92 protein-coding genes (1 of these 92 cut by a window edge) are annotated in these 115,343 nt (G+C 40.0%); 38 read left to right on the forward strand and 54 right to left on the reverse strand.

The window, feature by feature from the left end; all coding sequences use genetic code 11:
- Positions 1–303 precede the first annotated feature (303 nt).
- Entirely contained in the window at positions 304–1,614 is a 1,311-nt protein-coding gene (locus DDZ16_RS03320) for a M18 family aminopeptidase (protein WP_109263015.1), read from the forward strand.
- Between the two features lie 342 nt (positions 1,615–1,956).
- Here the strand turns inward: DDZ16_RS03320 and DDZ16_RS03325 are convergent, their stop codons facing one another.
- Positions 1,957–3,417: an MltF family protein gene (locus DDZ16_RS03325; RefSeq protein ID WP_109263263.1), complete on the reverse strand. Its 1,461-nt coding sequence runs from the start codon at positions 3,415–3,417 to the stop codon at positions 1,957–1,959.
- A gap of 68 nt (positions 3,418–3,485) precedes the next feature.
- Positions 3,486–6,170 (reverse strand): serine hydrolase domain-containing protein, encoded by a 2,685-nt coding sequence (locus DDZ16_RS03330; protein ID WP_232526538.1) that lies wholly within the window; start codon positions 6,168–6,170, stop codon positions 3,486–3,488.
- 172 nt (positions 6,171–6,342) lie between these two features.
- Between DDZ16_RS03330 and DDZ16_RS03335 the strand changes: the two genes are divergently transcribed.
- From DDZ16_RS03335 to DDZ16_RS03350, 4 genes are all read left to right on the forward strand, one after another.
- On the forward strand, positions 6,343–6,753 hold the full coding sequence (locus DDZ16_RS03335) for a response regulator (protein ID WP_109263016.1): 411 nt from the start codon (positions 6,343–6,345) through the stop codon (positions 6,751–6,753).
- Between the two features lie 616 nt (positions 6,754–7,369).
- A complete protein-coding gene (locus DDZ16_RS03340; RefSeq protein WP_109263017.1) occupies positions 7,370–9,772 on the forward strand; it encodes a TonB-dependent receptor in 2,403 nt (800 codons plus the stop codon).
- Positions 9,773–9,789: 17 nt separating this feature from the next.
- The gene (locus DDZ16_RS03345; RefSeq protein WP_109263018.1) at positions 9,790–10,425 is read left to right on the forward strand and encodes an NAD(P)H-binding protein; all 636 of its coding nucleotides are present in this window, start codon (positions 9,790–9,792) and stop codon (positions 10,423–10,425) included.
- Positions 10,426–10,493: 68 nt separating this feature from the next.
- Positions 10,494–11,012: a nitroreductase family protein gene (locus DDZ16_RS03350; RefSeq protein WP_109263019.1), complete on the forward strand. Its 519-nt coding sequence runs from the start codon at positions 10,494–10,496 to the stop codon at positions 11,010–11,012.
- Between the two features lie 51 nt (positions 11,013–11,063).
- Here the strand turns inward: DDZ16_RS03350 and DDZ16_RS03355 are convergent, their stop codons facing one another.
- Entirely contained in the window at positions 11,064–11,327 is a 264-nt protein-coding gene (locus DDZ16_RS03355) for a DUF3781 domain-containing protein (RefSeq protein ID WP_198416669.1), read from the reverse strand.
- A gap of 630 nt (positions 11,328–11,957) precedes the next feature.
- Here DDZ16_RS03355 and DDZ16_RS03360 point away from each other — a divergent pair.
- From DDZ16_RS03360 to DDZ16_RS03375, 4 genes are all read left to right on the forward strand, one after another.
- Positions 11,958–13,142: an alpha/beta hydrolase gene (locus DDZ16_RS03360; protein WP_109263021.1), complete on the forward strand. Its 1,185-nt coding sequence runs from the start codon at positions 11,958–11,960 to the stop codon at positions 13,140–13,142.
- Between the two features lie 167 nt (positions 13,143–13,309).
- Positions 13,310–15,493, forward strand: coding sequence for a hybrid sensor histidine kinase/response regulator transcription factor (locus tag DDZ16_RS03365; protein WP_109263022.1), 2,184 nt, complete (start codon positions 13,310–13,312; stop codon positions 15,491–15,493).
- Between the two features lie 101 nt (positions 15,494–15,594).
- Complete coding sequence (locus DDZ16_RS03370; protein ID WP_109263023.1) at positions 15,595–16,008, forward strand: hypothetical protein; 414 nt, start codon at positions 15,595–15,597, stop codon at positions 16,006–16,008.
- 300 nt (positions 16,009–16,308) lie between these two features.
- Positions 16,309–19,554 carry a S41 family peptidase gene (locus tag DDZ16_RS03375; RefSeq protein ID WP_109263024.1) on the forward strand — a complete coding sequence of 1,082 codons (3,246 nt, stop codon included), beginning with the start codon at positions 16,309–16,311 and terminating at the stop codon, positions 19,552–19,554.
- 327 nt (positions 19,555–19,881) lie between these two features.
- On the opposite strand, the gene DDZ16_RS03380 is transcribed toward DDZ16_RS03375, so the two are convergent.
- The 6 genes from DDZ16_RS03380 to DDZ16_RS03405 all read right to left on the reverse strand — a co-directional run bounded on the left by DDZ16_RS03380 (position 19,882) and on the right by DDZ16_RS03405 (position 27,189).
- Positions 19,882–21,372, reverse strand: coding sequence for a hypothetical protein (locus tag DDZ16_RS03380; protein WP_109263025.1), 1,491 nt, complete (start codon positions 21,370–21,372; stop codon positions 19,882–19,884).
- A gap of 15 nt (positions 21,373–21,387) precedes the next feature.
- Positions 21,388–22,587 (reverse strand): hypothetical protein, encoded by a 1,200-nt coding sequence (locus DDZ16_RS03385; protein ID WP_109263026.1) that lies wholly within the window; start codon positions 22,585–22,587, stop codon positions 21,388–21,390.
- 438 nt (positions 22,588–23,025) lie between these two features.
- Positions 23,026–23,868 carry a helix-turn-helix transcriptional regulator gene (locus DDZ16_RS03390; protein ID WP_158275602.1) on the reverse strand — a complete coding sequence of 281 codons (843 nt, stop codon included), beginning with the start codon at positions 23,866–23,868 and terminating at the stop codon, positions 23,026–23,028.
- A 231-nt stretch (positions 23,869–24,099) separates the two neighbouring features.
- Positions 24,100–24,456, reverse strand: a complete 357-nt coding sequence (locus DDZ16_RS03395; protein ID WP_109263028.1) for a VOC family protein — start codon at positions 24,454–24,456, stop codon at positions 24,100–24,102.
- Between the two features lie 123 nt (positions 24,457–24,579).
- Positions 24,580–25,935 (reverse strand): SGNH/GDSL hydrolase family protein, encoded by a 1,356-nt coding sequence (locus DDZ16_RS03400; protein ID WP_109263029.1) that lies wholly within the window; start codon positions 25,933–25,935, stop codon positions 24,580–24,582.
- 24 nt (positions 25,936–25,959) lie between these two features.
- On the reverse strand, positions 25,960–27,189 hold the full coding sequence (locus tag DDZ16_RS03405; RefSeq protein WP_109263030.1) for an OmpP1/FadL family transporter: 1,230 nt from the start codon (positions 27,187–27,189) through the stop codon (positions 25,960–25,962).
- Between the two features lie 473 nt (positions 27,190–27,662).
- Here DDZ16_RS03405 and DDZ16_RS03410 point away from each other — a divergent pair, with 473 nt between their 5' ends.
- The 7 genes from DDZ16_RS03410 (at position 27,663) to DDZ16_RS03435 (ending at position 36,078) form a co-directional block, all read left to right on the forward strand.
- A complete protein-coding gene (locus tag DDZ16_RS03410; protein ID WP_109263031.1) occupies positions 27,663–29,651 on the forward strand; it encodes a CocE/NonD family hydrolase in 1,989 nt (662 codons plus the stop codon).
- Between the two features lie 98 nt (positions 29,652–29,749).
- On the forward strand, positions 29,750–29,878 hold the full coding sequence (locus DDZ16_RS21030) for a hypothetical protein (protein WP_262511932.1): 129 nt from the start codon (positions 29,750–29,752) through the stop codon (positions 29,876–29,878).
- A 7-nt stretch (positions 29,879–29,885) separates the two neighbouring features.
- Positions 29,886–31,043 carry an ATP-grasp domain-containing protein gene (locus tag DDZ16_RS03415; protein WP_198416670.1) on the forward strand — a complete coding sequence of 386 codons (1,158 nt, stop codon included), beginning with the start codon at positions 29,886–29,888 and terminating at the stop codon, positions 31,041–31,043.
- Positions 31,044–31,100: 57 nt separating this feature from the next.
- Entirely contained in the window at positions 31,101–32,627 is a 1,527-nt protein-coding gene (locus tag DDZ16_RS03420) for a DUF4301 family protein (RefSeq protein ID WP_109263032.1), read from the forward strand.
- A 153-nt stretch (positions 32,628–32,780) separates the two neighbouring features.
- Positions 32,781–34,226 (forward strand): tetratricopeptide repeat protein, encoded by a 1,446-nt coding sequence (locus DDZ16_RS03425; RefSeq protein ID WP_109263033.1) that lies wholly within the window; start codon positions 32,781–32,783, stop codon positions 34,224–34,226.
- A 117-nt stretch (positions 34,227–34,343) separates the two neighbouring features.
- The gene (locus DDZ16_RS03430) at positions 34,344–35,249 is read left to right on the forward strand and encodes a DUF368 domain-containing protein (RefSeq protein ID WP_109263034.1); all 906 of its coding nucleotides are present in this window, start codon (positions 34,344–34,346) and stop codon (positions 35,247–35,249) included.
- Between the two features lie 82 nt (positions 35,250–35,331).
- Positions 35,332–36,078 carry a shikimate dehydrogenase family protein gene (locus DDZ16_RS03435; protein ID WP_109263035.1) on the forward strand — a complete coding sequence of 249 codons (747 nt, stop codon included), beginning with the start codon at positions 35,332–35,334 and terminating at the stop codon, positions 36,076–36,078.
- Between the two features lie 17 nt (positions 36,079–36,095).
- On the opposite strand, the gene truA is transcribed toward DDZ16_RS03435, so the two are convergent.
- On the reverse strand, positions 36,096–36,854 hold the full coding sequence (truA, locus tag DDZ16_RS03440) for a tRNA pseudouridine(38-40) synthase TruA (protein WP_109263036.1): 759 nt from the start codon (positions 36,852–36,854) through the stop codon (positions 36,096–36,098).
- 197 nt (positions 36,855–37,051) lie between these two features.
- Here truA and DDZ16_RS03445 point away from each other — a divergent pair, with 197 nt between their 5' ends.
- From DDZ16_RS03445 to DDZ16_RS03460, 4 genes are all read left to right on the forward strand, one after another.
- Positions 37,052–37,489, forward strand: coding sequence for a nuclear transport factor 2 family protein (locus DDZ16_RS03445; protein WP_109263037.1), 438 nt, complete (start codon positions 37,052–37,054; stop codon positions 37,487–37,489).
- Between the two features lie 123 nt (positions 37,490–37,612).
- The gene (locus DDZ16_RS03450) at positions 37,613–38,044 is read left to right on the forward strand and encodes a hypothetical protein (protein WP_109263038.1); all 432 of its coding nucleotides are present in this window, start codon (positions 37,613–37,615) and stop codon (positions 38,042–38,044) included.
- Between the two features lie 32 nt (positions 38,045–38,076).
- Complete coding sequence (locus DDZ16_RS03455; RefSeq protein ID WP_109263265.1) at positions 38,077–38,796, forward strand: protein-L-isoaspartate(D-aspartate) O-methyltransferase; 720 nt, start codon at positions 38,077–38,079, stop codon at positions 38,794–38,796.
- 34 nt (positions 38,797–38,830) lie between these two features.
- A complete protein-coding gene (locus tag DDZ16_RS03460) occupies positions 38,831–39,334 on the forward strand; it encodes a hypothetical protein (protein WP_109263039.1) in 504 nt (167 codons plus the stop codon).
- A gap of 393 nt (positions 39,335–39,727) precedes the next feature.
- On the opposite strand, the gene msrA is transcribed toward DDZ16_RS03460, so the two are convergent.
- On the reverse strand, positions 39,728–40,324 hold the full coding sequence (gene msrA, locus DDZ16_RS03465) for a peptide-methionine (S)-S-oxide reductase MsrA (RefSeq protein WP_109263040.1): 597 nt from the start codon (positions 40,322–40,324) through the stop codon (positions 39,728–39,730).
- A 210-nt stretch (positions 40,325–40,534) separates the two neighbouring features.
- Here msrA and DDZ16_RS03470 point away from each other — a divergent pair, with 210 nt between their 5' ends.
- Together DDZ16_RS03470 and DDZ16_RS03475 are read left to right on the forward strand one after the other, a co-directional pair.
- Entirely contained in the window at positions 40,535–42,397 is a 1,863-nt protein-coding gene (locus DDZ16_RS03470) for a YgiQ family radical SAM protein (protein WP_232526539.1), read from the forward strand.
- A gap of 19 nt (positions 42,398–42,416) precedes the next feature.
- Positions 42,417–43,151 (forward strand): DUF4197 domain-containing protein, encoded by a 735-nt coding sequence (locus tag DDZ16_RS03475; RefSeq protein WP_109263041.1) that lies wholly within the window; start codon positions 42,417–42,419, stop codon positions 43,149–43,151.
- Here the strand turns inward: DDZ16_RS03475 and DDZ16_RS03480 are convergent, their stop codons facing one another.
- The 8 genes from DDZ16_RS03480 to DDZ16_RS03515 all read right to left on the reverse strand — a co-directional run bounded on the left by DDZ16_RS03480 (position 43,152) and on the right by DDZ16_RS03515 (position 54,686).
- Positions 43,152–43,955 (reverse strand): TIGR01212 family radical SAM protein, encoded by an 804-nt coding sequence (locus tag DDZ16_RS03480; RefSeq protein ID WP_232526540.1) that lies wholly within the window; start codon positions 43,953–43,955, stop codon positions 43,152–43,154.
- A gap of 465 nt (positions 43,956–44,420) precedes the next feature.
- A complete protein-coding gene (locus tag DDZ16_RS03485; RefSeq protein ID WP_109263042.1) occupies positions 44,421–45,494 on the reverse strand; it encodes a protein-glutamate methylesterase/protein-glutamine glutaminase in 1,074 nt (357 codons plus the stop codon).
- A gap of 84 nt (positions 45,495–45,578) precedes the next feature.
- Positions 45,579–46,430, reverse strand: coding sequence for a CheR family methyltransferase (locus DDZ16_RS03490; protein ID WP_109263043.1), 852 nt, complete (start codon positions 46,428–46,430; stop codon positions 45,579–45,581).
- A 278-nt stretch (positions 46,431–46,708) separates the two neighbouring features.
- Complete coding sequence (locus DDZ16_RS03495; protein WP_109263044.1) at positions 46,709–48,790, reverse strand: methyl-accepting chemotaxis protein; 2,082 nt, start codon at positions 48,788–48,790, stop codon at positions 46,709–46,711.
- Between the two features lie 31 nt (positions 48,791–48,821).
- Positions 48,822–49,334 (reverse strand): chemotaxis protein CheW, encoded by a 513-nt coding sequence (locus tag DDZ16_RS03500; RefSeq protein ID WP_109263045.1) that lies wholly within the window; start codon positions 49,332–49,334, stop codon positions 48,822–48,824.
- Positions 49,335–49,525: 191 nt separating this feature from the next.
- Complete coding sequence (locus tag DDZ16_RS03505) at positions 49,526–51,655, reverse strand: chemotaxis protein CheA (protein WP_109263046.1); 2,130 nt, start codon at positions 51,653–51,655, stop codon at positions 49,526–49,528.
- Positions 51,656–51,763: 108 nt separating this feature from the next.
- Positions 51,764–52,150: a response regulator gene (locus DDZ16_RS03510; protein ID WP_158275603.1), complete on the reverse strand. Its 387-nt coding sequence runs from the start codon at positions 52,148–52,150 to the stop codon at positions 51,764–51,766.
- A gap of 277 nt (positions 52,151–52,427) precedes the next feature.
- On the reverse strand, positions 52,428–54,686 hold the full coding sequence (locus DDZ16_RS03515; RefSeq protein ID WP_109263048.1) for a hybrid sensor histidine kinase/response regulator: 2,259 nt from the start codon (positions 54,684–54,686) through the stop codon (positions 52,428–52,430).
- A 200-nt stretch (positions 54,687–54,886) separates the two neighbouring features.
- Between DDZ16_RS03515 and DDZ16_RS03520 the strand changes: the two genes are divergently transcribed.
- Positions 54,887–55,558, forward strand: a complete 672-nt coding sequence (locus DDZ16_RS03520) for a Crp/Fnr family transcriptional regulator (protein WP_109263049.1) — start codon at positions 54,887–54,889, stop codon at positions 55,556–55,558.
- Here DDZ16_RS03520 and DDZ16_RS03525 read toward each other — a convergent pair whose 3' ends face one another.
- The 7 genes from DDZ16_RS03525 to DDZ16_RS03555 all read right to left on the reverse strand — a co-directional run bounded on the left by DDZ16_RS03525 (position 55,559) and on the right by DDZ16_RS03555 (position 63,915).
- Positions 55,559–56,338, reverse strand: a complete 780-nt coding sequence (locus DDZ16_RS03525) for an amidohydrolase (RefSeq protein WP_109263050.1) — start codon at positions 56,336–56,338, stop codon at positions 55,559–55,561.
- A gap of 646 nt (positions 56,339–56,984) precedes the next feature.
- Positions 56,985–58,415, reverse strand: coding sequence for a D-alanyl-D-alanine carboxypeptidase/D-alanyl-D-alanine endopeptidase (dacB, locus tag DDZ16_RS03530; RefSeq protein WP_109263051.1), 1,431 nt, complete (start codon positions 58,413–58,415; stop codon positions 56,985–56,987).
- The gene (locus DDZ16_RS03535) at positions 58,399–59,454 is read right to left on the reverse strand and encodes a DUF6340 family protein (RefSeq protein ID WP_109263052.1); all 1,056 of its coding nucleotides are present in this window, start codon (positions 59,452–59,454) and stop codon (positions 58,399–58,401) included. Before DDZ16_RS03535 ends, dacB begins: the two co-directional genes overlap by 17 nt.
- Before the next feature lie 88 nt (positions 59,455–59,542).
- Entirely contained in the window at positions 59,543–60,706 is a 1,164-nt protein-coding gene (locus DDZ16_RS03540) for an iron-containing alcohol dehydrogenase (RefSeq protein ID WP_109263053.1), read from the reverse strand.
- A 109-nt stretch (positions 60,707–60,815) separates the two neighbouring features.
- Positions 60,816–61,562 carry a 3-oxoacyl-[acyl-carrier-protein] reductase gene (gene fabG / locus DDZ16_RS03545; RefSeq protein WP_109263054.1) on the reverse strand — a complete coding sequence of 249 codons (747 nt, stop codon included), beginning with the start codon at positions 61,560–61,562 and terminating at the stop codon, positions 60,816–60,818.
- A gap of 448 nt (positions 61,563–62,010) precedes the next feature.
- Positions 62,011–63,120 carry a mechanosensitive ion channel family protein gene (locus tag DDZ16_RS03550; protein ID WP_109263055.1) on the reverse strand — a complete coding sequence of 370 codons (1,110 nt, stop codon included), beginning with the start codon at positions 63,118–63,120 and terminating at the stop codon, positions 62,011–62,013.
- Between the two features lie 57 nt (positions 63,121–63,177).
- Positions 63,178–63,915, reverse strand: coding sequence for an SIR2 family NAD-dependent protein deacylase (locus tag DDZ16_RS03555; RefSeq protein WP_109263056.1), 738 nt, complete (start codon positions 63,913–63,915; stop codon positions 63,178–63,180).
- A gap of 323 nt (positions 63,916–64,238) precedes the next feature.
- Here DDZ16_RS03555 and DDZ16_RS03560 point away from each other — a divergent pair, with 323 nt between their 5' ends.
- Positions 64,239–66,125: a methyl-accepting chemotaxis protein gene (locus tag DDZ16_RS03560; RefSeq protein WP_109263057.1), complete on the forward strand. Its 1,887-nt coding sequence runs from the start codon at positions 64,239–64,241 to the stop codon at positions 66,123–66,125.
- 36 nt (positions 66,126–66,161) lie between these two features.
- Here DDZ16_RS03560 and sucD read toward each other — a convergent pair whose 3' ends face one another.
- The gene (gene sucD, locus DDZ16_RS03565; protein WP_109263058.1) at positions 66,162–67,037 is read right to left on the reverse strand and encodes a succinate--CoA ligase subunit alpha; all 876 of its coding nucleotides are present in this window, start codon (positions 67,035–67,037) and stop codon (positions 66,162–66,164) included.
- Between the two features lie 147 nt (positions 67,038–67,184).
- Between sucD and DDZ16_RS03570 the strand changes: the two genes are divergently transcribed.
- Positions 67,185–69,158 (forward strand): HAMP domain-containing methyl-accepting chemotaxis protein, encoded by a 1,974-nt coding sequence (locus DDZ16_RS03570; protein WP_232526541.1) that lies wholly within the window; start codon positions 67,185–67,187, stop codon positions 69,156–69,158.
- A 19-nt stretch (positions 69,159–69,177) separates the two neighbouring features.
- Here the strand turns inward: DDZ16_RS03570 and hemH are convergent, their stop codons facing one another.
- The gene (gene hemH / locus DDZ16_RS03575; protein ID WP_109263059.1) at positions 69,178–70,185 is read right to left on the reverse strand and encodes a ferrochelatase; all 1,008 of its coding nucleotides are present in this window, start codon (positions 70,183–70,185) and stop codon (positions 69,178–69,180) included.
- 625 nt (positions 70,186–70,810) lie between these two features.
- On the opposite strand from hemH, the gene DDZ16_RS03580 reads away from it, so the two are divergent.
- Positions 70,811–72,229: an SDR family oxidoreductase gene (locus DDZ16_RS03580; RefSeq protein WP_109263060.1), complete on the forward strand. Its 1,419-nt coding sequence runs from the start codon at positions 70,811–70,813 to the stop codon at positions 72,227–72,229.
- Positions 72,230–72,722: 493 nt separating this feature from the next.
- Here the strand turns inward: DDZ16_RS03580 and DDZ16_RS03585 are convergent, their stop codons facing one another.
- The 4 genes from DDZ16_RS03585 to DDZ16_RS03600 form a co-directional block, all read right to left on the reverse strand.
- Positions 72,723–73,568: a DUF4349 domain-containing protein gene (locus DDZ16_RS03585; protein ID WP_109263061.1), complete on the reverse strand. Its 846-nt coding sequence runs from the start codon at positions 73,566–73,568 to the stop codon at positions 72,723–72,725.
- Positions 73,569–73,710: 142 nt separating this feature from the next.
- Positions 73,711–73,929 carry a PLDc N-terminal domain-containing protein gene (locus DDZ16_RS03590; protein ID WP_109263062.1) on the reverse strand — a complete coding sequence of 73 codons (219 nt, stop codon included), beginning with the start codon at positions 73,927–73,929 and terminating at the stop codon, positions 73,711–73,713.
- A gap of 301 nt (positions 73,930–74,230) precedes the next feature.
- Positions 74,231–76,885, reverse strand: a complete 2,655-nt coding sequence (locus DDZ16_RS03595) for a choice-of-anchor D domain-containing protein (RefSeq protein WP_109263063.1) — start codon at positions 76,883–76,885, stop codon at positions 74,231–74,233.
- A 43-nt stretch (positions 76,886–76,928) separates the two neighbouring features.
- A complete protein-coding gene (locus tag DDZ16_RS03600) occupies positions 76,929–77,618 on the reverse strand; it encodes a phage tail protein (RefSeq protein WP_109263064.1) in 690 nt (229 codons plus the stop codon).
- 1,201 nt (positions 77,619–78,819) lie between these two features.
- Between DDZ16_RS03600 and DDZ16_RS03605 the strand changes: the two genes are divergently transcribed.
- A complete protein-coding gene (locus tag DDZ16_RS03605) occupies positions 78,820–79,464 on the forward strand; it encodes a hypothetical protein (RefSeq protein ID WP_109263065.1) in 645 nt (214 codons plus the stop codon).
- 220 nt (positions 79,465–79,684) lie between these two features.
- On the opposite strand, the gene DDZ16_RS03610 is transcribed toward DDZ16_RS03605, so the two are convergent.
- Positions 79,685–80,926, reverse strand: a complete 1,242-nt coding sequence (locus DDZ16_RS03610) for a M48 family metallopeptidase (protein ID WP_109263066.1) — start codon at positions 80,924–80,926, stop codon at positions 79,685–79,687.
- A 398-nt stretch (positions 80,927–81,324) separates the two neighbouring features.
- Positions 81,325–82,599 carry an LVIVD repeat-containing protein gene (locus DDZ16_RS03615; protein WP_109263067.1) on the reverse strand — a complete coding sequence of 425 codons (1,275 nt, stop codon included), beginning with the start codon at positions 82,597–82,599 and terminating at the stop codon, positions 81,325–81,327.
- A 493-nt stretch (positions 82,600–83,092) separates the two neighbouring features.
- On the opposite strand from DDZ16_RS03615, the gene DDZ16_RS03620 reads away from it, so the two are divergent.
- Positions 83,093–83,674, forward strand: coding sequence for a porin family protein (locus DDZ16_RS03620; RefSeq protein WP_146192191.1), 582 nt, complete (start codon positions 83,093–83,095; stop codon positions 83,672–83,674).
- Between the two features lie 179 nt (positions 83,675–83,853).
- On the opposite strand, the gene DDZ16_RS03625 is transcribed toward DDZ16_RS03620, so the two are convergent.
- The 8 genes from DDZ16_RS03625 to DDZ16_RS03670 all read right to left on the reverse strand — a co-directional run bounded on the left by DDZ16_RS03625 (position 83,854) and on the right by DDZ16_RS03670 (position 95,808).
- On the reverse strand, positions 83,854–84,525 hold the full coding sequence (locus DDZ16_RS03625) for a transposase (protein WP_109263069.1): 672 nt from the start codon (positions 84,523–84,525) through the stop codon (positions 83,854–83,856).
- A 401-nt stretch (positions 84,526–84,926) separates the two neighbouring features.
- The gene (lgt, locus tag DDZ16_RS03630) at positions 84,927–85,742 is read right to left on the reverse strand and encodes a prolipoprotein diacylglyceryl transferase (protein ID WP_109263070.1); all 816 of its coding nucleotides are present in this window, start codon (positions 85,740–85,742) and stop codon (positions 84,927–84,929) included.
- Positions 85,743–85,748: 6 nt separating this feature from the next.
- A complete protein-coding gene (secA, locus tag DDZ16_RS03635) occupies positions 85,749–89,069 on the reverse strand; it encodes a preprotein translocase subunit SecA (protein ID WP_109263071.1) in 3,321 nt (1,106 codons plus the stop codon).
- Between the two features lie 173 nt (positions 89,070–89,242).
- Entirely contained in the window at positions 89,243–89,686 is a 444-nt protein-coding gene (locus DDZ16_RS03640; RefSeq protein ID WP_146192192.1) for a hypothetical protein, read from the reverse strand.
- An 814-nt stretch (positions 89,687–90,500) separates the two neighbouring features.
- Positions 90,501–91,499 carry a tRNA dihydrouridine synthase gene (locus tag DDZ16_RS03645; protein WP_109263073.1) on the reverse strand — a complete coding sequence of 333 codons (999 nt, stop codon included), beginning with the start codon at positions 91,497–91,499 and terminating at the stop codon, positions 90,501–90,503.
- A 534-nt stretch (positions 91,500–92,033) separates the two neighbouring features.
- A complete protein-coding gene (trhO, locus tag DDZ16_RS03655) occupies positions 92,034–93,023 on the reverse strand; it encodes an oxygen-dependent tRNA uridine(34) hydroxylase TrhO (RefSeq protein ID WP_109263075.1) in 990 nt (329 codons plus the stop codon).
- 528 nt (positions 93,024–93,551) lie between these two features.
- Positions 93,552–94,784: an MFS transporter gene (locus tag DDZ16_RS03665; protein ID WP_109263077.1), complete on the reverse strand. Its 1,233-nt coding sequence runs from the start codon at positions 94,782–94,784 to the stop codon at positions 93,552–93,554.
- Positions 94,785–95,133: 349 nt separating this feature from the next.
- The gene (locus DDZ16_RS03670) at positions 95,134–95,808 is read right to left on the reverse strand and encodes a Crp/Fnr family transcriptional regulator (protein ID WP_109263078.1); all 675 of its coding nucleotides are present in this window, start codon (positions 95,806–95,808) and stop codon (positions 95,134–95,136) included.
- A gap of 164 nt (positions 95,809–95,972) precedes the next feature.
- On the opposite strand from DDZ16_RS03670, the gene DDZ16_RS03675 reads away from it, so the two are divergent.
- The 4 genes from DDZ16_RS03675 (at position 95,973) to nrfA (ending at position 101,164) form a co-directional block, all read left to right on the forward strand.
- Positions 95,973–96,851, forward strand: coding sequence for an ATP-binding protein (locus DDZ16_RS03675; protein ID WP_109263268.1), 879 nt, complete (start codon positions 95,973–95,975; stop codon positions 96,849–96,851).
- 244 nt (positions 96,852–97,095) lie between these two features.
- Positions 97,096–98,730, forward strand: a complete 1,635-nt coding sequence (gene hcp, locus DDZ16_RS03680) for a hydroxylamine reductase (protein WP_109263079.1) — start codon at positions 97,096–97,098, stop codon at positions 98,728–98,730.
- Positions 98,731–99,030: 300 nt separating this feature from the next.
- A complete protein-coding gene (nrfH, locus tag DDZ16_RS03685) occupies positions 99,031–99,621 on the forward strand; it encodes a cytochrome c nitrite reductase small subunit (protein ID WP_109263080.1) in 591 nt (196 codons plus the stop codon).
- A 28-nt stretch (positions 99,622–99,649) separates the two neighbouring features.
- Positions 99,650–101,164, forward strand: a complete 1,515-nt coding sequence (gene nrfA / locus DDZ16_RS03690) for an ammonia-forming cytochrome c nitrite reductase (RefSeq protein WP_109263081.1) — start codon at positions 99,650–99,652, stop codon at positions 101,162–101,164.
- A 60-nt stretch (positions 101,165–101,224) separates the two neighbouring features.
- Here nrfA and DDZ16_RS03695 read toward each other — a convergent pair whose 3' ends face one another.
- The 7 genes from DDZ16_RS03695 to DDZ16_RS03725 form a co-directional block, all read right to left on the reverse strand.
- Positions 101,225–101,602, reverse strand: coding sequence for a methylglyoxal synthase (locus DDZ16_RS03695; protein ID WP_109263082.1), 378 nt, complete (start codon positions 101,600–101,602; stop codon positions 101,225–101,227).
- A 332-nt stretch (positions 101,603–101,934) separates the two neighbouring features.
- Complete coding sequence (rplI, locus tag DDZ16_RS03700) at positions 101,935–102,381, reverse strand: 50S ribosomal protein L9 (protein ID WP_109263083.1); 447 nt, start codon at positions 102,379–102,381, stop codon at positions 101,935–101,937.
- 18 nt (positions 102,382–102,399) lie between these two features.
- On the reverse strand, positions 102,400–102,669 hold the full coding sequence (rpsR, locus tag DDZ16_RS03705) for a 30S ribosomal protein S18 (protein ID WP_010663642.1): 270 nt from the start codon (positions 102,667–102,669) through the stop codon (positions 102,400–102,402).
- Positions 102,670–102,672: 3 nt separating this feature from the next.
- Positions 102,673–103,023 carry a 30S ribosomal protein S6 gene (gene rpsF / locus DDZ16_RS03710; RefSeq protein ID WP_109263084.1) on the reverse strand — a complete coding sequence of 117 codons (351 nt, stop codon included), beginning with the start codon at positions 103,021–103,023 and terminating at the stop codon, positions 102,673–102,675.
- Positions 103,024–103,215: 192 nt separating this feature from the next.
- Entirely contained in the window at positions 103,216–104,208 is a 993-nt protein-coding gene (locus DDZ16_RS03715) for a dihydroorotate dehydrogenase-like protein (RefSeq protein WP_109263085.1), read from the reverse strand.
- Between the two features lie 36 nt (positions 104,209–104,244).
- A complete protein-coding gene (gene gltA / locus DDZ16_RS03720; protein ID WP_109263086.1) occupies positions 104,245–105,744 on the reverse strand; it encodes an NADPH-dependent glutamate synthase in 1,500 nt (499 codons plus the stop codon).
- Between the two features lie 14 nt (positions 105,745–105,758).
- Complete coding sequence (locus DDZ16_RS03725) at positions 105,759–106,583, reverse strand: sulfide/dihydroorotate dehydrogenase-like FAD/NAD-binding protein (protein ID WP_109263087.1); 825 nt, start codon at positions 106,581–106,583, stop codon at positions 105,759–105,761.
- Between the two features lie 372 nt (positions 106,584–106,955).
- Between DDZ16_RS03725 and DDZ16_RS03730 the strand changes: the two genes are divergently transcribed.
- Complete coding sequence (locus DDZ16_RS03730; protein WP_232526542.1) at positions 106,956–107,309, forward strand: translation initiation factor; 354 nt, start codon at positions 106,956–106,958, stop codon at positions 107,307–107,309.
- 95 nt (positions 107,310–107,404) lie between these two features.
- Here DDZ16_RS03730 and DDZ16_RS03735 read toward each other — a convergent pair whose 3' ends face one another.
- Positions 107,405–107,824 carry a hypothetical protein gene (locus DDZ16_RS03735; RefSeq protein ID WP_109263088.1) on the reverse strand — a complete coding sequence of 140 codons (420 nt, stop codon included), beginning with the start codon at positions 107,822–107,824 and terminating at the stop codon, positions 107,405–107,407.
- Positions 107,825–108,333: 509 nt separating this feature from the next.
- The gene (locus DDZ16_RS03740; RefSeq protein WP_109263089.1) at positions 108,334–108,840 is read right to left on the reverse strand and encodes a ferritin; all 507 of its coding nucleotides are present in this window, start codon (positions 108,838–108,840) and stop codon (positions 108,334–108,336) included.
- Positions 108,841–109,093: 253 nt separating this feature from the next.
- Between DDZ16_RS03740 and accC the strand changes: the two genes are divergently transcribed.
- Both accC and DDZ16_RS03750 read left to right on the forward strand, forming a co-directional pair.
- Positions 109,094–110,602 (forward strand): acetyl-CoA carboxylase biotin carboxylase subunit, encoded by a 1,509-nt coding sequence (gene accC, locus DDZ16_RS03745; RefSeq protein WP_109263090.1) that lies wholly within the window; start codon positions 109,094–109,096, stop codon positions 110,600–110,602.
- A gap of 88 nt (positions 110,603–110,690) precedes the next feature.
- Entirely contained in the window at positions 110,691–111,203 is a 513-nt protein-coding gene (locus tag DDZ16_RS03750) for a biotin/lipoyl-containing protein (protein WP_109263091.1), read from the forward strand.
- 42 nt (positions 111,204–111,245) lie between these two features.
- Here DDZ16_RS03750 and DDZ16_RS03755 read toward each other — a convergent pair whose 3' ends face one another.
- Positions 111,246–111,557 (reverse strand): DUF721 domain-containing protein, encoded by a 312-nt coding sequence (locus tag DDZ16_RS03755; RefSeq protein WP_109263092.1) that lies wholly within the window; start codon positions 111,555–111,557, stop codon positions 111,246–111,248.
- The gene (gene recF / locus DDZ16_RS03760; protein ID WP_232526543.1) at positions 111,557–112,726 is read right to left on the reverse strand and encodes a DNA replication/repair protein RecF; all 1,170 of its coding nucleotides are present in this window, start codon (positions 112,724–112,726) and stop codon (positions 111,557–111,559) included. Before recF ends, DDZ16_RS03755 begins: the two co-directional genes overlap by 1 nt.
- Before the next feature lie 134 nt (positions 112,727–112,860).
- Here recF and DDZ16_RS03765 point away from each other — a divergent pair, with 134 nt between their 5' ends.
- From DDZ16_RS03765 to corA, 3 genes are all read left to right on the forward strand, one after another.
- A complete protein-coding gene (locus tag DDZ16_RS03765; protein ID WP_109263093.1) occupies positions 112,861–113,538 on the forward strand; it encodes a tetratricopeptide repeat protein in 678 nt (225 codons plus the stop codon).
- A gap of 98 nt (positions 113,539–113,636) precedes the next feature.
- A complete protein-coding gene (ribH, locus tag DDZ16_RS03770) occupies positions 113,637–114,140 on the forward strand; it encodes a 6,7-dimethyl-8-ribityllumazine synthase (RefSeq protein WP_109263094.1) in 504 nt (167 codons plus the stop codon).
- On the forward strand, positions 114,137–115,201 hold the full coding sequence (gene corA, locus DDZ16_RS03775; protein WP_109263095.1) for a magnesium/cobalt transporter CorA: 1,065 nt from the start codon (positions 114,137–114,139) through the stop codon (positions 115,199–115,201). Before ribH ends, corA begins: the two co-directional genes overlap by 4 nt.
- Positions 115,202–115,233: 32 nt before the next feature.
- On the opposite strand, the gene DDZ16_RS03780 is transcribed toward corA, so the two are convergent.
- A protein-coding gene (locus tag DDZ16_RS03780; protein WP_109263096.1) for a sensor histidine kinase crosses the window boundary here: on the reverse strand, positions 115,234–115,343 show its 3' end. It continues 1,351 nt past the right edge of the window; the window shows 110 of its 1,461 coding nt (coding positions 1,352–1,461); its start codon lies off the right edge, out of view; its stop codon occupies positions 115,234–115,236.

Consider the following 115,343-nt stretch of genomic DNA (forward strand, 5'->3'; position numbering starts at 1 on the left):
CTTTTTAGTAAATTTATAACAAAAAAAAAATGAGATCAAGACCTATCATAATATTTATGGATATTATTTTAATAACCTGAATCATACCCCAAAAGTTCATTTACTGCAAACAAAAATCAGTTTTTGAATTGATTATAAGAAACTGAGTTTCTTGCGCTAACATCTTCATAATATTTCCTGCATGATTAGTATAGCGCTAAGTATAACATATTTATCCGAATTGGCAATAATAACAACAAATGTTCTTTTTTTACCAACCGTTGTTACCTATTTTTGTTATAGATCTATAAAACATTAATCGTCATGGAAAAAGAGTTAAAACTTGCCACAGAGCTTATAGACTTCATTCACACCGGTGCAAGTCCCTTTCATGTTGTTCAGAACACTGCTAAAATTTTGAAGCAGGCGGGATTCAAAGAATTAGACCTAACCGAGAAATGGGAACTGCAAAAGGGACAAAAGTATTATACCACGCGCAATGAATCATCCATTTTTGCTTTCATTACAGGAACTGAATCACCTAAAAATAATGGCGTAAAGATGATTTGTGCCCACAGTGATTCGCCTTCTTTTAAAATAAAACCCGATCCCGAGATTTCACCGGAAGACTACTTCGTCAAATTCAACACCGAGGTATATGGCGGTCCTATTCTCATGAGCTGGCTGGATCGGCCACTTTCAATGGCAGGCAGGATCTCGCTGGATACCGGAGACCCGCTAAGGCCCGAAAGCCGTCTTGTAAACTTCAACCGCCCGATGTTGGTCATTCCTAATCTGGCGATTCACCTCAACCGTGAAGTAAATGAAGGAGTTGCTCTCAATAAACAGACAGACATGCTTCCCCTGTCCGGAATATTAGGCGAAGGCAGCCAAAGCAAAGGTTATTTCAAGGAATTACTTGCCATGGAAGCTGGCGTGGAATCTGAAAAAATTGTTGACTTCGACATCACATTAAATGAACAAACCAGAGGATGTATTCTGGGAGCTCATCAGGAATTCATCTCCAGTCCAAAGCTGGATGACCTGGCAATGGTTCATGCCGGACTTGAAGCGCTTATTAACTCAGAGCCCTCAGAATCAACAAAGATGCTTTGCATATTCGACAACGAAGAAGTTGGCAGTCAAACAAAACAAGGTGCCGGATCTCCGGTTTTCAAGAATCTGTTCTACCGGATTTTAAGACAATTGGGAACAGACGATGAGGGCATTCAGCAAACCATATACAAATCCTTTATGATTTCTGCTGACATGGCTCATTCAGTTCATCCCAACCAGCCCGACAAGCATGACCCGGTTTTGCATCCACTCATCAACAAAGGACCGGTTATTAAAATTCACGCCAACCAGAAGTATACAACCGATGGTGAGAGTGGAGCTATTTTCGAACTTTTGTGCAAATCTGCCGGTGTTCCATGCCAGAAATTTGTAAACAGAAGTGATATGGCGGGTGGCTCCACACTGGGTAATGTAAGTACTACTCAACTGGATGTGCGTTCTGTGGACATTGGTAATCCCATGCTGGCTATGCATTCGGTAAGAGAGTTGGGAGGAGTAAAAGACCATGAATATGTAATTCGGGTATTCAATAAATTCTTTGAACTTGAGAAGCAGTAATTTCTGCCGGAATGACACAAGAAAGCTCAAAAAAATGAAAGCCTCCCTGATTTGCCTTTTTAGCTGCGGGGAGGCTTTTGTCTTAGATTACCCAGGGAGCGCTGAAAAAGCACATATAATTATCTATTTAAAACTTAGATCACATCGGCTAACACTTAGGTGCAAGGTTATTTTACATCACACACCGATTCCTTTGCGCTTGATTATATGCAATAGATCGTTAGATTTTTAGATGAAAGATGTAGGATAATTCGTACAATCTTAATATGCTGCATTTTAACAGACAAAAACCTTTAAATACAAGCAACTGGTTTGTAGTGTATTTCAAAGATCAAACTTTCATTAAGTTTCTTCCTCTGATTCTTCAGATAAAATTTGTGCATAATGGTCATATCGCTCCAATATCTGTTCTACATAATTAACAGGTTCCTCTCCCATGACATATCCATATCTTACCAAATCATCATTGTAATATTCCGGATACATTAAATTCAGAACATAAGTTTCAACGTTTTCATCCCACACTTTGGGGTTTGCATCATATTTATCAGCCAGTCGCGTAGCATCAACGACATGTGAATATCCGCAATTATAAGAAGCAAGTGCAAATTTAATACGCTGTGTTGAGTCCGGAATTTCCTCCCATCTATTCCATAACTGATGCAAATAAGACGTTCCCCCCCGAATATTTTGAGCAGGGTCAGTAACATCCGAAACACCTAGTTCTCTTGCGGTTGCCGGCATCAACTGCATCAAACCTCTGGCTCCGGCCCATGATTCCTCACTCGATTCGAATCTGGATTCCTGATAAATAACAGAACTAAGCAATTTCCAGTCCCATCCGATTCGGTCTGCATGGTGCTTCACAATACTATCATACTGACTGATTTTATGACCATTACCACTGTAAAAGTCAGAAGAGACTCTTTGACGGAAATAACGGGTATTCTTGAAGTATTTGTTATAAATGACATAGTAATCAACATCATCCCTCATTTCTTCAACCCACTTGTTAAGAGCTTCCAAAAACAAAGGTGAATTTTTCCTGACAGCCCAGGAAACACGCTGAGAAAAACTGACAGGGGTTTCGACATCAAGAATGGGATAATATGAACTGTTAAGCTCAGCAATATTGTTATCGGAAACAGTAAAGTCAATTTCCCCGTCAACAACCATCTTAATAACCTTCTGGGTAGAAAAATTACCGGGAATAGTATCGATGTTGATTTTCCCTCCAATTTCCTGCTGCAGATTCACCAATCTACTGTAATAGGCAGAATTTCGTCGCACAGAAACTGTTTGCCCAATCAATTCTATGGGATCGGAAATGAGCTCTTTTTCAATTTCATGCAATTTCATTTGTCTCCAGTTATCAGGTTTTCGCTGAACCAAAACCTGACGTGTGAGATAAAGGTAATCCATGAAGTTTACAAACTGTTGTCTTCGTTGAGTAACAGTAAGCCCATGAGCAATAATGTCTCCCTCGCCTTTGTTGAGCAAATTAATTACATCATTGATGTTGTGGGCGATAACCACCTCAAGCTTTAGGCCCAGATGGCTTGCCAATCGCTGAAGCAATTCATATTCATATCCCATGGGTTGTCCACGATAAAGAAAGTAGGAAGTCCCACTGTAGACCATGATGGCTTTCATCACCCCGGATTCTTTCAATTCCGGTAAATCACGTTCTAATTGCGGAGCTGAAATAGTAACCTTGTCGGTTACTTCGACTTCAATGGGGTCATTATCTGATGAGCAAGAAAAAATAAAGAAAAGAAAGGATAAAAAGTAGATTTTTTCCATAGAAAATCTAAATTGGTTACAATCAAATATATAAATATATAACCATTTATCAAAATCACCGTTGTACATTACTCCTCCCGGCTGCTACTAATAATGGCGCGATAAGCGATATCCTGAAGGCGTGTACGGTAATTTTCTTCAATCAGTTTTTTGTTGTATTGATTGGGATGTATCCGGTTAGACAAGAAAATGTAAATAAGTCTTGTTTCAGGATCGGCCCAAACCAAAGTTCCGGTGAATCCACTGTGTCCGAAAGAGGCAGGTGAAGCGTAATAAGAGGCGGGACTAACCTTGGTTGTGTCAGGTTGTGGTTTATCAAAACCCAGACCGCGTCTGTTCTCATCATTATAGGTTCCGGTAAACATCTCCAGCACAGAATCCTCAAGATATCTTTTCCCTCCATAGGTACCTCCATTCAGATACAGTTGCATCAACTTTGCCAAATCTAATGAATTGGAGAAAAGTCCGGCATGACCGGCAACACCGCCCATCATGGCAGCGCCGGGATCATGCACCCAACCATCCAATAGTTGTTTTCGAAAGGCTCTGTCATCTTCTGTAGGAACAATTTTATTGCGTGAAAAAACCATAGATGGCAAAAAGGAAGTGTTATACATACCTATTGGGTTGTAAAAGTGCATTCTTGAAAAATAATTCAAAGAATGACCAGAAAGTTTTGGGATCAACTGTCCCAGAAAATAAAAACCCAAATCACTGTAAAGATAATTATGCCTGGTTCTCATTGGAGCCTCAAGAACCTGATGCATAATGGAATCAAGATATCCGGTATTCATAAACATATTTTCGGCAACCGGAATTGAAAAAACACTATCTGCCTTGGAGTGAAACACATCCCGCCGATAGGAAACTGTTCTGTTGAGATAAATATAGTTGTCAAGCTTGATATTATATTTCCATGAATACCTGCGTCCAAAAACATTTCCGTTCAACCTATCCTTATCAATGGTATTAAGGTAAAATGGAATAAAGGAGGGCAGCCCGCTCTCATGCAACAACAAATCTTTAATAGTAATTCCGCTTTTTTCGGTGGTATCAGATTCCACAAAGAAACGCCCCAATGAATCCTTTAAAGCCCAGGCTTGCTCTTCATAAAGCTTCATCAATGACGGCACGGTAGCTGTAACCTTAGTCACAGATGCTAAATCATAAATATCATTAGTCTTTACCGGGTACTTTTTTTGATAGGTATGGTATCCATATGATTTATTCCATACCACAATGCCATCTCTGGCAATCAAAACCTGAGCTCCGGGAGTTGCCTTGGTTTGGATAGCTTCAGCAATAAGTTCATCAATTTTATTAAGGCTATCCCGATGCAGGGCGACTTCTTCAGGAATTCCTATTTTTAATCTTGTCTTTGGCAGTTCTCTTGAAAGATGCCTGACGCCAGAAAAACATTCTTCCCGCCTAACCGATTTTTTTAGCGGAACACCTGAAAAAGCGGCCTGCCCCAGATACTCCCAAACCAGAGGCCAATCAGAACTACCAGTAAAAAGAGCATCAATCCCATATGGTAATGGATGGTTCTGAAAGTAACTCCCGGCATCAGCAAGAAACAAAGCAATTCCGGAATTGGGGTGCCCCTGTCTTATTTCAGACATCCTATCTGCCAATATCGAATCCGTGAGATTTTCACCATCAAAAAGCCAGAGGAGATAGTCTCCGGGTTGACTACTGGTTTCAAAATTTGGCAAATGAAAATCAACCATTTGGGCAAAGGCCTCTGCCTTTTGATCTTCAACATCAGCAATCAACTCAATGTTAATTGTTGACAAGTTGGCTGGGAAAAAAGGCTCCCTGTGTTCACTAAAATAATGCAACCCCTCTTCGAAAGTGCGCCTTCTAGCAAACATCCTCACGCCTTCAGGAATTCTGTTCACATCAGGAAGCCTTATTCCAGCCTCATTTATTTTTGTCAATAATCTTTCACAAGCGCGGTTCAGATCATCTTCCTGAAGCATATTGGATTGAAAAGCCCGTAAAATTCTTGCATGTTCTCTTTCCGGATTATCTGCAAGAAAAACACCTCCGTAGCTTAAAAGATCTTCGAAATTTTCCGGTTTTTTCTTGTCCTGATGCAGAACCCATGGTTGCACAGATTGGGATGAACCGGAATTAAAACTAATCTTACGAAGAGGAATATTTTTAGAAAAAAGATCTGCCGGCATTTCAAAAACCGGTAAATTGTCTTCACGCTGATTGCCCAAAAACCAGAGTGTAAAGTCCCTGTCATCCTTTGGCTCATCAATATAATTAATGCCTGTACCGGAAAACAAATAGTGATTGGAAGCAACAACTGCTTTATACCCTTCCTGAGCTGCAAAATGCAATAAATCATTTCGAAGGATTTCTAAGGTGGCTTCATCCTCAAGGTGAGAGATAGCTCTAATATCTGGAAAAGGAACATCCACTTCCCCAGTTGCAAAGCCTTCAATGCCGTTTATAAGCCATTGATTGGATAACAATAAATTTTGAGAATATGGCAGTTTCTCCGGCGAAAAGGTGTAATAGTCATTTTGCGAAGGCAACAATAAAAGGGCAACCTTGTCTGACAAAGTCATGTTTTGCAATACCTCTGACGCATAATTATCATATCCGTCACCCCCCTCTTTATCTGACAGTTGAGCATGAACAGAAATTTGAAACACCAGACATACTATGCAAAGATATAAAACCTTTTCCCTGACCATTTTTAACACATCACCAATCTTCCAAATATTTAGATTTTCCAACTTTTCAAGTCTTTCAAAAGAACAAAAAAACAAGGAATCAGCCGCATCTTTTTACAAAAACATTTTTAAGCGCATTTTTCCTTTTATTTCTCAGGAAATTTAAAAAATAAAGTGTTAATTTGGTCTATTAATAAAAGAGGAGGTTCAAAATAATTTTTAACCTAATGAAGATATGTCGGATTCAAGTTTAAGTAATGCATTAAATCAAGACTGGGGTGATAAGGTAATATTGGTCGTAGAAGATGTTGATACCAATAAAATCTTTTTCGATGCCGCTCTCAGAAGAACCAATGCAAAAATTCTCTGGGCCAAAGACGGCCAACAAGCCATCGATTTGTTTAACGGCAATAAAGTAGATCTTGTTTTGATGGATCTTCAATTACCCGTTATGGATGGTTATGCTGCCACACGGGAAATCAAAAAAGCAAATCCGGAAGTACCCGTTATTGCTCAAACAGCCCACGTTATGTCCGGAGAAAGAGAAAAATGCATGGAGGCCGGATGCGATGATTATCTTGCAAAGCCCATTCGTTTGCAAATTTTGATAGAAACGTTATCAAAATTCCTCAATAACAACAACTAAGGCTTTTTCAGTCTATATTTCAAAGGTGCTTTTTTAAAGGCACCTTTTTTTTTTGTTACATCTCAAAAATTGAACAAAAAGGAACATTTCAATCTTAACAATAGATAGTTAGAGTTTTAGATATTAGATAAAAGCAGCCCAGCCGCGCGGAAGCCGGAAGCTGGAGGCTGGAAGTTAGAAGCTGGAAACTTTCGAATATAAGAAACTTTGATTCTTTTTGCGACATATTTAAAAAACTAAGAAAATTATAAAAAACACATTTTAAATGGTTTATGACTTTACTTAGATAAAAGTAGCCCAGCCGCGCGGAAGCCGGAAGCTGGAGGCTGGAGGCTGGAAGTTAGAAGCTGGAGGCTGGTAGTTAGAAGCTGGAAACTTTCGAATATAAGAAATTTTGATTCTTTTTGCGGCATATTTAAAAAATTAAGAAAATTATAAAAACACATTTTAAATGGTTTATGACTTTACTCAGATAAAAGATAAATCATAAACGGCTGATAATCCGAGTGTTAGATTGAAATGCCATTAATCCATAAACAATTGATTCAAAGCTCATTGCAATCCCGAACCATCGGGATAACAGACTATTATCTTAAGGAATAAGAATTTATTCTCTATGGAACGTCACATCCTGATTTACATATCTTTATTGCTATTCCTTTCGCCACAGGCAACAGGCAATCCAACCAATCAGGCTCCCACACAAAACATCAGAGGACGCATTTTAGATAAAGACACCATGCAACCCCTTCCGGGGGCAAATGTGATTTTAATTAGCAGTTCCCCGACAAAAGGAACTATTTCCAATGAAGATGGTTACTATGAACTCCGAAATATCCAGGTGGGAAGAGTGTCTCTAAAATTTTCATTTCTGGGCTATCATCCTCAACTCATTAACAATGTATCTCTGAGCTCAGGCAAAGAACTAATCCTGAACATACAACTCGAAGAAAAAGTAATAATGGGTGAAGAAATCACCATTGTTGGAAAAAGAAGGAAGGACAGACCATCAAATGAAATGGCAAAAGTGAGTGCCCGCAGTTTTACGGTGGAAGAATCTGAAAGGTATGCAGGCAGCCGTAACGATGTGGCGCGCATGGCACAAAACTACGCAGGGGTAGCAGGAAACGATGATTCCCGAAACGACATTGTTATCAGAGGAAACAGTCCCACAGGATTGCTTTGGAGACTTGAAGGCATGGACATCCCCAATCCTAATCACTTTGGGGCAACCGGAACCACGGGTGGGCCGGTAAGTATGCTAAACAATTCTCTACTTACCAATAGCGACTTTATGACCAGTGCCTTTCCGGCGGAATACGGCAATGCCACAGCCGGGGTCTTTGACCTTAAGATGAGACAAGGCAATAATCGCAACTATGAATTTATTGGCCAGGTAGGATTTAACGGATTTGAGGCTGGAGCTGAAGGGCCCTTTTCAACCAATGGCAATTCCTCATTTCTCATCAATTACCGCTATTCTTCCCTCAGTTTATTTGACAAACTGGGTTTCAACTTTGGTACGTCAGGTATTCCCTATTATCAGGATTTAAGCTTTAAAGCAGATTTTTCATCAACTACACTTGGTAAAACCTCCATTTTCGGACTGGGGGGAATCAGCGATATTGAAATCCGGGACAGTCGCGAGAAAGAAAACAGTGAATCTGACTTATACACTTCTACAGGTTTTGACCTAACCAACGGAGTTTATATGGGGCTGGCAGGCATCTCTTCTTCCAAAATCCTGAATGAAACAACTTATTTAAAAACCACCCTCGGTATCAGTGGACACAGAAACCGAGTCATTCGTGACTCTTTGTCGGAAGACAGAACAAGTAAATTTGCCAATTACCGGAGTTTTTTTGTAGAAAGGAACTTAAATATATCATCCTACATCAATAAAAAATTCAACAAACACCATATTTTCAAAGGAGGGTTTTATTACAAAAAACTTGGGTATAATTACAATGACAGTGCCTACAATCGGGACCTGGAAGTTCTTGAAGTCATCACCAACGAATCAGGACGTACTTCCCTTTGGCAGCCATGGACACAATGGCTGTATAAAATCAGTGACCAGCTGGAAATCACCACAGGACTTCGTCTCTCCTATTTTGGATTAACTGAAGAAACGGTAATTGAACCCCGGGCTGCAATAACATGGCATTTAAAACCAGGACAGGCCTTATCGCTTGGTTACGGCCTGCACAGTCAAACAGCTCCTCTTTATCTTTATTTTAGTGAAGTCCGCAATCAGCAAGGCGAATATATCAGACCAAACCTGAATCTTCCAATGACCAAGAGCCGGCACCTGGTTCTGAGCTATGATAAAAGGCTGGGTGAAAAAACAAGGCTGAAACTCGAAACTTATTATCAACACTTATTCGATGTTGCTGTGGACCAATCGCAAAACACGTCCTACTCCATGCTTAATGAGGGTGCCAATTTTTACATCAGTTTTCCCGATTATCTGCAAGCCACCGGTACAGGCTGGAATTATGGTCTGGAGATGACTCTTGAACGATTTCTGCACGATGGCTTTTACTACTTATTCACAGGGTCAGTGTTTGAATCAAAGTACAAAGACTCATCCGGAAACGTTCACAGCACAGCATTTAACAACAATTTCGTTTTTAATCTATTGGTCGGCAAAGAGTTTATTGTGAGTTCAGAAGATGCGGTCAAGCGAAAATCTATTAATGCAGATGTCAAAACCACTTGGTCTGGCGGAAAACGCAAAACGCCATTTGATGTAGTTCTGTCAGGAGGAGAATACGAACAAAATTTTAATTACAATCAGACTTTTGGTATCCGATTAAAAGACTATTTTCGTACCGATCTGAGTTTTGGCTATCGAATTGACGGTAAAAAAGTCACCCAGGAATGGGGCATCGAAATATCAAACCTGTTTGATACCCGAAACATATTTGATGAAGATTTTGAACGCAAAACCGGAAATGTTGATTACACCTATCAATTGGGTCTTCTCATTGTACCCCATTTCCGAATTATTTTTTAATCCTGAAAGCGGAAGACATGAAGATAAAAGCAGCCGTTTTTGGTTCTACCGGACTGGTAGGACAACAAATTGTGGAGATATTGCAAAGCATGGACGAGGTAGAAACCATTTATTCCTATGCCCGAAAACCACCTATGTTTTTAGGAAAAAAAATGGTATTTAAGCCCTTTAAAACCGATGAATTTTCAATTTCTGAAGACACCGATGTTGTATTTTGTGCACTTGGCACCACCATTAAAAAAGCAGGCAGTAAAGAGGATTTCAAAGAGGTGGATTTATTGGCGGTAAAACGAATTGCAGAAAAGTGTGCAGAGACCAATACAAGTCGATTAGGAATAGTAAGTTCCATTGGGGCTGATGCAACAAGCAATAATTTCTATTTACGCACCAAAGGAAAAATGGAAGAAACGGTGAGAAAGGCAGAGCTTAAACATACAGTCTTTATTCGTCCCTCTTTATTGCTTGGCAAAAGAAATGAAAAACGATTAGGTGAAGATATTGGCAAAATTCTATTGAAACCTTTATCATTTATTATGATTGGTCCCCTGAAGCAATACCGCCCGGTGAAAGCCATAAAAGTTGCCCAAACACTGGTAAAAGAAACCCTTCGCTCGTCGCAAAAGGTAAAAATCATTGAAAACACAGCCCTCTAAAAGGTCATAAATACCTTTATTGTTCCCTCACATAATATTGCTTACCTTTGAATCAAAATTTAACAACTATGCTTGACCTTATACAGAAAAGAAGAAGTACAAGAAAATTCACCGCCGATAAAGTAGAGCAAGAAAAAATTGATCAGTTACTCAAAGCTGCTTTGTGGTCACCAACCTCAAAAAACAATCGTCCATGGGAATTTGTGGTAGTTGAAGATTCGCAAACCCTTGAGCAGCTTTCCCAATGCAAGCCCCATGGGGCCTCATTCCTGGCCAATGCCCCTCTTGGCATTGTTGTGCTGGGTGATGCCGGAAAAAGCGATGTTTGGGTTGAAGATTGCTCTATCGCCTCCATTTTGATGCAGATGACCGCTGAATCCATCGGACTGGGTTCCACCTGGATTCAAATAAGATTGCGTTTAGATGAGGAAGGCTCCACCGCCGGAGACAATGTAAAAGAAGTCATTAACGCACCCGAAAACCTTGAAGTTTTAGGCATTATGGCTTTTGGTTATAAAGCAAAGGAACGACAGCCTTATTCTGAGGATGTACTTTTATGGGATCGCGTACATTATGAAAAGTTTTAGTTCTGATAATTTTAGATAAAAGATCCCGCTTCTTATGGTAAGTGGGATTTTTTAACTCCCTGATTCCTTAATTCTATCAACAGTTATAATTCTGAATGTATTCGAATTGATTGTAATTCTAATGTTATTCTCTGTATTGAAGACATAAAAATTTTTGCCTTTCCGGATAAAGCAACTCTCATCAGTTTCCTTCAAAACCCTTCCTAAAAAACCTTCTATCTGCTCCTTTGAAAAACTAATATTCAGCTTCTTATTTATCCTTCCGTAAACCAAATCAGTGTAACAAATATTTTCAATTATTTCCCTTTTACTCATTGTCATATTTTAAACTTCCTGAAGCAACCCCCCAGATTATCAAACAATTTATCACCCCCCTTGATGTGACGATTACTAAATCCATTCTCTAATTTAATAAATATCACACTAGTGTCAAGTTAAGTGTAGAATGTCGGGTAAGCCGCCGCTATTTTTCAACTTGTGCAAAACAACAAAAAAGTAAGCATAGCCGTAGCTACGTGAGTCTTTTTTTTGAGAAGCACAAGGTAGAAAGAGCAAGGCTTGGGCCGTCAGACTATGCTTGACTTGACACTAGCCCAAACATTTTATCCAATCTTTGTTAAAGAAAAATATCTTCACCATCCACATATACAGGTAATTGACATCCAAAGGCCGGTCCCTTCGCCCGGCGGTTTTGAGGGATAGAAGCGATCAGTAATTTGAGGTATTTTATTCAATTGAACGATAACTTAAGACCAAATCTGCCATAATTGAAAGTCTATACCTGCCGTACCGAATCCAACCTTATGGTGAACTTCCGAAATCCAATGGTACCAATTGTTTCAAATTGGGGAGGAATGAGTAAATAAATGGGATTTTTGAGAAACTGGTTTTCATGCGCCCTGCCTAATTTTGATGGTATAAAATAAACTTAATTTATTATGCATCATGAAAACTAAATCATTTTTCACCAGCTTATTGGTTGTCTTGCTGGCTTTTTCCTGCCAGGAAGACACTTTGCTTGATCCTGCTATTTCATCTGATGTGTCGCAGCTAAAGAATGAAACGAATTCTGAAGGAGATCTTAAAACAATTCAGTTTGAGAGTCCTTCATTAGAAGGCAATTTAATGGGCCTGCCTGCCTTCAGAAACGTCAATATTTACTTACCAAAGTCCTACGATTCCTGCCCTGAAAAACGATTCCCGGTAATATATTTCCTTCATGGAGTGCCGTCATGGGAAAATATGCTAATTTCCCCCGAACCTTTTGAGGCATTTTTTGAACTGGCCATGTTACAAGCCAGAGTTGATTTCCCCCAACAAGGATTTAAAAACTGGGTCGATGATTTGATGGAAAGTGGCAATATGAAAGAGTGCATTATTGTAATGCCTGATGCCCGGACCTTATTCGGTCCTTGTCTCTATCAGAATTCTGAAATCCTTGGGAATTTCGAAGATTACATTGTAAAAGATCTGGTAGACTATATGGATAGCCACTTCCGGACGATCCCCCATTTTAACTGGCGTGCCATTTCAGGTCATTGTGCCGGTGGTTATGGAGCTTTAAATATTGCCATGCGCCACCCTCACACATTCCGGTATGTTGGAGCACTTTCCCCTGCTCATTTCACCGAACAACACTTTCAACAAATAGCATCCTATTCAGCATACGAAGATTTGATGTGGCAACAACAGGGAGTACCAGCTGGCCCTGTTCCTTACAACCCGGAAAGCCTCTTTAAGTTTGCTACAAACACAAGCTATGCAATCTGTCAGTTCTGGCTTCCGGATCTTAATAATCCCCCCTATTATTGTGAGCTCCCTTACACTTTTATCAATGGTATCCCTGTTATTGATTCTGACTTAATGAATAAAATTGACAATCAAAACCTTCTTGCGCAAACCCGCCAAAATGAAAAAGGACTGAGACAGCTAAAAACAGTTTATTTTGATTGCGGGGAAAACGATGATCTTGGCATGTACCAAGTCAACCTCATGCTTCATCAACAACTCGAAGCAATGCATATTAAACATGAATTTGACACTTACAATGGTACACACATAAGCAACTTGTACGAGCGCCTGGCAAAAGTCTGGGGCAATTTATCGAACGATTTTCCTGAAAAGGATTAAATGAACTCAGGAGGTCATTAATAAAAAAATGGCCTCCTTTTTATTCATATAATCTCACATCTTTTGCTGCATGATCCTTGATTTCTGTCGTAAATTGTATAACAAAGCCCAAAATGGCAGTGAAATAACAAACACATCTAACACAATTTAAGCCAACACTCTAAATCATGAAAAATGGGAAATACATAAAAGCCGTCGACAGGCAACTCGAAAGCCTTATTCCCAAAGGCAATACGAACATCTATGAAACTACTCTCTATAAATATTTTATAGCTGAATCGATAATGGCCTTTATTTTGGTATTCAACTTGTTGGTTATTTCATTTGTTCTGGAAGCTGATATTCTGGTGCATTATAGTCTAAGCTTAATAATTATTGGCAGTCTGACAACCATTGCCGGAAGTTTTCTATTTAAAAAAGTCGAATCCAAAATCATTGTTCAGCAAGCAATAACACTTTTAATTGTCACCTACTTTGTAGCTCGAATGGGTGGTTTGTTAAATAGTGGAGGAATTATCTTTCTGGGGGCTGCTCCGGTACTTAAAACAATGGTTTTCAAAAACAAATGGCGAATGATTTCCATTTTTTTATTATTTCTCTTTTGCGTGGTTGGCCTTTTTTTTCTGGATGATAACATGATGGCTAACAACACATTGAATGCCACGCAGAATAAATTGTTTTTCACGCTTAATTTAACAGTCATAACCAGCTATGTATTCATATTTGCCCTTTACTCACAAAGACTCTTTACCGGCCTTGAACAACGGGAAGCAAAACGTCAAAAAGAAATCAATGAAGCAAAAACCCGTCTTTTCACCAATATAACCCATGAATTTCGAACACCATTAACCGTTATCCTTGGACTGGCTGATTCACTAAAATCTGAAGCTGATGAAACCATCCGGAACAACGCAGAGACTATTTCAAAAAACGGGAAAAGTCTCCTCCAGTTAGTCACTCAAATGCTGGATATAAGTAAGCTTGAATCAGGCAATTTAAAAGTGAACATGATCCATGGTAACATTATTCCCTTTTTACGGTACATTTTTCAACTTCAAGAGTATTATGCTCAGGAAAAAAACCTGATTTTCATCTTTGACGCAGAAAGTCAATCCTACGAACTGGATTTCGATCCGGATAAAATCACGACCATCGTCTCAAATCTGTTGCACAATGCTATTAAATTTTCTCAACCAGGCGTAAAGATCAGGTTGAAAGTAAAGATCGTAGGCAATTATCTTTGTATCGAAATAATTGATAATGGCACAGGTATTTCTCAAGAGAATATAAATAAGGTATTTGACAGGTTTTATCAGGTCGATGATCAATCAACTCGCAATGTTGGAGGCACAGGTATAGGGTTGGCACTGACCAAAGAACTGGTAACCTTATTAAAAGGAACCATTGCAGTGACAAGTAATCCTGGTAATGAAACTGTTTTTACAGTAAAACTTCCTGTAACGGATCAGGCGAAAAGAAAATTTATTTTGAAAGATTATACGGAAGAAGAACCCATTGACAGAAATCATTTGAATAAAACGGGTTCTGAAAACCCCACTCCCGCCATTGACAATAACAAACCAAGAGTGCTAATTATAGAAGACAATTCGGACTTGGTTAATTACCTGAAGTCTTGCTATCAATATCTTTTTTCAATAGATGTGGCTCCAAATGGCAAGGAAGGATACAACATGGCAATTAACCTGATCCCGGACCTTATAATCAGCGATGTTATGATGCCGGAAATGGATGGTTTTCAGATATGTGAAAAACTAAAAAACGATTACCGAACCAGCCACATCCCTATTATACTGCTGACTGCAAAAGCAGATCTTCCATCACGGATTGAGGGATTAGACCAAGGTGCAGATGCTTACATTGAAAAGCCCTTTAACCAGCAGGAACTCCTTGTTCGCATAAAAAAATTACTGGAGCTTAGATGGACATTAATTCAACGCTATAAAAATGGAGAGTCCCTGATTGAGCCAGGCAACCAATCAACCCGACGCGAAGATAAGTTTATGAAAAAAGTAAACGCCAGTGTAAAAAAACATTTACGGGATGAAAATTATGATGTTCATTCTCTTTGTGAAGAAATGGCCATGAGTAAATCTCAACTCTACCGGAAATTTAAAGCCCTGACCAATATGTCGGCCTCAAAATATATTCGGAAATTACGCATGCAACATGCCAGGCATCTGCTGCTAACCACTTCGATGAATATCACTGAGGTTAGCTATGAGGTCGGCATGAAAACGCTGTCCACTTTCAGTGACATATTTAAAGATGAGTTTGGCCAAAGTCCTTCACAATACCAAAATCAGTACAACGGCAAACACAAGAGAAACTAATCGATATACACCAACGGCACAATCCTGAAATTTATCGAGAATCGCCTTTAGTCTGCAGGGCGATTTCAATTACGGTTGAAAAAGTCATGCACCCCTGCGGCATGATTCCAAATCTTGTGGAAATCTTCCCTTACCCCTACGGCATATTTTCAAATACTCTCGAAAACATCCGGCACCCCTGCATCAAGGTTCCAAATCTTGTGGAATTCATCCCGTACCCCTGCGGCAAACTTTCAAATGCTATCGTAAACGTCATGCACCCCTGCAAGAAGGTTCCAAATTTTATCGAAACTCTCATGCACCCCTGCAGCATGATTCCAAATCTTGTGGAAATCTTCCCGTACCCCTACGGCATATTTTCAAATACTATCGAAAATATCCTGCACCCCTGCAGCAAGGTTCCAAATTTTATTGAGACTCTCATGTACCCCTGCGGCAACTTTCCAAATACTCTCGAATTAATCATGCACCCTATATCTCGAAATAAAACCTACGAACAAACATTCAGTCTTTAATCCATACCGCAATGAAGGAAGAGTGTGTCAGAATAAAAAATTTGCCCCGGGCCTTTATTGATCTTTGCAGAAAACAAACAAAACATTTTCGACACTTCAACGTTTTTGTTCAGGAATCAATTACAAACATTAAACCAACAACCAAATCTAAACACTTTGCAAACCCATTTTCACCCCCATACATCACGCGTTTGCCCCGTATTGAATAAAACTTGTAAATTGCATATTCGAAAAAAATGAACCTTGTACCCTAAGACTCATACCCGATTTAAAAATACTTAAATTAAAAACCAATAGATTATGAGCCTAAAAAAACTGTTCCTTAGCCTGTCATGGCTACTAATGCTGCCGGCTTTAATGACAGCCGAAGAAGCCAGACTGATGCGTTTCCCGGGCATCAGCAGCGATCAAATTGTTTTTACCTATGCAGGGGACCTCTATACTGTGCCCATTGAAGGAGGTACTGCCAGAAAAATCACCTCCCACAAAGGGATGGAAATGTTTGCCCGTTTTTCCCCCGACGGATCTCAAATTGCCTTTACAGGCCAATATGATGGCAATACCGAAGTATTTATCATACCGGCCGAAGGTGGTAGCCCCGAAAGAATAACTTACACTGCTACCCTGGGGCGTGACGATGTATCGGACCGTATGGGGCCCAATAACATTGTGATGACATGGACGCCCGACGGTCAGGATGTCGTATTTCGCACACGCAGGAAATCCTTTAATTCTTTCAAAGGAAGCTTGTATAAGGCCTCTGTCAATGGAGGCCTTCCAGAAGAACTCCCATTCCCGGAAGGCGGTTTTTCATCTTTCAACGCTGATGGGTCAAAAATGGCGTACAACAGAGTTTTCCGAGAATTCAGAACCTGGAAATATTACCGGGGTGGAATGGCCGATGAAGTTTGGATTCACGACTTTAATACCCATGAGACCAAAGCCATAACCAACAACAATGCTCAGGATATTTTTCCTATGTGGATTAAAAATGAAGTGTTTTTTCTTTCGGATCGTTCCCGCACAATGAACCTGTTTTCTTACAATACAGAAACCGAAGAAATTGAGAAGGTGACTGATTTTTCTGATTATGACATCAAATTCCCTTCACACCATGGTAAAACCATAGTTTTTGAAAAAGGCGGCTATATTTTCACCTTTAATGCAGATACTCGTGTAATTAAGCAGGTTCCGATAAAGATCAACAACGATATGATATTTGCCCGTGAGGAAATAAAAGAGGTATCGGATGATATACAGGAAGCCTCTTTATCCCCGCAAGGGAAGCGCGTTCTTTTCTCTGCTCATGGGGAACTGTTTTCTGTTCCCTCTGAAGAGGGGCTCACATACAACCATACTCAAACCTCGGGTGTGCATGACCGTAACGGAGAATATTCCCCAAACGGCAAATGGATGGCCTGGCTGTCTGATCAAAGCGGAGAATATGAAATATGGGTTAAACCCGCCGACGGAGAAGGCGAAGCCCGTAAACTTACAGAAGGGGCTGACACCTATAAATTTAATATGAGATGGAGTCCCGATAGCCGTTACATTGCCTGGAACGACCAGCACTACCGTTTAATGCTGACTATGGTTGCATCAGGCAATACACGAATGATTGCCAAAAGTGACCACAACAGGCTGGGCGACTTCAGCTGGAGCCCCGACAGTCGCTGGCTGGCCTTCACCGATGGAATGCCCAATCAAATGGATGTTATTAAAGTAGCCAACATAGAGGATGGCACCATCAGGATGATAACAGAAAAATGGTACGATTCTGGATATCCGGCCTTTTCAGCAGATGGGAAATACCTTCTTTTTACTTCACAACGCGATTTTTCACCCACCTACAGCAACACAGAGTGGAACCATGCCTACATCAACAGCTACCGGGTTTACATGGCAACGCTCGAAAAGGAAACCCTGTCTCCCTTTGCAACGGAAAACAAAGATGTAGAAGCCGTTGAGAAAATAGAGGGAGATGAAGAAAAGAAAGAAAATGGCAACGATAAAGAAGAGGTCTCTGTCAGCATCGATTTTGATGGCATTGCCCGCCGAATTATTGCTTTGCCAATTGATCCTGCACTGTATTACAGCATCAGTTGTGTTAATGACAAGGTTTATTACCTGAGAAGATACCAGGAACGCAAGAACGGCGAAGGCATGTATGTTTTTGACCTGAAAAAAGAGAAGGAAGAAAAAATTGGTGATTATCTGTACACCATCTCCCCCAATAGCAAACAGATGTTGATAGGTAAAGGGAAGACTTGGAAGGTAATTGATCTGCCCTCGTCACCCGTTACAATAGAGGAGCCCATTGATCTTTCCAATATGAAAACCACCATCGATTACCGTGCCGAGTGGAGACAGATCTTTGACGAGTCTTGGCGACAGATGCGTGACTTCTTCTATGTGGAAAACATGCATGGACTCGATTGGCAAGCTGTTTACGACAAATACAGCAGTATGGTTAAGCATGTCAATCACCGCGATGATCTCAATTATATTATTGGAGAAATGATTGGTGAATTGAATGCCGGACATGCGTATGTCAATACGGGTGATAAACCATCTCCTGAACGCATAAAAACAGGACTTCTTGGCGCTTCTGTTAAGGCAGACAAATCGGGTTATTTTCAAATTACTGAGATCCTCGATGGCGCCCCCTGGAGTGATCAAATGGCCTCTCCTCTTCAGGCCCCGGGTGTTAATATTAATGAAGGCGATTTCATTATTGAAGTAGACCGAAAGTCAGTAAAAGAAGTGGATAACATCTATAAATTGTTAGTTGGAAAAGCCGGTCAGACAGTGGAATTGCTTGTTAACAGCAAGCCAAATACCAAAGGAGCCGAAAAAGTACTGATTGAACCCATCGCAGACGAAAGCGAACTTTACTATTTCAAATGGGTCAATGAGAACATTAAGAAAGTAAACGAAGCTACCGACGGACAAGTGGGTTACCTGCACATCCCTGACATGGGGCCAAACGGACTCAACAAGTTTGTTCGATTCTTCTATCCACAGCTCGACAAAAAAGCCCTGATAATTGATGACCGGGGCAATGGTGGAGGAAATGTCTCCCCCATGATTCTGGAGCGCCTGGCCAGGGAAACTTATCGTGTAAATATGAGAAGGAATTCCCCTGAAGTGACTCCGGTGCCAAACCAAACACTCAACGGCCCTAAAGTTGCATTGATTGATAAATACTCTGCTTCCGACGGAGATCTTTTTGCACATGGCTTCCGCGCTTTGGGAATTGGAAAAACCATTGGTACGCGCACATGGGGAGGCATTGTTGGTATTACAGGCTCACTACCATTTGTTGACGGAACAAGTCTGAGAATTCCACAGTTTACCTCATTATCGATGGATGGTGAATGGATTATCGAAGGAAAAGGTGTAAAGCCCGATATTGAGGTTGAAAATGATCCCTGGAAAGAATTTAATGGGGAAGATCAACAACTCAACAAGGCCATTGACGTAATTATGAAAGAATTGCAGAATCGCGAATCGCTTCCGGAAATCCCGGAGCCCCCGGTTAAGTAGGGACTGCTGAAAAAGTCAAAAGGGCAAAATTTATAAGCCGCCCAATCGAAGGAGTATTGAAATACTTCGAGATTCGGGCGGTGCAGTAAATTTTGTTCTTTTGATTAGCTGTTTTTTTATGATTAAGTGCAAAGAAATCAGAGTTTGATGTGGAATAACCTTGCAATTAGGAGTTTGTTGATATGATTTAAAGTTTTAAACGCTAATAAAGTAGGCGTTTTTCAGCGCTCCCTAAGTAACTAAAGAATATCAATTCAATAAAAAAGTGAGAGCTTCCATATGAGACTCTCACTTTTTTGTTTCTATTCATTTACCCAAAACCAGGTATTAATCAAAATTCAAATGAATGTAAGGGCGTGGAATTTCAACCTCATCAGGAGACAATACGGTCTCCCAGGGTTTCACCTGGTCTGCAAACACAACGCGCACTTCAGAATTTTCTTCAAACTCTTTAAAAAACTTTTTGGTCATTACAGGCTCTTCTTCCGGATCGAAAAAAACCATATCGGCATATTCTGTAATTTTATATTCAGCTTCCATCATCATGTTACCAGAAACCAAATATGTAAGAAGATTCTTCGAATCCTTAAGTTCCCTTATATTCCTGACCTTTATAGTGTAGATTTTATATTTGGTCCCGTCAAGAGGAATCTCTTCACTCATGTACCCTACGGTTTTATCAATCACAAACTGATCGGTTTCAACGTCTTTGACCGTCACATGAACTTTATCTTTAATTTTTGGAGTAATAGCCCCAGCAGCTTTTCCGGCCAAATCACCAACAGAAGGAATATCGTATCCTGTAATACCTTCAACCGAAAGTTCTCCGCCACCGACCTGTTTTAATCCTTCTTTCACTAAAACCTGCTTCAAGCCTCCTTCTTCAATCACATAACCTGCCAGACCAAGTCCGTCACCGGCAATATTGGCTTCTTGCTCTTTACTTGTTCCTTCGCCTGCAACAGATGCTGCTTCAGAAGATAATTCGAGAATCTCCTGAGCATTTTCCATCTTATCCTGCTCTTCTTCTATATCGTCTACAAACTCATAATTGGCGCCAGGATCTTTCTTTTTGGAGATTTTCTTCGAGGCTTTACTTTTTGCAGCAGAAGCAACTTTTCCGGCAGCAGCAGTCAATCCGTCGGTCACAACACCCTTTAAAGCCTGATAAGCTTCATCTCCAACTGTTAAAGTAACCTTAAAGCCAGTCAGCTCCTTCTTAAAATAATCGTCTTCAAATGAGTTGGGGACTTCAACATGGTAAAAGCTGCTTGCTGTGGGAACCAATGCAAAAGAATGGTTAGACACTATCTCCGAAGTAGAAAATTCATTCACTTTCACTTTCTTCGTTTTGGCTTTGTACCTTACATTAGCTCCAATTTTCACTTCCCGGAATTCGCTTTTGTGGGCAGTATCAGGGGTTGAAACCAATTGCCATTCTAAGGGTTTATCTTTTGCGTTTTTACCGGCAATCCTTTCGACATTTAGAATTACATCAATATTGGGGCCTTTGTACCAAACACTGTAAAGGGCATTGTCAGGAACAATAAATTCATGGGAATCTGATGAAACATCACTATTAGAATAAACAATTACATTACCGGGATATTGAACTACCTGGAAAAAAGCGGTTCGTCTCTTATGATCAGCTTTTATATCAAATTTTATTTTATCCCCTTTGTAAGCTGAGAACAAGGGCAAATGCTTCCATTCATTTCTTTCGGCTTTAACTTTGCCACTATGAACATTTACAGTTTGTGCATTAAGACCGCCAATGAAAGCAAGTAATAAAAAAGTAATAATTATATATCGTCTCATGGTTTAATTTCAGGTTTAGTTATTAGAATCCAGTAATTCGAAATAACGTGCTTGTTCTACAGAATAATCCTCCTTTTGCAGTTCCTGCTTTTCAGGAATAATGATCTTTTCTTTGGCTTTTACCTTTCGGTATAATGGGGCATAGTAAATTCCTGAGATATTAAGTCTGACATTTTTAGCTTTATGAGGATCGGCGTTGGTAAGGATAATAGTTCCATCTTCCATAAGGCCATAATGCTGTCCTGAGTGAGTAGTGGCATTACTAAGTTGATAAACCCCTTTTAACTCCCCGGATGTATCTTCTGCTTTTTCCCCCACAGCTCCACCGGAAACAGTATTCAATAATCCGGAAACGGCACTCTTAGCTCTGTTTTTCCCGTCGGCCATTTTTTTAATAACGGCAGCATCAGACTCATTTTTTGAAAAAGCAACCATTGTTGGCTCACCTCCGGCTTGGGGGCCCATCATCCCCATCATATGATTTAAAGCATAGCCGGCAGCAGGATTAACAAACATTGTGCCCACACTTGTACCAATCGAAGCCAGTTTCCAATGCTTGGCACCTCCCACTTTTGAGGTTATGGTATAGGTAAAACTTTTCATTTTAACCCCATCAATCTCCTTAGCTACTTTATAGTTGAAATGCCTGGAGTAATCATTGGCCAGATTTCCTTTTAACTGAAAAGATTCATCTACAAAATCTCTGGTTTCATAAAGATATTTATCAAATACGCTAAGTTCTACTTCTTCAAATTTTGCAGGCAGATTTCCAACAACCGTATCACAGGCATAAGTCACTTCCGTGGTATCATAAACAGTTTCTTTCACAAAAGCCGGATTAAATAATTCCTTCCCGCTTTTGCCGGGTTTTCTGGAAATATTTACCCTTGTATCTCTGGAAGAAAGGCCACGCCCCTTGATCTGAAAATCATAAACACCGGTTTCGGGAATTTGAACTTCGAAACCTTCTAATTCTTCGAAACTTTCTTTCTTTCCCAGAACGTTGCCATCCTGATCCAGGAACTTAATAAAATCCAGTTTCCTTTTTTCAGTTTTAACGTCCAGCACAACAACATCTCCTTTGTGAAATGCATATTGCAAAAAGTGCGTGGTATTGGAAACCTGAATTCTACCTTTGAACACAGGTTGAGTTGTTTGGGCTTTCAATGTTGAAGACAAAAGAAAAACTGCCACAACAAAACAAAGATTCCTCATATTACTTAATTTATGGTTTAAAATTCACAATCAAACTCAGTCTTCTCACTTAATTTTAGAAAACCTTATAGCTTTTCCTGATCATCTATTGGTTGCTTCGTTGTCAGGAAACTGAAAAAAAACTGCCACAATTTAAAGGATTGCATCAACTACAATAGATCGTTAGATTTTTAGATATTAGATTTAAGATGAATCATATAGTGCTAATAACCAGGGCCTTAAAGCAATCATGCACATAATTCCAAAAAGTTGATTTATAGCCCTTTACAAAAGTTTAACGGAGTATTGAACTAAAGAACCACAAAAAACCATATCTGAACATCAACCAGTCAATATAAAAACCAGGTTTACAGATATCAACAAAAGAAACACGAAGTTTTAAGAAGGAGACTCTCCCGAAAAAGGAAGAAAGCAATCAAACGGCTGTTAAAAAAAAAATCAATACACCCGGTATAAATCCGATACCGGTTCACAAACTGAAAAATATTCCTTTGGGGTCAGACCTGATAACTTTTTAAATTCATTCACCATATGGGACTGATCATAAAACCCACAACCGTAAGCAAGTTCTGTCATATTAAGATGAGGATTTACAGCTTTCTGATGAATGGCGTTCTGAAAGCGAACAATTCTCAAGTATAGTTTGGGCGAAGTGCCCACAAAATCAGAAAACTTTCGTTCAAACTGCTTTCGGCTTAAAAATGCCTGTGAAGCCAATTCCTCCACAGAAATTAAGCCTTTTTTGCGAATCAATCCCCCCAGGCAATAATCAAGTCGCTTAAATTCATACCATTCACTTCGTTTTCTCAGCTGCTTAAGCAAGTAGGTCTCAATCCAATTAACTTTACCACAAAAATCGGTTTCTGATGCTATTCTTTCCTCTATTTCAGACGCTTCTTCTTTTAGTAATAACCGAAGAGGGACCTTATTATTTTGGAATTCAGACCCCGGAACATCAAAAAACACCCGCAAACCATGGGGCTGAAAAGTAACGGCAAAAAGCGAAAATGAATCAGTAATCTGAAAATCAAAAAAGGATTTGTGGTGACCGCTAATAACAGCATCTGACTCTAAATTCCTTCCGGATTCAACCACAGAGGGTCGGCTACCCTGAAAAAACATCAACTCAGGCAGACCACTCGGAACAATTCGTTGCATGTACCGGGCATCATCTGAAACAACACTGTCAATAAACCAGTATTGTTTCACAAAATCGGAAAGAACCGCTGAGGGCTTAGATAGCAGAATAGACATACTCTTAGTGCCAGCAAAAAAAATCATGTTTTTCATCTGTGTTTGCAAAAAGGCGTCAAGTGCAAGGCTTACGATGTCTGAAAAGCAGGAGTCCCGATGCTTCGGGATGACTGTTTTGATGACAAGCATTGAGTTTACCCCGACCCTTCGGGGCAGCAACTGTCGTTTTCTTACAAACACTACTTAGGTTTAACTAACAGGTTATGGTTGTGTCCCGGGTTAAAATCCCGAAACACGACCATACAAAGATAGAGATTTTTAGTTTCCGTAAAGGCCCAGGCGATTCCCTTCCGTGTCAAGAAAAAGGGCAAAACAATCCCGTCCTGAGGCTTCAATCTTTGTCTTTGGTTTAATAATTTCACCTCCATTAAGCTCAAGTCTACTCAATACCTCATCAAGGTTATCTCCCACATTAAGGCTAACCACCACACCCTGATTTGATGGTTCAAAACCAGGGGCATTGATGATAGCACCCTCTCCCGAAGGTAAACAGGCCATCTTCTCAGTTCCGTAAACTTCAGAAGTGAGATCTGTTCCCAAAAGCTTTTCATAAAAACTGACAGCTCTTTCAAAATCAATGGTTGGAATTTCAACCCATGCAATCATTTTTTCCATTTCGTATCGCTTTTAATTATTTACAAAGCAAAAGTACAATGCCATAAACTCCTAAAATTGGAAAAATGAGACATAAAAAAAGCCGGTATTCACCGGCATTTTTTTGATTAAATCCTAATATTTTTAAGGAAAAACAATCCCTGTCTGATCATTGACCAAAACATAAGGTACCGAGCTTCCGTATTTTTCATTTACTGCTTCTATAAACGCATTAGCAATAATAGCAGAACCGCGCCCTGTGGTATGGATACCATCTAAAGAAAACACACCACCTGTAATATAGGCATTGGAGTAGATATTACCGTCAATCATCAGCCCCTCTTGAGTACTCTCCATCAATACATCAAGATCAACCATTGCCAGATCGAACTGGTTAGCTGAATTTTCAATAATTGAATTGAAGGTGTTTGTTGCCTCTTCAATGGACTGAAGCTCATTTTCGTCCAAAACATATTCGTCCGGAATAGGCACCTCTGATCCCCAACCGGCCACAGTAATATTGGTCCTGGCCGTAAGCAATATCTTCTCACCTGCTTTTATTTGACGCATTCCAACAGGATTGGCTTCATCTTCAATTACAAAAAAGTTGGCACCAGCTGAAAAATCCATTTCTTCAAAACCATATTGCTGAGCAGCAGCATCATAGTCCGCATAAGCGGCATCCATAGCAGCTGCCTGCTCTGCTGAAAGCGCCAGCATATTGGGCATCACAACACTAAAGAAAGGAAGTTTATCAATCGCAGGAATAGTTCCTACAACACCTTTTGCTCCGCTGGCAGTCAATTGGCTTAACATGTAGGCATAGCTTTGTGTGAATGCTGCAACCGGCGTAATATCCGCACTTCCCATACCAGAAGTTTCAGCTTCTCCGCCGGCTAAGGCATATCCCAAAACATCATTACCACCAATCCATAAACTAAAAAATGTGCGCTCCACAGCAAGAGCATCAGACAAAGCAGTTGAAACACCGGGAACAGATGCGAAACGTGCATAGTAAGGATTAAAGTTTCCGACACCTTGATTGGGATCTCCATATTCAGGCGCTACCAAATGATAACTTCTGGCGCCCGGAATTCCAAGATTGTGATAAGGTCCGTTGGCATTGATCCAGGTTGAAGGATCTGTCAGAAGTTCCGGGTTACCTGTAGTTGTAACCGGCTGTATACCACCTGTAGTCACCTTCAGTTGCATTTCACCTTCAAGAGAAGAACCTACGCTTTTTCCTTCAGGCAACAATGGAATTGAATAGGTCTCTAATGAAAGATTCATAAGCTGCGCCCCCATCATTGAGGCAAAAGAGCTCTCCTGTCCATCACGACTTAAGGCCCCATTGGTATATCCTGCGGTATATGAATCGCCCAGCGATACAAAAGAACTAAAGTCTGCTCCTCCGTTTTTCGGAGTGGGAACATCTGCTTCCTTAGTGCAGGAGCTCAGCAGAAATAGAACTGCAAAAATGTATGTTATTCTGAAAATCATGTTTGTTAATTTTTTTATTAGTCATTACAAAGTCCAGCTCACACCAAATCCGGGAATCCAGGCAGATGAATTATATGTTCCGTAATAATTCAAAGGGGCATAGCCATCCTTACGTTCCTCTCCTGAAATGTGTAATAAAGAAGCATCCAGCGACAGCTTGTCATTCAGCTGCCAGGACACTCCGGCAGAAATACCAATTTTGTTGGTTCCCGGAGTTTCGGGCGTTAGATAATCTGAGGGGATTGGAGTTTCATCGTAGTAAATACCAGCCCGAAGTTTCAACTGTTCCAGAGCCGAGTATTCAGCACCCACTCTGTAAACCATTGTATTTTCAAAATTCCGGGGGTTTTCGGAATCCTCCAAAGCTGCAGTATTTTCTTCAAAGTCAAAATTAAGCTCTTGATATTCCGACCACCCTACTTGTTGCAGGTCAAGGGCCAGCAATAGTTTATCAGTCGCCTTCCATCCCAAGCCTATTGTCAGGTTCGAAGGCATCGGTAGTTCAGCAGAAAAAGTATTTCCATCAGGAAAATTTGTCTGAAAACTTTCCGGAACATCAAATGTGGCATCGCCTCCATCCAGCTCCATCACCACCTTAGAACGGTAATTTACACCCAATGATACATCCTTAGATACCTTTACAAAAACACCAACATTGTAACCGTAAGCAGTTGTACTTCCATTTAAGTTAACACTTCCATCTCCCTCGTCTGATTGCAGGGGCAACGCTTTATTCAAGTCTACACTGCCAAATGCCAAAACAGGACCGCCACCAATACTGATCCTGGGCGTAATGGCATATGAGATAGTGGGCTGAACGAAGATGGCCTGAAGCGATATATCCTGAATAAGATAGCGACCGTCCCAATCCTCCCCCCACGACAGGGAGTTTCCATAAGGCGAATTGGCCCCTAATCCCAACATGAGTTTTTCGCTCAATCGAAAAGCACCATAAACTGAAAAAGGAGTTCCAACAGGGTTGTCAGTTTCCCCGGTATACAGGGATGGTTGCTCTTTTAAAAAGGAGTTTTGAGAAATAACACCACTTACGCCGCCTGAAAACATCACATCTCCTTCTAAGAAGGAAAGGGCGCCTGGGTTAAAATGAATAGAGGAGGGCCCCAGTAAAAGACCTGTACCGGTATGTCCCATACCCGTTTGTTTCTGACCCTGCAAATTAACCTGATATCCTTCTGCAAAGCCCTGGTGAAGCGTAAAAAACGCGCACAAAACAGTTAATAATAAATACTTCATCTGTATGTAAGTTTGTTTTTTGGTGGATAATGGAGTTGTAGATTCATCTATCAACAATAGCCAATTATGAAATTAAACATCAGTTTTTTCACAAAAAACACCCACCCGATAAGAAATTAACTAATAGTACTTTAATACGTCTCTAAATATAAAAACGGCGCCAATCTACTTAATTAATTTTTTCCCTCAAGCGCCCCCCTGTTAGACATAAAAACGTTTCTTGTTTTCGATTCAAATACTTTAATATTCTATTGGTCTTATAGTTGATTTACAACAGATAAAAGCAAACACGCGGGAAGAATCGCTGGAAAGAAGTAAAAGTTTACCGATATATTATTTATCCACAATTAATGATTTTTTTCTTTATTCCTTCTTTAAAGGCCTTTATGAACGCTTGAATTTTTTAGTGCAAAAAAAACTATAATGTTGTAACTTATATCACTGGAAACTCAAAACCACCAAAAATAAAGGCCATGAGTATTAAGATCATTGAGCATACAACGATCCCCATGAAGGATGGAGTAAATCTTGCAGCCAAAATCTGGTTGCCTTCTGATGCTGAGCAAAATCCGGCACCAGCCATACTTGAGTATATTCCTTACAGAAAACGAGACTTCAAAGCAGTACGAGATGACCAAATGTATGGGTATTTTGCAGAAAACGGATTTGCAGGCGCACGTGTAGACCTTCGTGGCAGCGGGGACTCTGAGGGCGTTTTAGAAGATGAGTACCTCACACAAGAACTGGAAGACGGCATTACCATAATAAAATGGCTGGCCAACCAAAAATGGTGCTCAGGTAATATTGGCATGATAGGTATCTCATGGGGTGGCTTTAATGGTCTGCAGATTGCCGCATTACAACCTCCCGAACTCAAAGCCATAATAACAGTGGCTTCTTCAGATGACCGATATGCCGATGATGTACATTACATGGGAGGAACGCTTCTTACAGATAATTTGTCGTGGGCCTCCACAATGTTTGCCTACAACTCGTGTCCTCCCGATCCTGAACTGGTGGGAGAAAAATGGCGGGATATATGGATGGATCGCTTAAAAGGGAGCGGCTTATGGCTGGTCAAATGGCTCAAACATCAACACAGAGATCAATATTGGAAGCATGCTTCAGTGTGCGAAGATTACTCTGCTATTAAATGCCCTGTTTTTGCCATTAGCGGATGGGCAGACGGCTATACCAATACGGTCTTTCGTCTCATGGAAAATTTAAAAGTTCCCCGTAAGGGATTGATTGGGCCCTGGGGCCATCAATACCCTCATCAAGGGGGGCCCGGACCTGCCATTGACTTCTTTAATGAATGTTTACGCTGGTGGAATAAATGGCTGAAAAACTTAGACACCGGTGTAGATAAAGACCCTATGATAAGGGCCTGGATGCAGGACACAGTTTCTCCCATACTGCCGAAAAGACCTGGTGGCTGGGTAGGGGAAGCCTCCTGGCCTTCTGACAAAATAAAACCTGCAAAACTTTATTTGTCACCGGGCAGATTATCATTGGAAAAACAGGAACAATCTGATTTTCCGGTGACCATTCAAAGCCCCCTGAGTGTAGGCCTGTTTGCCGGCAAATGGTGCTCTTACGCAGAATCAACAGATTTTCCCAGTGACCAGCGAGAGGAAGACGGTGGAGCCTTGGTATTTGAAACCTTGCCGCTAGAAAAAGACGTGGAAATATTGGGAATGCCCGAGGTTAAATTTGAACTGTCCTCCAACAAACCTATCGCTTCAGTTGCAGTGCGTTTATCTGATGTTGCACCCGATGGTAAAGCAACACGTACCACCTATGGTATTCTCAACCTGTCGCACCGTAATAGTCATGAAAAACCGGAGATTTTGGAGCCCGACAGAATCTATACCGTCAATATTCCTATGAATTTTGTAGCTCAACGGTTTCCGGCCAATCATCAAATCCGGTTATCTGTCTCAACATCATACTGGCCATTGGCCTGGCCCCCACCCGAATCTGCAAGATTACAAATTTTCCTAAAGGAGAGCTTACTAAATATTCCGGTCAGAAAACCAACCCTAAACGATAACAACTTAAGGGATCTGGGGAAACCACATATAAAACGAAAGATTCCCACTACCCTTCTTGTCCCGGCTCATCGCGAGTGGGAGGTAAAACACAACCTGGCTACCAACGAAGTGGTACTCCATATCACTAATAACGATCCTCAATATCGATTGGATGATATCAACTGGACAATCCAAAAGGATGTAACGGAAAAATATTCATACAAAAACAACAATTACGACACACTTCGTGGAGAAGTAACAAGTAAACGGCGGTTTAAACGTGGAGAATGGGAAGTTACTACTCTCACAAAAACCATTATTACATCCACCAGGACTGAGTTTTGGGTAAGAGCCATGCTTGACGCTTATGAAGGGGATACACGGGTTTTCAGTAAAACCTGGGATGAAAGAGTGACCAGGTATTTGTAAAACACTCTTCCCACACACATTAAAAAGAACAAGTTATGAGTCATGTTTTTATCCGGCCAAAACCCCGCAAAAACTAAACCTGCTAAAAATCAAATTCAATGAAAAAACAGGTATTCGTAATAGGCTTAGACGATTTCAATTTAAAAAAACTTCACCGCTTGCATGAAGCCAGTGAATGTGACTTTTTACCGGCCCTTAGAATAGACGAAATAAGGGGGGGTGAGTAAACTAAACATGAAAGATCTGATTAATAAGGCACTTAACAGAATTGATCAGAACGGACACATTGATGCCATTGTTTCTTATTATGATTTCCCGGGAACTACCCTTGTGCCTGTAATAGCAGAAAAGTATAATCTTCCCGGCCCTTCTCTGGAAAGCATTATGAAATGTGAACATAAATATTGGAGCAGACTGGAACAAAACAAAGTCATTTCTCACAACCTTCCACAATTCAAAGCTTTTGACCCATTTGATAAGAGAGCATACCAACACCTGGAAATGATTCCACCTTTCTGGGTAAAACCGATTAAATCGTATCGGTCATTTTTGGCATACAAAATTAACAGCGAATATCAGTTTAACGAAGTAATGGAAGAAGTCCGAAAACACATCAACTTTATGTCGGAACCTTTTAATTACGTTTTGCAAAACTACCCTCTTCCACAGGAATATGCCAACATGCAGGAGACCATGATAGCTGAAACCCCAATTAACGGCCATCAATGTACCGTAGAAGGATACGTTTACAACGGTGAAGTTGTTATCTACGGAATTGTAGATTCGGTTCGTGAAGGCGAACGTTCTTCATTCAGTAGATATGAATACCCCTCTTCCCTACCACAGGAAATTCAGTTTAGAATGGCCGATATTTCCCGTAGGGCAATTACTCAAATAGGATTAAACAATTCTCCATTTAATATTGAGTTCTTTTACAACAACACGATCAACCAAAACTTCTTGTTGGAAATAAATCCCAGGATTTCACAAGCCCATACCGATATATTTGAAAAAGTTCACGGAACATCCCATCATACAATCATGCTCAACCTGGCTCTTGGCAGACGTCCCAAAGCACTTGAAAACAAAGGCATGTTTAAAACAGCCAGTAATTTTATGCATCGCACATTCTATACCGGTAAAGTTCTTAAAACTCCATCGGAAGAAGAAGTACAAAATTTACAAAACAAATTCCCCGGTTTTATCATCAAGATCCATGTAAAAGAAGGCATGCATCTTAACGAGCTGCATGGCCAGGACAGCTATAGCTTTGAGCTGGCAAATATATTTATGGGCGCAAAAAATCAGGAAGAGCTGTTGGATAATTATCAGTACTGCATAGATCATCTCTCCTTTGAAATTGGCTATGATGATTTACCTGTTTTACAATAAATTCCTTTGTGATGATCGGAAAATTCATTATTTTCCCAAAAACAAAACTCCAAATATATGATCCAAAAAACTGATTTTAAACAACTAGAGGATAAAGGAATTTCTCAGGCAACTGTAGAAGAACAAATTGAGCGATTCAGGGAAGGATTTCCGGCCTTAAAAATCGAAAGAGCCGCCACTTTAACCGATGGCATTATTCCCGTTTCTCCGGAATTGCTTGAAAAGTACCAAAATATTTACAAACAGGAATTGGAGAACGGGCTGAAACCCCTGAAGTTTATCCCGGCCTCGGGTGCTGCTACAAGAATGTTTAAGGCGCTTTATCAATACCTTGAATCTCCCGAAGATCCTGACAAGTTGCCGGAAGACGACCTGGCTAAACAATTCATCACTCATTTACCCAAATTCGCGTTTTTCAATCATCTCAAAGGGCTTTTAAAAGGAATAGACCTAAACGATCAGGCCACCAGAAAAGCTAAAGCAAAAGAGATCATTGCCAGAGTATTAAATACGGATGGGCTCAACTATGGTTTCCTGCCCAAAGGTCTTATCCATTTTCACCAATATCCCGATACATCCAGAACACCAATGCTGGAACATCTGATTGAAGCTTCCTGTTATGCACGTGACAAAAAGGGCAATGCTAAAGTGCATTTTACGGTGAGCCCGGAACATCTGGACCTTTTTAAAAAAGAGTTGAATGAAAATATTGCTCGCATAAAAGAGCAAACCGGAACTGATTTTGATGTGTCATTCAGCTTTCAAAAACCACACACCGACACAATTGCTGTTTTACCAGACAATGAACCTTTCCGTGGAGAAGAGGGCAAACTCCTTTTCCGCCCGGGCGGTCATGGGGCCCTTATCGAAAACCTGAACGACTGTGTGGCAGACATTATTTTCATTAAGAACATTGACAATGTTGTTCCGGAAAACCAATTACCACTAATCACTAATTATAAAAAAGCATTGGGAGGTCTGGCCCTTGAAATAAGGAATAAAGTTTTCTCTTTCATTGACAAACTTAACGGCCAACTCTCAACAGAACTTATTAATGAAATCCGGGCATTCCTCAAAGAGACATTACATACAGACATTCCAGGACATTTGGCAGATGCTTCGATTGAGGAACAAAAGGCTTACCTGATAAAATATCTTGACCGCCCAGTCAGAGTCTGCGGAATGGTAAAAAATGAAGGAGAGCCGGGAGGTGGTCCTTTCCGCGTACGAAACAGTGATGGTCAGGATACACTTCAAATTGTGGAAAGCTCTCAGGTAAATATGGATAATCCTGAGCAAAAGAAAATTTTTGATGCCAGCACACACTTTAACCCGGTTGATCTGGTTTGCATCACAAAAAACCATCAAGGGCAGAAGTTTAATCTTTTGAATTACATTGACCATGAGACCGGTTTCATTTCCAAAAAATCGGTTAGTGGAAAAACCATAAAAGCCCTTGAAAGACCAGGCTTATGGAATGGGGCAATGGCTAATTGGCTGACCATATTTGTTGAAGTTCCCATTGAGACTTTCAATCCGGTTAAAACGGTTAATGATCTCTTAAGACCAGCTCATCAAGGTTGAAATGGAGATTAAAATAAGGTTAAGGTTGAGGTGAAACGTCCTATTCTCCTTAGCCTTAACCTAAATCTTTTTTTTAACCTTCAAGCCTTTAAATTGTTTATTGGCTTTCCGCAAAGATTGCGTACTTTTGCGTGATTAAATAAATGAGTGCTTATGTTTGAATCATGGTCTGCACATTTTAATGAAGTCAAAGAAGCCGTGGAGCGATTTGAGAAGATGGAATACACAGGAAAGGAATTCTTCTTTGACGTACATTCCATTGAAAATATTTTTGATTTTTACATCGATAAACTCCAATATAACAAGGCTGAGCGCATCATTACAATTGGGATAAAGCAACATCCCGATGCATCTACACTTAAGGTAAAACAAGCCATTATTTTCATAGAAAAGGGAAGGCTTGCCAAAGCATGTGCGCTTTTAGAAAATCTTCTTCTTATTGAGAAATCGAACCCTGAAGTGTATCTTAATCTTGGATATGTTTATTTACGAGATGGGCAAAACGATCGTGCCAAGGCAACATTCGAAGAGGGCTTAAAGTTTGCCTTCAACGAAGAGCAGGAAATCCTCCTTGATGTAGCTCTATACTTAAACCAGTTTAAAGAGTATTCGGCGACCATTGATATATTGGGCATCAGGTATGAGGAGATAAAAGAAAACGAAAACCTGCTTTTCGAAATGGCCTTTGCCCTTGATAAAATTGGAGAAGACCAAATGTCCTACAATGTTTATCAGGATGTTTTAAACATCAATCCCTTCTCTGACAATGCCTGGTACAATACCGGAATTTGTTACGTAAAACTGGGAAACCTTGATAAGGCCAACGAAGCGTTTGATTTTTGTCTGGCATTAAATCCGGATCATACTCAGGCTCTATTCAATAAAGGCAACAGTCTTGCTCAGCAAAACAAATACCGGCAAGCCCTGGACAGTTATCTGGAATGTGTTTCATACGATTTACAGCAATCCAAGTGCCTTCATTATATAGCAGATTGTTGGAACCAGCTTGGCAATTCGTCAGACGCCATCAAATTCTACGAACTAGCTGTAGATATTGATTTCATGGATTTTAACATGTGGGAAAGCTATAGCCTACTTTTTCTTGAAAACATGGACCCCGAAGCATGCCGTAAAGTTGTGGACAGAGCCATGGCAGAAAAAGAACTTATGAGCGATGATGAACTGTCATCTTTCTTCCACATCAGAGCTCAATCTTATATTTTGGAGGAAAAATGGGATTTATCAAGAAAGTTTTTCAAGAAGGCCGCTCTATCCAACCGCCGCGACCTAAAACATCTCATCGCCCTCTTCAAATTAAACCTGGCACTTAACCCTGAATACAATCTGGAACTTTTTATAGATGAGTATTCAGATGATTTTATGGAGACCGCTTCTTTTCAGTATTTTCTTGCTGCTTACCATCTCCTTATTACGGAAAATATGGACAATGGTATTCATCACATGAGTGAAGCTGTAATTTATGCATCCGGCTATGCTCAGGATCTGACAGATTCCTTTCCGGAGATAAATGAAATTGCAAAAAACAACCAAAAACTGGCGGATTTACTCCAAATGGAAAAAGAAGACAGTGATGAGTAATTTTATTAAAACGTCATGATCTTTCTGAACTTCTACTAAAGCATTTTCTCTTTAGCAGGTCATAATTTAAAGCACATTTAATCAATTCAGATAAGACATCTCATTAGATTTCACCCGATGCTTAGAAACTTAATTTTACCCTTTCTTAAAGGTGCTGCCATGGGAGCAGCCAATGTCATCCCCGGTGTTTCGGGAGGAACCATAGCCCTCATAACCGGGATTTTCGAAAGACTCATTAATGCCATCAAGTCATTTGATGGAGAAGCTTTAAAACTCATACTAAAAGGAGAATTTAAGGCTTTTTTCAGTCATACGGATTTCTTCTTTTTAGTATACCTTTTTGCCGGTATATTTGCAGCCATTGTGTCTCTGGCCAGGCTACTTGAATTTCTTTTCCAGAATCACCCAATGCACGTTTGGTCTTTCTTTTTCGGACTTGTGATGGCCTCGGTATATTTCGTTGGTAAAACAGTCAAAAACTGGCATCTCGCTACCATCATTTCTTTCATTACAGGTACCGGCATTGCTGTTTCCATATCATTGTTGACACCTGCTTCAGAAGACCAATCTTTCATCTATCTTTTTTTATGTGGTGTAGTTGCCATTTGCAGCATGATTTTACCGGGACTGAGCGGTTCATTTGTTCTGGTGCTGATGGGCAATTACCAATTGGTAATGATCGATGCCGTCAACAATTTCGATCTTGGAATTTTAATCCCCGTAGCCATTGGTGCCGTGGCAGGTCTGATTGTTTTCAGCCGGTTTTTATCCTGGCTAATGAACCGTTTTCCTGATTCAACAATAGCCTTACTCTCTGGATTTATTTTGGGATCACTGAGTATTCTTTGGCCCTGGAAGGATGAAATTACCCGGCAGTTTGGCGATAAAGTAAAGGTTGTAGCCTACGACTGGCAATTGCCAAATCTAGACTCAGATTTTGCACTGGCCGTTGTGTTTATTATCTTAGGAATTTTAAGTATTGCTATTACTGAAATATGGGCCGGCAAAAAAAAGAAAGCGTAAGAATTGCATTGCAAAGGGGGTAAATAAATCGCCTTTAAGTGTTTCAAATCAACATACAAAACCACCCTAAAAACTTTTTGTAATGAAAACATTCGGACTAATTGGTTTCCCGCTTGAACACTCCTTTTCACAAAAGTATTTTACCGAAAAGTTTAAAGTGGAGAACATAGAAGCCAGATATCTCAACTTTCCAATTTCTGATATCAATCTTTTTCCGGAATTACTGGACAAGCATCCTTACCTTGCAGGGCTGAATGTAACCATACCATACAAGCAATCCGTAATGGAATATTTGGATGAACTAGACCCGGTTGCCAAAGAAGTAGGAGCGGTAAATGTTATTCAGATAAAGTGGAATAACAAAAAACCTTATCTTAAAGGATTTAACAGCGATATTATTGGTTTCTCAAGATCGATTTCTCCGCACATCAGGAAAACTCATAAAAAAGCACTTATTCTGGGAACGGGCGGCGCATCCAAAGCTGTCGCATATGCCCTTTCGCAAATGGGCTTATTATACCGGTTTGTCTCCAGAAATCCCTCGCATTCATCGCAAGTTTCGTACGATGCACTTGACAACGAGAACATCAAAGACTTTAAAGTCATAATAAACACCACTCCGGCAGGCATGTCTCCCAATGTGGATAGCTGTCCGCCATTACCTTACAAAGGGGTCACTTCTGAACATCTTGCTTTTGATTTGATATACAACCCTGAGAGCACCCTTTTCATGAAAAAATGTGCCGAAAATGGAGCTATCGTAAAAAACGGACTTGAAATGTTGCACCTTCAGGCTGAAGGAGCCTGGGAAATCTGGAATCAGGAATAAGCGCTGAACCATCTAAGTTAAAAAGTTCTCACAAACACTTTTTCAGGATATTTTATATCGGTGAGAAAAAGCCCCTGGCCCGGAGCTGATGTTCCGGCATGACTGCGGTCTTTTGCTTCAATTATTCCAGAAAAATCATCCACCGCTACCTTACCACGACCTACTTCCAGAAGAGTGCCGACAATAGCACGTACCATATTCCTTAAAAAACGATCGGCACTCACAACAAACACATATCGATCTCCACGATTCTCCCAAAAAGCCTTTTCAATATTGCATAGATTGGTTTTATTCCCCCCGTGAAGCCGCGCAAAACTGGTAAAATCAGAATAATCCTTTAACCTCTCTGCCGCCAGATTCATTAAATCAATATCGGGATGGAACCACGGCCGATAGGTCAGTCCGGAATAAAAGGGGTTTTTTTGTAAAACAATGTGATATTCGTATGTCCTGTTTACTGCATCGAATCGGGCATGTGCATCATCTGAAACCCCGGATACAGAATAAACGGCAATTCCCTGAGGCAAAAGACTGTTCACTTTATGAAGTATCAGTTTTTCCTCAAAAGGCAAAGCCTCCAGATCAAAATGAGCTACAAAGTAAGAAGCGTGTACACCAGTATCAGTACGCCCGGCGCCGGTGACTGAAACAGACTCTCGAAAAACTTTGGATAATACCTCTTCAAGAGTTTCCTGTACAGTAGTGGCATTGGGTTGTTTTTGCCAGCCATGAAAATCGGCACCGTTATAGGCCATTTCAATAAAAAAGCGAGCCATATTTCTTTAGTGTATTTCAGAATTTTTCAGGAATAACTGATTCAACAATACAAAGAAACAGTTTATTCCAGATTTTTCCTGAAAAAATATAGAGATTAAGGAATTTTTCATTGACACGGAGTAGTGCATTTTGTAACTTAAAATTCCGGATTAGCATTAATCAGGGCCTTTAGAAAAACCATAAAAGAACGATCGTTATGGAAAAAACTAAGCCCGTTTTCTCTCATAAAGAGACGGTTGAAGCCGTTAATAAAGTCTTAAACAAACTTCTCAGATCTCAAGAACAGGGTGATGTAGAATCATTTGCCAATTGTTTTGTGCACGACGCCTCTGTTGTTCACATCGGGACCGATATTGATGAGTTTTTTATTTCCTGGCGAGAATATTTTCACTGGGTAGACGATGTGCTTCTTTCCCGAAAGGGACAAGAAATAAATGCAAAGGACACACGCATCAGGGTGAGCATTAATGGACAAACAGCCTGGTATTCACAACTTATTGACACTTGCTACGAAACCAGGGATGAAATCACGAGAATTGAAGGTTTTAGACATACCGGCGTATTAATCAACACAGACAAAGGATGGAAGATAGTCCAGAGTCATGTGTCTGCCCCTATAAATACATCCATTTAATAAAGGAACAAAAACAGATTCCCCGTTAAAAAGGAATTATTGGGCAATTATGAAGCTGCTGTCAAAAAACTCTGCATTAACCTCTATAAAAGTGCATATTTTCATAATCAAATATAATATCGTATGAAAAAACAAGTTGGAATTTGGATGAACACCGACAAAGCGGTGCTGGTAAGTTTATTGAACGGAAAAGAAGAAAAAATCCAAACCATTGAATCGGAGATTGAATCACGTCCCCACAATCCCAGGCACGTTAAACCGGGATCAAGAACCGGAACCGTATTAATGGATATGGACAAAAAAATGACACAAAGAAAAAATCATCAAATGCATGATTATTTTGAAAAAATAATGCATTCCATCACTTCAGATACCGGCGAAATTTTTGTTTTTGGGCCGGCAACTACTAAAAAACATTTCGAAAAAGAATTAAAGAAGCACCCCGAGTACGGTGAAAAAAAACTGGAGGTTGAAACAGCCGACAAGATGACACAGCCTCAAATGATTGCGAGAATCAAACAGCATTTTTTTCAGAACACGAATTCAAGGTCGTGAAGATTATTAGATTTTTCAGTATTCTTTATAAAATGCCTGCATTCAGTGCAGGCATTTTATTTCAAACATTTATTTTTTTATTACTGTTTGCGTTGATGATGATGGAGGCAGATGCCCAACAATATGAAGAGGAAAGGGCGGATATGGTGGATAACCAAATTGCACAGAGAGGCATTAAATCAAGACATGTCCTGAGTGCGATGAAAAAAGTACCTCGTCATATGTTTGTTCCTTCCAATTTGGCCTCAATGGCGTATTCCGATCGACCACTTCCAATCGGTTATGACCAGACTATTTCCCAACCATTCATTGTTGCATTCATGAGCGAAGCATTGGACGTAAAAGAAGGCGATAAAATATTGGAAATCGGCACCGGTTCGGGCTATCAGGCCGCCATTCTGGCTGAAATGGGATTGGAAGTCTGGACCATCGAGATAGTTCCGGAGTTGGCTGAAATGGCTAAAAAAAATCTCAAAGAAACAGGTTATATTGAAGTAAATGTTAAATGTGGAAATGGTTTTAAAGGATGGCCCCGCCAGGCTCCCTTTGATGCCATTATTCTCACGGCAGCTCCAAAAGACATCCCCCAAACCCTCGTTGATCAATTAAAAACAGGAGGAACAATGATTCTGCCTGTTGGCCCGGTTTACAGCGTACAAAAGTTGATAAAAGTGACAAAAAAAGAAAAAGGCATCAAACAGAAAACACTTCTTCCCGTGCGATTTGTACCAATGATAAAGTCGTATCTTTGAGCGCTAGTTTTGAACATTGAAAGCCCCCATAGATATGAAATGGAAATACCGGTTAAACAACATGTTTGATGAAAACTCTAAAGATTTTTTAATCCAGTATTTAATCCAAAAACCGGAAGAAATTGAAAGTTTGATAAAAATAATGAAAGTAGAAGAAAAAACTGCCTGGCGAGCTGCCTGGGTTCTTGATCATCTCAATCAAAATAAACCTCTTCTTTTAAAACCACATCTAAAAGAGATAAATACCATCCTCAAAGCAACAGAATACAACGGGGTACGTCGCTCATTGCTCAAGATACTTATTACAAACCCATGTGCCAAAAATGACGATGGCGACCTGTTGGATTTATGTTTTCAGTGGATTGCTTCGCCCTCTGTTCCAATAGCAATCAGGGCTCATTCCATGCAGTTTATTGTGAATTTATTACCGGCCTACCCTGAATTGAAAAATGAATTTCAGTTATCTCTGGAAACGGCTATCCATGATGAAAGTAAAGGTGTGAGTGGAAAGGCCAGGAGGATATTATCCTCACTCTGAGTCTCCAGGCAATGCAATTAATCAATTGATGTATAAACCAGATTGTAAGTATTGTCTGTACCAAATTTTTATTCGTCTCATTTCTTAATAGATCGTTAGATTTTTAGATCCTTGCCTGACGGCAGTCAGGTAAGAAGTAGACAAATCTTACAACACTGAAAACCTGTGCATTAACCCAAAAAAACAAAGTATGCCTGCTAACAATTGATTACGAGTATATTGCAATAGCCTGCCAGAGTATCGTTCTTTGAGATATTGATTTCTGCAGTTCAAGGTATCTGACCCTCCTATCTAAAGGTGTCGGACCTTACTGCCTCAAGGTGTTTGAAACTATAATCCCAAGGTATTGGAAATAGTGTATCGCAAGACAAAGCCGGGTAAAAAACTCACAATCTAATCCTTAAGCTTGTCACTAAACTTTTCTTTAAACTTCTTCATTTTTGGATTGATCACCACCTGGCAATATGGCTGAGAAGGGTTGTTCTCGTAATAATCCTGATGGTAATCCTCAGCAACAAAAAAAGCTTCGGCAGGACTAACCTCGGTCACAACCGGGTTGCTAAAAACACCTTCTTCTTCTAATTCTTCTATAAATTCCTCTGACTCTTTTTTTTGCGCTTCGTCATGATAAAAAATAACAGACCTGTATTGGGGGCCCACATCAGCTCCCTGACGGTTTAAAGTGGTAGGATCGTGAATAGAAAAAAATACTGCCAACAATTCTTTATATGAAATTACTTCGCTATCGAAATAAACTTTCACAACTTCGGCATGCCCCGTTAAACCAGAACAAACCTCTCTGTATGTAGGATTTGAGATCTTACCGCCACTATACCCCGACTCAACTTTTGTAACTCCCTGAAGTTCATCAAAAACGGCTTCAATACACCAAAAACACCCACCACCAAACGTGGCCACTGATTCCTGATTCCCGGAATGTACCATAACAAAACTCAAATTTAACAATATGAATACCAGAAATATCTTCATCTTACAAATAGCTTAAGTGTCTTCAATCACAATTCAAGACCTTAGAATCCTTTATCAATTAAACCACAAACACCAACCTGTGGTTCAATTCATAAAAATCTTTTTCGCTTTTTAATGTCAATACAGTTTTATGACTGTAAAATAAAAAGTTATCATCCCTAATAATGGATTTCAGTTTAACTCCAAAAAACTATCTTTGCAAAAAAAAGATTGCATCAAAACTATACTATAACAGATTGGCTGCCTACCACCGCTAAAGAAGTGAAAGCGCATGGATGGGACGAACTGGATGTAATCCTGTTCTCCGGCGACGCATATATTGATCACCCCTCCTTTGGAGCAGCTGTAATAGGCAGAATCCTCCAGAACATGGGATTGAGAGTCGCTATTGTTCCTCAACCCAACTGGCGCGATGATTTGAGGGATTTTAAAAAACTGGGCAAACCCAGACTCTTTTTTGGTGTCACTGCAGGTAATATGGATTCCATGGTGAATCATTATACCGCCGGAAAGCGACTGAGATCTACTGATGCCTATACCCCGGGAGGAAAAGCAGGCTTCAGACCCGATTATGCATCGGTTGTCTACACCCAAATCCTGAAAAAATTACATCCTGAAATACCGGTGATATTAGGAGGAATTGAAGGCTCTTTAAGGCGTTTCACCCATTACGATTATTGGAAAGATGAACTGAAACAAAATATTCTTTCCTGGTCGGGGGCGGATATGTTGCTGTATGGCATGGCAGAGTATCCCTTAAAAAATCTTGTAAATTTGATGCAGAAGGGAGTTCCCCTGGAAAATCTTCAAACTTTACCACAAACAGCAGTTCTTACAAATAGGGAAATACCCCTGCCAAAAAACAAAAACTGGTCTGATATTGAACTGTTCCCTCATGAAGAATGCCTTGAGTCCAAAGAGAAATTTGCCAAAAACTTTGCCCGCATTGAAGAAGAGTCAAATAAAATGAGTCCGGCAAGGTTGCATCAGGCAATTGGCGAAAAAAGAATTATTGTCAACCCACCCCTACCCCCGTTAAGTGAAGCAGAAGTAGATTTTTCTTTTGATTTGCCTTACACACGTCAACCACATCCCAAATACATTAATAAAGGCCCCATTCCGGCCTTTGATATGATAAAATACTCCGTAAACCTGCACCGTGGTTGCTTTGGCGGATGCAGCTTTTGTACCATTTCAGCTCATCAGGGTAAGTTCATTGCCTCCAGGTCACAAAAATCCATCCTCAGAGAAGTTCGACAAATAACTAAAGATGAATCTTTTAAAGGTTATTTATCAGATTTAGGCGGCCCCAGTGCAAACATGTACAAAATGCAGGGACGTGACCTTTCTGTTTGCGCAAAATGCAAGAGACCATCATGCATTTTTCCCTCTGTATGTAAAAACTTAAATACCTCACATCAGCCACTTCTGGATATTTACAACCAGGTAGACAACATTGAAGGTATCAAAAAGTCATTTATCGGAAGCGGAGTGAGATACGACATGCTTTTGGACCCCAAGGCATCGGTGGAGGAGCATAACACCCATAATAAGTATATTTCAGAGCTCATCTCAAAACATGTATCAGGCCGACTAAAAGTGGCTCCGGAGCACACTTCTGATCAGGTTCTGAAGATAATGAGAAAACCCTCATTTAACCTTTTCAAAAAGTTCCATAAAATTTTCAGCAAAATAAACCAGGAAAAGGGCTTAAACCAACAAATAATTCCTTACTTTATTTCAAGCCATCCGGCATGTAAAGAAGAGGACATGGCATATCTGGCAGCCGAAACCAAATCTCTCAATTTTAATCTTGAACAGGTGCAGGATTTTACCCCAACACCCATGACCTTGGCAACGGTAATGTATTACACAGGACTGGATCCATATTCGCTAAAAAAAGTGTACGTTCCCCGTACAAAAGAAGAAAAGCACAACCAAAGGCAATTTTTCTTTTGGTACAAACCGGAAATGAAAAAAAGAATATCCGAGCGCTTAAAAAAAGCAGGGCTGATGGAAGTTAACAAACGGCTTTTTGGAAAAACCCAACATAAAAACAAAAATCGCAAATAATTACCAAATCTTTTGACCTATGAAACGAATCATTATCCCCCTCCTAATTCTCTTGCTTGCGAGCTGTGCTGAACTAACCCAGGTAGTTAACAAAATGGATACCAACCGCCCTCTAACACAAAATGAAGTCGTTAGCGGCCTGAAACAAGCACTTAAAATTGGTGCTGATTCTGCCTCTTCTATTCTTTCGGTAAAAAATGGTTATTACCGCGATCAATTGGTTAAGATTACTCTGCCCCCCGAAGCCGAAACAGTAACAAAAAACATTTCCAGACTTCCGGGAGGTGAAAAGTTAGTGGAAGATGTAATTTTACGAATTAACCGTTCAGCTGAAGCAGCTGCTAAAGAAGCAGCGCCTGTTTTTGCAAGGGCCATTACTGAGATGACCATTCAGGACGGGTTTGAAATACTTGGAGGGAAGAAAGATGCTGCGACACAATACCTAAAACAAAAAACCTACAAGCAACTCTATCAACTTTACCAGCCAAAAATCAAAAAAAGTCTGGACAGGGAAATTGTTGGTAACATTTCCACCAATGAATCCTGGGAATCCCTGGCCGGTCAGTGGAATAAAATTGCAGGGTCATTCATTGGAGAAATGGCCGATTTGAAAGAGGTTGAAACACAACTTGACCAATACTTAACCGACAAAGCTCTGGAAGGATTATTCATCAAACTTGCCCTGGAAGAAGCAAAAATAAGGAATGATCCTGCCGCAAGAGTTACAGATCTTTTGAAAAGGGTATTTGGGTAATCACTTCTGAAACAAACGTCCTTGCCAGGTATTTCGTTCCTTCATGCGTTTGCGGACAATCTCGACAAGTTGAAAATTTTTAAGTCCCCATCGGGGAGCCAAAAGCAAACGCTGAGGGGCTTGGCTGGCCAGTCGCTCTACAATTATTTCGGGATTTAACCTCTCCAAAAATTCAATAACCAGATCAACATATTCATCAGCATCCAAAACTCTGAAGGTTGATGAATCTTTTTCGAAAGCCTTTCCCATGGCTGATCCTTTCACATATTGCAGCTGGTGAAGCTTTAAATAGTTAAGGGGCAAATCAGACAGAACGTCTGCGTGTGAAAGCATATCTTTATCAGTTTCCGCGGGTAACCCCATTATCAGGTGTCCCCCAACAGGCAATCCGGTGTTTTTTAGCTTGAACATCGCCCTTTTCGTTTCTGCAAAGGTGTGTCCCCGGTTGATGCTTGCCAATGTTTTTTCATTGGTTGATTCAATCCCCAATTCCACCACCACATAGCTCTTTTTTTGCAGTTCCGAAAAATAAGCAATCAAATCATCCGGGAGACAATCGGGACGAGTTCCTACAACAATTCCGGTAATTTTAGGATGAGCAAGCGCTTCCTCATATAGCTTTTTCAATTCGTCCAGAGGAGCGTAAGTATTAGTGTATGCCTGGAAATAGGCTAGATACAACTGATCTGGATAACGCTTTTTAAAAAAAGAAACACCAGTATTTATTTGATCTGTAATACTGACTTCCGGTTCGCAATAGTCTGGATTAAAAGTTTCATTATTGCAAAAAGTACAGCCCCCCACTCCCTTTTTTTTTTTCCATCGCGATTCGGACACGTAAACCCCACATTAAGAGACAATTTCTGAACTCTTTGCTGAAATTTCCGCCTTAAAAAATTGCTGTAGTCATTAAATGGATTCTCGTGCCCCCAGGAAAATAATTCTGACATGAAATTTTTTGTGCAAATATAACCTGTTTAATCAACAATCAAATCCATACAATAAATCCTAAAGTTTTTAGCCTGCTTTATTCATGAATTATTGTAATGAGAGGTTCAAATATCAGGAAATACAATCAACCGCAAATAAAATGAATGCAGGAAATAATAAATTATTTTTAAATCCATTTTGGTGAGGACGGTTGTATTTCACAGATAGTTGTGCATCGGAATAAATTATTTGTGAATAAAGCAGGCTAGAAGAAAGGAATCGACAAGCAAACGCTAGAACGGCAGAAGAGACGGTAAAATAAGGGTAAACAAACAGAAATTACCGGGCCTTTTTAACAAGTGTAAAAGCAATATTATCCAAAGGGACTACCTGGCTAACAGCTCCCAACTTAATCGCTTCGTGGGGCATTCCAAACACAACACAGGATTTTTCATCCTGTGCAATAGTATAAGCACCGGCATTCTTCATTTCCAAAAGACCATGGGCCCCATCATTGCCCATACCGGTCATTATAACGCCTACAGAATTAGCACCGGCACAATAAGCTGCAGACCGAAATAGCACATCCACACTGGGCCGATGACGATTGACCAATTGACCATTCGTGACTTCCACAAAATATCTTGCCCCACTTCGCTTTAGTAGGGTGTGTTTATTACCGGGGGCAATCAATGCTCGGCCACGGATAACAGTGTCATTGTTTTGAGCCTCCTTTACCGAAATGTCACAAATCTCATTTAACCGGTTGGCAAATGACCTGGTAAAATGCTCAGGCATATGTTGAACAATCACTAAACCGGGACTGTCATGAGGCAGACTTTGAAGAATATGAACTAAAGCCTCTGTTCCTCCGGTTGAAGCCCCAATTACAACCACTTTCTCGGTGGTTTTAATCATACTGCCCCGCTGCTTATTTGCGGGAATAACGGCATCGGCAGTAAATTTTGGTTCAACTTTGATTACAGGGAGAGCCGGTCTTTTCTTCCGCGGTCTGGAGAGAGAGGCAGCATAAATGATATCACAAATTTTTATCCGGGATTCTTCAAAAAAAGCTTTGGTATCCATTTGAGGCTTGGTAATTATTTCCACTGCTCCTAATTCTAAAGCCTTAAGACCAGTTTCTGTGCCCTTTTGAGTCAAACTGGAAATTATTACAACGGGAAGAGGATGCTGAGACATTATTCGTTTCAGGAATGTCAATCCGTCCATTCTGGGCATCTCAACATCAAGAGTGATCACATCAGGAGCCTGTTTCAGCATTTTGCGGGCAGCGGCATAAGGATCAGAAGCGGTAGCCATTACCTCCAACCGTCTGTCAGATTCAATAATAGCTGTCAATGTTTGTCTTACCACTGCTGAATCATCAACAACCAGGACTTTAATCTTTCCCATCTAAAAGCCTTTTCTAAACTGTTACCTGTTTAAATAAAAATAGAAATAATTGCCTGCATCGGCAAACAAAACCAAGGATCTTTATTATTCTAATTTTCTAAAAACCGTAGGCCTGATACTTGCTAAAGGAAGGTTCATATCAATCAACGATTCCGAGTGTCCAATAAACAAAAAACCGCCTGGTTTAAGATGACGAAGAAGTTTCAAAATAACTGCTTTCTGGGTTGGCCGGTCAAAATAGATAAGCACATTTCTGCAAAAAATGACATCAAATCGCTCAGGCACCTTAAAGGTAGCGTCCATGAAATTGATGCGACTAAACTGAACTTTCTTTCTAATCTCAGGGACCACTTTATATAAGTTTTTACTTTTATCCCTGCTTCGCATAAAGTATTTGTGCAAATAATATTTGGGGACAGGTGCAATTCTTTTGTCGGAGTAAATAGCATTAATGCCCATTTGAAGAACAGCAGTCGAAATATCACTGGCCCGGACCAAAAAATCATTGGGATAACCTTTTTTTAGAAAATTGTCCACAACCATAGCAATATTATAGGGTTCTTCTCCGCTGGAGCAGCCTGCACTCCATATTCGCACCGGTTGATCAGAATTTCCCTTAACAAACTGAGGCAAAACAACATCAGTAAGCACATCAAAATGAATAGGTTCTCTGAAAAAATCTGTTTTATTGGTACTTACAGCATCAATCATGTGTATAAGCTCCACTGCGAAGCCTTCCTTACTAACAACATGACGGGTGTAATCTGAAAAAGAAGTAAGATTTAAGGCAGTAAGTCTTTTTTTAAGACGAGCCTGTAGCATTACTTTTTTGGCAACAGGCATTTTTATCCCTGTTTCCCGGGTAATGATTTCAGCCAAAGCAGAAAAATCTTTATCAGACAATTGAGCCTTATAAATGGTACTAATGGTTTCCATTTTATTTCAAAAAAATAAGTCTATTACTCAATATTCCGTTAAACTTTTGCAATACATTCGTAACCAATTGTATACACCACACTCCAACTTGGGGTAATTCACAGTTTTTCAGTGCCATACGATTCATATTACATCTTAACTGACGTCAGGCAGGCAGGTATCTAAAACTCTAACGATCTATTATTATTATTACAATCCACAGAATATCAGAGCAATAAATACATAACTCCCGAACTTTTTTTTAGAAAGTCTGCCGGTTGTTCCGGCAGACTTTAATTTTAGAATCTTTGAAAATCCTCATCGGAATGATTATCCCCCATATGCAAATCTATACCCTGATTGGCACTTGCCTCCTCAGGTTCTTCATCATATTCTTTTTCCTCTTTCCGAGCAGAGGGGGCAGATTTCTTCATTGAGGTATTTTTAGCTTGTTTTTTCTTTCTTACAGCTTTTTTCCCCTGACCAATTTGAAAGTACGAAACTACCTCACGCATTTGCTCTGCCTGACCGGAAAGTTCTTCAGAGCTTGAGGCCATCTCTTCGGAGGCAGCAGCATTTTGCTGAATTACCTGATTCAACTGTTGAATAGCATTATTAATCTGATCAGCACCTGAATTCTGCTCCATACTGGCAGCTGCAATTTCCTGTACAAGTTTGGCAGTTTTTTCAATATCCGGCACTATTTCTTCCAGTTGCTTACCTGCTTGTTCAGCTATTTCCACACCACTACCTGATAGCTCATCAATTTCTTCGGCAGCAATTTGCGATCGTTCCGCAAGTTTTCTTACTTCTTCAGCCACCACTGCAAAGCCCTGACCATGTTCCCCGGCTCTGGCTGCTTCAACAGCAGCATTAAGTGCCAGAATATTGGTCTGATAAGCAATATCTCCAATAATAGAAACTTTGGCGGCAATTTCTTTCATTGACCTGGCAGTGGTATTGGTACTTTCACTGCCTTTTCTGATACCACCGGCAGCTTGCAGGGCAATTTTTTCAGTCTGCTGGGCACTATCAGTATTCTGCTGAATATTGGCCACCATCTGCTCCATGGAAGAGGAAATTTCTTCTGCCGAAGAAGCCTGCTCACTGGCTCCCTGAGACATCTGCTGAGAAGTAGAACTCATTTCCTGACTGGCACCGGTAATATTATCAGCACTACCTATCACATCGCCGATAATATTTCTCAGCTGTTCTACCATATGTTGCAATGCCCTGGCCAGCTGGCCAATTTCATCCTTCCGCTCGGCATATTCATTTTCAATTTTTGAAGTAAGATTTCCTTCAGCAATATCTTCCGCAAAACTAACACCACGGTTAATACCACTGGTAATTGTTCTGGTAATAAAGTAAGAAAGCATTGAAGCCAATGCTAAACCAATAACGATAGCCAATATTATGAGCATATTACCTGATCGGAAAACCTGATCTCCATTTGCTATTTCTTCATGAGCTTGAACATCATTAATTCGCACAAGTTCCTTTATGTTTTCCATCACAAGATTATGATGTTCAGCTGACTCGCCTGTAATGGCCGAACTCATCTCTGAAAATAGCTTATGGGCCTGCTGAGCTTCCTGATTAATAACAGAAAAATAATTAAAAACCTGGTCAGCTGCCGGCTTCATTTCTTCCTGGAAATATGTTCGCGCTTGATTTATATTCCCCTGATTTAAATTTACTTTTATCTCATGAACAGCATCGTGAAACTTATTGTGATACTGTCTCATATCCCGAAGGTTAGCATTAATCGCGGCATTTTCTGTAGAAAAATCAGGCAGCCACTTCCCAAAGTTACAGGCTTTAGAATCGTCTCCACCTTCAAACGTCATTCGATTATCCAGTGCTTCATTCACCTCAACCATAAGCACATAATGGTCTTTCATGAATTTCTCAAGATTCCTGGTAATCAATAAAGGATTGAGCAAATCAATATCAAGTAATCTTGAATGCATACGATCCACTTTCTGAATATTGAAATTTCTCCAAATCTCAATCTCTTTGCCTAATTTATTAATAATTGGTATTTCATTTTCTGAATGCTTCATCTCATTGAACTTACCCTGTGCTTGTTTGTAGGCTTCTCTGTTTGATTGAATCTCCATAAGTATCTGCTCCCGCTCGTCACGATCAGACTCATTATCCAACAATCTTATATAGCCCTTCTGAACACGTTCCAGATTAGCTTGCATAGCCCCCAGATGTTGTATTGCAGGCATATTTTCATCTCCAACATGGTGGAATGAATTCCCAATATTATTCATACTGATGATTCCGGTAAGACCGATAATCAGCCCTATAACAGACAATAATGCAAAGCCTGTCACTATTTTTTGACCTATTTTAAAATCTTTGAATTTCATGTCTCAAGTTTTTATTCATAAATTTTTTCCATTATGACTCTTTTTCAAAAGCTTCTTTGGCGTCCTGTATTTCTTTTATATTGATAAGATCATCAGATGAAATAACCAGGTCAATGTTCAAAACCATAAAGAACTTTTCATTTACCCGTGTCATTCCTGATATAAAATCAGATCTGAATTTACTTCCAATACTGGGAGGAGGAAGGATTTCATCCTGTTTAACTTTTTGAACAGCCTGAACCGCATCAACAAGTAAGCCTACCACCACCATTTCATTTTCAACCTCGGCCTCAACAACCAAAATACAAGTGGTTTTTGTCCATCCAGCTGGCTGCATGCCAAACTTTATTCGTAAATCAATAACCGGAAGAACTTTTCCTCTCAAGTTGATTACTCCCTTCATATAATCAGGAGCTCGAGGGACTTCCGTAACATCTCTCATTTCCAAAATCTTCTGAACCTTACCGACATGTAAAGCAAAGATTTCGTCACCAAGTCTAAATGAGAGATAGGAATCAATCATCTTTTTGTTTTCCCTTTCCATTTTAATTTGGTTTTAATTAACTGGTATTAAGTTGATGCACATGTATCTTCTTCAATTATTGAAAGCAATCAATAAAAGACTTAAAGAAAAGCTGGCAGACTATCTTTCCCACAAACAGTAAGTTTCCTACACGAGATTGGGCATTCCGGAAACATCAGCCTTCAGGCAATATTTATATAAATAAAAAAGGACTAAAACCTTACAGCAGTGCACTCTTCTACAATTGCATTGGTGTCAAGCACAAGAGCAATGGAGCCATCTCCCATAATTGTGGCAGCTGAGATTAATTTCTGACTGTGATATAGCTTTCCCAGTGGTTTTAAAACAGCTTGTATCTTGCCTATTACAAAATCAACGGCCAATGCTATTTTTACTTCATTGTAGTTGATCACAATCATCTGCATTTTTTCAGGAGCTTTTCCCCCGGCCTTTAATTCTTTTCTCAAATCGAAAAAAGACATTTGGTTGCCTCCCAGGGAGATGATATTATTAAAGCTTTTCTCAATTTCTGATGCTTTCACCGGAAAAATGCGATCGGTTAAAGAAAGGGGAATAACATATTCCGTTTGATCAATTTTAACCAGCAAGCCATCAATTATAGATAAAACAAGGGGGAGAGTTATGGAAACAGTAGTTCCCTTCCCTTTATGGGAATCAATATTAACCTTTCCCCTAACAGCTTGAATATTTCGCATTACAACGTCCATTCCAACTCCCCTGCCCGACAACTCAGTTATCTTTTCATTGGTTGAAAAACCCGATCTAAAAACCATATTCAGCATATCCTGTCGTGACAATTCCATATCTTCAGGAATAATACCTTTTTCAATGGCTTTAGCCTTTACTTTTTCAGGATCAATACCTGCCCCGTCATCACTTATTTCAATAATTACATTCGCCCCGCTATAAAAGGCTTTAAGGTGAATAGTTCCTATCTCATGCTTCCCTTCTTTTCGCCTCTTATCTGGTGTTTCAATGCCATGATCGATACTGTTTCTTAGAATGTGTAACAAAGGATCGGTTAAACTCTCGATCATAGTTTTATCCAACTCCGTATCCAAACCTTCAGCTTTGAGATCTATCTTTTTTCCAACATCGTTGCTCACATCATGCACAAGACGTTGAAATCGTGTCAACAAGGTCTCAATTGGTATCAAACTAATGCTGAAGGTACTGTCGCGTAGTTGTGATGTAAGTTTCTGTACGGTTTCTGAAACAATTTTCAATTCAGGAATATGGTGTTGAGAGGCAATCATATTAAGCCGTTCCTGGGAGATAACCATCTCGCTAACAAGATTCATCAAATTATCAATCTTATCAGTAGACACCCTTATGGAACTTGAAGTACGCCTTTTGCCATTTCCATTATTCCCTGCAGTACAAGAATTGTCCTTGTCGTGTTTTTGAGAAACAGATGAGGAAGACTTTTCATCTGCATTGGCTTCGTGTAACTGTGAATTGACTTCTGTAATACTTTCTTCGTAATTTGAAGCAATGCTTACTATTTCGGAAAGGTCTACTTTTTTTTGACGTTCAGATAATTCTGACATTTTTGAAATGAATTGCTCACTACCAAACAAGTCCGAATTACTTATTTTATGAATTTCAAGAACGGCCTCATTCTCAACAAAAATAAAAACATCTTTTATCTCATTTATTCCTTTATCGGTAGCCAGAAATATATCCCAAAAAACATAAGAACTAACCGGATTAAGATTTTGCAATACAGGAACAGACTGAACTCCGGGCATTGGTACCATCTGGCCGAGTTCTTTCAAATCATCCAGCAGATACAATAAATTGGTTCCGTTTTCTAAAATATCTGCTTGAGGATAAAAATGTATAAAATAGGTAGCTACACCATTGGGAGTATCTTGTTCCTCTTTTTCATTCCCGGAATGTCTGGCAACAGTTAATAGCATCTTTTCTGTTTCCTCTCTAACGACTGCGTCAATGGCCTTCTCCATTGACTTACATCTCTGCTTTAACTGATGGCCAACCTCCCCCGGTTCTTCCAGAAGATCTCTCAGAAGATCTACGGACTGCAGAGTAACAGCCAACAACTCCGAAGAAACACACAATTGACCAGAGCGAATCATCTCATATATATTTTCCATACGATGGGTGAATTCACTCAACCTGTCAAATCCAAACATGGCGCCTCCCCCTTTTAAAGAATGAAGAGACCGGAATACTCGCTCTACAAGTTCTTTGGCGTTAGGAGATAACTCTAACGCCATTAACGCCTGCTCAAGATCGGCAATATTATCCAGAGCTTCGTCTATAAACTTGGTTTGGAAATTTTCATAGGAGTTGCTCATTAGTTTTTCTAATTTTACTTTTTTCCAATAATGAGTTTGCACATTATTTTAAATAACCATACAAACCTTTCTATTTCCATAAATTAAAAACAAACAATAAACCAAACGTCAACTAATGGAGGATTCAGGTGGGACGAGCTCCTGAACACGGGAAATAATTGTTTTAATGTTTATTGGTTTGGAGAAAAAATCATCGGCCCCTGCTTTCATAAGTGTTTCAATAGTATCGGGTTCATTGAGTGCCGAAACAATAACAACGGGTATATCAGCAAATTTTTTATTGGCCTTCAGGCGATCAAGCATTTGAAATCCACTCACCTTTGGCATTAACAAATCCAGAAGTATAAGTTTGGGCTTCTCCTGATGAATTAACAACCACCCATCAGGGGCTGAGAGTGCTGTTTTGGTCTGGTACCCGACATCTTCCAAAAGCGCTTCCAATAAAACATTATTGGTTTCGGAGTCATCGATGATAAGAATATAGCTTTCTTTCATAGTAAGTATTTTATGCGTTTTGTTAAAGGCCATCAAAAAATGAGTTATTTTTTTACATTCAAAAACTTCCACCAGGAGATACAAATTTCAACCGCATTAATATAAACTTCTCTTATTGCAGTGGAAAAACAAAAACCCGATACGGAAAGAATTCAAACCCAAACATTTTTTTGAGTTTAGCTCCACAACAAGTTTACGAAGGGATATGTAACAAGATTCATGCAGTGCGGTGATTTGCATCACCGTGTTTGGTGATTTTAATCACCGGAAGTTTTGACTAACCACTTATGGACAGGAATTTGTTCACTTTTTCAATCAGAAGACTTTGACGAAATGGTTTAGAGATGTAATCATCACATCCGGCATTTAAAAAATCATCCTTCATTTGCCCGGAAGTGCATTCATATTGACCAATAATGGGAACACCCGGAATTATTGTTTTCACTTGATGAGCCATCGAAATGCCATCAAAATAATGCATCCTGACATCGACAAAAACAAGGTCTATGGAATCTCTTTTGCGACATAACTCAATGGCTTGATTGCTGCTTGAAGCCCTCAGTAACTCAAATTTGTCTTCATCAAATTGCCTGCTCAATATTTCACGAAACAAAATAAAGCTAACATCGTCCGCCTCCGCAACAAGTATTGTGTGCTTCTTCTTATTTGGAATCACATGTTGAGCGGGGCTTTCAACATTTGTATCTTTCTTTTCAAACACAAGATCAAAGAAAAAACATGAGCCTTTTTGTGGATTACTATTAACCTGAATAGTACTCCCCATTTTATCAATAATACGCGAAGCAATTGTTAATCCCAGCCCATTACCCCCAAAAGAACGTGTTTGCCCCATATCTATCTGATAGAAAGGCTGAAAGATCAAATCAGTCATATCCGGGTTGATCCCAATACCTGTATCTTCCACAAAAAAACGAATACCTTTATCCTGCTGATAACAACCAAACTTTATTTTCCCGGTGGGCGTGAACTTAACGGCATTCGAGAGTAGTTTATCCATGACTTGTGTTAACCGCTCACTATCAACCAGTACAATATTATTCTGTAATTTGGAACCAATGACAGGTTTTTGTAATTCAACATCTCCTTCTATCTTTTTCAGATAAGAATAGTAAAACTTTTCCATCAAAGCAGAAAGCTTAACAGATCTGTTTTTTAAAGCAATATCTCCGGTTTCCAAACGACTAACATCCATAATATCTTCGACAATTCCTAACAAGCGATGGGTAGATGTTATTACAATGGAAAGATATTCATCCCTTTTCTCCGGTTTCAGGTTTTTTGAACGAGCCAATTCGGAAAACCCCAAAATACCATTCATGGGTGTCCTTATCTCGTGCGACATATTCTGCAGGAAAGCAGCTTTCAGAAGATCACTTTCCTTGGCTTTTTCGCGAGAGTCGAGCAATTCCTGCTCAAATCGTTTCTTTTCGGTAATATCCTGTTTAACACAAACAAAATGGGTTATTTCACCCTTTGAATTAACTATTGGAGAAATTGTGGCCAGTTCAAAATAAATCTCACCACTCTTTTTTCTGTTCACCAACTCTCCCCTCCAGATATTACCTTGCGAAATGGCTTCCCACAATTCGACATATTGCCCCTTAGGCAAAAGATCAGATTTTTGAAAACGGGGGTTTTTACCTAAGACTTCCTCTGACTGAAAGCCGGTAAATTCACAAAAAACCGGATTAACATATTCAATATAACCGTCATGGTCAGTAATTATAATTGAAACCGGGCTCTGCTCAACAGCATGAGAGAGCTTCCGAATCTTTTCATCAGCTTCTTTTTGAGCCGACATGTCCACATCGATACAAAATAAAAGAAACTCACCTTTTGGATATTCCAAAACGGTATGATGAGACATTACCGGCAGAAGGTCCCCGTCTTTTTTTCTCAATTGCAAAAACTCAGGTAATCTGGCTTCCGAAGCTTTCAGCATACTGTCGATATTAGTTATCACCTCTTCCCGCATATCCTCAGGGATAATTAAATCTACCAGATCCTGTCCGAATGCTTCGTGAGCCGAATAACCATACATTTCCTCACTGGCTTTGTTCCAAAACTTAACCTTTCTGTTGGCGTCGTAGCCCTGCACCGCAATGCCATCAATTTTCTCCAGCAAAAGAGAAAATAAAGAAATTTCTTCCTGATTATTTTTTTTCAGCGATTTAGGGCCGGCAATTTTAATCCAACTTACAATTAATTGATCATCAAGATAAGAGCTGTCAATTTTGAGATGCCTTTTTACGGAAGGAAAATAATCCTCAACAGTCGTTTTCTGTTTTGTTTCCCAAAGTTTCCGAAAATAGGAAAACCATGAAAAGCCATTCTCTGATTTTCCGGGAACAATTCTTTCATCATTGATTCTGAGACTTTCGAATTGATCTAAAAAAGAGAGATTTACCCCCTCGGTCATAAAGTATGAGGGTGTGCCGTCTTCATTTAACACAGCTCTATGCCAGATACAAGCATACGGAGAACTGTTCAAAAACTTTTGAGTTTGATCCAGCATAAGTTCCTTTTTCCTGAAAGAATTAAGTTGTAAAGAAAAAGCTCTCAGTAATTACGAAACATTATTCCCAATTGTTACTTTAACCCGGAAAGAATAAATAAAAACATCTAACGGGAATATAATTCCAATTGACCATATCAGCTTTTCTATATTGAATTTAATATACACTTTTTGTAATTTTATGTCAAACCCAATAGGATATGAATAAAATCACTAACGAAACACACGTAAAAGAAAGTCCAGGCAAATTGTCTTTTGAAGAGTTCATTGAAAAAACAGGAACTCAAACCCAAATCGATAAAGGTCAGGTTTTATTTTCACAAGAGAGTCCTACATTAAATTTCTACCAAATAAACAGAGGACTCATAAAACTTCACAAAAACAATTGTCAACAAAAACCCTCAATCCTGAAAATAGAAAAAGATCCCGGCTTTGTGGGATTAACAGATTGCCTTGGATCCGATAAATTCAGCTACACAGCAACAGCCGTCACTTCCTGTCAACTTACAATTTTAGATGCAAAAAAGTTCAATATATTTTTCAAAAAAAGGACAGATATTGCCTTGAAAATTGTTCCACTCCTTGCTTCAGAATCACTATATTTTCAATGCCGGTTAATAAGTGGACAGCACAAGCAATTACCAGGACGGGTAGCCGACACTTTGCTGTATTTCAGGGAATTATTCAACAATTCTGAAACATTTATTTTACCATTGAGCCGCACAGAACTTGCTCAGTTTGCCGGTACTACAAAAGAGAGTTTTATACGCACCCTCACAGAGTTTAAAAATGATAAAATAATTAACTTAAACGATCGTCAGGTGAGTATTAGAAGTATGGAAATCTTGAAAACCCTGAGCCGATTGGGGTAATCATGAGAGATTCGGACCATCAAGATTGAACGAATCACGATCCTTCCAGGCAGGAAATTTATCTCTGAAAGCCTTCAAAGCATCCAGTTTAATATCGGCGATAATAATGCCCCATTGCCCATTAACCACCTGGCTTATCTCATCCCCTTTTGGAGAAAAGACAACCGTTCCCCCATCGTACGGAACATTCGGATCTTTACCCACACGGTTTACTCCTGCTACATAACATTGATTTTCGATAGCTCTTGCTTTAAGAAGAGTTAGCCAGGCATCTTTTCTGGCAGCAGGCCAGTTAGAAACATAAATAGAGAAGTCATAATCATCCTGATTTCGGTTCCAAACCGGAAACCTAAGGTCATAACAGACTTGTGGCATAATCCTCCATTCACCCAGAGTGAATATTTTCCGCTCTTTACCCGGAGTATAGATTTCCGATTCATTTCCCATTCTAAAAAGGTGTTTCTTATCATACCAGCGCAAAGCGCGATCGGGAAAAGCAAAATAAAATCTATTGAAATATCCGTCTTCTTCCTTTGCAATGGAACTTCCACAAATACAAAAACCTGTTTGATAAGCCATTTGAATCATCCATTCCGGAACTTTTTCAAGTTCCTCAGTTGAGAACTTTTTGGGATTCATGGTAAAACCCGTCGAAAACATCTCAGGCAGAATGACCAAACTACAATCATAAGGAATTTGATTAATTGTCTGCTCAAAATCTGTAAGATTCTTTTCGATGTTTTCCCAATGAAGTTCTTTCTCTATTAAAGCTACTTTCATAATTATCTTTTAAAAACCAGTCTTAAGCCAACCACCTACAAACCCTAATCTACTCAAAACTGCATTTAAGGTATAGTTTCGTGGCACAAATGTATTTAACGTGCCTGCAAGAAAACCCTCATTTTTTCGAAGGCTTTGATAAGAAAACTTCGAAAACAAGGCTTGCGAAGCCCGAAAATACGCAGTCCCTATCCTTCGGGATGAGTAATTTTCGGGCAAGCATAACACGGTAAAGGGAACTTTATGGACACGCACTATTTAACAAACAAATCCATGGCTTGGTTTCAGGTATTTCTGTAAAGGGCGGATAAAGCGAAAAAAAGTGTTTCATTATCAATAGATCGTTAGATTTTTAGATAAAAGTAGCCCAGCCGCGCGGAAGCCGGAAGCTGGAGGCTGGAAGTTAGAAGCTGGAAACTTTCGAATATAAGAAACTTTGATTCTTTTTGCGGCATATTTAAAAAACTAAGAAAATTATAAAAAACACATTTTAAATGGTTTATGACTTTACTTAGATAAAAGATTTTAGACGAACCATATAATACTAATAACCAAATCCTTAGAGAGATCACACATGTAATTCCATGAAGTTGAATTATAGCCTTTTACAAAAGTTTAACGTAGTATTGATTAAAAACCTTAACAATTAACCAGAAATCGATTCTTCAAGAATCTTTTCAATTATTTTACGCACTTCTCTGCTCTCAATGCCAAAATGATTGACCATAATGGCAAATGCCAATGGAGATTTTCCTTGCCTGAACACATAACCTGAATAACACATCACGTCCTGCATGGATCCGCTTTTCCCCCAGACCTTGCCATTCAAAACACCATCATTCCAAACGTATTTCAGGGTACCAGACCTGCCACTTTGAGCCAGTGAGGTTTTAAAAACATCTCTGTTAGGGCTGTTATTATACATATAGTCAATCATACCAACCAAAAATACCGAGGACAACGTATTAAGCGGAGCAAGGCCGCTGCCATCTTTTATATTATTGTAGTAAGGTTGGGTCAACCTTTTTCCCCAGTATTTACGAATCAGTTCCAAACCGCCATCCCAGTCGCTCAAATTAATATTGCCGGCTTTTTTCCCAAGTGCAAGCAATAGATGATCAGCCCCTAAATTCAAACTTCGGTGATTAATTTCCCTTACAATTTCGGATAAATGAGGTGATTTTATCTCTCCAATTAGCCGAGCATCACTCTTCCATCCTGAATCAGTGACCTCTTGCATGCCTATACCGGGCTGAAGAAGGACTTTGCCTGCAACTTCCGATGCAAATGTCATCCCGGGATAAGGCAATGCCCCTTTAATAATAAAACCATTTATTCCTGCCGGAATGGATCCTCTTATCTCCCATTTTCTCATACCGGGCAAACCATAAATATATGCACTGTCATTTTGGTGAGAAGCACTTACTACATTACTGGTAATGCTGATTCTTTTTAACGGGGGATCAATCTCAACAATGTCACATTTTTGGCCTAATTGTGAGGAAGATTTCAATCCTATATTGAAAGAATTATCTTTCCAGGTCAATGCAGCGGGAGGGGCTCCATAATAATTCCCCATATCCTCCCAGAGTCGGCGTGAAGGAAAGCGTGAATTCTTAATCCATGAATTATCAACCAAAATATTGCCTTCGATTCGCTCTATTCCTTGTTCTTTTAGAAACTCCAGTACTTTCGAAAGAATAATTTCGGGAGATTGGGATTTAAAATATTGTGACCCAAGGGTGGGATCACCACCACCTTCAACTATTAAGTTTCCATTTAATTCTCCATTGAGAACAGGCCCATTAATCCAAAAGCGGGTTGAGAACTGATAATCATGACCAAGCACTTCCAATGCTGTTGCAGTTGTGACCAGTTTCATCAAACTGGCAGAAACTAATGTTCTCTGTGGAGTGACGCTAATAAGCTCTTTCTTATCATTTAAATCCCTAACTAATATTGAGTAGGAGGCATGAGGAGGTATTTCACTTAGCGTCTTAGGCAACTCCTGTGCAGAGAGACTCATCCCCAAAAACGTGAAGCAAAGTCCCCAAAAGTTTTTATTGGTCCACCCCATATTGTTCGTCCAGTTTTTTCTTTTCCTGTAATCGGTAAGATAATTTTACATAATAAGATACAGCCTTATCTTTTTCCATACCAGAAGCACTTATACCGCTGAGCGACCGGTAGTTCTCAACAGATCTCCAGCCCCAGGCTGCTGCTTCCATGAAGTTACCCGTCACTTCTTGTCCAAGGGCTAGATTGAAGGCTGCTCTGGCCTTGCTTTTCCCTTTCGAGGATTCATAAACTTTGTACCAGATCCTCTTGGCAGCATCCCAATTATTATTTGCTACTTCGGTGGCGGCTTCGAAAAAGAGTGGATGCCCTTTTTGATAAAAAATACGTTCTTCATTGGTCCAGGTAGGAGCCACAAATCCGGCATATTTTGCACCTGCATGATAAGTGGCTTCCTCCAAAGCCTCACGAATTTTTGGAAGATCGTCAACCGAACTTACAATAGAACTGCCAAAGCTTTCCCAGAAAATCGTATCCCTCTGAAAATGGTAATCCAACCTCTCACCGGTCAGACAATTATGAAATGTCCAATATGTATTACTCCTTGCATCTAAAGTGGAATAAAAATAGTCTGGCATATCAACCACATTGATAGTTGTTCCGTAATCGTAATAATCGAGAGAAATCACCCCTTGTGCGTTATATTTTTGACAAAGAGAATCCAACTCATATCCGGTAAGCGGATTCAGCGGATTTCGACCTTCAATTTCCGATTTAAAAGCTTTTTCAGCAACATAAACCGAATCAAAAAACTGACGATATTCTAACTCCTCAGCAAAGGTCTTTGTTGCCACTTTTCCAAAATCTTTTTTCCAAATGGTATCCACAGTATATTGCCTTCCGGGTAAGTTAATACGGTGCACTGCAGAATCGCTTTTTTGAAAAGGGTATGCATTGTCCACCACGACAACCTTAGCAATTCCCACCGGAATAGTAATTTTCGCTGGTTTTAAAACATCAATATTTACAGTGGAATATGAAGCACACCCGGCAAGAAAAAGAAACAAACCGGGTATAATCAGATTTTTGATTCGGTTCATGTTTTAAAGTTTTGTTTGGCATTAATCAGGCCAAATAACATCCCGGAAAACTTCGGGTTAATATTAAATCTCCTAAGCCGGACAACACTTACAAAGCATTGTCAAGAATGGCACGAACATCCTTTGGTTCAAGTCTCTTAAAAGAGCCGATTTTTCCAAAACAACATGCTTTTTCAGCCATCGCATCAAAATGATCACCTGAAATGTCAACATCCGATAGTCTGGCAGGCATTTCAAGTGAATCAAAAAAGGCCCTGACGGCATTTATGCCTTTTTGGGCAGCTTCCATGTCATCCTGTTCTTCTACATTCCACACATTTCGTGCCATTTGAGCAAATTTAGGTGCAGTTTTCTCATTTAACACATATTGCATCCAAACAGGATGAATAATAGCCAGTCCGGCGCCATGGGTAAGATCATAAATTGCACTCACCTCGTGTTCAATCCCGTGAGTTGCCCAGTCGCCCATCAATTTACCTGTAAGAGTCAAACCATTCAGAGCCAAACTGCCGGCCCAAAGCAGATTAGCCCTTGCATCATAGTTTTCCGGTTCATCAAGGGCTATTGGTCCATATTTGATGCAGGTTTTTAAAATAGATTCGGCCATAGCATCCTGAACAAACGTGCCACTCGAAGGTGCAAAATAATTTTCAAAAATATGACTCATGATATCAACCGTTCCGGCTGCTGTGTGGTATCTATTAACAGAAAAAGTATAAACAGGATCAAGGACCGAGAATTTGGGCCTAAGAGAATTACTTGCCATCCCCTTTTTTTCCTGCGTTTCTTCATTTGAAATAACAGCATTGCCATTCATTTCTGATCCGGTCGCAGCCAGCGTGAGAACCGTTCCCAGTGGCAGGGGATCCTTTACCTTTGCTTTTTGCACAGAAAAATCCCAGGGATCACCTTCATAATTAACAGCTGCTGCAATGGCTTTGGAAGCGTCGATTACACTACCACCTCCTATAGCCAAAATGAAATCAATGTCATTTTCACGACATATCTTTACACCTTCCCTTACCGAAGTAACCCGTGGATTAGGCTTTATGCCGGAGAGTTCGAAATAGGAAATCCCGTTTTCATTCAACTGTTCAACAACCTGATCATACAGACCAATTTTCTTTACCGATCCGCCTCCATAGGCTAATAAAATCCGGGTTCCATATTTTTTTATCTCATTGCCAATTTCATTTACTTTATTTTGGCCAAACAATATTTTTGTAGGTACGTGAAAATTGAAATTTTGCATGGTGTCATTTTTTTTGTATGAACTCAAATATACTCAAAGTTATCCCTCTGTAAAACAAAAAAGGTGCCCTCTGTGATAGAAAGCACCTTCAAAAAATATTTTGAGAGAATCAGGTATTCATACCACCGCAAACGTTAATTACCTGACCGGAAACATACGCTGAAAGATCAGAACCAAGATACACACAAGTATTGGCGACATCCTCAGGTGTTCCTCCCCTGCGAAGTGGAATTTTGCTTTCCCACTCTTTACGAATCTCTTCGGGCAACACACCTGTCATTTCAGTAATAATGAACCCTGGAGCAATCGCATTACTACGAATTCCTCTCAATCCAAGTTCCTGAGCAACAGATTTGGTGAATCCAATAATACCGGCTTTAGATGCTGAATAGTTAGCCTGGTTTTTATTACCGGACACACCTACAACAGAGCTCATATTAATGATACTACCGGTGCTTTGTTTCCACATAATTGGCTGGACAGCCTTGGTAAAATTGAAAACAGACTTAAGATTAACAGCAATCACTGCATCCCACTGATCCTCAGTCATCCGTTTAAGTGCTCCATCTTTGGTAATACCTGCATTGTTGACCAAAATGTCAACACGCCCAAATTCGGCAGCAATTTCTTTAACAACACGCTGGGTATCTTCATAATTTGCGGCATTTGAAGCAAATCCTTTAGCCTTTACACCAAGTTCAGCGAGTTCTTTTTCAGTAGCCTGAACAGCGTCATTGTATTCCAGGTCGGTAAACGCAACGTTGCATCCCTCAGCAGCAAAACGAAGGGCAATGGCTTTTCCTATTCCCCGGGCTGCGCCGGTTACAATTGCAGTTTTTCCTTCTAGTAATTTCATTTTCAATGATGGTTTAAGTTTCTGAACTATTCTACAAAAACAAACTTTTAATTTTGAAAGCGTAAAGATGTTAAAAGTTTTGTAATTATCGACCGTTTTTCACTGCTTTTTGCGCTTGACACCTTACAGGTATGATATAAAGAAAGCTTTCAATTACATTAGATCGTTAGATTTTCAGATACTTGCCTGACGGCAGTCAGGTAAGATATAAGACGAATCGTATGATATTGACAATCTGAACATTAACACAAAACACCTTCTAAACATAAACAACTGATTCAATGGTTATTATAAAAGGCTATAAATCTACTTTTTGGAATTACACACATAACTCCTTTAAAACCCTGGTTATTGGCGCTTTATTGGTTGTCTTATATCTTTTTTCTAAAAATCTAACGATCTATTTTTAAAAGGAATCCAACAAGTTTTCATACCCCGAAGAGAGGAACTACCCTTTATTACTATTATTGGATATCTCTTCTTGTCCTTCGCCATTGACTTTATCGTTCTCGAGTTCAACCCTGGCTTTAGGTAAATATTGTGGATAATCACGTTGTAAAAAGGCAATCAGCTCTTCACGCAATCTAACTCTTAAATCCCACGCTTTGGGAGAATTTGATGCACTAACAAGCGCTCTTAGCTCCATGGTTTTCTCGGTACATCCGGTAACCTGAAGCACATTTACCTGTCCGTCCCACTCCGGGATATCAGGAACAATACGGGCCATTTCTTCCCGCATCTTATCCACCGGAAAACCGTAATCCACATATATATATACTGTACCCATAATGTCTGCCGAATACCTTGTCCAGTTTTGAAATGGCTTTTCTATAAAATAGTTTATTGGAACCACCAGGCGGCGTTTATCCCATATTCGAATAACCACATAGGTAAGCGTAATTTCTTCGATCCACCCCCATTCACCCTCAACAATAACAGCATCCTCAAGACGAATTGGTTGAGTTATTGCAATTTGAAAACCTGCAAGCAAAAGTGACAAGCTTTTTTGAGCTGCAAAACCCAAAATAATACCTGCAATACCTGCCGATGCCAGCAAGCTCAACCCAATTTCCCGGATTTTATCAAAACTCAATAAAGCAATGGCCAGAGCAATAAATATCACCAGAAAAGTCATAATCCTCTCAAAAACTTTCATTTGAGTGTGCACTTTCCTGGCTTTAAGATTATCCGGATCGGCAATATTATATCCGGCTATAAAAAAGTGTTTTATACTTCGGACTACTGCAATACCAAGCCATCCGATCACAAAGACAAGGACCAAAAATACAGCCTGACTGGTTTCAACATTGAGATAGCTCTCAAGATAGTTATTGAGGATGCTTAAAGCGATGCTCACAAGAAGCAATTTCAAGGGCGTTTTAATAAGGTTGATAACATTATCAAACCCTCTTTTCATCTGCTTTTTTATTACTTTCCTTAATGTACGTACGAGCCACATCCCAACAATCCAGGTAGCTACCAATACTACTAAAGATATTAAAACAGGAAAAACAAGGCTCTCGGGGTCAGCGGTTGTATCAGAAAACAGCTCTTCCATTTTAAAGTAAATATGTTTTTAATAAAAAAATTGAATGGTAATCAATTTCGGATAACTCTAAAGCTTTTGCTCCAAAGCCAGCAATGCCTCGGAAGCTTTAGCCACGAGGTGAATATCAGACAGGGGGCCTGTAAAGTTGGTGGGCTTGGGGTTAATTTCAATTATGGTAGCCCCATTCCTTTTGGCTTCCCACGGAACCATTGCTGCCGGCATCACTTCACCCAGACTTCCTATAATCATGCAAACATCGGCTTTACGCGCGGCTTCAAGACTCCCCTGATAAGCTTCCGGTGGGATTGACTCCCCAAAAAAGATGAAAGCCGGTTTAACAAGACCTCCACATTTGGGACAAGTAACCGGTAATTTATTAAAATCAACCTCAACCGAGGGGAAATGATAGTTACAAGCTGTGCATTCCATTTTCTTGGAATTCCCATGAAATTCATACACTACTGTGTTCCCCCCTTCCTGATGCAAATTATCGATATTTTGAGTAATCACGCATTCCAATAAGCCTTTTTGCTCAAGTCGGCCCAATACTTTATGTGCGTCATTGGGTTTGGCCACGCCAAAGAAATCATAAAATATTTCCCGGATTACCTTCCATGATTCTAAAGGATTTTCATGAAAGAAATCCAAATCCAGGACCTCAGGGTCGTACTTTGCCCAAATCCCATTCTCTCCGCGAAAGGGTGGAATACCACTTTCAACGGAGATGCCGGCGCCTGTAAAAGCAATTGTACACTTTGAATTCCTAAGAATATTAACAGCTTTTTCTAATTGACTTTCTCTCATATTTCTTTTTTGGTTTTAGCGGCCTTATACAATCAAACCATCCATTAAAAAGTTAATTTTATCAAAATAACCCAACTTTTCAGGGTCAACCCCCTATAACAGGTAGGCAAAATCTATTTTTTTAATTAAAATTGCACTCCCTCATTAGTGTAAAATAAACACAACCCATAAAAAAACAAAAAATCCCCAACCCCTGTTTAATCAAGATTCTGAAATTACACGAATTAATTCCGATTTTCATCGGAAATGTTGCAGAACTTTTCTTTACAGTTATAGAAAAGAACACTTATACATCATATTATTTTCTTTAAAGTAATATTTTAATGAAAAAAAAGAACAACCTTAAACGAAAAGTTTTTGGAACAATACTATTACCATTGTTCCTGATCTATCTGTTTTCCATCCTTTATCTGTCATTCTCTAACTATAGAAAAAACATTGAGCAGGCCAGAAATCTTGCAAAAACAGAAGCAGGTGAGTTTTCTTCTATAATGACGAACAAACTCCAACAGGACATTACAGCAACCCGCACCATTGCTCACCTATTTGAAAATCTCCATAATGATACTGCAGAGGAAAAACTAAGTAAAGGCAGGAATATAGCCCAAAAGATAGCCGAAAAAAACCCCAATTACCTGAGTATTTGGTTTAGCTGGCAAATGCACGCTCTTAACGATAATTGGAATAAAGAGTATGGCCGGGTAAGAATTAATGTTGTTACCAAGCCATCATTGTTTGTTTTACGAGACACCCTGGATATGAATGGGGAAGACATAAACGGGTTATATCATAAAATCAGATCAGCCAACAAAGAGGCAATTACCAGTCCTTATTACGAGGATTATGAAGGCAGTTATGAAGATTCAATTTTAGCCAGCAGCATATGTATCCCCATACAAAAAGAGGATAAATTTCATGGATTGATGGGCATTGATCTGGATCTGAGTTTCTTCAAATCCCTCATCAACGATCTTGATTCCAACAAGTCCGGAGACATTGTTCTCTTTAGCGATGATGGAAGAATTATTGCTTCAACCCGTGAAGGTCTGCAAGGCGGCTTTTTAAAGAAACAATTCCCGGCTTTGAACAAAAAAATGCATGTATTTGACCAATTGTCTGATAAAAAACTCATTGAAGCCGAGATTGAAGAAAACGGTAATACCAACTATTACTCACTTGCGTCAGTTCAACCAATTGAATCAGGAAAAACCTGGGGGCTTGCGGTTATTGTCCCAAGGGAATCAATAATAAAAGAAGGCAGACAAACTTTCATAACTTCTTTAATAATTGGACTGGCAGGAATGGGATTAATCGCCTTCCTGCTTATGAACATGGTTGTTAAAATAGTTTACCCTATCGGTAAAATTGCAGATTTTGCAAGAGAAATCGAAAACGGAAATCTAAATGCAGACCTTGATCTTGAAGAAAGAAATGATGAAATAGGTGAAATGATTTCCGGGCTGAAGAACATGGCCAGAAGACTGAAAGGTATCATTTGGTCCATTCATGAAAACGCAGAAGAAGTCGATAACTCCACAGTAAAAATCAATAATAATTTATTGCAACTTTCTGACAGGACTTCAATGCAGGCTTCTTCGATGGAGGAAATCAGCACCTCTATGAATGAAATTTTAAGGAGCAGCAATGACAATACAAAGCATGCTCAGAATACAGGTTCAATAAGCAAGAACTCAAGTGAAGAGATCAACAAAAGCGCCGAGATTTTCTCAAAGGCAGAGGAAGACATTCAAAACCTGAACGAGAAAATTATGATGATCCGGGATATTGCATTTCAGACCAATATTCTGGCTTTGAACGCAGCTGTTGAATCTGCTCGTGCAGGAGAAGCCGGCAAAGGCTTTTCGGTGGTAGCTGCAGAGGTCCGGAAACTTGCCGAGCAAAGTCGCTCAACTTCGGAGATAATGGAGAAATTATCCGGCGACAGTAAGGTATCTGTTGAAGAGGTTTCTGACAAGTTGGGGCTTCTAATTCCTGAAATCAAGAAAACCTCAGAACTCGTTCGGGAAATTGTGTACAACAGTGAAGAGCAAAGTAGTGCCGTACAACAAATCTCGATGGCAATAGAGCAGCTAAATGATTCCATTCAGCTCACGGCGCGTGAATCAGATGAAATGGCGGATTACCTGAACCATTTAAAAACAAAAGCTCAGGAACTCCGCCACAGCACTGAAATTTTTTCCGGGAATTAGCAGAGGGTGAGTTCCAAATCACTCCTTCCATGCAGGTTATGCTTTATTAAGAGCTGCCTGCATGGTTGCCCCAATCTCGGCCGGGGATTCAACAACATGAATACCGCACTCTTCCATTACTTTCATTTTTGCGGCTGCAGTATCATCTTTACCTCCAATAATAGCACCGGCATGTCCCATCCTACGTCCTTTAGGGGCGGTCTGACCTGCAATAAATCCAACCACCGGTTTGGTTCCGTTTTCTTTTATCCATCTGGCAGCATCCGTCTCCATGCTACCTCCTATCTCGCCAATAATTACAATGCCTTCAGTATTTTCATCTTCCATCAACAGCTTAGCAGCTTCAAGCGTGGAAGTACCAATAACCGGATCTCCTCCAATCCCAATACATGTACTTTGGCCCAATCCCAATTTTGTTAATTGATCAACAGCTTCGTAAGTAAGAGTTCCGGAACGACTGATCACGCCAATACTGCCTTCCTTATGAATAAACCCGGGCATAATGCCTGCTTTGGCCTTTCCGGGGGAAATAATACCGGGACAGTTAGGTCCAATTAACCGGCTTTTGCGCGATGACAAAAAGTGTTTTACTTTAATCATATCTGAAGTAGGAATACCTTCACTAATGGCAACAATAAGGCCTACACCTGCATCGGCTGCTTCCATTATGGCATCAGCAGCAAATTGAGGCGGAACAAATATCACCGAGGTATCAGCTCCGGTATCTTTTACTGCATCAGAAACAGTATTAAAAACCGGCAGATTAAGATGGGTCGTGCCACCTTTACCAGGGGTAACGCCACCAACAACCGGTGTGCCGTATTCAATCATTTGTTCTGCATGGAAAGTTCCTTCTCGTCCGGTGAACCCCTGGACAATAACCTTGGAATCTTGGTCGATTAACACACTCATAGACAAATAAGTATAAAGTTTATAGCTGATTAATATAACGCTTCTCTTTTTTCGAACACTAAAATAAAATATTTCATTAATGTATAGTTAACACAAATCGGGGCCAAAGAGTTTATTTTTGAGCAAAACCCAGAAAAAACTATGACCATGATGAACTGGCAATCACTCAAAATTCGCCATAAACTTTTTTTAGGATTTGGAATTGTTGTTACTGTTACCGCTTTATTTGGAGGAATCTTGCTTTCAGGCCTCTACTCCATAAATAATTCTTCAAAAGACCTCTACAACAACCACATACCCGCATTATCCCAAACTTACGATCTGCAAAACCACTGGCAAAAAGCCATTTTCAATTTACGTACTTTTTCAACACAAAAAAAAGAGCAATATTATGTAATGGCCAACCATCATTTAAATAAAGCCAGAGAGATATTGGATTCTCTCAAGGTTGAAAGTGAACAAAAAAAAAGCAAATGGGAGTTTATTGACCGGGAATTGGCACACTTCCAAAAGCAAGCCAGAAACTCATTCTCCGCTGCTCTTCAAGTTGAAACATCCTATTCAAAGCTGGATTCTGCCCAGAAAAGACTGCATGAGTTGTCAGATAACTACCTGAGTCTTCAATACAAAAAACTAAAAAGAGATATAGACAATGGAGAGGCTAATCACATCGTGAAAAGAAGAGTGGATAAAATCAATCTGATGAATGAGATTGTGAGAACTGCCGAAAATCTTAAAATCACGATTGGAGAAACCAATTTCAGAAATGACCCCACGTTGTTGGATGAAGTAGTACCCACCCTTAGCATTATTGACCTAAACGTAGGAACCATTCTGCCAATGACGACCAAGCAGTATGATGTGAAATCCCTTAATGAAATAAAAGATCAGGGAGAGATTTGCAAAAATGCTATTACCAAACTAACTGATAACTGGAAAACCTACAGTAAGCTAAATAATCATGATTTCCTCGAGCGCGGGTTATCTCTCACCATGGATATGGCAGACAAACAGGAGAACTATCTTGCAAGAAGTGCAAAGTCCAACCTGCAGCATGCATCTAATGCCAGAAATATTTGGTGGTGGAGTGTTTCTCTTTCCATGTTGACGGCCATTTTCATTGCCTGGCGCATCAGCCGTTCACTTTCGGATCCAATTATAAATCTGACCGCCCTTGCTGAACAGCAAGCTGACGGGTTATTAATTGAAATACCCGAAACAACGAGAAATGATGAAGTAGGTAAATTAACCCGCTCCATGAAACTGCATCAGGAACAAACTCACCGAATTGTTGATGCATTGAAGAATATGGGGATTTCATTAAATGATTTGATGCAACGACTAAAAGAAAGATCTGAAAGGCTCACAGCGACTACAACATCTCAGGCTTCATCAGCACAGGAGATAACAGCCTCCATTGAAGAGATGCAGGCCCTCACAGAGAACAGCAGTCAGGAAACAGAGCAGGCCTCAATCCAAATTCAAAAAGCAAAAACCGATGTGGCACTATACATTGAGCAGAACAGAGAGGCTATCGATCATATGCAGGAATTAATGAAACGAAGTTCGGTAATTTCCGAACTCGCCTCACAAACCTATATTCTTTCATTAAATGCATCAGTTGAAGCATCCCGGGGTGGCGACGAAAGTAAGGGGTTTGGCACCATTGCCAAGGCTATGCGTGAATTGGCTGAAAAGATAAAAAATGTATCAAGTGAACTAAATGATTTGACTGAAAAAGGTCAAAAAACATCAGATGAAGCTAACCTTAATCTGGATAATATCAGTCAGATAATCACCTACAATGAAAATGTCCTCCAGCGTATGGCAACTCTGTCGTTACAGCAAAATGCCGAGACCCGACAGGTGGCAAGTGCCATCCAGGAACTGAATTTGGAAACACAACGAACTGCCCAAATGGCTGAGGCAATGTCGGGCGAAGCCACCAGAATGAATTCACATTCTGATGAACTTCAAGAAATTCTTACCTTTTACCGAAAAGAGGAAAAGGAGGAAGATTCCCTCCCTAAAGTAAACCAGTGGGAATGGGCTGAACTTTTGCCGAATGATGAAGAGAAGGACACAGCAGCTATATTGAAAGAGGAAGAAATTAGTGGATAGTTAACAGAGAATCGATACTTCACACCATTTTCCCTATAGCCTCCACCCACTCATCACTGAGATTGAGACATGGAATAGCAGTAAATTTTTCTCCACCAGCCTCTAGAAAAGTTTCACGGCCTTCCATTCCAATTTCTTCAATGGTTTCAAGACAATCACTGACAAAGGCCGGCGTGACAACCAGTATTTTTTTTACCCCTTTGCCGGGTAATTGAGCCAAAACATCCGATGTAGCAGGCCCAAGCCATTTGTCACTTCCCAGTCTGGACTGGAATGAAACACTGTATTCCTCATCATTCAAGTTAAGTTGCTCTATTACCAGCCGTGTGGTTTCAAAAACCTGATGCCGGTAACAAAACTTATGTGCCGGTGAGGGAGTACGGCAACAATCCGTTGACTTTAAACAGTGATTGCCTGTAATGTCACCCTTTAAAATATGCCGCTCGGGCACCCCGTGGTAGCTAAACAACAAATGATCAAACTCCTCCCTGAGAAATGGTTTTATACTATTCGAAAGAGCTTGGATGTAATCAGGATGATTGTAATAAGGGTCAACAATCTTTAATTGAAAAGCGTAATTTCCCTTTTCCCAAACTTCCTTCACATATTCAACAGCTGTTTCATAACTACTCATGGCATAATGCGGATAAAGAGGGAACAGCACCACCTCTTCCGCGTTTGGTTGATACTCCTGTATCTCTGACAAGGATGCCTGAGGAGTGGGATTTCCATAACGCATACTCAAATAGGCAGGTAACCCGGTCTTCTCCTCCACCCTGGCCCGCAGTTTCTCACTCAAAACAATCAACGGAGAGCCCTCCTGAGTCCAAATGCTCTTGTATTTTTTCGCGCTGCGTGGCGCCCTGAAAGGCGCAATAATGCCATTTACCAAAAGATAACGCGGTACCTTGGGGATATCAATCACGCGGCCATCCATCAGGAATTCTCTCAAATATTTGCGAACATCTTTCACGGCAAATGAATCGGGCGATCCCAAATTAGCCAAAAGAAGGACTTTTTTACTCATTGGTTTAATTTATATTAGCCTGGTTTATTTATGAGTTTTCGTTATGAAATGTATAATTACCAATAAATACTGGCAACCGCAAAGAAAATTGATGAAGGAAATAGTGAACTATTTTCAAGTCAGTTTTATTGAGGACGCCAGTATTTGGCAGGTAATTGAACATTGTAATAGATAATTTATGAATAATCCAGGTTAGATCCTTAGATTTACAGAGATAAGATTTAAGATGATTTGTATAACACACGAAACCTAAATCGGAACACACAAACCACATAAAATACCAGCTATTGATTGTTTGTCCAATACCAAGTTACAACTAATGATTGCTTTAGGTTAAATAAATTACAACACTTGTTTTTAACGCTAAAACCAATTGGCAAAGACCTGTTTTACCACAGACAAAAAAATTAACATCGAATCGTTTACCATAATAACTACATTGCGGCTCTGCGTTTAAGCCTGTTTATAATAAATCATCTCCATAAAACTAACAATAAAGCAGATAAAATCTATTATCTCAAACATAACATTGATGCAAAATGTTAGATAACTGAAACAGGTTCTCAGGAGCGATGTTCAATACCTCCGGCAATCTGCAGAAATTATCATTCATAAGGCACAGTATATGAAAATACTTTTAACCGGGGTTACCGGATATATAGGAAAAAGACTTCTGCCGGTTCTTCTTAATGAGGGCCATGAGGTATTCTGCTGCGTTCGCGACCCTGAACGTTTTAATTCTGAATACTATGAATCTACTAAACTTCACGTAATAAAAGCTGATTTTTTGGATTATGACTCCTTAAGAGACATTCCCCAAAAAATTGACGTTGCTTATTATCTGATCCACTCCATGTCAGCATCCATTCACGATTTTGATTCGATGGAAAAAAACTGTGCCGAAAATTTCAAAAACCGTATATCTGACACGGAGGCACATCAGGTCATTTATCTGAGTGGTATTGTTAATGCCAATGAGCTTTCGAATCACCTGAAATCGAGAAAAACAGTTGAAGCCATACTCTCAAAAGGCACCTATCACTTAACAACCTTAAGAGCGGGTATTATCATTGGTTCGGGTAGCGCATCCTTTGAAATCATGCGGGATTTAGTAGAGAAACTGCCGGTTATGGTGGCGCCAAGGTGGGTGGAAACCAAATCACAGCCCATTGCTATCAGAAATGTTCTGCAGTTTCTGAAAGGTGTTTTGCTTTTCGAAAAATGCTACGACCAGAGTTTTGACATAGGTGGACCGCAAGTATTAACATACAAGGAAATGCTGCTTAAGTTTGCCAAAGTACGCGAACTTAAGCGACATATTTTCACCGTTCCCGTGATGACACCTAAATTGTCATCTTACTGGCTTTACTTCGTGACTTCAACCTCCTACAAACTGGCCATCAATCTGGTGGACAGCATGAAGATTGAAGTTATCGCAGAAAAGAACCCTTTGCAGGAATGGCTCGGAATTGATTTACTCACTTACGAAGAAGCAATCCAACAGGCCTTCGGAAAAATTGAACAACAAAATGTACTTTCCAGCTGGACGGACGCACTATCCAGTCGCACCATCGAGGAAGGCATAGAAAAACATCTTAATGTTCCTGAGTTTGGTTGCTTAAAAGATGAGCGGGTTTTAGACATTTCAGATGAACAAGCTACTTTAAAAAACATCTGGTCGCTGGGTGGCGATAATGGCTGGCCTTATGCCAACTGGCTATGGCAGTTCCGGGGCTTTCTGGATAAAATAGTGGGTGGAGTTGGCCTCCGCCGTGGAAGAAAGAATCCTATTGAAATTAATGCCGGTGAATCACTTGATTTTTGGCGCGTTTTGGTAGCCTCTCCTACTCAAAAACGTCTGCTTTTATACGCTGAAATGAAACTTCCGGGTGAAGCCTGGCTCGAATTTAAAATTGAGGACAAAAAACTCATTCAAACAGCAACGTTTCGTCCCAAAGGGGTATGGGGACGCCTTTATTGGTATTCGGTATGGCCATTTCACCATCTTATTTTTGAGGGTATGGCCAGGAGGGTTGGGAGATAGCGCGGGGCAAGAAGCGTAGGGTGTGGGGCAAAGAGCTCTGGAATAAAGATTGAGTTTGACTTGACACTAGTCATTAATAAGCTCTGATCTATCCTCAAGTCCCGGGGGGGGACGAAATATCGGTAGAACCCTTGTTCTTTATGAATGGTACGAAACAATAATTTCATCCCTACAGGACTTATGCCCATATATGAACATCCTTTTCTCCCAAGATTACAGCCCTAACGAGCCTTTTTCGTTTCATTCGTTTTAAAACTTAGTAATTGTCTCTATAATTCATCGGAATAAAACACATAAGGAAACATAAGATTTTTGAACCATATCAGGCATATAAGGACATATTAGGTTTGTTGATTAAAAAGAACCAATGCCGCATCATTCCAAGGCAGAAACTCCATAGGTATGGCGGATTTCATCCTCCATTGATTCCATAAAAAACCCGGAATAAACATCCCGGGCCATAAAAACATCTAATTCACAAATAAAATTCCAACTATTTTCTTCTTTTCCTTATTCTCCTCCAAATAAAAATAACAGCACCAACCACAATCCATAGCGGCCATATTCTAAAGAGAAACAGCACAAAATCGACAAAACCGTACCAGCCTTTAGACACCGAATCAACAAATTGTTCGGTAAATTTATCTTTCTCTACCGGTTTTGACTTGATTTTAATAGCTTTAACTAACTCTAATCTGAGGGTACTATATGCCACTTTGTTCGACAAATACCTTAAACGCCCTGTCGTACTTTCAATTTCTTCTTCCAGTCCACGAATCTTCTCCTCAATTTCAAGAATCTCTTTTACTGTATTAGCTTTATGAAGTAATTGATTGTAACGAGCAAGATAGTTTCTCTTATTCTTAAGGCGGGTTTCCAGATCTATAAACTGTTCTGTAACATCACGAGCGTTTATTTCTTTATATAAAATCCTGGCCTCAGCCCTTTCAACACCAGACAAAAATCTCTCAAAGTTTTCATTTGGAATTCTTATCCTTAGGTCATAAGTAGCTTCCCTTTTTGTTTTTGTTAGGTTCTCAGTTGCATAGTAACCTCGGTAGAACTTCACCAAAGAATCTATCTGAGCCTTGGAATTTTCAAGAGAATCCACTTTTAGCCCCATTCTTCCGTCTTTAATTATCTTCTTTTTTATTTCTTCTTGCCTCTTCAAAGGGGGTGGATTTAGCTTTTCTGTTGTCTTGGCCTGACGGGTAACGGGAATTGTTTCATAATCTACCCTATCCTTCTTATACGAAGATGGCTTAATATCAGGAACTTGATCACACGATTGAATTAAAACGGCTAAAACAATGAGGGGGATGATGGTTTTGATATTCATTGATGGTGAGTTTTATTAGTAAATGGATGAATCAATCAAATTCGAAGATAACCAAAATGGTCTTACTTTTTTAAAAGGCAAAACTATTAACGACTAAATTATACAAAAAAATCAGGTACCCATTCAGTCAATTGCCCGGCCTCTATCTCTTCAACTTTTGCCGGCGGCCAATAAGGTAATATAAAATGGCTCCAAGTCCCGGTAGACAAATAATCAGCAGCAACCAGGTCAACTGCAATTTTACGGTGAAATGGCTTTTCTGGATATCTATAATTGCCATAATCGGGAGAACCACTACTATCAGAAATACGGCTACAAGTATTATTATCTCCACAAATGAAAGCATAAATAAAAGTGTCATTAAATCAGCTTCATGTTTTTCGTTTTCGGTATTTTAAATCTCTTTTTTCACAAAGAGAGATAACTGCGTAGCGACTTCGTAATTACAATTTAATGTTTTTGAGTCAAATTTAAAGATAATAGAATTATTACTTTTTTAATGTGCATGGAATAAACGAACGAGCATTTTTTGAAAGGGGCAAACTCAGGTTTGGGGTCTGGGGAAGGATAATAAAGCATTATCAAATGCAACAAAAAACAAAATCCGCAACAACAGGTTAAAGCATTGTTGCTGCGGATTTAATATACTAAAAAATTAAGGTTTACTCTTGTATCAATTTCATAATCTTACCACCAATATATACCAGATAAATGCCTTTAGGTAAATTCTCAGCAGGAACATAGGTTGAACCGGAAACGATACATTCATGAACCACCTTTCCTGAAAGATCTGTAACCAGAAGTTCCGCATCATCGGGCCCTGCATCTACATAAAACCCCGACTTAGTTGGATTGGGATAAAGAGCTATTTCACGGCTCTCCAAACTACTTGAACCAGTGGCTACCGCAGTGGTAAAACTCACCTGATCTCCATAAACAGTACCATCTTCATTAGTGGCATATGCACGTACATAGTAGGTGGTGTTTTGTGAAAGACCATTCAAAAGCGATGAAAACATTCCCGTAACATCCACAGGACCATCAATGGTTTTAAAATCATCAACTGTTGGCAGGGAAGTCTCACTCCAACAAACTCCTGAAACTGAAACAGAAGGTATTCCCAGCTCTGACAACTCAGCATTTCCCGTCGCACTAATTGCCGTAATATCGCTTACCGACAACGTAGATACAACCGGTAGAACTAACGAATTCCCGCTTATGGCAAAAGCATATGGATTCTCGTCCTGGTCATTATTGGCAATTGATACAGTTGCAACCCGGCTCCCGCCTTCCGAAGGATCAAAAGTTACCACAAAATTAACCGTTCCTGAAGTCGAAACGGTATTCATTGATGGTTGTGACGAAACAACAAAGTCAGATTGATTAGCACCTGAAATTTGAACAATTGGGCTGCCTGTCAGTTGCAAATCACTGTTTCCTGTATTTTTTATGGCAAAAGTTTTACTTACCGAACCACTGGTCATATTAACCGAACCAAAATCAGTATTATCAGAAGCTTCGGGACTTGCATCTCCATTGGCTATTTCCACAAGATTTCCCTCAACAAATATTTCAGGCTCTAACTTTGCAAAAACAGGTGTTCCGGAATTTGTTCCTTCCGCAGTCCATGAATTCACAAGGCCGGGCCATGACTCTTCAGAAGGATTTTCGGAGTAAAACAAAACATCCGCATCATCTAGGTCTGCATCAATGTTCCAGAAAGGACCGTCCGTTAAATATTGATCATTATATAGGTAATAGCCCAAAATTTGATGTTTCCAGTAAGGAAAACTATTGCTGATTCCTTGATAAATATAGGTACCATTGGCATCACCGGGAACATCCAAACCATTTGCAGTGAAATTGTATGGATAAATCCCCTCTCCTGAAACAGAAAATGTAAAAGTTCCCTCATCTGGATCGTTACTGACAATTGTTACGCTTGCAGATTTTATACCTTCTTCCGTTGGATCAAACGCTACCTCAAAAGTAACCGATGACAAAGAGCCGATGGTTGTTGTTGACGGTTGTGTCGTTACTTCAAAAGAAGAGGCACCTCCTCCATCCAACATTACATAAGGTACGCCTGATAAAGCAAGATCTGCATTTCCATGGTTGACAATGGTGAAGGTACGTGAAACATTTCCCGAGTTAACTTCTGTCACACCAAAATAAGTATGATCAGCTAATGCTGGTATATCATTACCATTAGCAATCGACACTTCGTTGCCTTTAACATCAATTTCAGGTAACGGCTCACCTTCGGTTATAAATGGCGCCCCAGAAGACTCGTTTCCGGAGTTGGTGTTATTTGTCCAGTCCGTCAGACTCAATGGCGTTGTTTTATCGGACAGCTTAAAAAATAAATAATTGCTGTTCGTCCCTGTTAAATCGACATCAAGGTTCCATATCCGGTTTTCTTCCGAATCATTATACAGATAATAATCCTCTGTTTCATGTTTCCAGTACTCGTAATTGTTCAACACTCCCTGATGAATGTAATTCCCATTGGAAGCAGAAGGGGTAGTAACTCCCGAGACATATAAATCTCTCTCTGAGAAGCCATGTCCATTAACAGAGAAAGAATAATCTCCTTCATCAGAATCGTCGCTATAGACAGTAATAATTGCGTTCCTGCTGTCTTCTGCGGATGGATTAAAATCAACAGAAAAGGAAGTGGCTCCTAAACCTGCCACACTTGATGTAGGACTAGTTACAATTGAAAAATCTGAGGCATGGTCTCCGGAAATCAGAACAGAAGAAATATTTAATGTACCTGCTCCAAAATTTTGAATTGTATAAGTTCTGGAAACACTGCCTGTGCTCACATCGGCCGAACCAAATTTGGTATGATCAGTAAAACCAGGAGTTACATCACCATCCAGTATTTCAATGCCATTACCAAAAACCGAAATTTCGGGAACAGTGGGTTCTCCCACTTCTGTAATAACAACCATACCTGTTGCACCGATGAACGAATCCCAGGAATTTATTTCTGCCGGCGAAGCTGCCGTGGAAGGATTTGTTGAGTAAAAAATCACTTCATCCCCTATGTCGTCAATTGTATTATCATCAATATTCCAATAGCGTTCACCATTAAAATCATCATTATAGATATAATACGTATTGGAGCCATTCACCATTTTCCAAGAGGCATAGCCGAATAAATTATCTTGCTGAGTATAGGTGCCATTTGCTAAAGAAGGGCTCGTTATTCCAGAAACTTCCAAATCAGCGGCATTTGCCGTATCAGGAAACATCAAGGCCAACAGAAATCCCATTAAACATGCTAAAGGTTTTAATATTCGTATCTTCATTTTCAATTTATTCTTAATTGTTTAGAAAGATCACATTAATCTTTTAGTTACGAGAGGGATAAATACCGTTAAGACAGATTATGTAATGGATGGCAATAACAGGCTGAACATTACTCACCGGCAGACTACCTCCTGTATTAGAAACATTGATTGTTCCATTAATTGTAGCTTGTCGGGATCCGGTATTTAACTCAACATCCGGGTTTTCGGTATTGTATAATTCAGGACCTCCGGTTCGGCCGGTTCCTGTAGCAGCTATTGTGGTAGCCCCTCCCTGACCGGGTACAGAGGATGTTCCTGTACTCGAGCTGGCTTTAATATTCACATTTGTAGTAGCATCTTCTAATTGCGCCAGGTGAGAATGACTGGGAAGATTCAAAGTCGTGAGAGAAATGGTTTCACGCCCCGTTCTTGCGCCTAAAGGATAATAAGATAAACCCGGGCCTTGTCCTGCCTGAATAGGCGCGCGCCCTCTTAAATCGGGCAAAGCAAAATTGGTTCTTCCATCGCCTCCATAGGTAGTTCCCAAAATAGAAAATAAAGCCGTATATTCTGTGATAAGAAGTAATTGTCCGTCACAAAATGCCCATCCGCGAGGTGCAAAATTCCCGGCAAACATTCGAATTTCTCCAACAAAACCTTCCTGAGAAGTGGCTTTAGGAGAACCGATAAACAAAAGAGAAATAATGAAACAAAAAGCGAGTAAGGTTTTTTTTAATAAAACATCTTTCATTGTAAATGAGTGTTAGAAAATTAATATAATTGAATTATTGCTACTCAACAAGTTATTAAGTTCAAAAGAACGTAAACCATGAATAATATTAAACAACTGAAATTAAACTGGAAAGATACTTTTTCTTTTAATTGGTAATAATCATAAAATAAAAACAAAAACATTTTTTTGACCAAAAGACAAACAATGGGGTCTAAAGTTCTTTCTTTCCCTGCTACGGGTTGGAAAGTGCATCCGCTTCTCATACCTGACCATTTGTGGACAATACGACCCACGAAATATTGATACCGAAGGACTGTTTTTGTGCCGGAGTTTACTCTTGAGTTTTTGTTATTAGAGATTGTTAGGGCATGTTCAATACAAAAACCCACCACCAAACTAAATACGGGGGATCGGCTTATGCTTGGTCACTTTAGCTATTAAAGAGAGTCACCACCTATACTTAATAAATTGCTAAATACCTATTGTAATTGCTTAACAGCCTAACATCTGTCACTTTACACCTATCATAAAGCTCTCTATAATATTCATAAAATTCTAACTATCTATCATAGTCTTTTAAATCATTATCATAATGGACCCAACGTTTTTCATAAGCTTTTCTATTTAAATCATACTCCATTCCACAGTAATCATATATATATCATAAACATTCATAGGTAACTCTACATTAATCATCCAATTCTTTAATAAATTCATAAGCTTCTCAACAATTATCATAACCGTAATTTTTACAATCATAGCCATCTCTATAAAAGTCATAATCATCTCTGATAAAGGCATAAGTGTTTTTATTTAATTCATCGTCTTCTCTGATTATAGCATAAAGGATTTTAACCTTTACATTGCCTGATTAATTTTATTCATAGGCATCTACATAAATATCATGTTCATATTTATATCATGTATAACTACCTTAAGGTTTATCATAACTCATTTGATTTATATCATATTCTACTCTACATTCATCAAAGGATTCTTAAGGTCTGTCACATTCTATTATAAACTCCACTCATTGTATTAAAAATTTATGTTTCTTTATTAAGCTTATTGAATACGTCGTTAGATATTTAGATTTAAGAGAAACTATGCAACACTAACAACCCGCATTTTAGCCCAAAAAAGTTTGGTTTTTTAAATAGCAGATTAAAAGTTTTAACGAACTATTACTCATAACACTACCCTTCAAATCAGAAAGATCATGAATGAGTATCAGACAAATAAAAGAAACATGCTCGAAGCAGTTAACAGTTATTTGGACGAGCATAAAAACAAGTGGCAAGGCATTGCCCGGCTGGTGGATGCCAAACAGACACTGACGCACAAGCTTACTGCCCTTGAGAGAGCAAGCGAGGCTCAGGCTGAGGCGAAAGTCTCTATTGGAAAATCGAAGCTGGCCCTCAAAAAAACCATGGCTGCCAAGGCTGATATTATTAACGATTTGGTAGCGGCTTATGCCCACATGATTGGCGATAATGAATTGGCCCGTATTATGAGCGACAGCACAAGCGCGCTTTTCCGCCTTTCATATGATAAGTTTTTTATTCGTGTAAAATCTATTATCGAAACAGCTACCGAATTAAAGGACGTGCTCATCAAGGATTTTGGAATGCAGCCAGAACAATTGACCGACTTACAAAACGACTATAACCATCTTCTGGAAATCGAAGGTCAACCGCGTGCCTTTCAAATAAAGTCGAGCATTGCCACCAACCAAATCAGTTTTCTGTTGGGCGAAGCACATAACCTGACCACCAAGCAGATTGACAAGCTGATCTCAACCTTTAAACAGAGTGACCCGAATTTCTATCACGGTTATAAAAAAGCAAGAATGATAGTTCAATAGATCGTTAGATTTTTAGATATTAGATTTAAGATGAACCATATAGTGCTAATAACCAAGACCTTAATCAAACCAAGAGTATAATTCCAAAATATTGATTTATAGCTTTTTGCATAAGTTTAACGGAGTACTGATAGTTGATTAATACAAAAAACCGGGGGCTCACTCAATGTGAAACCCCCGGTTTTTTATTTCCTGTCTTATGACTTTCTTTCTTACCAACTCACCTCTTAGCTTCATCCAGCGCTTCAAGCCTTTTCAGTAACGGTGGATGCGAATAATTAAAGAACACAAACCATGGATGCGGCGTGGGATTGCTCAACGCATTGGCCGAGATCTTTTTCAGTGCCGATTGTAATGCTTCGGGCTTGGCATGCTCACCGGCAAAAGCATCGGCCTGGTACTCGTTTTTACGCGAGAAAATGGTCATACCCAGTCCCAGAATACCACTCACAGGACTATACAAAATACCAAAACCGATGAGTCCGATATGGAACACCGGTTCCTCAACACCCAGAGCCTGGGATAGCGCAGGCTCATTGACAAACCACCCCAACAGAAATAAGGTCAATCCGGTTTGCAACACACCCAAAACGGTGCTCCAGATGATGTGCTTCAGTCTGAAGTGCCCTATCTCATGGGCCAGAACGGCAACAATTTCATCCTTTTCCAGGTCGTTGATCAGAGTATCGAAAAGCACGATGCGTTTGTTTTTGCCAAATCCACTGAAGAACGCGTTGGCTTTGGTGGATCGCTTTGAGCCATCCATCACATAAACGTTGTCCAGAGTAAATCCGGCACGCTTGCTCATGTTTTCAATAGCCGTGCGCAACTCCCCCTCTTCAAGGGGTGTTTGTTTATTAAACAATGGTAAAATCAAAGTTGTATAGAACTTGCTGAAGAAGATCATAAACAACGACAATCCTCCCCATGCATACAGCCAGAACCACTCGCCGGCCACTTGGTAAAACCAAACCACCAGCGCCAGCAACAATCCGCCTATAACGGCTCCGAGCAGCAGACCTTTGATCTGATCCAGCACAAAAACCTTTGGAGTGGTTTTATTGAAACCGAACTTCTCCTCTATCACAAAAGTTTGATAAACTGAAAAGGGCAATCCGATGAGGGATGAGGCAATGCCAATGACTCCAAAGAAGAAGAGCGGCCGCCACAACCAATGGTTAGTTACCTTCATCACAAGATCATCAACAACAGCGAACCCGTTAAACCACAGAAAAACCAATAGCACTACCAGACTGAAGGTGGAAGATATTTTTCCGAAACGATGGTTGACTTTCCGGTACTGCTTCTGCTTTTCAAATTTCTCCTGCGGATAAACATCTGTCAGTCTTTGAGGCACTTTGTGGGCCCAACTTCTGCGATTCATTTCTTCCAGAAGCCATCCCCAAAGGGTATCAATCAATAAGATGGCGATGATGATGTAGAATAAAATTGTATGATCCATTTTTTAATTATCAGTTATCAATGAGCAATTATCAGAAATCAAATATCAGTATTCAGTGATCAGTTCAGTTTTCAGATATATATTGAGGGTGCAAACTTAATTGTAAAGTGGGGTATTACCAAAAGAGAGAGAGGATAAAGCAGATAGTAAAACATGTATGAGCAGGCAGTGAAAAAGAAAGACTCAAAACTACGGCTTAACCTTTCCATGCATGGTGGATTTGATCCACCATAAAGTTTATCAATTTAGGGAGAGTATAACGGGTTCAACAACAAAAAAGGGGAGAGACATGACAGCCAAACCATCACATCTCACCCCAATCTTTCTCATCAACACAATTTCAGGTAATTCAAAAGCGATTTTTATGTTGTTTTAAAACCGGCAGAACCTTAGCTAATTTACCTGTCTCCATAAACCGGCAGGTAACTCAACCTTTTGATATCTTCAGGGTTCGAATAATCGTATTGATAAAGGCCATCCTCCCCTATCATCAGCAATACGTCGCCCAGTGGAATAACATCAAAAGCATCAATATCGGCATAATGAGCAATCATATTATCATCTATGGCGTACGGGTCTTCGGCATTGTAAACTTTCAGTCCGTCATCGCCATCACACACAAAAAGCACCTGGTTATCAACTCCTAGTCCATAAGGCTCTTTCATGGGATACGTTTCCAACAATTCGGGAAACTCCAGATTGGAGATATCGATCACTTCAAGCGAACTCTCAATGGCCCCGCACAGGTTCCCGCCTCTAAGGGTGACATAAGCATAATCGCCTTCCACAACCACCGGATCACAAGCAGTGGCGTGAGTAAACTCAGATATAAACTGAGGATTGGCAGGATTTTGAAGGCTGTAAATAAACATACCACTCTGTGAGCCAATAAACAGCATCTCGTTGTAAGGAAAGAGGGTTTCAATTTGCCAACTGATGGTGATTTTTTTTGAAAACTCGGGGTTGGAATTATTCGACACATCAAACAAGTGAAGGGAAGCATTGTCGATGGCATACAGATAATTATCATAAACCGTAAACCGGGCCATAGAACCACCTGTACCGGTACCTGAAGCACCAACACCACTGTATTTAGCGGCATCCAGGTTAAAAAAACCGGACTCCCAACGGGGAAACGTTACGTAGTTATATTGTTGATCACCTAAAGGTTCTGTTTTCTCAGTCATTTGATACCCGGTTACAATCCCTTTACTCTGATCAATACCACCCAGCATGCCTATTTCATATTCAGGAATGATATAAGGAAAAACACTGGTGTCACGATCGACTTCAGTGATGTTGTTCATATCACTGATATCGATGGTCAGCAAATCGATGTAACTGTCGGCGTACAACTTGTCTCCTTTAATGGCCATATCCACATTACCGGGAATCTCTATAAAAGATACAATCTCGGGATTGGATGGATCAGCATTGTTTACCACATGAATCCCTTTTTGATACTCATTAACAAAGATGTAATCATCCTTGAAATAGATCTTGCCGGGCTGGTGGATTACTTCGGCACTTTTAACATTAAAGGCGGATCTTAATTCTCCATAGGTCATGTAAACCGGAGTGTTTACCCTGTAAGTTTCTTCCACCTGGTCACTACATGAGTAAAAACCAAGCGCAAGGCTCATAAGCATGAAGGTGAATAAAAGGCGTTTCATAAGTATAAGATTTAGATAAGTTTTTGATTTGGAAAATGTATATCAAAGCAATAGACATTTAGATTTTTAGATATAAGATTTAAGATGATTCATTTAATGGATCAAAAACAAATCATTAATACAAAGCCCAATATAAAAGTCTAACAACCTATTGAAAAAGTTATTGATTAGATAAAACAAGTTCAAAATCACGATTAAAAAATTTCTGGTCTTAAGCACATAATTTATCAAGTAGTAAGAACTATAACTATCCAATAAAACTATATCTATGCACTAACACCTATTGTCAAGGGGCTTTGGAGCTGTAATTTCGGTGGAAATAAACTTCATAGTTTTTAGCCCCAAAAACGGTTTTCTATTTATCTGTAAACTTTAACTATCCTCTGAAAACTATTTTATAGATGACAAAAAATCCAAAAGGTTGCGCGGGATTTATACATATATTTACGCAACTGTTTCACAAAAAAACAGTCTACCTAAGAAACAACTCCCTATGAAACGAACAATCACACTTCTATTATTAATGCTTTCTTTTGGGATGTATGCCCAAAATGATCCATCGGTGCCGGGAGATACCGAAGTCTCCAAAACAAATGGCTATATGAACTTCCTTTCATACGGCCAACTAATCGGGTCGGAAAACGATAAGAAAACACACATGCATTCCCTGCATATGGGACACAATTTCCGGGTAAGCAACCGTGTTGCACTGGGGGTAGTTACCGGAATTGACTGGTTCGACATCTCTATGCTGTCGGTGGGGCCTGATGTAAAACTGTTTCTGCCAAAGAAAGGCAGCAGTGGCATTTTCTTAGGTGGTTCCCTGGGACATGGATTCCCTCTGGAAGACCTGAAACTGGAATACATGACCGTCAAAGACACCAAAGGCGGTCCTTATGCAGGCGCCAAAATTGGATATATCTTCCATATCAATGGCAGTTTCAATCTTTTTATGACGGCAGGTTACCGTTATCAGGCTTTTTCAGTTATCCGGGAAGACTGGTGGCTGAGAGAGGTAGAAAGAAGCTTCAAATACAATCGTTTTGAAGTGAGGCTTGGGATGGGATTGTTTTGAGAATAGGTCGGCTTCTCTCAGGAAAAAGGCAAAGCTAGGCGTAAAACTGCCTTTAAAGGGGGGGCTCCAATAAGGTACGGCGGATTCTTTCTGAGGAAAGCGGCAAAGCCGAAGCCGATCCGCCGTTTATACATGGCGGATCGGAATCCGCCATACCTATTACCTCCTCCAAGCCTCAGTCAGTCCATTATTTCTCTATATTCTTCATTTACCCAATTACCCGGCCATTCCTTCCATTCACAGCACAGACCGGCTTTTAAAGGATTGTTTAATGTATAAATTATAGATTTTTGCAAATGGTCTTCATCTCTTATTGTAGTATCAAAACTCTCTTTTTGCCAAAGTCGTCCACTGCGATTTTCCTGCCTATTAATCCTTGCAGCAGAAAATCTCTTTATTGAGTAAAGAACATCCTGCAAATAAACCAATTCCCCAAATCTGTCTTTATCGAAGGCCTCCACTACCCAATGGACATGATTTGGCATCACTAAAATTGCCAGATTCCTGAGTTTCTCATTTTCCCAATAAAGAAGGGAATTTGAAATAATACGTGAGTTTTCAGGCTTTGACAAATCCACTTCAGGATATTTATCATCATCCAGAAAGTCATGCAATGCTTTCATATATTTCTTCCTCATAATGCGGTATTCCTCTTTAAGTAATTGAATCTTGTCTATGTGGGAAATTCCTTTTTTGGCCAACTCCATTTTCTTTTGAAGACTCTCTAATTCAAATGTATATTTTCCTAAAGCATGTCGGGGAGTGGCACTTTGCAAACACCAGGTAATAAAATACGTTTGTCCGGGTGAATGAAAGTGGGGTAGGCGGTGACGGTAATGTTCTTTTTTCATAATTGGATGGGGTTTAGGATAGGAAATATAAGGATTATAGGGGCGATTGCAAAAAGTTCAATTTATTTCTTTTTGGGAAAAATACTAGATATAGAAACTCAACCCCATTTCCTAACCTCAAGGTACGGCGGTTTCCGATCCGCCATGAGAAACAGCTAAGCACGCAGGGATCAGGTATGGTGGATTCTTTGAAATGCAAAGCAGCTAAGCTGAACACTGATCCGCCTAATAAGAACGGCGGCTCGGAATCCGCCGCGCCTAAATTCCCCTTTACACCTATAGAAAGAATCCTTCGTTTCGATAAAAAACAATGGCCAGCTAATTAATAGCCGGCCATTGCCCAAAAATTTATGTCGAAATAATAACCACTGATCATTTGCTTATTGATCGGTGATAATTGATCATTGTTTTTTTATCGGTCCCCGCTTAAGGGCCTTCTGGATGTAATACAATCCGGCAACCACAAAGGGGATGCTTAGTATTTGTCCCATATTCAGGGCCATTCCCTGTTCGAAAGCTTCCTGATTCTCCTTCACAAATTCAATAATGAACCTGGAAGCAAAGATACCAACCAGAAAAATTCCGAATAAAAGTCCCTTCCGCAGGCGTGCATTGGTTTTCCAATACATATACATCAGATATACAAAGGTTATCAGGTAGGCCAAGGCTTCATATATCTGAGTAGGATGGCGGGGCAATTCCGGATCGGGTACCGAAGCTCTCAGGAATTTAAATCCCCATGAAATATCGGTCACATCACCCACAATCTCGGAATTCATTAAGTTTCCCATCCGGATAAAAACAGCCGACAAAGCTACAGGTACCACCAAACGGTCGAGTATCCAGAGCATAGGGCGCCTGGTGACCTTTTTGGAGTACAAATAAATGGCCACCAATATTCCGATGGCACCTCCGTGACTGGCAAGACCGCCATGCCAAACAGCCAGAATTTCGCCGGGGTTTTGTGAGTAGTAGTCCCACCCGTAGAAGAAAACATGGCCAAGGCGGGCACCTACTACGGTAGCGATTACTACATACAGAAACAACTTATCAAGCCATTGCTCCGGCAACTCTTCTCTTTTAAACATCCGCTCAATGATATAATATCCGAGCAAAAATGCCATTGCAAAAAATAACCCGTAATATCTGACTGAGAGAGGCCCTAAAGAAAAAATCTCAGGGTCGGGATTCCACGTGATATAGTTTAATAAAAACATAGACAATTATTTTCCGTGACACTGTTTGTACTTTTTACCACTTCCGCAAGGACAAGGCTCGTTACGGCCAACTTTCTTTTCAACACGCACCGGCTGCACCTTTTGCTTCTCTTTCTGGCCACTTTGCTGCTGGCCTCCTCCGGGAATACCGACACCGGGCAGCTCGTCCTTCTGCATCTTCAATCGCCCCATATCCTGACGCTTGCGCTCCTGAGCCTCTTTCACCTGACTGGCGTCCCGGATAGGAATGTGTGCTTTAGCAAGTGATGCAACAACTTTGCGGTTATTATCATCAATCATCGTCTTAAAGAGATCAAACGATTCGAACTTATAAATCAATAACGGATCTTTTTGTTCGTAAGAAGCATTTTGAACCGCAGTTTTCAGGTCATCCAACTCACGTAAGTGCTCTTTCCACGCTTCATCAATGGTGAGCAACAGCATGGCTTTTGAGAACGATTTAGCCAGATCAGCCCCTTCAGTCTCATAAGCTTTCTTCAGATTGGTTGTAATCTGGTAAACCCGTTGACCATCAGAAATAGGCACAACGATGTTTTCATAAACCTGACCTTTATTTTCATACACGTCTTTAATGACAGGATAAGCCTGACGCGCGATGGTTTCCATGCGACGCTGATAGCCATCCCAAACTTTGGCATGTAATTGGTCAACCAGATCATCTGCTTTGGTCTTCATAAATTCCTCCTGATTAAAAGGAGAATCGGCAGAGAAGGTACGGATCAGCTCGGTTTTGAAACCTTCGAAGTCATTATTTTGCTGATATTCAGTCACAATTCCTTCGCAAGTGTCATCCATCATATTGGATATGTCCACCTGGATACGTTCACCATACAAGGCATGACGACGTTTGGTATAAATCACCTCACGCTGGGAGTTCATCACATCATCATACTCCAGCAGTCGCTTACGAATACCAAAGTTGTTCTCCTCCACTTTCTTCTGGGCACGTTCGATGCTCTTGGTAATCATACTGTGCTGAATCACCTCACCATCTTCGATACCCATACGATCCATGTACTTCACAATACGGTCGGAACCAAACAAGCGCATCAGATTGTCTTCAAGCGACACAAAGAACTGAGAAGAACCCGGGTCACCCTGACGACCGGCACGACCACGCAACTGACGGTCAACCCGGCGGGACTCGTGGCGCTCAGTACCTACAATAGCCAAACCACCGGCTTCTTTAACTTCTTTCGAAAGCTTAATGTCGGTACCACGACCGGCCATGTTGGTAGCAATGGTTACAACGCCCTCCTTACCGGCATCTGCCACCACCTCGGCTTCACGCTGGTGTTGCTTGGCGTTCAAAACATTGTGTTTGATGCCACGGATTTTAAGCATACGGCTTAGTAATTCCGATACTTCCACAGAGGTTGTACCCACCAGTACAGGACGCCCGGCCTTTACAAGACCTGATACTTCCTCTATAACCGCATTGTACTTTTCACGCGTAGTTTTGTAAACAAGATCTTCATGGTCTTTTCTGACAATAGGACGGTTGGTAGGAATAACCACCACATCCAGTTCGTAAATGTCCCATAATTCACCTGCTTCTGTTTCCGCTGTACCGGTCATACCTGCCAGTTTGTTATACATACGGAAATAGTTCTGAAGCGTAATGGTCGCGTAAGTCTGAGTAGAAGCCTCCACTTTAACGCGTTCCTTGGCTTCAATGGCCTGGTGCAAACCATCGGAGTATCGGCGGCCCTCCATAATACGGCCCGTCTGTTCGTCAACGATTTTCACCTTATTGTCCATCACTACATATTCCACATCCTTTTCGAACATGGCATAAGCTTTAAGCAACTGATTGACGGTGTGAACACGTTCGGATTTAACCGAGTAGCTTTGAAGTAATTCGTCTTTCTTAGCTACTTTATCTTCTTCACTAAGCGATTCGTCTTTATCAAGAGTGGCCAACTCAGAGCCGATATCAGGTAACACAAAAAACTGGGCATCGTCACTGCTTCCGGTAACTAAGTCAATACCGTTATCAGTCATCTCTACCGAGTTGGTCTTTTCATCAATAACAAAGTAGAGCGGATCGGTTACCACATGCATGTTCTTATTGTTCTCCTGCATGTAGAAATTCTCTGTCTTCAGCATTTTTGCTTTAATGCCGGGCTCACTCAGAAACTTAATGATGGCCTTATTTTTAGGCAATCCTTTAAAAGCACGTAATAACAGTAACGCCCCTTCATCCTGGGTTTTGGAATCCTCAGACTTCAGCTTCTGCTTAGCTTCTGCAAGAATCTTCGTTACCAGCGCTTTCTGAACTTCAAATAGTTTCTCCACCTTTGGTCTGAACTCCATAAACAACTCATCGGTTCCCTTGTCAGGCACCGGACCTGAGATGATAAGCGGTGTACGGGCATCGTCAATCAAAACAGAGTCGACCTCATCGACGATAGAATAGTTGTGTTTGCGCTGAACCAAATCTTTGGGCGATGTGGCCATATTGTCACGCAAATAATCAAAACCAAACTCATTGTTAGTACCATAGGTGACATCTGCTTTATAGGCAGAACGGCGTTCCTCTGAGTTGGGCTGATGCTTGTCGATACAATCCACACTCAATCCGTGGAACATGAAAAGCGGCCCCATCCATTCGGAGTCACGCTTGGCCAGGTAATCGTTCACTGTTACCAGGTGAACCCCTCTTCCGGTAAGCGCATTGAGGAAAACCGGCAATGTTGCCACAAGCGTTTTACCTTCACCGGTAGCCATCTCAGCAATTTTACCCTGGTGAAGCACTACCCCACCAAAAAGCTGAACATCGTAGTGAATCATGTCCCAGATAATCTCGTTACCCCCGGCCATCCATGAATTGTAGTAAACAGCCTTGTCGCCTTCTATCTCAACAAAGTCATTGGAAGCAGCCAGATCTCGGTCAAAATCTGTAGCCGTTACCTCAATGGTTTCATTTTCTTTAAACCGACGGGCTGTATCTTTAACCACAGCAAAAGCTTCAGGCAAAATATTATCCAGCTCCTTATTAAGTTTTTCGGTAATCTCATCTTCCAGTTTGTCAATCTGGTCGTAGATATCTTCCTTTTCATTGATAGAGAGCTTTTCGGTATCGGCCTTTTGTTTAAGCTCATCAATTTTGGATTGTTGCTCCTTGGTAGCTTCCCTCAAAGTAGCTTTTAACTTGAGGGTTCTGTCCCGCAATTCGTCATTCGACAGTTTCTCTATCTCCGGAGAAACCGATTTTATTTGTTCGACAACAGGGCGCACCAGCTTTTGATCACGCTCATACTTACTGCCAAACATTTTGGTCATTATTTGATTAAAAACAGACATACTAAATAAAGATTATTAGATGTAAGATCTATAGATTATTAGACTCAAGACATTAAGATCTTTAAAATTGAGACCTTAAGAATTTTAGATGTCAGAGGCTGTTTTAACTAACCACTTCATCTTTGGAAATAAAAAGATTACGGACTATTAAGATAAAATAATCCTGCAAAAAATTAAATTTGGAAAGGTCCTGCTCTGATTTCAGCATAAGAAGCAGGATGAAGACTTTTAAAGAAGCTGACATCAAAAGGTTTTATATCTGATATCAGCATTCTACCGGGATTAGTGTAACCAACTACAACCGGAAGTGACAGGAATGAATTATTTTGTGGCAGGGAAGTAAAATCAAGAAGGTCTGAACTTCCCTGAATATTTATGGTAGAATTTTTCTGAACAGGGTTTTCATTGCCCTTTTGCGATGTTTTTGCAGAAACCCTGAATACATAATGCTTTCCGCTGCGATTTAATGTCACAGACTTCTCAACAGGTTCTGCATTAATATTTTTTCGCGACCAATCGGACATATCGGTCCCCGGCTGACAGCTACCTACAGCTACATAAACTGTAAGGGTAACACCCAGCAGAGTTAAACATCCTATTTCCGAATAGTTGCGCACGATAAACATCCTGTTTGTTTCGAAGCGTAAAGATGTTAAAAGTTTTGCAATTTTCGGGGGTTTTCGACGGATTTTAACACAGGCGTTTGGGGTAAATCACAGAAGGCACATAAGGATTTGAACCAGATGAGGCATTTAACCTATATTATTCACAAATAATCTATTCCGATGTCCAACTATCGGCAAAATACAACCGTCCTCAATAAAATGGATTTGAAAATAATTAATACGCTTATTTTTATGGTCGTATTGAACTCGCAAACTTGCTCGTTTCATTATTTCCTACATCCACTTTATCTGCGGTTGATTGTATTTCTTGATATTTGAACATCTCATAACGATAATTCATGAATAAAGCAGGTTAAGGGAATAATAGATCGCCGCTCTGCTGTTTTTCACACTCCCCCTTGTTTGCAACGAGGGGGCGTATCCTTCGTCGTCTGTGACGACACTTCTAATATCAGGAGAGTAAAATTATTTAAACAACTCGTCAAAGACGAGATCCCAAATGCCCCTCGATACAAGCCAGGGGGAGCCGGGGGGAGCGCCGCAACCAACCGCGGAGCGGTGGCAGATAGCTCTGCTCCTTTGGCGCCGAAACTCCGCAGCTTGTTGTGTTATTATTGACAACTTTCTACAACCCGGTCCCCGCTCCGCGGCTTGTTACGTTACCAGTGCCTTACCTCCACAGGTATGGTGGATTCCGATCCACCATCTATTACGGCGGAGCGGAATCCGCCGCGCCTGAGAGGTCATTCAGCCCCTCTCCATGTCCAATGCTCCATGCCATCCCACCTTTCCACCTTCTACCATCCTACCATTCCACCCTCTCCACAACTCTCCTTGCCTCCTCAAAGCCATTCGTCTCCATCAACTCTTTGCGCAACTCAGCAGCACCAGGGAAATCGGAGATGTAAATCTTAAAAAAACGTTTTAAGATAGGGAATGGACGGGTATTGCCCCAGGCTGCTTTATAGAGCTGAAGATGTTTCAAAAGGGTATGGAGTCTCATTGGGATGTCAACCTCAGAGAGAGGAGACATAAACATCCAGGGATTTCTGAAGATGCCGCGACCTATCATCACACCGTCGGTTTTGAAGTTTTTGCAACGCCCGGGAATATCGTCCAACGAAAAAACGTCACCATTACCAATAAGCGGTAAGTCAGGAGCTACTTCATTCCGTATGGCAGAGGCTTTGGCGATTTCGTTCCAGTCGGCTTGCCCTTCTGACATTTGTTTTTGAATCCGGCCATGCAGAATAACACCATCCAAAGGCTGGCGAAACAGGAATTTCATCCAGCGTTCGGTGTCCACTTTTTTGAGACCAATGCGTGTTTTGACGCTGACCGGTAATGAAGTGGCTTCACGGGTTGCTTGAATTATTTCCCCTGCCAGAGGCTCATTATCGATCAATGCTGAGCAACTACCGTGGGCAACAACATTGCGAACAGGGCAACCCATATTGATATCAATACCATCAAAATCGTATTTTTGATCAATAAACTTAACCGCTTCATAATATTTTTCGGGGTTATTGCCCCATATCTGAGCTACAATCTTCACCCCTTTTTCTCTCAGAAGCTCCCTTTCTGTCTCTGAAACCACTAATCTTTGGCCCACATTTTTTCGACCTTCCGGTTGGCAGAGTCCATCGGTAGAGGTAAACTCAGTAAAAATCACATCCAGATTGCCCGGGTGGGTATTATGCAGCACCAATTGGCGGAAGGCTGTATCGGTTACATCTTCCATTGGAGCAAGCATAACCAGAGGACGCTTGGTGGTATTCCAGAAATTAGTATTTGTATTTGGCATATTGTTTTGATCAATTGTCTATTTGAACCACATAAGGCACATAAGGATTTAAACCATATCAATCATTAAAAAAAATATCTCAATTCTTATTAATGAATCACTGTTGTCGGGTAAAAGAATAGGATTTTCTTTTTTGCGCTCAAGCCGCGCTGGCTTTTCCTTTTTTTCTACAGCAAAAAAAAGGAAACAAAAAATGCCGTCGCTTAAATAATCCCGAAATAAGTTTTTATTGCTTTTGGCTTTTTTTGCCAAAAGCTTACAAAACTATAATCGGGAAAAAATCAGAATGTTTTACTAAAATCCGGAAACTCGCTTCGCTCAAACAGTCCGGATTTCTTAACGAAAAACAGTCTGATTTTCTTGACGAGATTTTCTTAATGCGAAATCCAAGCCCTTACAGGAGTCAGTCTTATTAAAAAAATTAACATTCACTAAATTGGCAGCTAATAGAACTATTTTAACCGGACATCAATGTTAATGAATCAGGAAATCCAATTACTCAGCCTTAATCTCAGTCTTGGCTTTAATCTTAACCTAAATTTCAGTCTCAACCTTAACCTCAACCTTACCTTCCGCAGTACTATCTTTCTCCTGTGCAAATTTGTGGTAACAATCATCACTGCAACAGCCTTCATATTTCTCAGCACATACATCGCACTGAATAACGAGTTTGTGACAGGGATCATAAGTGCAGTTGGTGTGATGGTCGCAAGGGTTACCACATTGGTGACAATGGCTGATAATATCCTCAGTAATTCGCTCTCCAAGTCTGTCATCAAATACAAAGTTCTTTCCAATGAATTGAGATGGCAGTCCTGCCTTTTTTATCTCATGTGAATAGGCAATCACTCCGCCGTGTAGCTGGTTAACATCCGAAAACCCATGGTGGCGCATCCATGCGCTGGCCTTTTCGCAACGAACGCCTCCGGTGCAGTAAAGCAATATTTTCTTGTCTTTTTGATTCTGAAGTTGATCAACTACTATTTCCACCTCCTCACGAAAAGTACTTACATCGGGACAAATGGCCTTTTGAAAATGCCCCACCTCACTCTCGTAACTGTTCCGCATATCTACCACTATCACATCATCCTGCTGCGCCATATCATGAAATTCCATTGGAGATAATCGCGTGCCCACATTGGTGACATCAAACACCTCATCTTTCAATCCGTCTGCTACAATTTTGGGGCGTACCTTTACCACCAATTTCAGAAATGACAGACCATCATCTTCTACAGCCCACTTCATTGGCATATTTTTCATACCGGGTACTGTTTCCAAATGGGTTATAAAATCATCAGCAAAGTGTTCGGGAACACTCATCTGAGCATTAATGCCTTCATGTGCAATATAAACACGTCCGTAGCATTGCATATGGTCCCAGTACAGGTAGAGCTCATCCCTCAATTCCTGAGGGTTTTCAATCTTGACATATCTGTAAAAAGAAACAGTACATCGCTGAAATTTCTCTGCCGAGAGTCTTGCTTTTAGCTCGGATGGTCCTAAACGGTTATGTAAAAACATTTTCTATCTTTTTGCGCTAAGCCTGCATTTTTCTTTATACAAGCAAAATAGTTTTTGGCAAAGATAGTTGTTTGATTTTTTCGGACAAAGTCATCCGCTATTAAAAGAATTGCTCTCAACCGGAGGGATTTGAAAGGCTTAAGTTTATTTTTGCGTGTTTTTGGGGATCGAACCTTACCAATGGAAGATCAGGCGCGGCGGATTCTTTCTGGGAAAGCGGCAGAGCCGAAGCCAATCCGCCGTTTTACCTCTGGTGGCGGATCGGAATCCGCCAGACCTAATTCGGTACTACCTTTTCAGGAGGACCAATGATGCCCTTTTTACTTTAATATGGTGACTTTGTCCTTGCAAGGTCTTGCACTATGTAATGTCTAAAGGCAAAAACGCATTTTTAAACTACAGCCATTTAAAATTCTAACTTGTCCTGCAGAAAAACCTTTTTTTTTGAAGACTAAGTATGGATTGAAATCCATCAGGAAAGTCTTGCTTATGGCGAATAACCAATTTCGGGTTAAAAACTAAAGTTCATCATTTCCGGCAATCAATCTTGTATATGAAATAAATAGAACAAAGAGAGAAGAAAATAAAAAGCCCGACAAAAAGACTAAAACCAAACTGATCAATAATCCATCCTCCCACCAACGGGAATATCACCGGTAGAACATTTCCTCCACCGGATATTCCGGCGTACAAAGCCCGGTTTTCTCTACCCGAAACCTCGAGCAACAACCCGTTCATCGTAATATTGTAGAGGGCAAAAACAATACCGCCAATAAGGAATACATACTGAAGCATAAAGGCATTATTACTAAAAAGGGTAAATACAGCCATGAAAACCGAAAGCAACACATTACCATAAAGCAGAAAATTATACTTTACCCGGTTGGCTCCAAAAGCAATCAAAACACTAACCAAAACGATCCCTATCACTTTAAACACCAGAAAATTCCCTGTATCTGCAGCTTCAGTCCCCAGTATATCCTTTCCATACAGTATTACAAAAGGCAAAAAAGCCACGGCTATTCCCTGACTGTTAACAAACCCCATAAAATAAGGCAAACTTTTATTCTCCTTTATTTCTTTCCGCATCAATCTGAAAAAATCACCGGAATTTCTGATCTTTAAAGAAGAAGCCAATTCTTCCTTCAACCGCCAAAAGCCCAAAGACGCCAACAAAAGAAAAAATCCCCCTGCCATGAACAGGTATGCATAGTTAACCGGGTAACTTTCAAAAGCAAGAACTTTTCTGGCCATAAAAGCAGAAATCAATACAATACCGCCCGAAAGAATTTGCCGGGTCGAAAAGAATGTCTTTCGTTTTTTTTCAAGGACCGACTTCCCTATAATGTCCATATAGCTTACATTGGCAAAAGCCCCACCCAGAGCAAATATAGAGATAAACAGAAATATCATCCACAAGACGATGCCTGCATCGCTGGCCTGCATAAAAAAGATAATACCTCCCAGGGCAAGAATGGAGAGTATCCGGGAATTGATCCCCAGTAAAAGAAATTTTTTCTTGTAAGGTTTATTACTGATATAGGGGGCAAAAAACAACTGAGCTACACGCACTCCTCCCAATAATATCGCAGTCATAATCCCCACATGGAATGAAGTTCCTCCCGACTCAATCAGCATTGCCGGCAATACCGTATCCACATCCATAAAGTTCTTGGCAAATGCCAGGAGGGATGCATGCCATAAGAAGGCATAAAAATTTCGTTGGGAGGTTTTGGGCGATAATTCCGTTCTATTTTGCATGGTGTTTTAACATTGCTAATCTGAATTTTGTTTCTTTCTCAAGTCAATATATCATCTCCCGCAAGCCTGGTAAAAAAAGTCAAACGCAGAAATGGAAAGACCCAACAAATTTTATTACCCCGGCACTGCAATCAACCATAACAACACACAAAAAACTCTTTACCCAATATTTGTGAAATTATTACGGGATTATAAATCTCCAAAACCTGCGCAAGAATAAGCGCACCCCCTCTAACCTTCACCTTCTAACCTCTAACTTCCAATCTCTAATTTCTAAAATCAAACCTATAAAAAAATCCACCGATCACACCCTCTTCCAATGCACACCATAACAATCAAATACATCGCCCTAATCAAAAGCATCTTCAAGAAGCCCCTCCCGGTTCAGAATTTTAATTTTCCGACCGCTGGCTTTGATCAACCCCTGATGATGAAAATCTCTTAGAGTACGACTCAGCGAAGGACGAGCCACTCCAAACAATTCGGCGAGTTCTTCCTGAGTGCGCATCAACTGAATTTCTCCGGTTTGCTTTTGCTGACGATCAAGCTCCATTAAATAGTGCGCCAGCTTTCCTTTAAGTGTTTTAAATGATAAAAAACGTAGTTTACCCGATATAAACTGCGCTCTGTTTGAGACCGCATTCATAAAATTGGTCAGAAACGTTTCACTTGTTTGCATCAGAAACACCACAGATTGTTTAGGGATAATTAGTAATTCGGTAGATTCGTTGGCACTTATAGTCACAGGGAACCGGTTATTCTTACCAAAAAGAAAGGCCACTGCCAAAGGACGAGGAGCCGGAATATCCTCAATTTTCAACACCCGACCGGAATAATCAACCATTTCTCCTTTTACGCTTCCCTTTACAACAATCATTAATGAACGGCATTCATCGCCACCCGAAGCAATTAGATCGCCTTTATCATACTTTCGCGTCTGAAAAACAATCTTAGCAAACAGATTTTCAATTTGCTCTTCTTTCAGCCCTGCAAATAATGGTGATTTTGATAGAATAGTCTCCATGGTTTCTCTCTAAAAAATAGTCTTTGTTCAAAGCTCCTCTTCTCCTACTGAGAAATATCCAGGAAAAAATACAAAAAAATTTCTCAAATGTAACAATTGTTACAAAACAAGGAGACAAAAGTCCTTTAATTTGTCATCAGATAAAACTAACAAAAACAAAGATCATGATAAGAGAAGTCGTAAAAATAGATGAAGAGTTGTGTGACGGATGTGGTAATTGCATACCAAATTGCCACGAAGGAGCCTTACAGATGATTGACGGGAAAGCACGACTTATTAGTGACCTTCTATGCGACGGACTTGGTGCCTGCATCGGTCATTGCCCTCAGGGAGCCATTACAATTGAGAAGCGGGAAGCAGAGCCATACGATGAGGTAAAAGCCATCCAACTCATTATCCCCAAAGGAAAAAACACAGTTGTTGCCCATTTAAAGCATTTAAGAGACCATAATGAAACGGGCTATATGAAAGAGGCCATTGAATATATGAGAGCCAATAAAGAAACACTGCCATTCGATTTGAATGAAGTAATTCGTGAAATGCACAAACCAAAAATTGGAGTAATGAATCATGCCCACGCAGGAGGTTGCCCCGGATCTCAAAGCAGAACCATCCAGCCTGAACCACAAAAACCAACCAGTGAAGCTACACAGGATGTTCCCTCTCAACTTCGTCAATGGCCGGTTCAGATGCATCTTATAAATCCTGCTGCCGGTTATTTTAAAAACAGTGACATGGTTTTGGCCGCAGATTGTGTGGCCTTTGCAATGGGCGATTTTCATAGCAAATTACTAAAAGGAAAAACTTTAGGTATTGCTTGTCCAAAGCTTGACAACGGCATGGAAATCTACATGGAGAAAATCATCCGATTGATTGATGAAGCCCAAATAAACACGCTTACCGTGGTAATGATGGAAGTTCCTTGTTGCGGTGGATTACTACAGATTGCCCAACGAGCCTCGAGTATGGCTTCCAGAAAGGTACCCATCAAAAAGCTTGTAATTTCTGTAGCAGGAGAAACATTAAGTGAGGAGTGGGTTTAAACAATGACAGGTGACCAATAATCATCAATCAGTTTACGAATCTTTAAATCACTAAACGTTAAATTCAAACTCATATATTCTCTTGATATATGAACATTTAAGCATTACCTTAAAGGAAATAATCTCAAAAAATATAATAAACATGCAATGGTTTAATCAGTGAATTCACATTTTCCTTTTTAACCCTCTTTGCATTTGATCCAATAATTCAAAGACAATTATCTAATCACAAAATTCTTATATTATGAGTATGTTTTGTTATCAATGTCAGGAAGCAGCCAAAGGCACAGGTTGCGAAATAAAAGGTGTTTGCGGAAAAACATCTGATGTAGCTAACCTTCAGGATTTACTTCTTTTTGTAACTAAAGGAGTTGCCTGGTGGAGTCAAAAAGCGGATAAGGCAGGCATCAAAAATCCTGATGCTGAAAAATACATCATCGATTCCATGTTTATCACCATCACCAATGCAAATTTTGACCGTAACAAAATCATCGCTAAAAGCCGTGAAGGTTTTAAAGTACAGGATGAGCTGATCAAAGAGCTTGGAGAAACTCCGAAAAACGCGCCCGAATGTGCAGCATGGCGAACCGATTCCGAAGAGGAAATGGAAGAAAAAAGCGCAAAAGTTGGGGTTCTAAGCCACAAAGATGATGACATTCGTTCTCTCAAAGAACTGCTTACTTACGGTTTAAAAGGCATGGCGGCTTACGCAGAACATGCTTACAATCTGGGCTACAACAACGCTGAAGTAAATGCCTTTATGAAAAAAGGTTTAGTGGCATCTGTAGATGAAACGTTAGGAGTTGATGAATTACTTCCAATGGTATTGGAGTGCGGAAAATATGGTGTAGAAGTAATGTCACTTCTTGACAAGGCCAATACCGAAAGCTACGGTCATCCCGAAATTACTTCTGTAAATCTGGGTGTTGGCACCAATCCTGGTATTTTGGTTAGCGGTCACGACCTCAAAGACTTTGAAGAGCTTCTGAAACAAACAGATGGCACGGGAGTGGATATTTACACTCACAGTGAGATGCTTCCTGCCAACTATTACCCGGCTTTTAAAAAGTACAAACACTTTATAGGAAACTATGGTAATTCATGGTGGGCACAGACCAAAGAGTTTGAAAGCTTCAATGGCCCGGTATTGCTAACAACCAATTGCCTTGTTCCTCCAAAAGACAGTTACAAAGATCGCGTTTACACTACAGGCGCTGCAGGATTTGACGGATGTCCACACATCCCTGAAAGAAAGAATGGTCAACCCAAAGATTTCTCGGCTATCATTGAGCATGCAAAAAAATGTTCCGCTCCTACTGAGATTGAAACCGGAGAAATAGTAGGTGGATTTGCACACAACCAGGTGCTTGCCCTGGCAGACAAAGTAGTTGAAGCTGTCAAATCAGGAGCCATTAAGAAATTTGTTGTGATGGCGGGTTGTGATGGAAGAATGAATTCCAGAAACTATTATACCGACTTTGCTGAGGAACTGCCAAAAGATTCAGTAATTCTTACTGCAGGTTGTGCAAAGTATCGCTACAATAAACTGCAACTTGGTGATATAGGGGGAATTCCAAGAATTCTGGATGCCGGACAGTGTAATGACTCCTATTCTTTGGCAGTAATTGCTCTGAAACTTAAAGAAGTATTTGGCCTGGATGACATCAATGAATTGCCTATTGTTTACAACATTGCCTGGTATGAGCAAAAAGCAGTAATCGTACTACTGGCATTGCTTTCACTGGGAGTAAAAAACATCCATCTGGGCCCCACATTACCAGCGTTCCTGTCGCCTAATGTGGCCAACGTATTGGTTGAACAGTTTGGAATTGCCCCAATTTCCACTGTTGAAGAGGACATGTCTAAAATGATGGCATAAATTATAAAACTTTCATATTTTCTGATGCGGCAGGTTTTGACCTGCCGCATTTTTTTTGACCAACAACCGCATGTTTAATAGTGTTTTTTACCACCATCACTTACAAGAAATCCAATTCTCTTTTAAAATCTCTCATCTCCCCCAAATAATATATGGAGGTTTTAACAATAATTAAGAATAGATATAAATTGCAACATAATTGATAGTTATGTTTTCATTACCTCGCTCTTTTTGTAAATTTATCATTAATCATTCAGGTATTATATTACCGCAATAAAATACAAAAAAGAAAACCGAGGTATGAAAAAACCAAAAATCATCCGCTGGCTTATTCCTCCGGATCCATGGAAATTCCCTGTGATTATTCTCCTGGGCATTTTTACAGGTTTGGGAGCCTTTGTTTTCCATATCAGCAAAGCCCCCTCCTATCTTTCTGATAAACCTGAGACCTGCGTAAATTGTCATATTATGGCACCTCAATACGCAACCTGGAATCACAGTTCACATCGCGAATGGGCCACTTGCAATGATTGCCATGTTCCACAAGACAATGTTTTTAGTCATTATTACTTCAAGGCAAAAGATGGCATGCGGCATGCCACTATGTTTACGTTCAGACTTGAACCTCAGGTAATTTTCATCAAACAGTCCGGAAAAGACGTAGTGCATCAAAACTGCAAAAGGTGTCATGAGGAACTAATTACAGATGCCCGCCTTTCAACAGTACATCCTAAAATGAACAGACACATAAACAACCGGTATTGTACTGATTGTCACCGGGAAGTTCCACATGGCAGAGTCAATAGCCTTTCAAGTGTACCCAATGCCAGGGTTCCACTCCCCGAAAGTCCGGTTCCTGACTGGCTAAAAACCGAAGAAAACGAAAAATAATAATTCAAAAATCCATTAACATATAATTATGAAACCAATCAGCGAAAAAATAAAGAAAAAACCATGGCTTGGATGGCTCATCTTTTTTGCCACCATAGTAGTCGTATTTTTACTTGGTCTTTTTGCTTCTTCTATCATCGAGAGAAGAGCTGAAGCAACATTTGCATATACTCCGCAGGTAGAACACGGACAGTACGAACCCAGAAACGAAGTCTGGGGTAAAAACTTCCCAAGGCAGTACCAAACTTATATGCAAACCGCTGACACTTCATTCCAAAGCAAATACAACGGAGCCAAAAAAATTGACATGCTTGAAGAGGCACCGGAATTAGTTGTTTTGTGGGCCGATTATGGTTTTTCTAAAGAATATAATCAAGGCAGAGGACATTATCATGCCATAGATGATATTCGGGAAATATTACGAACCGGAGCACCTATTGACGGGAAAGAGAGTCCGATGCCAAATACCTGTTGGACATGTAAAAGTCCCGATGTCCCAAGGTTAATGAAAGAAATCGGGCCGGCCGAATTTTACAAAGGCAGCTGGGAGGAAAAGGGCCATCAAATTGTCAACCCTATTGGTTGTGCCGATTGCCATGATGCAGAAACAATGAATCTGAGAATATCCCGACCAGCGCTAATTGAGGCTTTTGAAAGACAAGGGAAAGATGTATCAATGGCTTCCCATCAGGAAATGCGCTCATTGGTCTGTGCTCAGTGCCATGTGGAATATTACTTCAATAAGGAAAAGGTAGAAGGCGTACCTTATCTTACATTTCCATGGGACAATGGCTTCTCAGTTGAAGCCATGGAGGAGTATTACGACAACATGGAATTTTCAGATTGGACGCATGGTTTAAGCAAAGCCCCGATGTTGAAGGCCCAGCATCCCGATTACGAAGTGTACTCAACAGGAATTCATGCATCGCGTGGCGTGGCTTGTGCTGATTGTCATATGCCTTACATGAATGAAGGTGGCCAAAAATTTACAGATCACCACATCCAGAGTCCGTTAAATAACGTGGCCAATTCTTGTCAGGTTTGCCACCGTGATGAAACGGAAGAGATCGTAAAAACGGTTTACAAGCGTCAGGACCAGATTGCAGGAAACCGAGAAAAACTGGAAGAAATATTGGTTAGGGCGCATGTTGAAGCCAAACATGCATGGGATTATGGAGCGTCCGACCAACAAATGGGAGATATTCTCATGGACATTCGCCACGCCCAATGGCGTTGGGATTTTGCTGCAGCCGGGCATGGTAATTCTTTCCACAATCCGGTTGAAATAAGCAGAATTATTGGTGATGGCATCAACCTCGCCCAGGAAGCCAGAATTAAGTTATCCAGAGTGCTGGCTAATTTGGGTCAAAATGAACCAATAGCCTATCCGGATATCAGCACAAAAGCTAAGGCTCAGGCCTATTTAGGAATGGATATGAAAAAAATGAATCAGGAAAAAGAAGAATTTCTGAGTACGGTCGTTCCTGAATGGCTCGAAAAAGCGGAAAAAAGAGAAGCCGGCTATCCGGTTCAAATAAACTGACGCAGAATCAACAAGCGAAAAAACTATCTTCACTGATCCACAAAGGGAATAGAGATGAACTTATCTCTGTTCCCTTACCAATTCTTTAAGCATCATTTCAGCAGTGGCGGGGTTTGTAGCCAAAGGCACATGATGAACATCGCAAATCCTCATAAGCATATTAATATCGGGCTCATGCGGGTGCTTATCCAACGGATCCCTAAAGAAAAACACCGCCTGAATTTTCCCCTCAGCCACTTGCGCAGCAATTTGAGCATCTCCTCCTTTTGGTCCGGAGAGAACTCTCTGCACCTTTAATCCGGCATTTTGAGCATGCAACCCGGTTGTTCCGGTGGCAATAAGATCAACATTGGCCTGATGCAAAAATTCGTAATGTTTATTGAGAAAAAACACCATATCGGCCTTTTTTCCGTCATGAGCAATAACTGCAAGTTTCATAAAAGTATTTTTTTACATGATAGAGATCAAAAGTAATAATTAATTATATTCTGTCCATAAAGTACCATTTGCTGCGTTATGCTTGTCTTCAAAACAGTCATCCCGAAGCATCGGGACTCCTGCTTTTCAGACATCGCAAGCCTTCCACTTGACGCCTTCATGCAAACACAGATGAAAAGCATGAGTTTTCTTGCTGGCACTAACTAACTCCTGGAGTCTCTTAACAGTTTAAAAAAGCAGAAAAACTGGCAATAAAAAAAATGCCCGGCTAAAAAACCAGGCATTTTTATTTGTTTGAAAAACGTATCGTAAATTAATAAATAAGGTGAAATTTATTCTGAAACAACTTCAAAATCAATTTCCACTTTTACATCTCTGTGAAGTTTAACAACAGCCTTGTAGCTACCTGTTTCTTTCACTGCATCTTCTGCAATAGAGATGTTTTTACGCTCTATACTAAAGCCTTCTTTTTCGAGAGCTTCAGCAATCTGGATATTGTTTACGGATCCGAAAATTTTACCTGTTGAGCTGGTCTTAGCTCCGATAGTAACTTTCTTTCCTTCCAGTTTATTGGCTAATTCCTGAGCCTCATTGCGTATTTTTTCTTCTTTGTGGGCTTGCTGTCTTTTATTCTCAGCAAACACTTTCTTTGCCGATTCGGTGGCAAGGATGGCAATTCCGCGTGGAATCAGATAGTTGCGGCCATACCCGGGGCGAACCGTCACAATATCGTTTTTGTGGCCCAATTTTGCCACGTCTTCTTTCAAAATTACTTCCATTTTGACTTCCTCCTAGGTTTATTTCATCAAATCGGTTACATAAGGCAACAACGCCAGGTGGCGTGCTCTTTTCACTGCCTGAGAAACTTTCCTCTGGAACTTAAGAGAAGTACCAGTGAGGCGACGTGGTAAAATTTTACCCTGCTCATTCAGAAACTTTTTCAGGAACTCAGGATCTTTGTAATCTACATACTTAATCCCGTTCTTTTTGAATCGGCAGTACTTCTTCTTTTTGATTTCAACCGAGGGAGGGGTCAGATATCTGATTTCGCTTTGATTTTGTGCCATGATTTAGTTCTCCTTTCCTTCTTTTTTGGTTGTACTTCTTCTTTTTTCGCTGTACTGAATGGCATACTTGTCCATTTTAAAGGTCAGGAACCGGATGACGCGTTCATCACGACGGTACTGAACTTCCAGCTTTTCAATAAAAGATGGATCGGCTTTGAACTCAAACAACTGGTAAAAACCGGTTGATTTCTTCTGGATGGGGTAAGCCAGCTTACGCAGGCCCCAGTTCTCCTGGTGCACAATTTCTCCCCCATGTTCAAGAATCATGTTCTTAAACTTTTCCACCGTCTCCTTCATCTGACCATCAGACAAAACGGGAGTTAAAATGAAAACGGTTTCATAATGGTTTTGCATAAAACTCTAAAATTAAGTTTAACACTATTTTTACTCTAATGCGGCGCAAAATTAGCACTTTTTTTTCAATGACCAATTATCCTTTAGCAATTATCCTTTAGCAATGAACAACTATCAGTTATCAGTAAACAATTATCAATAAAAGACTGTCAAATGATTACTGATAATTGATTACTGGTCATTGATAATTGTCTACTGTTCATGTTGCCCAAAATACTTCATAAACTGTGCCCTTTCAAAAACCTCACCATGGTTAGGCAAAAGCTCACGGCCATACTTATGAACTTCATCAATGTTTTTCAGATCCTTCTTCTCCATCCATTTCTGCACTCCGGACAATAAATCTCTGATATAGCCAGGCCCGTTTTTGTAAATGGCAGACACTACCTGAACGGAATTAGCTCCGGCGAGTATCATCTTAAACATAGTATCGGCAGAATGAACTCCTCCGGAAGCACTCAAATCGCAGGTCACCTGGTCTTTAAGCAGTCCTATCCAACGAAGTGAATCTCCATAGTCATTGGGCCCGGAATAAACTGGTCCTGATGCTATTCGATTATTCTCAATATCAATATCAGGATTATAGTATCTATTGAACATTACAATGCCATTCACGCCAATCATATCAAACTGAGCCACAACATTACCAATATCAGTAAAATAAGGACTTATTTTAATAGATACGGGAATCGCAACATGTTCTTTTACCCGCTTAATAATTTCATAATACCCTTTAAGTATATCTTCGGCCTGAATATTAATTTTTGAAGGAATACGGTACAGATTGAGCTCAAGAGCATCAGCTCCTGCATCTTCGAGCAGCTTGGCATACGAAAACCACTCCCCGACTGAATAACAGTTAATGCTGGCAATCACAGGCACATCAGCATCTTTCTTAATATCTTTGATTAGCTGAGATTGTTTTTTAAGCACACTTTCTTTTATCTGATAATCAAGATAATCAAGAAACTCGAGATTACTGTCCTGCTTCTCAATCCTTTCCTTCAGGTTTTTCTCGTGTTCAAAAATAATCTCTTCTTCAAAAACGGACTTCAGAACAACTCCAGCTGCTCCGAAATCAATCATTTTCAGGATGTAATCTGCTGAACTGGTAAGTCCACAGCTTCCAATAATCAAAGGGTTTTTGAAATTAAGACCGAGGTATTTTGTTTTTAATTCACTCATAATTTTTTGATTTGGGAAGTTACTGAATTATTGGGCTTACCCCTTTTTTATAGATGCTCTCTCATTGATAACAGAAAACTCCTGATCCATTGCCTCAGCCGCTTTTCTTCCATCACCCATAGCCAAAATCACAGTAGCACCGCCTCTGACAATATCCCCTCCGGCATACATGTAAGGAACAGACGTATGAAGCGATTCATCATCAACAACAAGGGTTCTCCAATCGGTGGTTTCCAGATCCGGAAGTGACTGTGGAATTAAAGGATTTGGAGATACCCCCACACTTACAACCACTGTATCAACATCCAACAGGTATTCAGATCCTGAAACAGGAATTGGCCTCCGTCGCCCACTGGCATCAGGTTCGCCAAGCTCCATTTTCTGGACTCTTATCTGACGCACATAGCCTTTGGCATCGCCAACATATTCAATAGGATTTTGAAGATTCAGAAACTCCACACCTTCTTCTTTGGCATGTTTGATTTCTTCTACCCGTGCAGGCATCTCTTCCTCTGAACGACGATAAATAATCATCGCCTTCTCTGCTCCTAATCGCAAGGCAGTACGAACTGAATCCATGGCCGTATTTCCACCACCAATCACAGCCACCTTCTTCCCTTTCAAAATAGGTGTATCTGTCTCTTCTTTATTGGCTTCCATAAGATTCACCCGGGTAAGATATTCATTGGAGCTGAGCACGCCCACCAGATTTTCACCCGGGATACCCATAAACCTGGGCAGCCCTGCTCCGCTACCCACAAAAAATCCTTTAAACCCCTCCTCTTTCAAATCTTCAACTGTGGAAGTTTTACCAACAATAAAATTGGTCTCGAAGGTAACTCCCATCTTTTTGAGACTGTCAATCTCAACATCTACAACATCGTTTGGCAAACGAAATTCGGGAATGCCATATTTCAAAACACCGCCAATTTCATGAAGCGCCTCAAAAACAGTAATATCATATCCCCGTTTCGCCATTTCCCCGGCAAAGGACAAACCGGCAGGGCCTGAACCGATGCATGCAATTTTTAAACCCTTTGAAGGCTGAGTTTCAGGAACCGAAACATTGCCGGTTTCCCTCTCATAGTCTGCTGCAAATCTCTCAAGATAACCAATGGCAACGGCTGGCTTTGCTAATCTCAGAATATAAAAACAGTTGGCTTCACATTGTTTTTCCTGAGGACAAACACGCCCGCAAACTGCCGGCAAGGAACTTGTTTCTTTTAAAACTTTTGCTGCTTCAAGAAACTCACCCCGCTCAATATTCTTTACAAATTTCGGAATATTAATCTCAACCGGACACCCCTGAATACAGGTAGGATTCGCACAGTCTAAACATCTCCTTGCTTCAAGCATGGCTGTTTCGGGTGTCAATCCTTTATTTACCTCAACATATGACCGGCGACGAATCATGGGATCCTCCTCTGGCATACTTACCCGCTCCAGCCCGGTTCGATCTTTATTTTTGATCTTTCCTCTTATATCTTTACGCCAGAAAGCATCCCGTTCCTGCTTCAATATATCTTTCTTATCCATATAACCCCAATTTACTATTGATCTTTCTGATACCTTTCGTTGGCCTCTTTTTCAAAATCCCTATACCCGCTAAGACGCATCAACATTTCATCAAAATCTACTTTATGCGCATCAAACTCGGGGCCATCTACGCAAACAAACTTAGTTTTGCCATCTACAGTAACACGGCACGCACCACACATACCTGTTCCATCAACCATAATGGTATTTAAACTGGCAATGGATGGGATTTCATGTTTTCGGGTCACTTCAGATGCAAATTTCATCATAATAGCAGGACCGATTATGACAGCCTCATCCACTTTTTCACGAGCAATAACTTTTTCCATTCCTTCAGTAATCAACCCTTTTTCTCCATACGAACCATCATCGGTCATAACAATTACATCATCAGAAAATTCTCTGATTTGATCCTCCAGAATAATCAAATCTTTACTACGGGCAGCAATTATGGAGATAACCTTATTTCCGGCTTTCTTATTGGCTTCAACTATGGGCAACAATGGCGCCACTCCGACACCCCCGCCACAAGCTAATACAGTTCCTGTTTTCTTCACTTCTGTAGCCTGCCCTAATGGTCCTACTAAATCGGAAATACAATCTCCAGGTTTCAGGGCACAGAGTTTTTTGGACGAAACACCCACTTTTTGAACCACCAATGTAATGGTGCCTTTTGCCGTATCCGATGAAGAAATGGTAAGAGGAATGCGTTCCCCCTTTTCATCCACACGCAGAATCACAAAATGACCGGCCCGCCGGGATTTAGCAATTCTTGGCGCTTCAATTTCTAATCGAACAACATTCTCTGAAAAATAATCTTTACTTACAACTTTATTCATCCGTTTAAAATTATTTTAATCATTTGGCCGGATGTAACTTTTCATGATTTATCAATCAATCTCTTCTATAATTTTAATGATTTAAAAATCATGAACGTTTCATTTCAGCTTTAGGTAAGTTAATATTTCAGGTTTTTGCCTGAGTTTGTCAGCACATTATTGACAAAAAATTGAATGCAAAAGTAACAATAACCTTTTTGGCACCCAAAAAGCACCTCCCCCAACCCTTCGTATTTACAATGCATAAAAATAAGACTTAATTTATTTGTTTGTAAACAAGATGAATCAGGAATGATTTTTTATATCAAAACACACAATCTTGGCTTCTAAAAAATATCCTCTATTTTTGTGTTAATCAAAAGTGAAATTGCCATGAGTAAAAAGAAAAACAAAAAGCAGGGAGGAATGGTGTTCAGTACTAATCCGAATTTCGACCCTGATGATTATATCGAGGAAGAAGAAAAGGAAACCTTGTCTCCTGAGAAACAGAACCTGAGAATTATGCTTGACAGAAAGCAAAGAAAGGGTAAAACAGTGACACTAATCACCGGATTCGAGGGAAAAGAGGAAGACCTGGAAGCGCTTGGAAAAAAATTAAAGAATCTATGCGGTGCCGGAGGTTCAGTAAAAAATCAGGAGATTCTTATTCAGGGAGATTTCCGCGACAAGATTTTCGATCACCTGCAAAAGGACGGATTCACAAGAACCAAAAAATCGGGAGGATAATCACCCTCCGATTTAAACAAAACTTATTTTATAGTCTGCCACTGATTGAGGTGTGCAGGCTTTTTTATTAACGCCAGCAAAATATCAACAGCTTTTCAGTCCACATTAATCCCCATCAATATCAACTTGTCCTTGATAGCACTCATTTCAACCTGTCGCTCAAAACGAAAGGTTTGGGTATTAGCTTCAGCTTTATTCAATGATATCCATGCCAGTAAATATAACGTTTCTGCAACACTCCCCTTCTCAATGGATCCAGCCATTTCAGCGCCTCCGGACAATAGCTGACCAAGTTCATCAGGATAACTATCAAACCCAACTTTTAGTTTTTCTTCCAGACAATCCATATTCTCTAATGAAATATCCCCTTCTGACAGTTTGTAATGCGCAAGAAGAAAAGAAAGAAACTCTTCATATCCCTGGTGTGCCAATTTCTTGTCTCTCATCCCGGAAAGCCTGGCAATAAACCTTCCAATTTCTTCGATCATTCGCAGAATGTAATCTCGTTGAATCATATTATACCTTTTTAATAATCCGGACCTTTATTGTTCTAAATATAATAATACACTGGCAGATATTTAGATATAGGAAAAAGATATTTTCTGAACAATTCACAAGCAATCAACCCTGGCTATACAAACCTAAAGAAAATTCCCTCATATATATAAGAATTAAGCCAAGCCATATCGCACTAATAATAAGATTTTCAACTCAATAGATCGTTAGATTTTTAGATATTAGATGCAAGACAATTCGTATCATTCTGAAATTCTGCACATTAACTCAAAAAGAGTACTCTTATAATCAATTAATTACGAATCTATTGTAAAAGTTTAACGGAGTATTGTAACTCAAACATGCCTTTAATTACAAACAAGTGTTTTCAGTCTCTTACAATCCCGGCCCCTCTGGATAACAGAGTATTGAAAATAGCACGAGATGAAATTTCAAGACTCATTGTGACAAAAAAAGAGTGCCCTATTTCAAAAACAAGGCACTCTCCAATATTAATTTAATAAATGTATTATTCCATACTTGCCGGCTGCTGTCCGCGAAGTCCCATAATATCCCGGTCAAATAAGTAAAGGTTATGGTCACCCAACAAGTTAAGCTTATCAATGATTGCAGAAACTGAGGCTTCTTCTTCAATTTGTTCGTTTACAAACCACTGCAACCAGTTATGTGTAGTAAAATCCTTTTCATTAAGACAAACTTCAACGATGTCATTAATTGAAGCAGTTACTTTTTGTTCATGCTCAAAAACCTGGTCAAACATATTTTTGACATTTTTGAACTCGGACGGCGGACGGTCAAAAGAACTAATAACTGCTTGTCCTCCTCTTTCATTAACATATTTCACAATCTTAAGCATGTGCATACGCTCCTCATCAGATTGAGCATACATCCATTGTGCAGTACCCTCAAGACCATTATTCTCAGCCCAACTGGCCATAGCCAAATAAAGACTTGATGAGTATCCTTCTTTTTCAATTTGCTCTACAAGCTTCTTTTCAACTTTCTTGTTCAGCATAGTTATAGACTTTTAAAATTATTTTTTTGCAATATAAGGTTATATGCCTTGTTTTGGTTTAATAAATGCACCTATAAAGACCTATTTATACTTATTCTTAATTACACGGATACCCTTTTCCTCTTATTTTGAGAACGGTTCTTCAAAACCAATATTCAAAAGACCTAACCAACCATCTCAACTAGCCTTTTTGAACCTAAATTACTTCAAATTGTTAACAATGTTGAACCAAATTTAAATACATGCCTTTCCTATGATTCGTAAAATTCTTGTTGCCAACCGAGGTGAAATTGCTGTGCGCATCATTCGCTCCTGCAGGGAATCCGGGATCAGAAGTGTTGCCATTTATTCAGAACCGGACCGAACATCTATGCATGTTCGCTATGCAGATGAAGCATGGCTTGTTGGTCCGGGGCCTTCCGGACAAAGCTACCTGAACATTCCAAAAATTCTTGAGATTGCAAAAAAGAGTGAGGTTGACGCCATTCACCCAGGCTATGGTTTCCTTTCAGAAAATGCAGAATTTGCAGAGAAAGTCCGTCAGGCAGGCTTAATCTTCATTGGTCCTGAAGCTGAAGCGATTCGTACCATGGGAGATAAAATGAAAGCCAGGGAACTAATGATTAAAGCCGGAGTTCCTGTTGTTCCGGGATCTGATAAACTGTCAGACGACGATGAAGAAAATCAAAAAATTGCTGAAAAAACAGGATACCCCATAATGATAAAAGCTTCTGCTGGTGGCGGAGGTAAAGGAATGAGGTTTGTTGAGAGCAAGGAAGAGCTGAATGATGCAATAAAAAGAGCAAAGTCGGAAGCCTTAAATGCCTTTGGAGATGACGCTGTTTACATAGAAAAGTATCTTAAATCCCCACATCACATCGAGGTGCAGATTCTGGGAGATGAACATGGCAATGTGGTACATCTTTTTGAACGTGAATGTTCTGTGCAAAGAAGACATCAAAAAGTAGTTGAAGAAACCCCTTCCCCTTTCATCACCGAGGAAGTCAGAAAGGCAATGACCGACAGGGCTGTTGCTGCAGCCGCCTCAGTAAAATATGCCGGGGCCGGAACTGTTGAGTTTCTGGTTGATGCCGATATGAATTTCTACTTTCTCGAAATGAACACACGTCTTCAGGTAGAACATCCCATCACCGAACGCACTACCGGCGTTGATCTTGTAAAAGCCCAAATAAGAATTGCAAATGGAGAACCTCTGGCATTTAAACAACAAGATATCCGTAAACTGGGACATGCCATTGAATGCAGAATTTACGCTGAAGACCCGGACAATAATTTTATGCCAGGTGCTGGCAGAGTGTTACACATAACTGAGCCCCTTGGCCTTGGTGTAAGAACCGATGGATACATTTATGAAGGCTATGACATAACCGTCTTCTACGACCCCATGATCTCCAAACTTATTATCTGGGCCCAAAACCGGGAGGAAGCCGTTGAACGCATGAAAAGAGCCCTTTACGAATACAAAATCACAGGCGTTAAAACAAACATTCAGTTTCTGGAACGTATAATGAACACTCCTGAATTTAGAGAAGGGAAGTATGATACGCATTTCATTGCCAATAATGAAGATTATTTATTAAAAGGGGAAAAATGTCAACAGGAATGTGAAGATTTGGCAATGATCATGGCCTATGTTGATCATCAATCCAATACTGACAAGAGACTAAAGTTCACTACTCATCAATATCAAAAATCTAACTGGAAAGAGTATGGTCGTCTGCACAGGTTCAATCCCTTTTAGACCGAAAACTAAGCTATCTATTAAAAACAACACAAGTGATTGATGAGCTTCTTAATTTGAGAGGTTAATAATTGCCAAAAAATATCATATGAAAGTAATTGCCAAAAACGGTAAACATCAGGAAGAAATAAAAGTCATTAAGCGTGAGGGACCTATTCTTCAGGTAGCCATTGGAGGCCGGGAGTATTCTCTTGACATAGAAAAAGTTGAGCACGGGGTGTATTCTGTCATTCATAATGGAAACAGCCACAACATGGAGATAATTAAAAGCGAGCAGAAAGATTTCTATACCGTAAATACACAATACCAATCTTTCAATATTGAGATAGCTCCTGCAACACCCCTCGCCAACAGTGGTAAGAAGCGTGGAAATAAGAATGAAAAAGTCAGGGCACCTATTCCCGGAAAAGTTTTATCTATCAAAGTTGCTCCCGGAGATCCTGTTAAAGAAAATCAAAACCTGGTGGTTTTATCAGCAATGAAGATGGAAAATGAACTGAAATCGCCAATAAACGGGATTGTAACCAATGTTAATGTGAAGGAGGATGATGTTGTAAAAGAAGGAAAAATCCTTGTGGAAGTAAAAGAGATTGATTCGTGAAACAGCCCGGCTACCAGGGCAACGGAAAAAGACCAAGACACACTACCTGAGCACCAACTGCTTAACCACGGGCTGACCGATATAATCGTTTAAATTGCTCACAATTTTATCCCGATGCATCAGTAATTCATTTCGGATAATGCTGCTGTGAAGCGTAACATAAACCACCCCTTCACGGAACCAAACATTTTTCGTCACACGGGCAACAGAGGGTCCCATTACTTCCTTCCAGGCTTTTGGAATACGTGAATGATATATGCCCTTGGAGATAGACGGTTTTCCGACAATTTCTTTCAATATATCCTCCAGAGGCTGGACAGATTTTTTCCTGTTATCCTTTTTTCTGTAATACATTATTCCTGAATTTTCACGGCACCATCCACCACTTCGAAAAAGCGATTTTCTTTGCCTGTTTTTTCGACAATCTCTCCAAGGCGTTTTTTCTGAGTATCGGTAATAAAGATTTGACGAAATCGATCTTGTGATACAAGCTGAATCAATCGGTTTCCTCTCTCCTGGTCAAGCTTATCAAAAACATCATCCAAAAGCAAAATAGGGCCAAAGCCGTTAAAGCGGGAAAGAAACTCATATTGTGCCAATTTCAAAGCAATAAGAAAAGATTTCTTTTGACCTTGAGAGCCTTCTCTTTTAACGGCCTTTCCACTTAAAAGAAATTGCAAATCATCCTTGTGAGCACCTTTGGTTGTATATCCTAAAATCACATCTCTCTCACGGTTTTCACGCAACATTTCAAGAACGTCCCCTTTTTGAAAATGCGAGATATAAACTATATCTACAGCCTCATGCCCTCCACAAATATGCTCATAAAAATCCCTAAAAACAGGCACCAACTGCTCAATAAAAGCAGTACGTTCATCGAATATTTTTTCCCCCAATAAAACCATTTGTTCATCCCAGACATCCAATTGTGCGTTCAATCCGGAGTTAAGCCTGTCACTTTTTTTTAGCAAAGTGTTTCGCTGTAGCAGAGCCCTGTTATAACGGATAATCTTTTCCAGGTAAGATTTATCATACTGAGAAACAACGCTATCAATGTACTTTCGTCGCTGGTCGCTCCCTTCTACAATCAACCTTTCATCAGATGGTGAAATCATTACCAGGGGAAGTAAACCAATATGCTCGGAAAGCCTTGAATATTCTTTCTTGTTTCTCTTAAACTGTTTCTTTTGATTTCGTTTTAACGCTACATAAATCTGTTCATCACTGTCGCTTCGATCAAATCCTCCCTGAATCACAAAAAAGTCCTCACTATGACAAATATTCTGACTATCAACAGAGTTAAAATAACTTTTGCAGAAGGAGAGATAATAAACAGCATCCAGCAAGTTTGTCTTTCCGGCTCCATTAGGTCCGACAAAACAATTGATACCATCACAAAAAGGTAACTCAGCTTGCGAAATATTCTTGTAATTCAGTATGTTAAGATGCTTCAAATACATATACAAAAAAGTAAACCGGAAAAACAAGATCAGAGAAAACAGATCTATGAGATCAATAACCATTTTGTTTTTCTGAAGGACAAAAGTAATCAATCGGAAAAGAGAAACAGGCCTCTTTACAAAAAATTTATCAAACCCTGTTTTGAATAATATTGAAAAGAATTACATTTGCCTACGAAAAAAAATTCGAATAAGATATGGCAAAGAACCAACAACACGAAGACAGCTTTGAGAATGTTGAATCGGCATTGACTAAAACCGAACAATTTATTGAAGACAACCAAAAGCTGATCAGTTTTGCAGCAATTGCCCTGATTATTATTGTAGGCGGCTACTGGGCTTTTAAAAAGCTGTACATGCAACCACTTCAAAAAGAAGCTCAGGAAAAGGTATTCCAGGCTCAGCAATATTTCCAAACCGATAGTTTCAACCTCGCACTAAATGGGGACGGAATGAATCTGGGCTTTTTGGATGTAATAGACCAATATGGTGCAACTGATGTTGGCGAATTGGCAGAATATTATGCGGGCGTTTGTTACCTAAATCTGGAAAATTACGAAGAAGCCATTGATTATTTAAAAGACTTTTCTACCGAAGAGCCCGTTTTAAATGCTACGGCACAAGGGGCAACCGGTGATGCATACCTTGAGATGGGAGATACAGAAGAAGCCATTGCATGGTATAAAAAAGCTTCAAGCCTTGACAACGAACTTGTAGCACCTCTTTATCTGTTTAAGCTTGGACTTCTTTACGAAGAAGCTGGTCAGAATGAAAATGCATTAGAGACTTATACCAAAATCAAAGAGGAATACGAGAACAGCTTCGAAGCTCGTCAAATTGACAAATATATTACCAGAGTTAAGATTTCCGGATAACTTTTCAAATCGGAAACTCAATTTTGTCAAATGTTTTTGAATTCATTATATTAAAGGTTGTCAGCACAGGCAACCTTTTTTAATTTAAACACTTAGATATGGCTACAAATCTTAAAAATCTCTCAGAATATGATGCCTCACTAGTTGCATCAGCAGAAAAAATGAAGTTTGGGATTGTGGTTTCTGAATGGAACCCCGATGTTACTGAAGAACTAATGAACGGAGCCTACTCCACTCTGGAAAAACATGGAGCCAAAGCTGAAAACATTTTAGTAGCACATGTACCTGGAAGTTTTGAACTCACACACGGAGCCAGGCAATTCATCAAACACACCGATGTAGATGCCATAATTTGCCTGGGCTGTGTTATTAAAGGGGATACCCCTCACTTTGATTATGTTTGTCAGGGTGTAACCCAAGGTATTACAGAGCTGAACGTCAAACACAAAATTCCTGTAATTTTTGGGGTTTTAACCACCGACAACCAACAACAGGCATTAGACAGGGCCGGTGGCAAGCACGGAAATAAAGGAGACGAAGGTGCAATTACTGCCATAAAAATGGTTGCCCTTACACAGGAACTCAAAGCCAGCAAGAAATGATTAAGCCCAGGTTTCACTTACAAAGAAGGCTGGTTGAGCCCCGCATACAATTTGTGGGGCAAAAGTTTCTTGACATACCGTCAATTCAGATCTTCAATTACGACAAAAGAAATGTCCGCGAATTTGCCACCAAAGGTGATTTCAGCAAAATAGAAGAAATTGTTGACGAAAAAAGTCATGAAGTAACATGGATTAACATTCATGGCATCCATGACACTGAGTTAATCCGAAGAATTGCATCCAAATTCTTTATTGACAATCTGGTAATACAAGATATTGTTGATACAACACAAAGACCAAAAATTGACATACACCCCGATTTTCTCTATTTTTCTGTCAAATCGATTTTGCCTTCAGAACAAGGCAATGTCGAATCAGAGAACATCAGCTTTGTTCTAAAAGGCAATGTTTTGCTTTCATTTCAGGAAAAAATAGGAGATCATTTTGAGCACATCAGGGGACGAATCAGGGAAAACAAAGGTTTGGTGAGAAAAAACGGAGCCGATTTCTTACTATATCTCCTGTTGGATGCCATTACAGGGAATTGTTATTCCACGCTTGAGCGAATGGAAAGCGAACTCGAAGAACTACCTTCTCTTATCATGAAAGAGCCAAAGCCTGAATACATTGTTAAGCTGGAAGATTTAAAACGTAACCTTTTCTCCATTAGAAAAGCCATCATCCCTTTAAAAGAGGCAATTGTAACTACAGAAAAGGGTCAAACAGAACAAATCAAAAATTCCACTATCCCTTATTTCTCAGACTTAAAAGACCAGCTTCTTCTGTTGATTGATGAAACAGATATTAACCTCACTCGCGCAGAAGGATCAACAAACCTGTTTTTTTCATACCAGGGACACCGGATGAATGAAGTAATGAAAGTACTGACCATTGTGGCCACCATCTTTATTCCCCTTACTTTCATGGCTGGTATTTATGGAATGAACTTTCAAAACATGCCTGAATTATCCTGGAAGTATGGTTATCCAATGATTTGGCTAGCAATGATTTTAGTGGCCATTGTAATGGTGATTTACTTCAGGCGAAAAAAGTGGTTTTAGGTTGCTTCCTCATTGCCTAAGGGAATAACAATTTAGTGGCGTTTAAAAGAAAGAGTAAAACAAGAACCTTCTCCGGGATTGCTTTCCAAACTTATTTGCCCCTCATTTAGCTCCACCATCTCGCGAGAAAGCATAAGCCCCA

The sequence above is a fragment of the Marinilabilia rubra genome (assembly GCF_003121985.1).
GTDB classification, from domain to species: Bacteria; Bacteroidota; Bacteroidia; order Bacteroidales; family Marinilabiliaceae; genus Marinilabilia; species Marinilabilia rubra.

What these genes read in the sequence shown, in the direction of transcription:
- DDZ16_RS03585 (WP_109263061.1), bottom strand. Translation starts at nt 73,568, where the DNA reads ATGAATATCAAAACCATCATCCCCCTCATTGTTTTAGCCGTTTTAATT.
- DDZ16_RS03615 (WP_109263067.1), bottom strand. Translation starts at nt 82,599, where the DNA reads ATGAAACGCCTTTTATTCACCTTCATGCTTATGAGCCTTGCGCTTGGT.
- DDZ16_RS03540 (WP_109263053.1), bottom strand. Translation starts at nt 60,706, where the DNA reads ATGCAAAATTTCAATTTTCACGTACCTACAAAAATATTGTTTGGCCAA.
- truA (WP_109263036.1), bottom strand. Translation starts at nt 36,854, where the DNA reads ATGGCTCGCTTTTTTATTGAAATGGCCTATAACGGTGCCGATTTTCAT.
- DDZ16_RS03415 (WP_198416670.1), top strand. Translation starts at nt 29,886, where the DNA reads ATGAAAGATCTGATTAATAAGGCACTTAACAGAATTGATCAGAACGGA.
- DDZ16_RS03525 (WP_109263050.1), bottom strand. Translation starts at nt 56,338, where the DNA reads ATGAAAGTAGCTTTAATAGAGAAAGAACTTCATTGGGAAAACATCGAA.
- DDZ16_RS03550 (WP_109263055.1), bottom strand. Translation starts at nt 63,120, where the DNA reads ATGGAAGAGCTGTTTTCTGATACAACCGCTGACCCCGAGAGCCTTGTT.
- DDZ16_RS03590 (WP_109263062.1), bottom strand. Translation starts at nt 73,929, where the DNA reads ATGACACTTTTATTTATGCTTTCATTTGTGGAGATAATAATACTTGTA.
- dacB (WP_109263051.1), bottom strand. Translation starts at nt 58,415, where the DNA reads ATGGGGTGGACCAATAAAAACTTTTGGGGACTTTGCTTCACGTTTTTG.
- DDZ16_RS03375 (WP_109263024.1), top strand. Translation starts at nt 16,309, where the DNA reads ATGAGCCTAAAAAAACTGTTCCTTAGCCTGTCATGGCTACTAATGCTG.
- DDZ16_RS03620 (WP_146192191.1), top strand. Translation starts at nt 83,093, where the DNA reads ATGAAACGAACAATCACACTTCTATTATTAATGCTTTCTTTTGGGATG.
- DDZ16_RS03725 (WP_109263087.1), bottom strand. Translation starts at nt 106,583, where the DNA reads ATGAATAAAGTTGTAAGTAAAGATTATTTTTCAGAGAATGTTGTTCGA.
- DDZ16_RS03570 (WP_232526541.1), top strand. Translation starts at nt 67,185, where the DNA reads ATGATGAACTGGCAATCACTCAAAATTCGCCATAAACTTTTTTTAGGA.
- DDZ16_RS03410 (WP_109263031.1), top strand. Translation starts at nt 27,663, where the DNA reads ATGAGTATTAAGATCATTGAGCATACAACGATCCCCATGAAGGATGGA.
- DDZ16_RS03380 (WP_109263025.1), bottom strand. Translation starts at nt 21,372, where the DNA reads ATGAGACGATATATAATTATTACTTTTTTATTACTTGCTTTCATTGGC.
- DDZ16_RS03605 (WP_109263065.1), top strand. Translation starts at nt 78,820, where the DNA reads ATGAATGAGTATCAGACAAATAAAAGAAACATGCTCGAAGCAGTTAAC.
- DDZ16_RS03520 (WP_109263049.1), top strand. Translation starts at nt 54,887, where the DNA reads ATGAATAAAATCACTAACGAAACACACGTAAAAGAAAGTCCAGGCAAA.
- DDZ16_RS03460 (WP_109263039.1), top strand. Translation starts at nt 38,831, where the DNA reads ATGAAATGGAAATACCGGTTAAACAACATGTTTGATGAAAACTCTAAA.
- DDZ16_RS03430 (WP_109263034.1), top strand. Translation starts at nt 34,344, where the DNA reads ATGCTTAGAAACTTAATTTTACCCTTTCTTAAAGGTGCTGCCATGGGA.
- DDZ16_RS03345 (WP_109263018.1), top strand. Translation starts at nt 9,790, where the DNA reads ATGAAGATAAAAGCAGCCGTTTTTGGTTCTACCGGACTGGTAGGACAA.
- DDZ16_RS03510 (WP_158275603.1), bottom strand. Translation starts at nt 52,150, where the DNA reads ATGAAAGAAAGCTATATTCTTATCATCGATGACTCCGAAACCAATAAT.
- fabG (WP_109263054.1), bottom strand. Translation starts at nt 61,562, where the DNA reads ATGAAATTACTAGAAGGAAAAACTGCAATTGTAACCGGCGCAGCCCGG.
- gltA (WP_109263086.1), bottom strand. Translation starts at nt 105,744, where the DNA reads ATGGATAAGAAAGATATATTGAAGCAGGAACGGGATGCTTTCTGGCGT.
- nrfH (WP_109263080.1), top strand. Translation starts at nt 99,031, where the DNA reads ATGAAAAAACCAAAAATCATCCGCTGGCTTATTCCTCCGGATCCATGG.
- DDZ16_RS03495 (WP_109263044.1), bottom strand. Translation starts at nt 48,790, where the DNA reads ATGAAATTCAAAGATTTTAAAATAGGTCAAAAAATAGTGACAGGCTTT.
- DDZ16_RS03595 (WP_109263063.1), bottom strand. Translation starts at nt 76,885, where the DNA reads ATGAAGATACGAATATTAAAACCTTTAGCATGTTTAATGGGATTTCTG.
- rplI (WP_109263083.1), bottom strand. Translation starts at nt 102,381, where the DNA reads ATGGAAGTAATTTTGAAAGAAGACGTGGCAAAATTGGGCCACAAAAAC.
- DDZ16_RS03325 (WP_109263263.1), bottom strand. Translation starts at nt 3,417, where the DNA reads ATGGAAAAAATCTACTTTTTATCCTTTCTTTTCTTTATTTTTTCTTGC.
- DDZ16_RS03485 (WP_109263042.1), bottom strand. Translation starts at nt 45,494, where the DNA reads ATGGGAAAGATTAAAGTCCTGGTTGTTGATGATTCAGCAGTGGTAAGA.
- DDZ16_RS03350 (WP_109263019.1), top strand. Translation starts at nt 10,494, where the DNA reads ATGCTTGACCTTATACAGAAAAGAAGAAGTACAAGAAAATTCACCGCC.
- DDZ16_RS03490 (WP_109263043.1), bottom strand. Translation starts at nt 46,430, where the DNA reads ATGGAAACCATTAGTACCATTTATAAGGCTCAATTGTCTGATAAAGAT.
- DDZ16_RS03390 (WP_158275602.1), bottom strand. Translation starts at nt 23,868, where the DNA reads ATGATTTTTTTTGCTGGCACTAAGAGTATGTCTATTCTGCTATCTAAG.
- DDZ16_RS21030 (WP_262511932.1), top strand. Translation starts at nt 29,750, where the DNA reads ATGAAAAAACAGGTATTCGTAATAGGCTTAGACGATTTCAATTTAAAA.
- DDZ16_RS03535 (WP_109263052.1), bottom strand. Translation starts at nt 59,454, where the DNA reads ATGAACCGAATCAAAAATCTGATTATACCCGGTTTGTTTCTTTTTCTT.
- DDZ16_RS03455 (WP_109263265.1), top strand. Translation starts at nt 38,077, where the DNA reads ATGCCTGCATTCAGTGCAGGCATTTTATTTCAAACATTTATTTTTTTA.
- DDZ16_RS03610 (WP_109263066.1), bottom strand. Translation starts at nt 80,926, where the DNA reads ATGGATCATACAATTTTATTCTACATCATCATCGCCATCTTATTGATT.
- DDZ16_RS03385 (WP_109263026.1), bottom strand. Translation starts at nt 22,587, where the DNA reads ATGAGGAATCTTTGTTTTGTTGTGGCAGTTTTTCTTTTGTCTTCAACA.
- recF (WP_232526543.1), bottom strand. Translation starts at nt 112,726, where the DNA reads ATGGTTATTGATCTCATAGATCTGTTTTCTCTGATCTTGTTTTTCCGG.
- DDZ16_RS03740 (WP_109263089.1), bottom strand. Translation starts at nt 108,840, where the DNA reads ATGCTGAACAAGAAAGTTGAAAAGAAGCTTGTAGAGCAAATTGAAAAA.
- DDZ16_RS03625 (WP_109263069.1), bottom strand. Translation starts at nt 84,525, where the DNA reads ATGAAAAAAGAACATTACCGTCACCGCCTACCCCACTTTCATTCACCC.
- corA (WP_109263095.1), top strand. Translation starts at nt 114,137, where the DNA reads ATGATTAAGCCCAGGTTTCACTTACAAAGAAGGCTGGTTGAGCCCCGC.
- nrfA (WP_109263081.1), top strand. Translation starts at nt 99,650, where the DNA reads ATGAAACCAATCAGCGAAAAAATAAAGAAAAAACCATGGCTTGGATGG.
- msrA (WP_109263040.1), bottom strand. Translation starts at nt 40,324, where the DNA reads ATGAAGATATTTCTGGTATTCATATTGTTAAATTTGAGTTTTGTTATG.
- DDZ16_RS03360 (WP_109263021.1), top strand. Translation starts at nt 11,958, where the DNA reads ATGAAAACTAAATCATTTTTCACCAGCTTATTGGTTGTCTTGCTGGCT.
- DDZ16_RS03500 (WP_109263045.1), bottom strand. Translation starts at nt 49,334, where the DNA reads ATGGAAAGGGAAAACAAAAAGATGATTGATTCCTATCTCTCATTTAGA.
- DDZ16_RS03435 (WP_109263035.1), top strand. Translation starts at nt 35,332, where the DNA reads ATGAAAACATTCGGACTAATTGGTTTCCCGCTTGAACACTCCTTTTCA.
- DDZ16_RS03405 (WP_109263030.1), bottom strand. Translation starts at nt 27,189, where the DNA reads ATGAAGTATTTATTATTAACTGTTTTGTGCGCGTTTTTTACGCTTCAC.
- DDZ16_RS03505 (WP_109263046.1), bottom strand. Translation starts at nt 51,655, where the DNA reads ATGAGCAACTCCTATGAAAATTTCCAAACCAAGTTTATAGACGAAGCT.
- DDZ16_RS03400 (WP_109263029.1), bottom strand. Translation starts at nt 25,935, where the DNA reads ATGATTTTCAGAATAACATACATTTTTGCAGTTCTATTTCTGCTGAGC.
- DDZ16_RS03735 (WP_109263088.1), bottom strand. Translation starts at nt 107,824, where the DNA reads ATGATTCAACGAGATTACATTCTGCGAATGATCGAAGAAATTGGAAGG.
- DDZ16_RS03755 (WP_109263092.1), bottom strand. Translation starts at nt 111,557, where the DNA reads ATGTATTACAGAAAAAAGGATAACAGGAAAAAATCTGTCCAGCCTCTG.
- hemH (WP_109263059.1), bottom strand. Translation starts at nt 70,185, where the DNA reads ATGAGTAAAAAAGTCCTTCTTTTGGCTAATTTGGGATCGCCCGATTCA.
- DDZ16_RS03600 (WP_109263064.1), bottom strand. Translation starts at nt 77,618, where the DNA reads ATGAAAGATGTTTTATTAAAAAAAACCTTACTCGCTTTTTGTTTCATT.
- DDZ16_RS03425 (WP_109263033.1), top strand. Translation starts at nt 32,781, where the DNA reads ATGTTTGAATCATGGTCTGCACATTTTAATGAAGTCAAAGAAGCCGTG.
- DDZ16_RS03515 (WP_109263048.1), bottom strand. Translation starts at nt 54,686, where the DNA reads ATGCTGGATCAAACTCAAAAGTTTTTGAACAGTTCTCCGTATGCTTGT.
- DDZ16_RS03395 (WP_109263028.1), bottom strand. Translation starts at nt 24,456, where the DNA reads ATGGAAAAAATGATTGCATGGGTTGAAATTCCAACCATTGATTTTGAA.
- DDZ16_RS03695 (WP_109263082.1), bottom strand. Translation starts at nt 101,602, where the DNA reads ATGAAACTTGCAGTTATTGCTCATGACGGAAAAAAGGCCGATATGGTG.
- DDZ16_RS03765 (WP_109263093.1), top strand. Translation starts at nt 112,861, where the DNA reads ATGGCAAAGAACCAACAACACGAAGACAGCTTTGAGAATGTTGAATCG.
- trhO (WP_109263075.1), bottom strand. Translation starts at nt 93,023, where the DNA reads ATGTTTTTACATAACCGTTTAGGACCATCCGAGCTAAAAGCAAGACTC.
- DDZ16_RS03645 (WP_109263073.1), bottom strand. Translation starts at nt 91,499, where the DNA reads ATGCCAAATACAAATACTAATTTCTGGAATACCACCAAGCGTCCTCTG.
- DDZ16_RS03555 (WP_109263056.1), bottom strand. Translation starts at nt 63,915, where the DNA reads ATGAGAGAAAGTCAATTAGAAAAAGCTGTTAATATTCTTAGGAATTCA.
- DDZ16_RS03340 (WP_109263017.1), top strand. Translation starts at nt 7,370, where the DNA reads ATGGAACGTCACATCCTGATTTACATATCTTTATTGCTATTCCTTTCG.
- sucD (WP_109263058.1), bottom strand. Translation starts at nt 67,037, where the DNA reads ATGAGTGTGTTAATCGACCAAGATTCCAAGGTTATTGTCCAGGGGTTC.
- DDZ16_RS03675 (WP_109263268.1), top strand. Translation starts at nt 95,973, where the DNA reads ATGATAAGAGAAGTCGTAAAAATAGATGAAGAGTTGTGTGACGGATGT.
- accC (WP_109263090.1), top strand. Translation starts at nt 109,094, where the DNA reads ATGATTCGTAAAATTCTTGTTGCCAACCGAGGTGAAATTGCTGTGCGC.
- DDZ16_RS03670 (WP_109263078.1), bottom strand. Translation starts at nt 95,808, where the DNA reads ATGGAGACTATTCTATCAAAATCACCATTATTTGCAGGGCTGAAAGAA.
- lgt (WP_109263070.1), bottom strand. Translation starts at nt 85,742, where the DNA reads ATGTTTTTATTAAACTATATCACGTGGAATCCCGACCCTGAGATTTTT.
- secA (WP_109263071.1), bottom strand. Translation starts at nt 89,069, where the DNA reads ATGTCTGTTTTTAATCAAATAATGACCAAAATGTTTGGCAGTAAGTAT.
- DDZ16_RS03475 (WP_109263041.1), top strand. Translation starts at nt 42,417, where the DNA reads ATGAAACGAATCATTATCCCCCTCCTAATTCTCTTGCTTGCGAGCTGT.
- DDZ16_RS03715 (WP_109263085.1), bottom strand. Translation starts at nt 104,208, where the DNA reads ATGAGTGAATTAAAAACAAAATACCTCGGTCTTAATTTCAAAAACCCT.
- DDZ16_RS03365 (WP_109263022.1), top strand. Translation starts at nt 13,310, where the DNA reads ATGAAAAATGGGAAATACATAAAAGCCGTCGACAGGCAACTCGAAAGC.
- ribH (WP_109263094.1), top strand. Translation starts at nt 113,637, where the DNA reads ATGGCTACAAATCTTAAAAATCTCTCAGAATATGATGCCTCACTAGTT.
- DDZ16_RS03445 (WP_109263037.1), top strand. Translation starts at nt 37,052, where the DNA reads ATGGAAAAAACTAAGCCCGTTTTCTCTCATAAAGAGACGGTTGAAGCC.
- DDZ16_RS03730 (WP_232526542.1), top strand. Translation starts at nt 106,956, where the DNA reads ATGAGTAAAAAGAAAAACAAAAAGCAGGGAGGAATGGTGTTCAGTACT.
- rpsR (WP_010663642.1), bottom strand. Translation starts at nt 102,669, where the DNA reads ATGGCACAAAATCAAAGCGAAATCAGATATCTGACCCCTCCCTCGGTT.
- DDZ16_RS03560 (WP_109263057.1), top strand. Translation starts at nt 64,239, where the DNA reads ATGAAAAAAAAGAACAACCTTAAACGAAAAGTTTTTGGAACAATACTA.
- DDZ16_RS03420 (WP_109263032.1), top strand. Translation starts at nt 31,101, where the DNA reads ATGATCCAAAAAACTGATTTTAAACAACTAGAGGATAAAGGAATTTCT.
- DDZ16_RS03750 (WP_109263091.1), top strand. Translation starts at nt 110,691, where the DNA reads ATGAAAGTAATTGCCAAAAACGGTAAACATCAGGAAGAAATAAAAGTC.
- DDZ16_RS03580 (WP_109263060.1), top strand. Translation starts at nt 70,811, where the DNA reads ATGAAAATACTTTTAACCGGGGTTACCGGATATATAGGAAAAAGACTT.
- rpsF (WP_109263084.1), bottom strand. Translation starts at nt 103,023, where the DNA reads ATGCAAAACCATTATGAAACCGTTTTCATTTTAACTCCCGTTTTGTCT.
- DDZ16_RS03335 (WP_109263016.1), top strand. Translation starts at nt 6,343, where the DNA reads ATGTCGGATTCAAGTTTAAGTAATGCATTAAATCAAGACTGGGGTGAT.
- hcp (WP_109263079.1), top strand. Translation starts at nt 97,096, where the DNA reads ATGAGTATGTTTTGTTATCAATGTCAGGAAGCAGCCAAAGGCACAGGT.
- DDZ16_RS03665 (WP_109263077.1), bottom strand. Translation starts at nt 94,784, where the DNA reads ATGCAAAATAGAACGGAATTATCGCCCAAAACCTCCCAACGAAATTTT.
- DDZ16_RS03320 (WP_109263015.1), top strand. Translation starts at nt 304, where the DNA reads ATGGAAAAAGAGTTAAAACTTGCCACAGAGCTTATAGACTTCATTCAC.
- DDZ16_RS03370 (WP_109263023.1), top strand. Translation starts at nt 15,595, where the DNA reads ATGATTCCAAATCTTGTGGAAATCTTCCCTTACCCCTACGGCATATTT.
- DDZ16_RS03355 (WP_198416669.1), bottom strand. Translation starts at nt 11,327, where the DNA reads ATGAGTAAAAGGGAAATAATTGAAAATATTTGTTACACTGATTTGGTT.
- DDZ16_RS03450 (WP_109263038.1), top strand. Translation starts at nt 37,613, where the DNA reads ATGAAAAAACAAGTTGGAATTTGGATGAACACCGACAAAGCGGTGCTG.